The organism is Mesorhizobium sp. M0768, assembly GCF_040320195.1.
Classification (GTDB): Bacteria; Pseudomonadota; Alphaproteobacteria; order Rhizobiales; family Rhizobiaceae; genus Mesorhizobium.
Genome location: NZ_JAMYPD010000002.1, coordinates 1 through 113870 on the forward strand (window position 1 = coordinate 1; position 113870 = coordinate 113870).

General features: G+C 62.4%; 104 protein-coding genes, 1 other RNA gene and 1 pseudogene (1 of these 106 running past the window's edge). 32 read left to right on the plus strand and 74 right to left on the minus strand.

Going from position 1 to position 113870, the window contains the following annotated elements; genetic code table 11:
- Positions 1 to 145 precede the first annotated feature (145 nt).
- The 3 genes from NKI08_RS02385 to NKI08_RS02395 all read right to left on the minus strand — a co-directional run bounded on the left by NKI08_RS02385 (position 146) and on the right by NKI08_RS02395 (position 3375).
- Complete coding sequence (locus NKI08_RS02385; RefSeq protein WP_023677347.1) at positions 146 to 1153, minus strand: magnesium and cobalt transport protein CorA; 1008 nt, start codon at positions 1151 to 1153, stop codon at positions 146 to 148.
- 116 nt (positions 1154 to 1269) lie between these two features.
- Positions 1270 to 1995 carry a phosphate signaling complex protein PhoU gene (gene phoU / locus NKI08_RS02390; RefSeq protein ID WP_023677346.1) on the minus strand — a complete coding sequence of 242 codons (726 nt, stop codon included), beginning with the start codon at positions 1993 to 1995 and terminating at the stop codon, positions 1270 to 1272.
- 117 nt (positions 1996 to 2112) lie between these two features.
- A complete protein-coding gene (locus NKI08_RS02395; protein WP_352685727.1) occupies positions 2113 to 3375 on the minus strand; it encodes a sensor histidine kinase in 1263 nt (420 codons plus the stop codon).
- A 197-nt stretch (positions 3376 to 3572) separates the two neighbouring features.
- On the opposite strand from NKI08_RS02395, the gene ppk2 reads away from it, so the two are divergent.
- Positions 3573 to 4475: a polyphosphate kinase 2 gene (gene ppk2 / locus NKI08_RS02400; RefSeq protein ID WP_352766989.1), complete on the plus strand. Its 903-nt coding sequence runs from the start codon at positions 3573 to 3575 to the stop codon at positions 4473 to 4475.
- 24 nt (positions 4476 to 4499) lie between these two features.
- Here the strand turns inward: ppk2 and NKI08_RS02405 are convergent, their stop codons facing one another.
- From NKI08_RS02405 to NKI08_RS02415, 3 genes are all read right to left on the minus strand, one after another.
- The gene (locus tag NKI08_RS02405) at positions 4500 to 5249 is read right to left on the minus strand and encodes an enoyl-CoA hydratase-related protein (RefSeq protein WP_023677343.1); all 750 of its coding nucleotides are present in this window, start codon (positions 5247 to 5249) and stop codon (positions 4500 to 4502) included.
- 15 nt (positions 5250 to 5264) lie between these two features.
- The gene (locus NKI08_RS02410; RefSeq protein WP_023677342.1) at positions 5265 to 5903 is read right to left on the minus strand and encodes an acyl-homoserine-lactone synthase; all 639 of its coding nucleotides are present in this window, start codon (positions 5901 to 5903) and stop codon (positions 5265 to 5267) included.
- 97 nt (positions 5904 to 6000) lie between these two features.
- Entirely contained in the window at positions 6001 to 6732 is a 732-nt protein-coding gene (locus NKI08_RS02415; protein ID WP_023677341.1) for a helix-turn-helix transcriptional regulator, read from the minus strand.
- Between the two features lie 271 nt (positions 6733 to 7003).
- On the opposite strand from NKI08_RS02415, the gene NKI08_RS02420 reads away from it, so the two are divergent.
- Positions 7004 to 7855, plus strand: a complete 852-nt coding sequence (locus NKI08_RS02420; protein ID WP_352501702.1) for an ABC transporter substrate-binding protein — start codon at positions 7004 to 7006, stop codon at positions 7853 to 7855.
- 14 nt (positions 7856 to 7869) lie between these two features.
- Here NKI08_RS02420 and NKI08_RS02425 read toward each other — a convergent pair whose 3' ends face one another.
- The gene (locus NKI08_RS02425; RefSeq protein WP_023677339.1) at positions 7870 to 8280 is read right to left on the minus strand and encodes a tellurite resistance TerB family protein; all 411 of its coding nucleotides are present in this window, start codon (positions 8278 to 8280) and stop codon (positions 7870 to 7872) included.
- A gap of 238 nt (positions 8281 to 8518) precedes the next feature.
- On the opposite strand from NKI08_RS02425, the gene NKI08_RS02430 reads away from it, so the two are divergent.
- Positions 8519 to 10174 carry a lysine--tRNA ligase gene (locus NKI08_RS02430; RefSeq protein WP_352766992.1) on the plus strand — a complete coding sequence of 552 codons (1656 nt, stop codon included), beginning with the start codon at positions 8519 to 8521 and terminating at the stop codon, positions 10172 to 10174.
- On the opposite strand, the gene NKI08_RS02435 is transcribed toward NKI08_RS02430, so the two are convergent.
- From NKI08_RS02435 to NKI08_RS02465, 7 genes are all read right to left on the minus strand, one after another.
- Complete coding sequence (locus NKI08_RS02435) at positions 10137 to 10976, minus strand: thermonuclease family protein (protein WP_352766994.1); 840 nt, start codon at positions 10974 to 10976, stop codon at positions 10137 to 10139. The genes NKI08_RS02430 and NKI08_RS02435 overlap by 38 nt on opposite strands.
- An 11-nt stretch (positions 10977 to 10987) precedes the next feature.
- Positions 10988 to 11632, minus strand: a complete 645-nt coding sequence (locus NKI08_RS02440; protein ID WP_352766996.1) for a S24 family peptidase — start codon at positions 11630 to 11632, stop codon at positions 10988 to 10990.
- An 81-nt stretch (positions 11633 to 11713) separates the two neighbouring features.
- On the minus strand, positions 11714 to 13933 hold the full coding sequence (locus NKI08_RS02445; protein ID WP_352766998.1) for a 3-hydroxyacyl-CoA dehydrogenase NAD-binding domain-containing protein: 2220 nt from the start codon (positions 13931 to 13933) through the stop codon (positions 11714 to 11716).
- 12 nt (positions 13934 to 13945) lie between these two features.
- Positions 13946 to 15154 carry an acetyl-CoA C-acetyltransferase gene (locus NKI08_RS02450; RefSeq protein WP_352541294.1) on the minus strand — a complete coding sequence of 403 codons (1209 nt, stop codon included), beginning with the start codon at positions 15152 to 15154 and terminating at the stop codon, positions 13946 to 13948.
- A gap of 31 nt (positions 15155 to 15185) precedes the next feature.
- Entirely contained in the window at positions 15186 to 16355 is a 1170-nt protein-coding gene (locus tag NKI08_RS02455) for an acyl-CoA dehydrogenase family protein (RefSeq protein WP_352767000.1), read from the minus strand.
- A gap of 239 nt (positions 16356 to 16594) precedes the next feature.
- Positions 16595 to 18391, minus strand: coding sequence for an acyl-CoA dehydrogenase (locus NKI08_RS02460; RefSeq protein WP_352767002.1), 1797 nt, complete (start codon positions 18389 to 18391; stop codon positions 16595 to 16597).
- 237 nt (positions 18392 to 18628) lie between these two features.
- The gene (locus NKI08_RS02465) at positions 18629 to 19090 is read right to left on the minus strand and encodes a MerR family transcriptional regulator (protein WP_023677331.1); all 462 of its coding nucleotides are present in this window, start codon (positions 19088 to 19090) and stop codon (positions 18629 to 18631) included.
- Between the two features lie 550 nt (positions 19091 to 19640).
- Between NKI08_RS02465 and NKI08_RS02470 the strand changes: the two genes are divergently transcribed.
- The 4 genes from NKI08_RS02470 (at position 19641) to NKI08_RS02485 (ending at position 26772) form a co-directional block, all read left to right on the plus strand.
- Positions 19641 to 23501 (plus strand): peptidoglycan-binding protein, encoded by a 3861-nt coding sequence (locus tag NKI08_RS02470; protein WP_352767004.1) that lies wholly within the window; start codon positions 19641 to 19643, stop codon positions 23499 to 23501.
- Between the two features lie 191 nt (positions 23502 to 23692).
- A complete protein-coding gene (locus tag NKI08_RS02475) occupies positions 23693 to 24616 on the plus strand; it encodes a sulfite exporter TauE/SafE family protein (protein ID WP_023676949.1) in 924 nt (307 codons plus the stop codon).
- Positions 24616 to 25407, plus strand: coding sequence for a TIGR02186 family protein (locus NKI08_RS02480; protein ID WP_352455141.1), 792 nt, complete (start codon positions 24616 to 24618; stop codon positions 25405 to 25407). Before NKI08_RS02475 ends, NKI08_RS02480 begins: the two co-directional genes overlap by 1 nt.
- Before the next feature lie 108 nt (positions 25408 to 25515).
- Positions 25516 to 26772, plus strand: coding sequence for an Hsp70 family protein (locus NKI08_RS02485; RefSeq protein ID WP_352613908.1), 1257 nt, complete (start codon positions 25516 to 25518; stop codon positions 26770 to 26772).
- Between the two features lie 5 nt (positions 26773 to 26777).
- On the opposite strand, the gene NKI08_RS02490 is transcribed toward NKI08_RS02485, so the two are convergent.
- Positions 26778 to 27680, minus strand: a complete 903-nt coding sequence (locus NKI08_RS02490) for a LysR substrate-binding domain-containing protein (RefSeq protein WP_352767007.1) — start codon at positions 27678 to 27680, stop codon at positions 26778 to 26780.
- A gap of 280 nt (positions 27681 to 27960) precedes the next feature.
- Here NKI08_RS02490 and NKI08_RS02495 point away from each other — a divergent pair, with 280 nt between their 5' ends.
- Genes NKI08_RS02495 through NKI08_RS02505 form a run of 3 tightly spaced genes read left to right on the plus strand, consistent with a single transcriptional unit; the run spans position 27961 to position 32569 of the window.
- Positions 27961 to 30891 carry a molybdopterin oxidoreductase family protein gene (locus tag NKI08_RS02495; RefSeq protein ID WP_352767009.1) on the plus strand — a complete coding sequence of 977 codons (2931 nt, stop codon included), beginning with the start codon at positions 27961 to 27963 and terminating at the stop codon, positions 30889 to 30891.
- The gene (locus NKI08_RS02500; protein ID WP_352767011.1) at positions 30888 to 31622 is read left to right on the plus strand and encodes a 4Fe-4S dicluster domain-containing protein; all 735 of its coding nucleotides are present in this window, start codon (positions 30888 to 30890) and stop codon (positions 31620 to 31622) included. Before NKI08_RS02495 ends, NKI08_RS02500 begins: the two co-directional genes overlap by 4 nt.
- An 11-nt stretch (positions 31623 to 31633) precedes the next feature.
- Positions 31634 to 32569, plus strand: coding sequence for a dimethyl sulfoxide reductase anchor subunit family protein (locus NKI08_RS02505; RefSeq protein WP_352767013.1), 936 nt, complete (start codon positions 31634 to 31636; stop codon positions 32567 to 32569).
- Between the two features lie 2 nt (positions 32570 to 32571).
- Here NKI08_RS02505 and pdeM read toward each other — a convergent pair whose 3' ends face one another.
- The 5 genes from pdeM to NKI08_RS02530 form a co-directional block, all read right to left on the minus strand.
- The gene (gene pdeM / locus NKI08_RS02510; RefSeq protein ID WP_352767015.1) at positions 32572 to 33288 is read right to left on the minus strand and encodes a ligase-associated DNA damage response endonuclease PdeM; all 717 of its coding nucleotides are present in this window, start codon (positions 33286 to 33288) and stop codon (positions 32572 to 32574) included.
- Positions 33285 to 35807 carry a ligase-associated DNA damage response DEXH box helicase gene (locus tag NKI08_RS02515; RefSeq protein WP_352767017.1) on the minus strand — a complete coding sequence of 841 codons (2523 nt, stop codon included), beginning with the start codon at positions 35805 to 35807 and terminating at the stop codon, positions 33285 to 33287. Before NKI08_RS02515 ends, pdeM begins: the two co-directional genes overlap by 4 nt.
- Positions 35808 to 35874: 67 nt before the next feature.
- Positions 35875 to 36786: a C40 family peptidase gene (locus NKI08_RS02520; protein ID WP_502899550.1), complete on the minus strand. Its 912-nt coding sequence runs from the start codon at positions 36784 to 36786 to the stop codon at positions 35875 to 35877.
- On the minus strand, positions 36749 to 37099 hold the full coding sequence (locus NKI08_RS02525; protein WP_023676939.1) for a MarR family winged helix-turn-helix transcriptional regulator: 351 nt from the start codon (positions 37097 to 37099) through the stop codon (positions 36749 to 36751). Before NKI08_RS02525 ends, NKI08_RS02520 begins: the two co-directional genes overlap by 38 nt.
- Positions 37100 to 37169: 70 nt before the next feature.
- Positions 37170 to 38534 (minus strand): leucyl aminopeptidase family protein, encoded by a 1365-nt coding sequence (locus NKI08_RS02530; protein WP_352767021.1) that lies wholly within the window; start codon positions 38532 to 38534, stop codon positions 37170 to 37172.
- 122 nt (positions 38535 to 38656) lie between these two features.
- On the opposite strand from NKI08_RS02530, the gene NKI08_RS02535 reads away from it, so the two are divergent.
- The gene (locus tag NKI08_RS02535) at positions 38657 to 39478 is read left to right on the plus strand and encodes a tetratricopeptide repeat protein (RefSeq protein ID WP_352470190.1); all 822 of its coding nucleotides are present in this window, start codon (positions 38657 to 38659) and stop codon (positions 39476 to 39478) included.
- A gap of 116 nt (positions 39479 to 39594) precedes the next feature.
- On the opposite strand, the gene NKI08_RS02540 is transcribed toward NKI08_RS02535, so the two are convergent.
- The 9 genes from NKI08_RS02540 to NKI08_RS02580 all read right to left on the minus strand — a co-directional run bounded on the left by NKI08_RS02540 (position 39595) and on the right by NKI08_RS02580 (position 48656).
- A complete protein-coding gene (locus NKI08_RS02540; RefSeq protein WP_023676936.1) occupies positions 39595 to 40611 on the minus strand; it encodes a type II secretion system F family protein in 1017 nt (338 codons plus the stop codon).
- Positions 40612 to 40620: 9 nt separating this feature from the next.
- Positions 40621 to 41634: a type II secretion system F family protein gene (locus NKI08_RS02545; protein WP_023676935.1), complete on the minus strand. Its 1014-nt coding sequence runs from the start codon at positions 41632 to 41634 to the stop codon at positions 40621 to 40623.
- A 29-nt stretch (positions 41635 to 41663) separates the two neighbouring features.
- Positions 41664 to 43172, minus strand: coding sequence for a TadA family conjugal transfer-associated ATPase (locus NKI08_RS02550; RefSeq protein ID WP_352541281.1), 1509 nt, complete (start codon positions 43170 to 43172; stop codon positions 41664 to 41666).
- Positions 43173 to 43201: 29 nt separating this feature from the next.
- Positions 43202 to 44485: a CpaE/TadZ family protein gene (locus NKI08_RS02555; RefSeq protein WP_352541280.1), complete on the minus strand. Its 1284-nt coding sequence runs from the start codon at positions 44483 to 44485 to the stop codon at positions 43202 to 43204.
- A gap of 55 nt (positions 44486 to 44540) precedes the next feature.
- Entirely contained in the window at positions 44541 to 45275 is a 735-nt protein-coding gene (locus NKI08_RS02560) for a CpaD family pilus assembly protein (protein ID WP_352448620.1), read from the minus strand.
- Positions 45276 to 45289: 14 nt separating this feature from the next.
- Positions 45290 to 46816 (minus strand): type II and III secretion system protein family protein, encoded by a 1527-nt coding sequence (locus tag NKI08_RS02565; RefSeq protein WP_352613899.1) that lies wholly within the window; start codon positions 46814 to 46816, stop codon positions 45290 to 45292.
- Entirely contained in the window at positions 46813 to 47628 is an 816-nt protein-coding gene (gene cpaB, locus NKI08_RS02570; RefSeq protein WP_023676931.1) for a Flp pilus assembly protein CpaB, read from the minus strand. Before cpaB ends, NKI08_RS02565 begins: the two co-directional genes overlap by 4 nt.
- 189 nt (positions 47629 to 47817) lie before the next feature.
- Entirely contained in the window at positions 47818 to 48336 is a 519-nt protein-coding gene (locus NKI08_RS02575; protein ID WP_352613898.1) for an A24 family peptidase, read from the minus strand.
- A 149-nt stretch (positions 48337 to 48485) separates the two neighbouring features.
- Positions 48486 to 48656, minus strand: coding sequence for a Flp family type IVb pilin (locus tag NKI08_RS02580; protein WP_023676929.1), 171 nt, complete (start codon positions 48654 to 48656; stop codon positions 48486 to 48488).
- Between the two features lie 342 nt (positions 48657 to 48998).
- Between NKI08_RS02580 and NKI08_RS02585 the strand changes: the two genes are divergently transcribed.
- The 3 genes from NKI08_RS02585 to NKI08_RS02595 all read left to right on the plus strand — a co-directional run bounded on the left by NKI08_RS02585 (position 48999) and on the right by NKI08_RS02595 (position 50784).
- On the plus strand, positions 48999 to 49421 hold the full coding sequence (locus NKI08_RS02585; RefSeq protein WP_352767024.1) for a pilus assembly protein N-terminal domain-containing protein: 423 nt from the start codon (positions 48999 to 49001) through the stop codon (positions 49419 to 49421).
- Between the two features lie 151 nt (positions 49422 to 49572).
- On the plus strand, positions 49573 to 50133 hold the full coding sequence (locus NKI08_RS02590; protein WP_352613896.1) for a TadE/TadG family type IV pilus assembly protein: 561 nt from the start codon (positions 49573 to 49575) through the stop codon (positions 50131 to 50133).
- Between the two features lie 30 nt (positions 50134 to 50163).
- The gene (locus NKI08_RS02595) at positions 50164 to 50784 is read left to right on the plus strand and encodes a TadE/TadG family type IV pilus assembly protein (RefSeq protein ID WP_352470083.1); all 621 of its coding nucleotides are present in this window, start codon (positions 50164 to 50166) and stop codon (positions 50782 to 50784) included.
- Positions 50785 to 50885: 101 nt separating this feature from the next.
- Here NKI08_RS02595 and NKI08_RS34665 read toward each other — a convergent pair.
- Positions 50886 to 51014 (minus strand): annotated as a pseudogene (locus NKI08_RS34665) (phosphate/phosphite/phosphonate ABC transporter substrate-binding protein); the annotation flags it as partial.
- Positions 51015 to 51174: 160 nt separating this feature from the next.
- Between NKI08_RS34665 and NKI08_RS02600 the strand changes: the two are divergent.
- From NKI08_RS02600 to NKI08_RS02640, 9 genes are all read left to right on the plus strand, one after another.
- Positions 51175 to 52416, plus strand: a complete 1242-nt coding sequence (locus NKI08_RS02600; RefSeq protein ID WP_352613895.1) for a phosphopentomutase — start codon at positions 51175 to 51177, stop codon at positions 52414 to 52416.
- Positions 52409 to 53299, plus strand: a complete 891-nt coding sequence (gene mutM, locus NKI08_RS02605) for a bifunctional DNA-formamidopyrimidine glycosylase/DNA-(apurinic or apyrimidinic site) lyase (RefSeq protein WP_352613894.1) — start codon at positions 52409 to 52411, stop codon at positions 53297 to 53299. The genes NKI08_RS02600 and mutM overlap by 8 nt, the downstream gene beginning before the upstream one ends.
- 24 nt (positions 53300 to 53323) lie before the next feature.
- On the plus strand, positions 53324 to 54097 hold the full coding sequence (locus tag NKI08_RS02610; RefSeq protein ID WP_352613893.1) for an enoyl-CoA hydratase: 774 nt from the start codon (positions 53324 to 53326) through the stop codon (positions 54095 to 54097).
- Positions 54098 to 54257: 160 nt separating this feature from the next.
- Positions 54258 to 54524, plus strand: coding sequence for a 30S ribosomal protein S20 (rpsT, locus tag NKI08_RS02615; protein ID WP_023676922.1), 267 nt, complete (start codon positions 54258 to 54260; stop codon positions 54522 to 54524).
- A gap of 841 nt (positions 54525 to 55365) precedes the next feature.
- Positions 55366 to 56913, plus strand: a complete 1548-nt coding sequence (gene dnaA, locus NKI08_RS02620; protein ID WP_031211816.1) for a chromosomal replication initiator protein DnaA — start codon at positions 55366 to 55368, stop codon at positions 56911 to 56913.
- A 199-nt stretch (positions 56914 to 57112) separates the two neighbouring features.
- On the plus strand, positions 57113 to 58231 hold the full coding sequence (gene dnaN, locus NKI08_RS02625; protein ID WP_023676920.1) for a DNA polymerase III subunit beta: 1119 nt from the start codon (positions 57113 to 57115) through the stop codon (positions 58229 to 58231).
- A gap of 26 nt (positions 58232 to 58257) precedes the next feature.
- On the plus strand, positions 58258 to 59406 hold the full coding sequence (gene recF, locus NKI08_RS02630; protein ID WP_352613891.1) for a DNA replication/repair protein RecF: 1149 nt from the start codon (positions 58258 to 58260) through the stop codon (positions 59404 to 59406).
- 76 nt (positions 59407 to 59482) lie between these two features.
- On the plus strand, positions 59483 to 60244 hold the full coding sequence (locus tag NKI08_RS02635; protein ID WP_352470078.1) for a molybdopterin-synthase adenylyltransferase MoeB: 762 nt from the start codon (positions 59483 to 59485) through the stop codon (positions 60242 to 60244).
- Entirely contained in the window at positions 60241 to 60729 is a 489-nt protein-coding gene (locus NKI08_RS02640) for a GNAT family N-acetyltransferase (RefSeq protein WP_352767029.1), read from the plus strand. The genes NKI08_RS02635 and NKI08_RS02640 overlap by 4 nt, the downstream gene beginning before the upstream one ends.
- A 64-nt stretch (positions 60730 to 60793) precedes the next feature.
- Here the strand turns inward: NKI08_RS02640 and NKI08_RS02645 are convergent, their stop codons facing one another.
- Positions 60794 to 61795: a 2-hydroxyacid dehydrogenase gene (locus NKI08_RS02645; RefSeq protein ID WP_352470076.1), complete on the minus strand. Its 1002-nt coding sequence runs from the start codon at positions 61793 to 61795 to the stop codon at positions 60794 to 60796.
- A gap of 156 nt (positions 61796 to 61951) precedes the next feature.
- Between NKI08_RS02645 and NKI08_RS02650 the strand changes: the two genes are divergently transcribed.
- Positions 61952 to 62509 (plus strand): SH3 domain-containing protein, encoded by a 558-nt coding sequence (locus NKI08_RS02650; protein WP_352541270.1) that lies wholly within the window; start codon positions 61952 to 61954, stop codon positions 62507 to 62509.
- Positions 62510 to 62590: 81 nt separating this feature from the next.
- On the opposite strand, the gene NKI08_RS02655 is transcribed toward NKI08_RS02650, so the two are convergent.
- Together NKI08_RS02655 and irrA are read right to left on the minus strand one after the other, a co-directional pair.
- Positions 62591 to 62950, minus strand: a complete 360-nt coding sequence (locus NKI08_RS02655; RefSeq protein WP_352613888.1) for a DUF4260 domain-containing protein — start codon at positions 62948 to 62950, stop codon at positions 62591 to 62593.
- A 10-nt stretch (positions 62951 to 62960) separates the two neighbouring features.
- Positions 62961 to 63392 carry an iron response transcriptional regulator IrrA gene (gene irrA, locus NKI08_RS02660; protein WP_023676913.1) on the minus strand — a complete coding sequence of 144 codons (432 nt, stop codon included), beginning with the start codon at positions 63390 to 63392 and terminating at the stop codon, positions 62961 to 62963.
- A gap of 240 nt (positions 63393 to 63632) precedes the next feature.
- Here irrA and fabA point away from each other — a divergent pair, with 240 nt between their 5' ends.
- From fabA to fabI, 3 genes are all read left to right on the plus strand, one after another.
- Positions 63633 to 64151, plus strand: coding sequence for a 3-hydroxyacyl-[acyl-carrier-protein] dehydratase FabA (fabA, locus tag NKI08_RS02665; RefSeq protein WP_352470073.1), 519 nt, complete (start codon positions 63633 to 63635; stop codon positions 64149 to 64151).
- Positions 64152 to 64271: 120 nt separating this feature from the next.
- Entirely contained in the window at positions 64272 to 65492 is a 1221-nt protein-coding gene (gene fabB, locus NKI08_RS02670) for a beta-ketoacyl-ACP synthase I (protein WP_023676911.1), read from the plus strand.
- Positions 65493 to 65505: 13 nt separating this feature from the next.
- A complete protein-coding gene (gene fabI / locus NKI08_RS02675) occupies positions 65506 to 66318 on the plus strand; it encodes an enoyl-ACP reductase FabI (RefSeq protein ID WP_352613887.1) in 813 nt (270 codons plus the stop codon).
- Positions 66319 to 66354: 36 nt separating this feature from the next.
- On the opposite strand, the gene NKI08_RS02680 is transcribed toward fabI, so the two are convergent.
- From NKI08_RS02680 to rimP, 11 genes are all read right to left on the minus strand, one after another.
- Positions 66355 to 67368, minus strand: coding sequence for a class I SAM-dependent methyltransferase (locus NKI08_RS02680; RefSeq protein ID WP_352767033.1), 1014 nt, complete (start codon positions 67366 to 67368; stop codon positions 66355 to 66357).
- Between the two features lie 89 nt (positions 67369 to 67457).
- Positions 67458 to 69605: a polyribonucleotide nucleotidyltransferase gene (gene pnp, locus NKI08_RS02685; protein ID WP_023676908.1), complete on the minus strand. Its 2148-nt coding sequence runs from the start codon at positions 69603 to 69605 to the stop codon at positions 67458 to 67460.
- A 406-nt stretch (positions 69606 to 70011) separates the two neighbouring features.
- Positions 70012 to 70323, minus strand: coding sequence for a 30S ribosomal protein S15 (gene rpsO / locus NKI08_RS02690; protein WP_280940423.1), 312 nt, complete (start codon positions 70321 to 70323; stop codon positions 70012 to 70014).
- A 140-nt stretch (positions 70324 to 70463) separates the two neighbouring features.
- A complete protein-coding gene (corA, locus tag NKI08_RS02695) occupies positions 70464 to 71558 on the minus strand; it encodes a magnesium/cobalt transporter CorA (RefSeq protein WP_352767035.1) in 1095 nt (364 codons plus the stop codon).
- Positions 71559 to 71704: 146 nt separating this feature from the next.
- Positions 71705 to 72658: a tRNA pseudouridine(55) synthase TruB gene (gene truB, locus NKI08_RS02700; RefSeq protein ID WP_352541265.1), complete on the minus strand. Its 954-nt coding sequence runs from the start codon at positions 72656 to 72658 to the stop codon at positions 71705 to 71707.
- A complete protein-coding gene (gene rbfA / locus NKI08_RS02705) occupies positions 72658 to 73083 on the minus strand; it encodes a 30S ribosome-binding factor RbfA (protein WP_352541264.1) in 426 nt (141 codons plus the stop codon). Before rbfA ends, truB begins: the two co-directional genes overlap by 1 nt.
- A gap of 104 nt (positions 73084 to 73187) precedes the next feature.
- Positions 73188 to 73760, minus strand: coding sequence for a hypothetical protein (locus NKI08_RS02710; protein ID WP_352767038.1), 573 nt, complete (start codon positions 73758 to 73760; stop codon positions 73188 to 73190).
- Between the two features lie 16 nt (positions 73761 to 73776).
- On the minus strand, positions 73777 to 76344 hold the full coding sequence (gene infB, locus NKI08_RS02715) for a translation initiation factor IF-2 (protein ID WP_352470067.1): 2568 nt from the start codon (positions 76342 to 76344) through the stop codon (positions 73777 to 73779).
- Positions 76341 to 76991 (minus strand): RNA-binding protein, encoded by a 651-nt coding sequence (locus NKI08_RS02720; protein WP_352541262.1) that lies wholly within the window; start codon positions 76989 to 76991, stop codon positions 76341 to 76343. Before NKI08_RS02720 ends, infB begins: the two co-directional genes overlap by 4 nt.
- 38 nt (positions 76992 to 77029) lie before the next feature.
- Positions 77030 to 78625: a transcription termination factor NusA gene (gene nusA / locus NKI08_RS02725; protein ID WP_352681242.1), complete on the minus strand. Its 1596-nt coding sequence runs from the start codon at positions 78623 to 78625 to the stop codon at positions 77030 to 77032.
- Between the two features lie 47 nt (positions 78626 to 78672).
- A complete protein-coding gene (gene rimP, locus NKI08_RS02730; protein WP_023676900.1) occupies positions 78673 to 79305 on the minus strand; it encodes a ribosome maturation factor RimP in 633 nt (210 codons plus the stop codon).
- 281 nt (positions 79306 to 79586) lie between these two features.
- Here rimP and NKI08_RS02735 point away from each other — a divergent pair, with 281 nt between their 5' ends.
- The gene (locus tag NKI08_RS02735; protein ID WP_352767041.1) at positions 79587 to 79751 is read left to right on the plus strand and encodes a hypothetical protein; all 165 of its coding nucleotides are present in this window, start codon (positions 79587 to 79589) and stop codon (positions 79749 to 79751) included.
- A 60-nt stretch (positions 79752 to 79811) separates the two neighbouring features.
- On the opposite strand, the gene trmB is transcribed toward NKI08_RS02735, so the two are convergent.
- The 18 genes from trmB to NKI08_RS02825 form a co-directional block, all read right to left on the minus strand.
- Entirely contained in the window at positions 79812 to 80513 is a 702-nt protein-coding gene (gene trmB, locus NKI08_RS02740; RefSeq protein ID WP_352767042.1) for a tRNA (guanine(46)-N(7))-methyltransferase TrmB, read from the minus strand.
- 11 nt (positions 80514 to 80524) lie between these two features.
- On the minus strand, positions 80525 to 81814 hold the full coding sequence (gene metK, locus NKI08_RS02745; protein ID WP_023676896.1) for a methionine adenosyltransferase: 1290 nt from the start codon (positions 81812 to 81814) through the stop codon (positions 80525 to 80527).
- A 330-nt stretch (positions 81815 to 82144) separates the two neighbouring features.
- Positions 82145 to 82564 carry a helix-turn-helix domain-containing protein gene (locus NKI08_RS02750; protein ID WP_023676895.1) on the minus strand — a complete coding sequence of 140 codons (420 nt, stop codon included), beginning with the start codon at positions 82562 to 82564 and terminating at the stop codon, positions 82145 to 82147.
- Positions 82565 to 82701: 137 nt separating this feature from the next.
- Positions 82702 to 84288, minus strand: coding sequence for an apolipoprotein N-acyltransferase (gene lnt / locus NKI08_RS02755; RefSeq protein ID WP_352541257.1), 1587 nt, complete (start codon positions 84286 to 84288; stop codon positions 82702 to 82704).
- Between the two features lie 229 nt (positions 84289 to 84517).
- Positions 84518 to 84697 carry a VOC family protein gene (locus NKI08_RS02760; RefSeq protein WP_352767044.1) on the minus strand — a complete coding sequence of 60 codons (180 nt, stop codon included), beginning with the start codon at positions 84695 to 84697 and terminating at the stop codon, positions 84518 to 84520.
- A gap of 17 nt (positions 84698 to 84714) precedes the next feature.
- Positions 84715 to 85788 carry a hemolysin family protein gene (locus tag NKI08_RS02765; RefSeq protein WP_352613880.1) on the minus strand — a complete coding sequence of 358 codons (1074 nt, stop codon included), beginning with the start codon at positions 85786 to 85788 and terminating at the stop codon, positions 84715 to 84717.
- A gap of 28 nt (positions 85789 to 85816) precedes the next feature.
- On the minus strand, positions 85817 to 86314 hold the full coding sequence (ybeY, locus tag NKI08_RS02770; protein ID WP_352470060.1) for an rRNA maturation RNase YbeY: 498 nt from the start codon (positions 86312 to 86314) through the stop codon (positions 85817 to 85819).
- A gap of 17 nt (positions 86315 to 86331) precedes the next feature.
- Positions 86332 to 87381 carry a PhoH family protein gene (locus NKI08_RS02775; protein WP_352541253.1) on the minus strand — a complete coding sequence of 350 codons (1050 nt, stop codon included), beginning with the start codon at positions 87379 to 87381 and terminating at the stop codon, positions 86332 to 86334.
- A gap of 26 nt (positions 87382 to 87407) precedes the next feature.
- Positions 87408 to 88817, minus strand: coding sequence for a tRNA (N6-isopentenyl adenosine(37)-C2)-methylthiotransferase MiaB (gene miaB, locus NKI08_RS02780; protein WP_352767047.1), 1410 nt, complete (start codon positions 88815 to 88817; stop codon positions 87408 to 87410).
- Between the two features lie 63 nt (positions 88818 to 88880).
- Positions 88881 to 89681, minus strand: a complete 801-nt coding sequence (gene olsA, locus NKI08_RS02785; protein WP_352767049.1) for a lyso-ornithine lipid O-acyltransferase — start codon at positions 89679 to 89681, stop codon at positions 88881 to 88883.
- 21 nt (positions 89682 to 89702) lie between these two features.
- Positions 89703 to 90197, minus strand: coding sequence for a ribosomal protein S18-alanine N-acetyltransferase (gene rimI, locus NKI08_RS02790; protein ID WP_352767051.1), 495 nt, complete (start codon positions 90195 to 90197; stop codon positions 89703 to 89705).
- Positions 90197 to 90889, minus strand: a complete 693-nt coding sequence (gene tsaB, locus NKI08_RS02795) for a tRNA (adenosine(37)-N6)-threonylcarbamoyltransferase complex dimerization subunit type 1 TsaB (RefSeq protein ID WP_352767053.1) — start codon at positions 90887 to 90889, stop codon at positions 90197 to 90199. The genes rimI and tsaB overlap by 1 nt, the downstream gene beginning before the upstream one ends.
- A gap of 159 nt (positions 90890 to 91048) precedes the next feature.
- Positions 91049 to 92155 (minus strand): DUF1513 domain-containing protein, encoded by a 1107-nt coding sequence (locus NKI08_RS02800; protein ID WP_352767055.1) that lies wholly within the window; start codon positions 92153 to 92155, stop codon positions 91049 to 91051.
- A gap of 2 nt (positions 92156 to 92157) precedes the next feature.
- Positions 92158 to 93231: an imelysin family protein gene (locus tag NKI08_RS02805; RefSeq protein ID WP_352767057.1), complete on the minus strand. Its 1074-nt coding sequence runs from the start codon at positions 93229 to 93231 to the stop codon at positions 92158 to 92160.
- Positions 93231 to 94838, minus strand: a complete 1608-nt coding sequence (locus tag NKI08_RS02810; protein WP_352767059.1) for a di-heme oxidoreductase family protein — start codon at positions 94836 to 94838, stop codon at positions 93231 to 93233. The genes NKI08_RS02805 and NKI08_RS02810 overlap by 1 nt, the downstream gene beginning before the upstream one ends.
- Before the next feature lie 12 nt (positions 94839 to 94850).
- Complete coding sequence (gene bfr / locus NKI08_RS02815; RefSeq protein ID WP_352767061.1) at positions 94851 to 95336, minus strand: bacterioferritin; 486 nt, start codon at positions 95334 to 95336, stop codon at positions 94851 to 94853.
- Positions 95302 to 95613, minus strand: a complete 312-nt coding sequence (locus tag NKI08_RS02820) for a (2Fe-2S)-binding protein (RefSeq protein WP_023676882.1) — start codon at positions 95611 to 95613, stop codon at positions 95302 to 95304. Before NKI08_RS02820 ends, bfr begins: the two co-directional genes overlap by 35 nt.
- A gap of 56 nt (positions 95614 to 95669) precedes the next feature.
- Positions 95670 to 96959 carry an imelysin family protein gene (locus tag NKI08_RS02825; protein WP_352767418.1) on the minus strand — a complete coding sequence of 430 codons (1290 nt, stop codon included), beginning with the start codon at positions 96957 to 96959 and terminating at the stop codon, positions 95670 to 95672.
- 426 nt (positions 96960 to 97385) lie between these two features.
- On the opposite strand from NKI08_RS02825, the gene NKI08_RS02830 reads away from it, so the two are divergent.
- Positions 97386 to 98633, plus strand: a complete 1248-nt coding sequence (locus NKI08_RS02830; RefSeq protein WP_352767063.1) for an NAD(P)/FAD-dependent oxidoreductase — start codon at positions 97386 to 97388, stop codon at positions 98631 to 98633.
- A 117-nt stretch (positions 98634 to 98750) separates the two neighbouring features.
- Positions 98751 to 99353, plus strand: coding sequence for a sulfotransferase family protein (locus NKI08_RS02835; protein ID WP_352767065.1), 603 nt, complete (start codon positions 98751 to 98753; stop codon positions 99351 to 99353).
- A gap of 63 nt (positions 99354 to 99416) precedes the next feature.
- Here NKI08_RS02835 and NKI08_RS02840 read toward each other — a convergent pair whose 3' ends face one another.
- From NKI08_RS02840 to ffs, 12 genes are all read right to left on the minus strand, one after another.
- The gene (locus NKI08_RS02840; protein WP_352767067.1) at positions 99417 to 100694 is read right to left on the minus strand and encodes a 4-aminobutyrate--2-oxoglutarate transaminase; all 1278 of its coding nucleotides are present in this window, start codon (positions 100692 to 100694) and stop codon (positions 99417 to 99419) included.
- A 354-nt stretch (positions 100695 to 101048) separates the two neighbouring features.
- The gene (locus tag NKI08_RS02845) at positions 101049 to 101798 is read right to left on the minus strand and encodes an ABC transporter ATP-binding protein (RefSeq protein WP_352470049.1); all 750 of its coding nucleotides are present in this window, start codon (positions 101796 to 101798) and stop codon (positions 101049 to 101051) included.
- Complete coding sequence (locus NKI08_RS02850; RefSeq protein WP_352767069.1) at positions 101795 to 102628, minus strand: ABC transporter ATP-binding protein; 834 nt, start codon at positions 102626 to 102628, stop codon at positions 101795 to 101797. The genes NKI08_RS02845 and NKI08_RS02850 overlap by 4 nt, the downstream gene beginning before the upstream one ends.
- A gap of 10 nt (positions 102629 to 102638) precedes the next feature.
- Complete coding sequence (nikC, locus tag NKI08_RS02855; RefSeq protein ID WP_352767071.1) at positions 102639 to 103559, minus strand: nickel transporter permease; 921 nt, start codon at positions 103557 to 103559, stop codon at positions 102639 to 102641.
- Between the two features lie 13 nt (positions 103560 to 103572).
- On the minus strand, positions 103573 to 104640 hold the full coding sequence (locus NKI08_RS02860) for an ABC transporter permease (protein ID WP_352767073.1): 1068 nt from the start codon (positions 104638 to 104640) through the stop codon (positions 103573 to 103575).
- Between the two features lie 18 nt (positions 104641 to 104658).
- Entirely contained in the window at positions 104659 to 106302 is a 1644-nt protein-coding gene (locus NKI08_RS02865) for an ABC transporter substrate-binding protein (RefSeq protein ID WP_352767075.1), read from the minus strand.
- A gap of 201 nt (positions 106303 to 106503) precedes the next feature.
- Positions 106504 to 107769, minus strand: a complete 1266-nt coding sequence (locus NKI08_RS02870; RefSeq protein WP_352767077.1) for a lytic murein transglycosylase — start codon at positions 107767 to 107769, stop codon at positions 106504 to 106506.
- A gap of 178 nt (positions 107770 to 107947) precedes the next feature.
- On the minus strand, positions 107948 to 108553 hold the full coding sequence (gene recR, locus NKI08_RS02875; protein WP_352767079.1) for a recombination mediator RecR: 606 nt from the start codon (positions 108551 to 108553) through the stop codon (positions 107948 to 107950).
- 331 nt (positions 108554 to 108884) lie between these two features.
- Positions 108885 to 109823: a cell wall hydrolase gene (locus tag NKI08_RS02880; protein WP_352767081.1), complete on the minus strand. Its 939-nt coding sequence runs from the start codon at positions 109821 to 109823 to the stop codon at positions 108885 to 108887.
- Between the two features lie 288 nt (positions 109824 to 110111).
- On the minus strand, positions 110112 to 110435 hold the full coding sequence (locus NKI08_RS02885) for a YbaB/EbfC family nucleoid-associated protein (protein WP_352470044.1): 324 nt from the start codon (positions 110433 to 110435) through the stop codon (positions 110112 to 110114).
- A gap of 31 nt (positions 110436 to 110466) precedes the next feature.
- Complete coding sequence (locus tag NKI08_RS02890) at positions 110467 to 112305, minus strand: DNA polymerase III subunit gamma/tau (protein ID WP_352767084.1); 1839 nt, start codon at positions 112303 to 112305, stop codon at positions 110467 to 110469.
- Positions 112306 to 112409: 104 nt separating this feature from the next.
- Positions 112410 to 112506, minus strand: an RNA gene (gene ffs / locus NKI08_RS02895) — signal recognition particle sRNA small type.
- Between the two features lie 358 nt (positions 112507 to 112864).
- On the opposite strand from ffs, the gene NKI08_RS02900 reads away from it, so the two are divergent.
- Together NKI08_RS02900 and nudC are read left to right on the plus strand one after the other, a co-directional pair.
- Positions 112865 to 113284 (plus strand): HIT family protein, encoded by a 420-nt coding sequence (locus NKI08_RS02900; RefSeq protein ID WP_023676868.1) that lies wholly within the window; start codon positions 112865 to 112867, stop codon positions 113282 to 113284.
- Positions 113285 to 113321: 37 nt separating this feature from the next.
- Positions 113322 to 113870: the 5' portion of an NAD(+) diphosphatase gene (gene nudC, locus NKI08_RS02905; protein ID WP_352767086.1), read on the plus strand. The gene runs 393 nt beyond the window's last position; only the first 549 of its 942 coding nucleotides appear in the window; its start codon is at positions 113322 to 113324; the stop codon falls past the right edge of the window.

A 113870-nucleotide genomic window follows, 5' to 3' on the forward strand; every position in this document is an offset into this window, starting at 1 on the left:
ACCCTCCCCCCCCCACTCTCTCCCTCCGTACTGCCGTACGTGCGTACTGCCCTAATTCCCTACTGCAGTACTGCCCTACGGCCCTACTGCCCTACTGCCCTACTGCCCTACTGCCCTACTGCCCTACTGCCCTACTGCCCTCGCTTCAAAGCCACCCATTCTTGCGAAACCGCCAGTAAAGAAACGTGCAGATCAGGGCAATTGCCGCCAGGACGGCCGGGTAGCCATATTCCATCCTCAGTTCCGGCATGTCGCTGAAATTCATGCCGTAAATGCCGGCGAATGCCGTCGGCACGGCCAAGATTGCGGCCCATGAGGCAAGCTTCTTGGAGATCGCCGTCTCCTGGCTTTGACCGACCAGAAGGCTCGCCTCGAAGGCGAAGGCGAGAACCTCACGCAGGCTGTCGATCTTTTCCTGGACAGTGCGGATGTGGTCGGTGACGTCGCGAAACAGCGGGTGCATGGCTGTGTGGATTTGCGGCAGATCGGCGCTGGTGAGCCGCCGGCAGACCTCCACCAGCGGCAGGGCCGCATTACGCAGGCGCAAGAGATCGCGGCGCAGCATGTAAAGCCGTTCGATATCGGAGCCGGTCATCGGTTTCAGCAGAACCTTGTCCTCGATCGCCTCGACCTCGTTTTCGATCTGCTCAAGCACCGGCATATAGTTGTCGACGATGAAATCGAGAATGGCGTAGAGGACGAAATCCTCGCCCTTGGCAAGGGAATGCGGGCAGCTTTCCCAATGCTGGCGAACGGCGGCGTAGGAGGTCGACGGGCCATGCCTGACGCTGACGATGTAGCCCGCGCCGACGAACAGATGCGTCTCGCCGAAGGTGACGCGGCTGTCGATCAGCTGCGCCGTGCGGGCAACGATGAACAGGGCATCACCATATTGCTCGATCTTCGGTCGCTGGTGCGGATGCTCGGCGTCCTCGATCGCCAGCTCATGCAGATGGAATTGCGCCTGGACGCGCAGCAACAAATTGCGGTCGGGCTCCAGCAGTCCGATCCAGACCACGTGGCCCGGCTTCCCGGCCCATTCGCCGGCTTCCTCGATCGGAATGTCGGCGATGCGCCGCCCAGCCGTATAGACGCCGCAAGCGATTATACCCGACATCGGCGGCGCAGGAGCAAACTCGCGGACATATTCCATCGCAGCCTCCTGAAGGCGGGGCCTTCATCGCGGAACTGAGAAGTCGGCGCGTCGAAAGCTTAGCGCAATTTTCTGTCGGGTGGCGAATCCGAAATTCGCATCAGTGCTGAGAGAACTCACTTCGCTGGTTGGGTTGCGGGAAGAATAATCTTGTCCGTCTTATCGCCCTTCGGACGATCGGCCGGCATCTGATCGCCGGTGACGATATAGTAGATCGTCTCGGCGATGTTGGTGGCGTGGTCGCCGATGCGCTCGATGTTCTTGGCGCAAAACAGGAGATGTGTGCAGGGGGTGATGTTGCGTGGGTCTTCCATCATGTAGGTCAGCAATTCGCGAAACAGAGAGGTGTACATGGCGTCGATCTGGTCGTCGCGGTCGCGCACGAAACCGATTTTCTCCACCGACCGCGACGCATAGACGTCGAGTACTTCCTTGAGCTGGGTCAGTGCCAGATTGGCCAAAGCCTCGAGGCCGCGGAACAGACTGTTCGGCTGGCGCCCGTCTGCGACGGCAACCACCCGCTTGGCGACGTTCTTGCCGAGGTCGCCTACCCGTTCGAGGTCAGCCGAGATGCGGATCGCGCCGACGATTTCGCGCAGATCCGTCGCCATCGGCTGGCGTTTGGCGATGATGATGATCGCCTTGTCGTCGATCTCGCGCTGTCCCTCATCCAGAACCAGGTCGTCCCGAATGACTTTCTGGGCAAGCCCCGGATCAGCATTGACCAGCGCCGCGACGGCCTGCTCGACCATGCGCTCGGCATGCCCGCCCATCGCCGCGATGCGCTTCGACAGATATTTCAGCTCCTCGTCATAGGCGCTGACGATATGCACGGACTGCATGGACGAAATGCCTTCCCGGGATCTCGTGGTTGAGTCGTTCCCTCGAATCCCCGCTGATACGCTAGCCGGATGACAGAAAAAAGAAACGGCCCATTATGTGCTAGAGATAGTACTACGCTAGCGAGCCGGCAAATGGACCGTGAACGCCGCACCCTTGCCGACCTCCGACCTGATGGAGAGTCTGGCGTTGTGGCGGGTCAGGATATGCTTGACGATGGACAGGCCAAGGCCGGTGCCCTTCTGGGTTCGGCTGTTCTCGACGTCGACACGGTAGAAGCGCTCGGTGATGCGCGGGATGTGCTCTTCGGGGATGCCGGGGCCGAAATCCCTGATGGTGACGTCGATGCCCGGTTCGGGATCGCTGTCGCTGCGTATGATCGACACCACGACACGTCCGCCCGACTGACCATATTTGCAGGCGTTTTCCAGCAGGTTTTCGAAGACCTGGAAAAGCTCGTCCCGATCGCCGGGCACGTCGAGCGGCCCTTCCGCGAAATCACGCTCGATGACGACGCCGTTTTCCTTTGCGAGCGGCCCAAGCGAATCGATGACGCTGTCGATGGCCTGGCGCAGATCGACCTCGGTTCCCGGCTTGAGATAGGGCTTCATCTCCAGGCGCGACAGCGACAGAAGGTCGTCGATGAGGCGCGCCATGCGGCTGGTCTGGTTCTGCATGATCTGCAGGAACTGCTCGCGCGCCGCGGGGTCGTTGCGGGCCGGCCCGCGCAGCGTCTCGATGAAGCCGGCGATCGAGGCGAGAGGCGTGCGCAGCTCGTGGCTGGCATTGGCAATGAAGTCGGCACGCATTCTGTCGATCCGGCGCGCCTCACTCTGGTCCTTGAACACCAGCACGTAGAGATCCGTGGCATGGCCGACTGAAGACGCGCTCACCCGATAGGCTCGTTCGACCGGCAGCTTTTCTATGTAGTCGACGCTGTCCGAAGCGACGTTGCCCGCCAAGATGCTATCCAGCAAGGCCTGCATTTCCGGCGCGCGGAATTTCAGCGACAGCGACATGCCGGGGGCAATCCCACCGAAGGCGGCAAAGGCAGCGGCGTTGGCGTGGACGATGGCGGCGGAGCGATCGAAAATGATCAGCGGATCGGCAACCGCCGCCGCGAGATATTCGCCGGAAAGTTGTTGCACGCCCGACTCGATGGCCGCGGCATTTTCGGTCGATTGGCGGGCGATGCCGGCCGGCAGCATCGCAGCGGCAACCAGCACGGCGCCAGCCAGCAGCACCACATAGCCAGACATGCCGGCAAAACCATAGACCATCAGAACCGCAACGAGACCGGCCGCCAGCAGCCAGCGGCTGTTCCACAGCCGCATGGCGACGGTTTGCGCCCTGCCTCTCCGCTCTGTGCCGATGTCGGCCATTTGCGCTCCGTCTGCGGCCACTTCAAGAACTTCTTGCTGGACCGGCGCTAGAGCGCAGTGCGTCCAATTGGGCGCACAAAGGACGCTCTACCTCTTTATCTGCTGCATCGTTCTTTCCGAAAATCGATTCCGATTTTCGGGCCGATGCAGTAAGGCTCCCAATAGCACGAGTCCGGAAGCTGGAAAGGTTCGCCTCGATGAAAAACGCCAACGAAAGCCCCGCCGCACCCTCATCGGGGCCGCTGAAGATCATGATCGACGGCAAGGAGAGGGCGTTCGACATCGAGGCCCCCGCGCTTCCCGACTGGGTCGAGGACCGCAAGCTCACTGCCGGCGGTTACCCTTACGACAAGAAGATGAAGAGCGAGGAGTATGACGAGAGGCTAGAGAAGCTGCAGATCGAGCTGGTCAAGGCGCAGGCGTGGCTGCAGTCGACAGGCAGGCGGGTAATGTCGCTGTTCGAGGGGCGCGACGCTGCCGGCAAGGGCGGCACGATCTTCGTTTTGCGCCAGTATCTGAATCCTCGCACGGCGCGCAACGTGGCGCTGACCAAGCCAACGCCCACCGAGCTTGGACAATGGTACTTCCAGCGCTACGTCGACCACTTCCCGACGTCGGGCGAATTCGTCACCTTCGACCGCTCCTGGTATAACCGCGCCGGCGTTGAACCGGTGATGGGATTCTGCACGCCCGAGCAGCACGAGCAATTTCTGGACGAGGTTCCGCATTTCGAGCGGATGATTCGCAACGAGGGCATACATTTCTTCAAATTCTGGCTGAACATCGGCCGGGAAACGCAGCTCGAGCGATTCCACGACCGCCGCTGGAGCCCGCTGAAGAGCTGGAAGTTTTCGCCAATCGACATCGCCGGCATCAGCAAATGGGACGAATACACCAAAGCGCGCGACCTGATGGTCGAGCGCACGCACAAGGAGTTCGCGCCCTGGATCATTGTGCGGGCGAACGACAAACGGCGCGCGCGGCTGGCCGTCATGCAGCGCATTCTCCTTTCGCTTCCCTATGACGGCCGCGACCTCGACGTCATCGGCAAGGAGGACAAGAAGATCATCGGCGAAGGGCCGACTTTCCTCGAAAAATAAGCTCACCTCATCGATACGCGGCTCTCATGCCGCCAGCCGGGCAATCCGCTGCAGTCGCTTCAGCGTGGTGTCGTCCTGCAGCGCCTGCTGGAAAAGCGAGATCTCCTGATCGATGCGGTCGCAGAGCGCGCCGGTGTCGCCCCTAAGCAGGTCGCGCGTCTGTAGCAGCGCCGCGACAGGCTTCTTGGCGAGTTGCCTGGCTCTTGCCAACGTGGCTTCCTCGACGCTGCCGTCCGTCACAATCTCGCCGACAAGGCCCAGTGCCCTGGCATCTTCGGCGGCGAGCGTGTCGCCCAGGCAGAAGAAGCGGAACGCCCCGGCATAGCCGAGCTTCTGCGGCGCCAGAATGCTGGTCGCCGCGTCCGGCACCAGGCCGAAATCGACGAACGGCACCCGAAACGTGCTCTTGCTCGAGGCGATCACCATGTCGCAGTGGAACAGGATGGTGCAACCGACGCCGACGGCGTCGCCGTCGACACAGGCAAGGACCGGTTTCGGAAACGTCGCCAGCGTGCGGAACATATCGGTGACGGCGGCGATCAGTCGCCGATGTTTGGTGGCGTCGAGAAATTCGGAGAAATCGGCACCGAGGCAGAAGCAGCCGGCCAAGCCGCGCAGGACCACTACGCGGACGTCGTCGTCGACAGCGGCTTCGTGGAATGTCCTGGCCAGGCTTTCATAGGCCCGCCTGTCCAGCACCGGGCGGCCGTCACCCGACGATACCGTGACGATCAGCGTGTGATTGCGGAATTCTGCTTTTGAGTGAACGTTCATGGCCTCTCTCCAATCTCACGAGGCGCGTCTCTGTCCGAGCATGTCCGGATACCCTCTGGCCAGCACCGGCGCAAAGTGGTTGCGGCGCGAACGCACCACGTCGAGCGTGTGCTCGTTGAAGGTGAGCAGTGTGGCAACCACCTGCTGGTTGCCATAGGTACGCTGGTAACCGAGCGGCGTTGCCAGGAAATGCAGCTGCAGCGCGCGAAGCACCCACATCGGCTCGAATTCGATGATCACCTGGTTGACGTTGCGCTTCAGACCCCACTCGACGAAGCCGGCGATCAGCTCGGTGCCGACCGTCGACACGCCGCGCCGACCGTCGCGGAATCCCGGCGCAACCGCATAGCGGGTCAGTTCATAGACATTCGGGCCCGACGGTGGGGTTCCCTCATAAAGGTCCGCCAGCACATCGGTTAGAAGATGGGCCCGGGTTGTCGGCAACATCCGCTGATAACCGGCGAGCTCGCCATTGCGGATGACGATCTGGTGCACTGCCTCGTCGTGGTCGAATTGATCGATCTCGAGGCCATCAGGGCGCTGCAGATCGGTCCATCCCATCTCTTCGACGAAAACTCTGTAACGCAAACGATGAACTGCCTCCCAGAGGTCGGGCCGTTCCATCAATTCCTGGGTTGTGAGGGAAAAAAGCATTTGCCGTCTCCTAGTTTCAATAGGAAGATACGGCCGTGCTTTCCCAAAAAAATTACGCGATCACGCAAGCAAGAATTTCTAGGCCGGCGCGGCCGACCTAGTTAATATAGCCGCGCCTTATCGCTTCCGCGACGGCCTGGACCCGGTTGACGGCACCGAGTTTGCTTTTGGCGTTAAGAAGGTGTTTCTCTGACGTGTGTTCCGAAATGCCGAGAATTTGTGAAATCTCCCATTCGGACTTGCCAACAGCAGCCCATTGCAGGCATTCGCGCTCACGCGGCGTTAATTCGACATGATCGATGGTTTTGCCCGCCATGGTGTGGAGCTGCATTGCGCGGCCAATCGCATAAGTCGAGACCAGCGACACCAACCCGAACTCGGCGCTCGACAATTCGACAGCCTCGCCGCCTAGCGACACCATGACGATCTGGCCATCGAGCGTGATTAGCGGGAAGGCCAACCCGTCGCGCAGCTTGAATTCCCCGGCATCGCCCATCACCTCGCCGCCGCTCTTGCCGATGCGGATGCCCTGAGATGCTTCCCGCCACTGGAATGGCGCTTGAAGCTGCTTCATGTGGCTGACGACGGGGTCGTGATCGACGTAGTTGCGCGCGACGTAGCGCTCAAGCCATTCAGCCGGCCAGTCGCAGAGCAGCACATGGTCCTTTTGCTGGTTTCTCGGCGTGCCAGGTTGCGGAACCGTCCCGGCCATCAGCGCCGTCAGCCCGAACCCGCTTGTTACCCCCAACAGCTTTTCGCAGACGGCGGCGGCTGTGCCGGCGTGCTGCAACTGATCTATCAACTCCAGCGTACGATCGAAATGACCCATCGCAACATCTACCCCATGTTGCCTTCCGCTCTTGAGGCCAATGGCAGTGATCAACCCGCACCACGCCATCAACCCCGGACTGCAAAGCTGCCTCCCCCGTGCGTCCTACTGCTCCTCTTCAGCCGGCATCACGCAGTCACTTGCAAACTCACTAAACAATATCCCTAAATTGCAATGATGAAACCAAAAACCGTCGCACCTGTGTTTTTTTCGTACAAAAACCTGTGTTATTTCGTACGAAAGCCGGGGCAAGACCGAACGGAGTCGTCGCGTGGCGTTTCGGCGCATATCCATTTCATTGATCTCGATATTGATCGGAGCGCAATCGCTTGCGGCTGCTGCGCTCGCCGCGGAGCCGCAGGTGCCCGTGTTCTGGGACGCCAAGGAGCGGCTGCCAAAGCCGGACCTTTCGATGCTGCCGCGGCTGCGATTCCTGACCACCACGGATTTCCCGCCGTTCAATTTCCTCGATGGGGCAGGCCGGCTGTCGGGCTTCCATGTCGACCTGGCGCGCGCCATCTGCGCCGAGCTCGGCGTTGCCGAAAAATGCCAGATCCAGGCGCTGCCCTGGGCCGAGCTCGAAGGTGCGCTCGGGAAAGGGGAGGGCGAAGCGATCATTGCCGGCATCGCCGCGACGCCGGAGTCGCGGTCGAAATACGCATTTTCACGCTCCTACCTGCAATTTCCGGCCCGCTTCATCATGCTGAAGACACAGGCGCTGACCGAACCAATGTTCGACAAGCTGCGCAGCAAGCGTGTCGGCGTGATCGCCGGCTCCGCGCACGAGCGGGTGCTGCGCGATTATTTCGGCGACGTCCAAATCGTCCCGTTCGCAAAGCCGGAGGAGCTTTATGGCGAGCTGAAAGCCGGCAAGATCGACGCCGCCTTCGGCGACGGCATGCGTTTCGCCTTCTGGCTCGGCGGTTCGGATGCAGCGGGCTGCTGCCGCTTTGCCGGCGGCCCCTATCTGGCGCCCGAATATCTCGGCTCAGGCATGGCAATCGCCACCAGGGCCGACGATCCGGCACTGGCCGCCGCTTTCGACTACGCGCTGCAGGAAATCTCGGTGAAAGGCACGTTCGCCGAGTTCTATCTGCGCTATTTTCCCGTCAGTTTTTTCTGAGCTTGGCCGCCGGCTCAGGTCAGCGTGCGAAGGCGGGCCTTGGCGGCTCGCGCAATGGCGGCGACCGTCAGCGCATCGAGGTCGAGTTCCCGGCGGACGAGCTGCAGAACGCGTACCTCCTCCAGGCGCATTTCGAGATCGACAGCTGCGACCTCGAAGGCGGCGGCATAGGCGGTGTCACGCAGGCGTTCGGGCAGCGCCTCGGCGACGCGCGCCAGGACGCCCTCCAGCCCATCCTTTTCATGCAGCATTTTCTGGCAGGCCTGGGCGACCTCGACCAGCCGCTCCTGGTTGAAATCCTCAAACACCGGCCAGGATCGAACGACGTCGCCGATCCGCGCCAGTTCGACGTCGGTCATGTCGCGGTCTGACGCCGAGGTGATGACCATCAGGTAGATCATGGCTTCGTGTGGCGACAATGGCATTTACAACTCCTTGAGATGGTCCCGAAGTTAGGAACGAGGGACCGGCGCCGCAAGGAAAAACAGCCGCGATCGTTGGCGCTCCGATCACGCCTTGGAAGTTGATCCATCCTGACTATCGGGACGGGGGCTTCTTGCCTGATCACGGTCCTGCCCGAAAACCGGGTTCCACTTTTCGGGATCATGGTCTAGAGCATGCGGCTGCCGGCATCGATGCTGGCAACGTTGCAGGAATAGCATCATGGCCGAACAACAGCCGATCGATCTCAGCCCGGAAGTCCTCGCCGCCGCCGCCGAAAGCAAGGCGTGGCCATTCGAGGAAGCGAAAAAGATCGCCGCCCGCTACGCGAGCAGCGGCTACCCGGAAACGGTGCTGTTCGAGACCGGCTACGGCCCGTCCGGCCTGCCGCACATCGGCACGTTCGGCGAGGTGGCGCGCACATCTATGGTGCGCCACGCCTTCCGCGTGCTGACTGAAGACAAGGTCAAGACGCGGCTGCTGTGCTTCTCCGACGACATGGACGGATTGCGCAAGGTGCCTGACAATGTGCCTAACAAGGACATGCTGCGCGCCTACCTCGGCAAGCCGCTGACCAGGATACCGGACCCGTTCTCCAATGAGTATCCGTCCTTCGGCGCCGCCAATAACGCACGGCTGCGCACTTTCCTCGACCGTTTCGGCTTCGATTACGAATTCGCTTCCTCGACCGACTATTATACTTCCGGCCGCTTCGACGCGACGCTGCTCAAGATGCTCGAGCGCTTCGATAAGGTGATGGCAATTATGCTGCCGTCGCTGCGCGAGGAGCGGGCGCTGAGCTATTCGCCCTTCCTGCCGATCCATCCCAAGACCGGCATCGTCATGCAAGTCGCGATCGACGAGCGCAAGCTCGACGCCGGCACCATCGTGTGGCGCGACCCGGACACCGGCGAGCGCTTCGAGACGCCGGTGACCGGCGGTCATGCCAAGCTGCAATGGAAGCCAGATTGGGCGATGCGGTGGGCAGCACTCGGCGTCGATTACGAGATGTCCGGCAAGGATCTGATCGATTCCGTCAAGCTCGCCGGGCAGATTTGCCGCGCGCTCGATGCTCCGGCACCGGAGGGCTTCAATTACGAGCTGTTCCTCGATGAGAACGGCCAGAAGATCTCGAAGTCGAAGGGCAATGGGCTGACCATTGACGAGTGGCTGACTTACGCGCCGACCGAGAGCCTTAGCCTTTATATGTTCCAGCGCCCGCGAACCGCGAAGAAGCTCTATTTCGACGTCATCCCGAAGGCGGTAGACGAATATTACACGTTCCTCTCTGCCTATCAGAGGCAGGACTGGAAGGAGCGGCTGGGCAATCCGGTCTGGCACATGCATGACGGCAATCCCCCGGCAGTCGACCTGCCGGTTCCGTTCTCGCTGCTGCTCAACCTGGTCAGCGCCTCGAATGCGCAGAACAGGGACGTGCTGTGGGGTTTCATTTCGCGCCACGCGCCGGGTGTGACGCCGACAACCCATCCCGAGCTCGACCGGCTGGCCGAATATGCCATCCGCTATTTCGACGATTTCGTGAAGCCGGCGAAAGTGTACCGTACTGCCGACGCGGTCGAGCGCGAGGCGCTGACCAAGCTTTCGGTAGCGCTCGCCGCGCTGCCGGCTGATGCCGACAGCGAGGCAATCCAGAACGCTGCCCTCAATGTTGCGCGCAAGATCGAGCGCTACCAGGACCATTCCAAGCAGAGCCCGGAGGGCGGACCCGGTGTCTCCGTCGCCTTCTTCCAGATGATCTATCAGGTGCTGATAGGTCAGGAACGCGGACCGCGCTTCGGCTCCTTCGCTGCGCTCTACGGCATCGCCGAAACGCGCGAGCTCATTCAGCGGGCGCTGGCTGGTCAGCTGGCGGCATGAGGACGCCGTCTTGCTCCTCCAGGATCGAGCTAGGCGCTACAGGCGCGGATCGCGACGCAGCAGCCGGGAGCGGCGGCAGGCCTGAAACGCTCGGCGCCGGCCCGAAGACGCCTTTTTTTGCTGCACGCGCCTTCTCGCCGGCTTCTACGTAAGGGCCGCCCTTGGCGGCGCGCGCCCAGCCATTTTCGACCAGCCATTGACCGACATCCTGATTACCGATCCGGCACTCGGCGGCGATCAGATCACGACCGCCTTCGGGCGGCACGGCACAGACCACCGCACGACTGCGGAGAAAGGCGCGGAAGGCCGTTCGCGCCCGAATGCCGCAATTCCAGGACTCGCCGCCGTCGGTGCAAGTCTCCTCCTGCTTGACGATGTCGATCCCGGAAACCGCAATCGAATAGCCCTTTGCTTCGATGACCCCGGCGGCCGACGCGACGGGCTGGAATAGTTTCGTGCCTTTCCAGTCGTCGGGCATTTTCGTTTTTGGCGGCTTGGGCGGTCCAGCCAATGCCAGATCGCTCAACGGGGCGCGCGGCTCTATCCGTTCAAGCTCGTTGGAACCGGGCTGCGGCGGCACCACGATGTCTGGATCGATTGCCCTCGAATGCGCCGCCTGCTTGGCCGGCACTGGTTTCGGGATGGCCGACGTAGCCGGCGCGGCGGGCTGAGTTTCGACGCCGACCTGGATTTGCTCCCAGGGGCCGCCGCTTTCGCTCTGGACGGCGCGGCCGCCGGCGACAATTGCCGTGGCCATCGCCGGGATCGCCAGAACAGCCAAAGCAAGGTGAGGCAGACGCACCGGCCCCGCGCCTACTGGCTTGCCCAGACAATCCGCGCCACCCATTCGACATCGCGCATGGGGATGTCGCGGTCCGGGTGATCGGGATTGAGGGAGACCAGCGCGATCGACCTCGGTGTCTGGCGGTCAAGCATCTTGGCCATCACCTCGCCGGCATTGGTCTTGACGACGACGCGATCACCCTTTCGTATGGTAGCCCCTGGCTCGACGATCAGGACATCGCCATTGCGATAGAGCGGCAGCATGGAATCGCCCTGGACCTTCAAGGCATAGGAGGTCTCGGTTGCCCGTGCCGGAAGCTCGATCAGATCCCATCCCTGCCCCGCTGGAAACCCGGCGTCGTCGAAGAAGCCACCGGCGCCCGCCTGGGCGAAGCCGAGCAGCGGCACCGACGATCTCTGCACGGGTAGTGCGCCGGAATTACCCCGACCCTCGACCAGCCCCGCAAATTCGTCCAGCGAGGCGCCGGTCGCCTCAATGATCTTGGCCAGCGATTCGGTCGACGGCCAGCGCGGCCGTCCATCTGAGGACAGCCGCTTCGATTTGTTGAAGGCGGTCGAGTCGAGGCCTGCGCGCCTGGCCAGTCCGGAGGCCGAAAGCGAATAACGCTCGGCGAGAGCGTCGATGGCGGCCCAAACGCGGTCGTGCGAGAGCACCTTGCTCTCCTTCGAAACAGGAAAAAATACCTTCCGTGTTCTACCCCTTGGCCGCCATCTTGTCCACCGCCGAAGACGGCGTCAGGCCGCCTCCTTGGCCTCGTCCCTGGTATAGGGATCGAAGCGCTCGTAGAAGGTCTCGCCCTTCTCGGCCATATCAAGCAGCAGCTTCGGCGCCTTGAACTCGGTGCCGTATTTCTTCTGCAGGCGCTTGGCGATTTTGACGAATTTCTTAGCGCCGATGCCGTCGATGTAGGACAGTGCACCGCCTGTATAGGGCGCGAAGCCGAAGGCCAGGATCGAGCCGACATCGGCCTCGCGTGGGTCGGTAACGATGCCCTCTTCCATCACCCGTACCGCCTCAAGCGCGATGGTGACCAGCAGCCGCTGCTTCAGTTCCTCATAATCAACCTGCTCCGGCGCCAGCTGCGGGTAGAGATCCCTGAGACCTGGCCACAGCTTCTTCTTGGCCGGTTTTGCCGGATAGTCATAGAAGCCCTTGCTGTTCTTGCGGCCCAAGCGACCATGCGTGTCGACCATCGTGTTGATCAGCGCCATCTGCTTCGGATCGACCGCCTTGTCGCCGAGATCGCGCATGGTCTGCTTCATGATCTTCTGGGCAAGGTCGATCGCGGTCTCGTCGGTCAACGCCAGAGGACCGACCGGCATGCCGGCGGCTTTCGCCGCATTCTCGATCATCGACGCCGGAACACCTTCGATCAGCATCTTGTAGGCTTCCGACATGTAGCGCAGTACGCAGCGATTGACGTAAAAACCGCGCGTATCGTTGACGACGATCGGCGTCTTCTTGATGGCGCGGACGAAGTCGATCGCGGTGGCCAGCGCCTTGTCGCCGGTCTTCTTGCCGAGGATGATCTCGACCAGCATCATCTTGTCGACCGGCGAGAAGAAGTGGATGCCGATGAAATTCTTTGGCCGCGCCGAATTCCTGGCCAGCGATGTGATCGGTATGGTCGACGTATTCGAGGCGAAGATCGCCGACTGCTTGAGCACAGCCTCGGCCTGTTCGGTGGCATCCTTCTTGACGGCCGAGTCCTCGAACACCGCCTCGACCACAAGATCGCAGCCGGCAAGATCCGCGTAATCGGCCGTCGGCGTGACCAGCGACAGCAACCGATCCTTGTCCTGCGGCTTGGCACGGCCCTTCTTCACCTGATCCGAGATAAGGGTCTCGGAATGCGCCTTGCCCTTGGCGGCGGACTCCACGTCGCGGTCGAGCAGCACCACCGGAATGCCGGCCTTGGCCGTCACATAGGCAATGCCAGCGCCCATGAAGCCGGCGCCGAGTACGCCGATCTTCTTGAACTTCGTTTCCGGCACACCGGCCGGGCGGCGCGCGCCCTTGTTCAGTTCCTGGAGCGACACGAACAGCGAACGGATCATCGCTGCCGCTTCCCTGGTCTGCATAATCTCGGTGAAATAGCGTTGCTCGATCCGCAAGGCGGTGTCGAACGGCACCAACAGGCCCTCATAGACGCATTTCAGGATGGCGGCAGCGGCGGGATAATTGCCATAGGTCTCGCGGCGCAGAATGGCGATGGCCGGGGGCCACAGATTGGCACCGGCCACCGAATAGATCGGGGCGCCGGGCAGCTTGAAGCCCTTTTCATCCCATGGCGCCACCGGTTTCAAGCCGTTCCTGATCATCGCCTTGGCGGTTTCGACCAGCTTGTCCGGCTCGGCAATCTCATGGATCAGGCCCATCGACTTGGCCTTCTGAGGCAACAGCGTCTGGCCGGACGTCAGCATTTGCAGCGCCTGCTGCTGGTCGGTCAGCCGTGGCACGCGCTGGGTGCCGCCGGCGCCCGGAAAAATGCCGATCTTCACTTCGGGAAGCGCCATCCTCACTTTGTCTGAATCGGCCGCGACACGGCCATGGCAGGCGAGCGACAATTCGAACGCGCCACCCATGCATGTGCCGTTGATCGCCGAAACCCATGGCTTTCCCGACGTTTCCAGCTTGCGGAACAGGCCGTTCATGGTGCCCGCATTGTCGAACAGGGCCTTGGTCGCCTTCTCCGGGTCCTTCGCCTTGTCGGCGGCGAGGGTCGCCAGCATCTTCTGCAGCATGGTGATGTCGGCGCCGCCCGAGAACGTATCCTTGCCGGAGGTGATCACCGCGCCCTTTATCGCTGCATCGCTCGCCACTTTGTCGACGATGGTATTCAGTTCGAGCATCACCTCCTCGGTGAAGACGTTCATCGAACGGTCCGGCATGTCCCAGGTGACCAGCGCAATGCCGTCGGCGTCGATGTCGAGGGTGAAATTGGTGTAGCTCATCATCTCTCTCCGTCAGACGCGTTCGATGATCGTTGCAGTGCCCATGCCGGCGCCGATGCAAAGCGTCACCAGCGCGGTGTTGAGGTCGCGGCGTTCCAATTCATCCAGCACCGTACCGAAAATCATCGCACCGGTGGCGCCGAGCGGATGGCCCATGGCGATGGCCCCACCATTGACGTTGATCCGGTCATGCGGAATGTCGAAAGCCTGCATGTAGCGCAGCACCACCGAAGCGAAGGCCTCGTTGAGCTCGAACAGGTCGATGTCCGACAGCTTCATCTTCGCCCGCTTCAACAGCTTCTCGGTGACGTCGACGGGGCCGGTCAGCATCAGCACCGGTTCGGAGCCGATGTTGGCGAACGCACGGATGCGTGCGCGCGGCTTGAGGCCGAGCGTCTTTCCCGCCTTTTTCGAGCCGAGCAGCACGGCCGCCGCGCCATCGACGATGCCGGAGGAATTGCCGGCATGGTGGACGTGGTTGACCTGTTCCACCTCGGGATGCTTCTGCACGGCGACGGCGTCGAAGCCGCCCATTTCGCCGGGCATGACGAAGGACGGGTTGAGCGCGGCAAGCGACTGCATGTCGGTCGAGGGCCGCATATGTTCGTCATGGTCGAGGATGGTCAGGCCGTTCTGGTCCTTGACCGAGATCACCGAATTCTTGAACCGGCCCTCGCCCCACGCCTTGGCGGCACGCTTCTGGCTTTCGACTGCGTAGGCATCGACGTCGTCGCGCGAAAAGCCGTATTTGGTGGCGATCAGGTCGGCCGAGATTCCTTGCGGCACGAACCAGCCGGGTAGGCCGACCGATGGGTCCATGAACCAGGCGCCGCCGGAGGCGCCCATGCCGACGCGCGACATCGATTCGACGCCACCGGCGATGACGACCTCGTCGGCGCCCTGCGCGATCTTGGCGGCGCCGAAATTGATGGCGTCGAGGCCCGAGGCGCAGAAACGCGATATCTGCATGCCAGGCGCCTTGGTGTCGTAGCCGGCCTCGAAAGCGGCGGCACGTGGAATGACCGCACCCGCCTCGCCAACCGGATCGACACAACCGAAGATGATGTCGTCGACGGTGCCGGTGTCCAGCCCGTTGCGGTCGCGGATGGCCTCGAGCACCTTGGCGCCGAGCCGCACCGCCGGCACTTCGTGCAGCGAGCCATCCTTCTTGCCCCTGCCGCGCGGCGTGCGCACGGCATCATAGACATAAGCTTCGGCCATTTTCCTGCTCCTTGGGTTTGCTGAAACTCGCTCAGAGCGAGCGCCCGATCAGCAATTTCATGATCTCGTTGGTGCCGCCGTAGATGCGCTGGACGCGGGCGTCGCGGAACATGCGCGCAATCGGATATTCATTCATGTAGCCATAGCCGCCATGCAATTGAAGGCATTCGTCGACGACTTTTCCTTGCAGGTCTGACAGCCAGTATTTGGCCATCGAAGCGGTCACCGGGTCGAGGCCGCCGTTAATGTGGCGGGCAACGCAGTCATTATAGAAGACGCGGCCGACGGTCGCCTTGGTCTTCAATTCGGCAAGCTTGAACTGGGTGTTCTGGAATTCGATGATGGCCTTGCCGAAGGCCTTGCGCTCCTTGACGTAGTCGATGGTAAGCGCCAGCGCCCGCTCGACCATGGCAATAGCAGTGGTGCCGATCTTCAGCCGCTCCTGCGGCAATTGTTGCATCAACTGGACGAAGCCCTGGCCTTCGTGGTTGCCGAGCAGGTTCGAGGTCGGCACACGTACGTCGTTGAAGAACAGTTCCGACGTGTCGTTGGCCTTGAGGCCGATCTTGTCGAGGTTGCGGCCGCGCTCGAAACCCTCCAGCTCGTCGGTCTCGACGACGATCAGCGAGATGCCCTTGGCGCCCTTCTCAGGATCGGTCTTGGCAACGACGATGATGAAATTGGCGAGCTGGCCGTTGGTGATAAAGGTCTTCGAGCCGTTGAGCTTGTACTGGTTGCCGTCCTTTTCGGCGCGCGTCTTGACGCCCTGAAGGTCGGAGCCCGCACCGGGCTCGGTCATGGCGATGGCGCCGATCAGCTCGCCGCTCGCCAGCCTCGGCAGCCACTTCTTCTTCTGCTCCTCCGAGCCGTAGTGGAGGATATAGGGGGCAACGATCGAATTGTGCAGGCCAATGCCGAACCCGTCGACGCCGACATGGCCGATCGCCTCGATAATGGCGCTCTCATGCGCGAAGGTGCCGCCCGATCCGCCATATTCCTCCGGCATCGAGGCGCACAGCAGGCCGGCAGCACCCGCCTTCAGCCAGCTCTCGCGGTCGACCATTTCGTTCTTCTCGAACTCGTCGTAACGCGGCGCGATCTCTTCCGACATGAAGCGGTGCGCCATGTCGTAAAGCATGCCGACCTCGTCCGCCGCCCAGGCGGGCTTGGGAAGGCCAAGGATTTCGGCGGGGTGGGTCATGGTTTCTCCCTCGCGCCGACGTTCCCCTCCCCCTCGAGGGGAGGGTGGCCGCGAAGCGGCCGGGTGGGGTCGCCGATGACTTGCTCGACCTTATCTTTTACAACCTGCGCCATGTGCCACGGCATTGCGATCATTTTCCTCACAGGGCATGCACCAGAATGGAGGTCGGCGCACTGCACGCAGGACCCCTCCCGGCCCTTCGGGCCACCCTCCCCTCGAGGGGGAGGGGAACGCCGAAGCTAGAACGCTTCCGCCGGCAGTGCCATCAATGTGTCGGCACCGCTGGAGATGCGGGCAAGATGCGCCGACGTCTCCGGCATGATCCGCTCTATGAAGAAGCGCGCCGTCACCAGCTTGTTGTCGTAGAAAGACGAAGCGCCGTCGGCGCCATTCGCCAATTTCGCTGCGGCCACCCTGGCCATCTGCGCCCACATATAGCCCAGCGCCACCAGGCCGAACAGATGCATGTAATCGGTCGAGGCGGCACCGGCGTTATCGGGCTTGGCCATGCCGTTCTGCACCAGCCACATCGTCGCCGCCTGCAGATCGTTGAGGCCCTTTTTAAGCGCCTTGGTGAAGGGCGCCATCGTCTCGTCGGTGCGGTTTTCCTCGCAGAACTCTCCGACTTCCTTAAAGAAAGCCTGGACCGCGCGGCCGCCATTCAAGGCCAGCTTGCGGCCGACGAGGTCGAGCGCCTGGATGCCGTTGGCACCCTCATAGATCATGGCGATGCGCGCATCGCGGACGAACTGGCTCATGCCGTGCTCTTCTATATAGCCGTGGCCGCCGAAGACCTGCTGCGCCATTACCGCATGATCGAACCCCTTGTCGGTGAGCACGCCTTTGACCACCGGCGTCATCAGGCCGGTGTAGTCGTCGGCGACCTGGCGATCTTTGTCGTCTCCGGAGCGGTGAGCGATGTCGGACTTGATCGCCGTCCACAGCGCCAGCGCGCGGCCGGCCTCGTTGAAAGCCTTCATGGTCATCAGGCTGCGGCGGATGTCCGGATGGACGATGATCGGATCGGCCTTCCTGTCCGGCGCCTTCGGCCCTGACAGCGAGCGGCCCTGCAGACGATCCTTGGCGTAGGAAACCGCATTCTGATAGGCGACCTCCGATAGCGAGAGGCCCTGCAGGCCGACGCCAAGCCGCGCCTCATTCATCATGGTGAACATTGCTTTCAGCCCGCCATTGGCCTCGCCGAGCAGCGTGCCTTCAGCGTCGTCGTAATTCATGACGCAGGTCGAGTTGCCATGGATACCCATCTTCTGCTCGATCGAGCCACAGGAGACGGTGTTCTTCTCGCCCGGATTGCCTGAGGCATCGAGCTTGAGCTTCGGCACGATGAACAGCGAGATGCCCTTCACGCCATCCGGCGCGCCCTCGATACGGGCCAGCACCAGGTGGACGATATTGTCCGACATGTCATGCTCGCCGGCCGAGATGAAGATCTTCTGACCGGAGATCCTGTAGGTGCCGTCGCCATTTGGGACGGCCTTGGTGCGCAGCAAGCCAAGATCGGTTCCGCAGTGTGGCTCGGTCAGGTTCATGGTGCCGGTCCAGGCGCCCTCGACCAGCTTCGGCAACCATGTTGCCTTCTGCTCTTTGGTGCCATGGGTGATGATCGCAGCGATCGCGCCTTGCGTCAGGCCGGCATACATCATCAGCGACATATTGGCCGACACCATGTATTCGGCAACCGCAGTGTGCACTGCGTAGGACAAGCCTTGCCCGCCAAACTCGACAGGTGCCGCGAGCCCCATCCAGCCGCCTTCGCGATACTGGTCGAAAGCTTCCTTGAAGCCTTTCGGCGTCGTTACCGAACCGTCGTCATGGCGCATGCAGCCTTCCACGTCGCCAACGCGGTTCAGCGGCTGCATCACGTTTTCGGCGAGCTTCGCGCCCTCGGCAAGGATGGCCTCGAGCACATCCGGCGTCGCGTCGGAAAATCCGGGAAGATTGGAATAACGCTGATATCCCAGCACTTCGTTCAGCACGAACAGCGTGTCCCGGACCGGCGCTCTGTAGATCGGCATGCGTTTCCTCCACCATGCGGTCTTGGCCCTGAAATCAGCCCCAGCATATGAGGATGGCCGACGGACCAACCTTGTGGTCGAGATAACAAATATTGACGTTTGCGTAAACGTCAATTCTGTGCTGAGGTAAATTTTCTCCCGCGCGCCAGGACGACAAACGACAAAGCACGGCAAACAACGAAAAACCGCGCAGCGAAAGCCGCGCGGCTCTTATTCGTCACAAATCGAAAGCTTAGTTTAGCTCGCCACACTGGCCTGCGGCGTCGAGCGCTCGATCAGCATTTGCCGGACGGTCGACATCGAAGCACTCAGTTCGCTGATGGCATCGTCGATCAGCGCCCGCTGCTTCTGCAGGCGGGCAAGCTGCTTCTCCGACTTGTCGAGCGCCAGCCGCAATTGCTTGGTGTTGGAGCCGTTCGGATCGTAGAGGTCCATCATCTGCTTGACGTCACGCAGCGAGAACCCGACCTTGCGGCCAAGCAGGATCAGCTTCAGCCGGGCCCTGTCGCGGCGTGTATAAAGACGGGTCGAGCCGTCGCGCTGCGGGTTGAGCAGACCCTTGTCCTCATAGAAACGCAGCGTACGCAGCGTCACTCCGTATTTCTTGGCCATTTCGCCGATGCGGACAAGCTCTTCACCGGCTTCGCTCGACATATCGTTGGTGTTGGCCGCGGCTTGGCCGGGCGAAATAAGTTTCATGGTCACTGGCTTTCCCCGTCTGGTGGCGTCGCGGTCGCCGACCTTGCGTCGCCTGAGTGAAAGCGGGGGCGTGCTTCCACTCGTGGTTTCAACAAACAAATCGCAAACGGCGTAATCCGCTCATTTACGTTTACGTCAATTCTATATCGATAGCCGCCTCAGCACGCAAGAGTGTTCTGGTCTTGCAACTTTATGCCGCAGCACAAGCGGACAACCTAAAAGGTCGTTGCCGATTTCGGGAGCGATCATGCGGCTGATCAAAATTCTACAACGTCTTTTGCGCGTCCAAAAAAGACACCCGCGCCGTCGGCAGCCAGCCGACAAAGTTGCAACTTCTTAAGCTTGGTTAACGCGTTGTTTACCACGTTGGGGCGAAATGTGCGCATGTCGGTTACCCGTGTCTATCCTGTACTGAATTTTTCACGGTTTTTCGGAGCGCGGATGAGACCGGGAAGCTCGTCTTCCACTGCAACAAGCCAAGCAGTCGCCTTCGTCCCGGCAGGACTTTGGGAACCTGGTGAAAGCCAGCAATTCTGAAACGGGCGCATTGATGAACAGCAAGCGGTCCTACCTCGATACACTCAACGCCGGCAGGCAACGCCGGCCGCACACGACGCTTGAAGAGCTCAACCGCTCCCTGGAAACTCTGGAGCAGCGGCTGGAGCGGACGCGCGAGGAGACGGCAAGCCACCCCGATCCGCGCCGACCAGCGGCAGAACCACGCTATCCCAGCGCCCAACCCTATGGCCAGCAGCGCCGGTATGAGGATCCACGCGCGCAGCGGCCGAAAGGTCCAGCAGCGGCTTTCGACCAGAATTACCAGGCGATCGCCCGCGATATCGACCGGGTGCGCGGCCAGGAGGACGGCGTCGCCCTAGCCGGCAAGATCGCCGGGGAATTGCGCGGCCTGCGCGAAGAGTTGCGCCAGCAGATGACCTCTGGCATGCAACGCGAGTTCGAGGTACTGCGGAAGAATATTGAGCGAGCCTTCCAGTCAAATGGCGGCGGCAAAGGCAGCGCCGAACTCAGCGTCGAATTCGAGCGGCTTTCCGGCGCCATCCAGACACTGGCCGAAAAAAGCGACGACAGAAGCGTCAATATGCTGCGGCTCGAGCTTGAGCAGGTCAAAGCCGCGCTCGATACGCTAGCGCGCGAGGAGAGCGTGCAGGCGGTCGGACGCCGCTGGGACGATTTCGACCGCCGCTGGAACGCTTTCGAGGATCGCGTCGAGGCCGATCAGCGCAAGCGTTCCGATGCACCCGGCCTGTCGGCGCTGACGGAGCGGCTCGAACAGATCAGCAATGCCGTCAGCAATCTGCCGGAATCGCTGTCGCTGCGCTCGCTCGAGGAAAAGGTCCGCACGCTTGCCGGAGCGGTCGACCATTTCGCCCGCCAGCAGGACAATCGCGGCGGCGACACATTCAGTCAGATCGACGAGCGGCTCGACGAGATTTCCCGCGCGATCGTCGCCTCGACGGTTGCCGCGCAAGCCAATTCGTTCGACCCCGAGCCCTTCGAACGCATCGAGAAGCGGATCGATTCACTGGCCCAGCAAATCGAAGAAGTGTCGCAGGATCGTCCGGGTCGGGAGGTCATCGACCGTCTCAACACATTGTCGAGCCGCGTGGATGAACTGGCCGGCCGAGCCAATCTGCCGGAACAGGCGATGGAGCGCCTTGCCAGGCAAGTCGCGCTTATTGCCGACAAGATCGACCACGCACCTGCCATGCCCGACGCCGACTACATCTTCCAGGGGCTCGAGCAGCGCTTCGACGTGCTGTCCAGCATGATGGAACGTCGCCAAGGCGACGCAATCGAACAAGGCAACATGCTGTTTCGCGACCTTGAGCGCCGGTTGGACGAGGTCGCCGACAGGCTAGACCAGCGCATGCCGCAGGTCGATAGCGCCGGCATCATGGATGCCATCGACGCCCGCTTCACCGCGCTGGCCAAGCGGATTGAGACGCGCGTTCCAGATCCCGCCAACGAGGCGGCGATCCGTGGCCTGGAGAGCCGGCTCGAAGACATCTCAAGCCGGCTGGATTCGTCCGCGGCACAGGTCGCCAGCATCGACCCGGCGTTGATCCGCAGCCTTGAAGCACAGGTCGCCGGCCTGACGGCGCATCTTTCCAAGCCCGGCACGCCGCTGCCGGAATTCGACGACATCAGCCCGCGTCTCAACGAAATCGAGAAGTCGCTGGCCGGAACCCGCGATTCCATCCTCGGCGCGGCGCGCGAGGCGGCTGAGAGCGCCGTCCGCTCACTGGCCGGATCAAGCGCCAACACGGCGGCCGTCACCGGCCTCGCCCAGGACCTGAAGACGCTCGAGGCACTGACGCGGCGTTCGGACGAGCGCAATTCGAGAACGTTCGAGGCTATCCACGATACGCTGCTCAAGATCGTTGACAGGCTTGGTTCATTGGAGACGGGCGAACCGGCAAGCGCGGAGTTGAGCAAGCGTTTCGGCCGGCCATCCAAGATCTCGGTACAGGACGCACCGTCGATGGACCTCGACCAGCCGCTGCCGTTGACAGGCAGCATGGCCGATCTCGACGGCCGCGCCGCGGCGCTCGTGCGCGACGAGCCAGGTCCGCGTACGCCAGCCGAGGCCGCCGCCGCAGCAGCCTTGGCGGCTCTCGGTTCAGACACGACGCGTGAAAAATCCGAGCAAGGCGGCGGCAGGAAATCGATGTTAGGCGGGCTGGCGCGCGCCTTGAAGGGCAAGAAGGACGCCGAGATGCCGCCGCTTGCAGGCTCGGCGCAGAGCGCCGAGATACCGAGCGTCGATCTCGACGAGCCCCTCGACCCCAAGCTCGCCAACCGGCCACTGGAACCCGGCTCCGGCGCACCCGACCTCAGCGCCATCATGAAGCGCGTGCGCGACGAGCGCGGGCAGCCGACCCGGGAAGGCGGCGCTGAGGCGGCAAAATCGGACTTCATTGCGGCAGCCAGACGGGCTGCGCAAGCGGCGGCTGCCGAGGCGGACGCCCTCAAGCGCCAGTCGACGATGAAAGGCCCGGTCAAGGCACTCAGGATCGGCGACCTGCTCAAGGCGCGGCGCAAGCCGATCCTGATGGGGGCAATCGCCATCATGCTGGCGCTTGCCGGCCTGCAACTGGGCAAAGCCTTCTTCTCCGACCCGGTCGAAGTCACCAACAATGAGGCGGCACCGGCCGTGGCCGTACAGCCGGTGGAAACCAATTTGGCCAGCGTTGCCAGCGAGCCGAAGGCGGACGCGCAGACGACACCACAGGAGAGCGCGCCGTCGCCCACCGTCAGGCAGGCAGAGCCATCCGCATCGATGACCAAGGACGACACGGCGGCGCAAACCGGCCCCGCTACACCGGCAGCCGAGACATCGACGGCGCCCTCGGCTTCCGCGGAGCCCGCTGACCTGGCGGCGCAAGACTCCGCGGCCGCAGTGCCCACGCCGGCAGCGGCGACGGCCAGCGACGCCGAGCCAATGGCTGCCGCGCCTGCTATAGCCACTGCTGCGACGCAGGACTCGACCGGCACGGTGCCACCGGCGGATGCTGCCGCGGCAGGCGTTGCCAAGATCGACGTTCCGGCCGATGCCGGTCCGGCCGCCCTGCGCGATGCAGCGGCGGGCGGCGACGCCAAGGCGCTGTTCGAGATCGGCTCGCGCTACGCCGAGTCTCGCGGCGTCAAAGAAGACATGGCGGCGGCGGCCAAATGGTATGAGAAAGCTGCCGAACTCGGTTTCGCGCCGGCAGAATACCGCATCGGCAATTTCTACGAGAAGGGCATCGGCGTCGCACGCGACATCAAGAAAGCGAAAACCTGGTACCAGCTTGCCGCAGCGCAGGGCAATGCCAGCGCGATGCACAATCTTGCCGTGCTGTTTGCGATGGCGGCGGATGGCGTGACCGACAATGAATCGGCAGCGCGCTGGTTCCAGGCGGCGGCGGATCTCGGTGTCAAGGATAGCCAGTTCAATCTCGGCATCCTCGCGGCGAAGGGCGTCGGCATGAAGCAGAACCTCGAGGAGAGCTACAAATGGTTCGCACTCGTCGCCAAGACCGGCGACAAGGATGCGGCGGCCAAGCGCGACGAGATCGCCAAGGCACTGAGGCCCGAGCAGCTGGAGCGTGCGCGGGCCGCGGCTGAACTGTGGAAGGCCAAGCCGCTCGATCCAACCGCCAATTCGGCCGACGTTCCTGAATCGTGGCAGGACGGCACACCGCAGACGACCGCCGGCATCGACATGACGAAAGCGGTCCAGAACATCCAGCGCATTCTCAACAAGAACGGCTACGAGGCCGGCAATCCCGACGGGATGATGGGCCAGAAAACCAAGAACGCGATCATGGCCTTCCAGGCCGACAACGATATGAAGGCAACCGGCGCGATCGACGAAAAGCTGGTCAAGGCGCTGCTTGCGCGTAAATAACGGCGGATGCGTCGTTTCCGCGACGCCCTTGCCACAGATTTGCCTGTTAACTGATTGAGTTGTTTTTTGTTTCGGCGGTGCGGCGAAGTTTGACTTCACGGCCCGGCCGGCGCAAGAACGAGATAGCCTTCTGACGCAAAATGCCCGCAACGGTTGCATTCGCCAGGAGGCAAACTGATCGAGACTGACGGGTGGGCATCTATCTCCCGATCGCGGAAATTTCCGTCAACATCTTCGTGCTGCTGGCCATGGGTGCGGCGGTGGGTTTCCTGTCGGGCATGTTCGGCGTGGGCGGCGGCTTTCTCATTACGCCGCTGCTGATCTTCTACAACATACCGCCGGCAATCGCGGTCGCCACCGGCGCCAACCAGGTCATCGCTTCCTCCTTCTCCGGCGCCCTGTCGCACATGAAGCGCGGCACGCTCGACTTCAAGCTTGGCGGCGTGCTTTTAGCCGGCGGCATCGTCGGCTCGACTGGTGGTATCTATGTCTTTGCGCTCCTGCGCCGGCTCGGCCAGCTCGACCTGTTCATCTCGCTGCTCTACGTCGTGCTGCTCGGCACCGTCGGCGGACTGATGCTGGTCGAGAGCGTCAATGCGCTGCGCGCCACTCGCAGCGGCGCCGCACCGGTGTTGAAGAAATCCGGCCAGCATAATTGGATCCACCGCCTGCCGCTGAAGATGCGGTTCAGGGCCTCGAAGCTCTTCGTCAGCGTCATTCCGGTGCTTGGGCTGGGTGCGGCGATTGGCTTCCTGTCCTCGATCATGGGCGTCGGCGGCGGCTTCATCATGGTGCCGGCCCTGATCTACCTTTTGAAAGTGCCGACCAACGTCGTCATCGGCACCTCGCTGTTCCAGATCATCTTCACCTCGGCTTACACCACGCTGGTCCACGCCACCACCAACCAGACGGTCGACGTCATGCTCGCCTTCCTGTTGATGGCAGGCGGCGTCGCCGGCGCGCAATATGGCGCCAAGGCTGGTCAGAGGCTGCGGGGCGAGCAACTCAGGGCGCTGCTGGCGCTGCTCGTGCTGGCGGTAGCCATCCGGCTTGCCATCGATCTTTTCGTCACGCCGCCCAATCTCTATTCTCTGTCCGGCGTGGGCCTGAGCTGATGGCCGGCCTAAGGACGCTCGCGGCCGCCGCCTTGCTGTCGCTGCTGGCTGCTGCGCCACCGGCGAAGGCGCAGGCGCCACTAACCGAAAACATCCAGATCGGCCTTTCCACCGACAATGTCTCGATTACCGCCGGCTTTTCCGGCGCCGACCTGACCATTTTCGGCTCACTGGAAAATGCCGATCCGCTTGTCGCGCGGCAAGGGCGCTACGACGTGATCGTCGTGCTGGAAGGCCCGGCTCGGCCGGTCGTCGTGCGCCGCAAGGACCGGGTGCTCGGCGTCTGGGTCAATCTGGAGTCGGAGACCTTCAAAAACGTACCTGTCTCCTATTCGGTGGCGACGACGCGGCCGCTGCAGGACGTCACCGATCCGAACAGCTACAAGCAGCTGTCGCTTGGCGCCTCCAACCTCTATTTGCAGCCGGCCGACGCGGAGGACAGCCCGGCGACAATCGAGGAGTTCACCGCCGCGCTGCGCGAACGCAAGGCGGCGACCGGCCTCTACAGCGAGAATGTCGGCGGTGTGCAGTTCCTGTCACAGAACCTGTTCCGCGCCACCGTCAGGCTCGCCCCAAACGTTCCGGTCGGCACCCATAAGGCCCGCGCCTTCCTGTTCAAGAGCGGCTTGTTCATCAAGGAAAGCTCCGCCCAGCTCGAAATCCGCAAGTCCGGTTTCGAACAGTCGATCTTCCGCGTCGCGCACGACTATTCCTTCCTCTACGGTGTCTTTGCCGTATCGCTTGCCATGCTGACCGGCTGGCTCGGAAGACTGGTGTTCAGGAAAGACTGAACTCTCGTAAAAGTGGTTTCCCTTTCCGAGGGTATGGGTTAGACCGCGACCCCCGGCCCGACCGGACACGAGCTGCTGCTCCCCAAATCAGAAATACAGGAACGCACGATGCGACCAGCATTCGCCGGGATCGACTTCGGCACTTCGAATTCCACCGTAAGCGTGGTCAGGAACGGGCAGCCGCGGCTGGTGGCGTTGGAAGACGGCCAGGTCACGCTGCCCAGTGCGGTATTCTTCAATTTCGAGGACAACCACACCTATTTCGGGCGACGCGCCCTTGCCAATTATACGGACAGTATCGAAGGCCGCCTGATGCGCTCGTTGAAGAGTGTGCTCGGCAGCTCGCTCGCCCACGAAAAGACGCGCATCAAGGCGCGCTCGATCGGCTTCATGGAGATTGTCGGCCTGTTCGTCGGCCATCTGAAAAAGAAGCTGGAAGAAGAAGCCCATGACGCGGTCGACAGCGTCGTGCTGGGACGGCCCGTGCAGTTCGTCGACGACGATGCCGAGGCCGACGCCAAGGCGGAGCACGAACTCGAAAACGCCGCTCGTGCCCACGGCTTCAAGCAGATCGCCTTCCAGTTCGAACCGATTGCCGCGGCGCTCGACTACGAACAAAAGGTGACGCGCGAGGAACTGGCGCTGATCGTCGACATGGGCGGCGGCACGTCCGACTTCTCAATCGTGCGGGTCTCGCCCGAGCGCGCCCGCTCGCTTGACCGCAAGGACGACATCCTGGCCAGCCGCGGCATCCATATCGGCGGCACCGACTTCGACCGGCTGTTGAGCATCGCCCATGTGATGCCGCAGCTCGGCCATCTCTCACCGACCAAGGATGGCAAACGTAATCTGCCGGCGAGCTACTTCATCGACCTGGCGACGTGGCAGCGCATCAACCTGGTCTATACCGCAAGGGCGATGACGCATCTGCGCCAGATCCGCTATGAGGCGGAGCGCGCAGACCTGGTCGACCGGTTCATCCACATCGTCGAGCATCGTTACGGCCACGCGCTGGCGGCACTGGTCGAAAAGGCCAAGATTGAGCTGACGGACCGATCGTCGGCCGATGTCGAGGTCGCGCTGCCGGAGGTGAGGTTCACGGCAGAAATCACGCGCAAGAGTCTCGAAGCCACCATAGCCAGGGACATTGAGCGTGTTGCGGCTACGGTCGAGCAGACCATCCGCGACGCACAGGTGAAGGCCTCGGATATCACCGCGGTGTTCTTGACCGGCGGATCGACCGCGATCCCGCTGGCCAGGCAGCAGATCCTGGCGCTGGTGCCGCAGGCGTCGGTAATCGAAGGCGATGTGTTCGGCTCGGTCGGGCTTGGGCTGGCGCTCGACGCGCAGCGGAAGTTCGGCTGATCGGCTTAAAGCGGCGCGGATCTCTCAGCTTTGCCGCCAAGATGCGCCTTGAGCGCCATCTGGGCCAGGCTTGGCTGCCGGTCGCGATGCGTGATCATGGCAAATTCGCGCTTCGGCAGATCGATCGGCACGGAACGCAGACTGCCTTCGGCGACCGCGCGCGCGACGACGAGTTCCGAAATGATGCTGGCGCCGGCGCCGGCCTCGACCGCCTGGCGAATAGCCTCATTGCTCGGCAATACCAGGAATATCTGCAGGTCCGCGAACGAAATCCCGTCGCGTCGGGCAAGGTCCTCCAGCACCTCGCGCGTGCCCGACCCGCCTTCGCGAATGATCCAGCGAAGCCCGCCAAGGTCGGGATGTCCAGGCGAAACTTCTGCGATCTCAGGGTGCGAGCGCGCCACGACCAGCATCATGCGATCGATATCGACCTTGGCACGGCGCAAAATGTCGGATTCGGTGCGCCCCTCGACCAGGCCAAAATCGGCTGCGCCATCAAGTACATTGGTCTCGACCTGCCTGGTGTTGCCAATGCTCACGCTCAGCCTGACGGCAGGATAGGCTTCGTGGAAAGAGGCGAGCCGGCGCGGCAGCCAATAACTGGCGATGGTCTGGCTGGCAGCGATCGAGAGACTGCCTGATATCGTCTGCGCGACATGCTCCAGCACATTGTGGGCGGCCGCAGTCCGCTCGAGGACCGCCTTGGCCTCGGGCAAGAATCGGCGTCCGGTCTCGGCGAGCTCGATATTGCGGCCCACTCGGTTGAACAACTGGACGCCGTGCTGCTGTTCGAGCGAGCGGATGGCGGCGGATGCGGCCGACTGTGAGATGCCCAGCAACTCGGCCGCTTTGGTCATGTGCGCCCGTTCGGCGACGGCGACGAAGATCCGCAACTGGTCCAGGGTCATTCCGACACTAAGAAGCAAATCCGATTGGAATTACAAGAGCAAGTTGTTAGACGGATCGGTCGCTTTTGTTCTAAATTTTGACCCGAAATTGGAAAAAAGTCGCGCCAGAGCAGTCGAGGGTAGAGTTGGTGGGGCGGTTCAAATCCGTGTTTGCGCACTGGACCCGCAGCCTGCGGCGGCGGCTCTTGGGTGAACGCTATCGGCCGGAAGAGCATTACATGCGCGGCCCCGCCCCGAAGACGAGAGCCAAGGTCGCGGAGCGCAAGAGCATCACCGGATCATGACCAACAACCTGCTGCGCGGAGCCAATTCGGCACCATCACAACGGCCGCTTGCCGATACGCGCGCGCCCGCTGAAGGCGACGGCGTCGATACGTCGCCCGATGTCTCCGACAGCATCGCCAAGACGACTTGCTACATGTGCGCCTGCCGCTGCGGCATCGACGTCCATGTCAAGGACGGCAAGGTCCGCTACATCAACGGCAACAAGGATCACCCGGTCAACCGCGGTGTGCTGTGCGGCAAGGGCAGCGCCGGCATCATGCAGCATTACAGCCCGGCCCGGCTGAAGAAGCCGCTACTGCGCACCGGCCCGCGCGGCTCGGGTGAGTTCCGCGAAATCGAGTGGGAGGAAGCCTTGTCGATCGCGACAGAACGGCTTTCGAACATCCGCCGAACCGATCCGAAGAAACTTGCCTTCTTCACCGGGCGCGACCAGTCGCAATCGCTGACCGGCTGGTGGGCGAGCCAGTTCGGCACGCCGAACTTCGCGGCCCATGGCGGTTTCTGCTCGGTGAACATGGCAGCCGGCGGCCTCTACACGATTGGCGGCTCGTTCTGGGAGTTCGGCGAGCCCGACTGGGACAACACCAAATATTTCATGCTGTTCGGGGTTGCCGAAGACCATGATTCCAATCCGATCAAGATCGGACTCGGCAAGCTCAAGGCGCGCGGCGCCAAGGTGGTTTCAATCAATCCCTGCCGCACCGGCTATAATGCAATTGCCGACGACTGGATCGGCATCCGGCCCGGCACCGACGGCCTGTTCGTATTCGCCCTCATCCATGAATTGCTGAAGGCTGGCCGCATCGATCTCGAGTACCTCTTGCGCTACACCAATGCCCACATCCTGGTCGTTCAGGAGCCTGGAGCTGTCGATGACGGGCTGTTCATGCGCAATGGCGACGGCAATCCGCAGGCTTGGGACAGGGTGGCGAAGATGCCTGTCAATGCCAGCGATGCCGACGCGAAGCCCGCATTGACTGGCAGCTTTCTCGTCGACGGCCGCCGCTGCGTGCCGGTCTTCCAACTCGTCGCCGACCGTTATCTGGACGAGAGCTATTCACCGGACGCCGTCGCTGACCGGTGCGGCATCTCCGCCGACACCATCCGACGCATTGCCGCAGAACTCGCCCATGTCGCCTTCGAACAGCAAATCGAATTGCCGGTGGCCTGGACGGACTGGGCCGGCCGCCGGCACGAGACCATCAAGGGCCGCCCGGTGTCGATGCATGCGATGCGCGGCATCTCGGCCCATTCGAACGGATTTCACACTTGCCGGGCCATTCATCTGCTTCAGGTGCTTCTCGGCACGGTGGACGTGCCGGGCGGCTTCCGCTTCAAGCCTCCCTATCCGCGGTCCGCGCCGCCGGGTCCAAAACCCGCCGGCAAGAATGTGAAGCCGATGACACCACTCGAAGGCATGCCGCTCGGCTTCGTCTGCGGGCCGGAAGACCTGCTAATCGACGGAGGCGGCAAACCGATCCGTATCGACAAGGCCTACTCCTGGGATGCGCCGCTGGCCGCACACGGGCTCATGCACACGGTTATCCGCAACGCCTGGGCCGGCGATCCCTACAAGATCGACACTCTGTTTATGTACATGTCCAACATGGCCTGGAACTCGTCGATGAATACGGTCGAGACGATGGCGATGCTGACCGATATCGATGCGTCGGGCGAGTACAAGATCCCGTTCATCATCTATTCCGACGCTTATTATGCCGAGACCGTGCCTTTTGCCGATCTGGTGCTGCCGGACACCACCTATCTCGAGCGTCATGACTGTATCAGTCTGCTCGACCGGCCGATCAGCCATGCCGACGGTCCGGGCGACGCCATCCGCCATCCGGTCGTCGAGCCGGACCGCGACGTCAGGCCGTTCCAGACGGTGCTGATCGAACTCGGCGCGCGGCTCGGTCTGCCCGGCTTCGTTCATGACGACGGCTCCGCCAAATACCGCGACTATGCCGACTACATCGTCAATCACGAGCGCACGCCAGGTGTCGGTCCGCTCGCCGGCTGGCGCGGCAAGGACGGGGCCTCGGTCGGCAAGGGCGAGGTCAATCCCGACCAGTTGCAGCGCTACATAGATAATGGCGGCTTCTGGCACCAGGATTTCGCCGCCGATCAGCGCTACTACAAGATGGCCAACCGCTCGTATCTCGAATTGGCTGAGAGCATGGGCTTCATGCCGAAGGCCGAGCCGATCGTCTTCCAACTCTATTCGGAGCCGATGCAGCGCTTTCGCCTTGCGGCGCGCGGCCATGGCGGGGTGCTGCCGCCGGAGGCGGAGCGCAGCCGCATCGAGACCTATATGGATCCGCTGCCGTTCTGGTATGCGCCCTTCGAAGAGGCTGCGGTCGACAGCCAAGCCTATCCGCTGCACGCGCTGACGCAGCGGCCGATGCACATGTACCATTCCTGGGGCGGGCAGAATGCCTGGCTAAGGCAGATCACCAGCCAGAACCGACTGTTCGTGCACTACCGGACGGCAGCCGGCCTCAGCCTTGTCGACGACGATTGGGTTTGGATCGAGAGCATCAACGGCAAGGTCAAGGGGCAGATCAAGCTGGCCGACGGCGTCAACGCCGATACGGTGTGGACCTGGAACGCGATCGGCAAACGGCGCGGCAGCTGGGGGCTCAAGGACGACGCGGCCGAATCCAATCGCGGCTTCCTGCTCAACCACATCATCGGCGACCAGACCTCCGCCGATGCCAACGGCAAACGCTATTCGAATTCCGACCCGGTAACGGGCCAGGCCGCATGGTTCGACCTGCGCGTGCGCATCGTCAAATGCGCGCCCGAGGAAGCGGGCTTCACCGAACCGCAGTTCGAGCGGTTCCGCCAGCTGCCGGACTCTGAGCTCTCGCCCGACAAGCTCAGTTTCGGCGCCGAGTTCCGCATGAAAAGAGAAGCCGCCGAATGACTTGCCTTCCCGCCCATACCGACAAGAAGCTCGGCCTTGTCGTCGATCTCGACACCTGCGTCGGCTGCCAGGCCTGCGTTACCGCCTGCAAAGAATGGAACACCGGCGGCCATATGGCGCCGCTAACCGACATCGACCCCTATGGCGGCAATGTCGACGGCGTCTGGTTCAACCGCGTGCACAGTTATGAGCACATGACCGAGATGGGTGGGCGCTCGGTCAATTTCCCACGCTCCTGCCTGCACTGCGAGACGCCGGCGTGCGTCACGGTCTGCCCGACCGGCGCCTCCTACAAGCGGGCGTCGGATGGCATCGTGCTGGTCGACGAGGACAAATGCATCGGCTGCAAATTGTGCAGCTGGGCCTGCCCCTATGGCGCGCGCGAGTTCGACACCGATGTCGGCGTGATGAAGAAATGCACGTTGTGCGTCGACCGCATCTACAACGACAATCTGGCGGAAGAAGATCGCGTGCCGGCCTGCGTCGCTGCTTGCCCGACCAGCGCGCGGCATTTTGGCGATCTGGGCGATCCGGCATCCGCTATCTCGCAACTGGTGGCCGAGCGTGGCGGTGTCGATCTGATGCCGGAAATGGGCTATAAGCCGACCAACAAATATCTGCCGCCACGTGCCCACACCACCCGCGCCGCATCGGTGCCGGCGCCAGCGCTTGAAGCGGTGCGGGCCGAAGGCGGCTTTCTCGGCTGGGTCGACCGCATGCTCTCGAACTGACCCGTGCCTTCATGCATCCAGCCTTCTCCGTCGTCTTTTTCACCACGGCCACGGGCGCCGGTTACGGCCTGCTCGCGCTGCTTGGCGTGCTCGCTGGACAGGGCTTTATCCCGCCCGATTTCTGGCTTGGCCTCACCGGCATGGGGCTGGCGCTTGGCCTGATCTCGACAGGCCTGCTGTCGTCGGCCGGCCATCTCGGCCGGCCCGAACGCGCCTGGCGTGCCTTCTCGCAATGGCGTAGCTCATGGCTGTCGCGCGAAGGTGTTGCCTCGGTCGCCACCTTCGTGCCGGCGGGACTGTTCGGTATTGGCTGGGTGGTCCTCGGCCGTACGAGCGGCTGGGCGGCTGTCGCCGGGCTGCTCGCTGCCGTCGGCGCGGTCGCAACCGTCTGCACCACCGGCATGATCTACGCGTCGTTGAAGCCGATTGCCCAGTGGCACAGCCGCTTCACCCTGCCCGCCTACCTGGTCTTTTCGGCGATGACCGGCAGCGTACTGCTCAACGCCCTGCTGCAGGGATTTGCCGCAGGCTCGAATATGCTTCTGGCGGCTGCCCTGTTGCTGACCGCGCTCGGCTGGGGTTTGAAGCTGGCGACCTGGCGATACAATGACAGGCTGGAGATCCCGACCAACGCCAACACCGCAACCGGGCTTTCCGGCGGCACGGTGCGGTCGCTGGAATGGCCGCATACCGAGGAAAACTATCTGCTCAAGGAGATGGGTTTTCGCATTGCGCGCAAGCACAGCGCTAAACTCCGCCAGACCACGCAGGTGCTGGCCTTTGCTTTGCCCGCGTTGCTGCTGGTCGCGGCGTTCGCCTTGCCGTGGCCCTATGCGGCAGCACTGTCGATACTCGCCCCAATCGCCCAACTCGCCGGAATGCTGGTCGAGCGCTGGCTGTTCTTCGCCGAGGCCAAGCACACGGTTACTTTGTACTACGGCAGGTAGGTTCAGCCCGGCCTGAGCATCGCGTGGGAAATCGCGAAAATGCGCTCTGTGCCAAGCATATAGGCCATCAGCGTTTCGCGGCGGAACAGCCCGGCATAGGCGCGATCGAGCACGTTGAGCGAGCCGGTATAGGCGCCGAAAGCCGGCATGATCATGCGGCCGCCATCGCCGGCAAAGCAACGACGCCGCACCGAACGGCCTTGCTGCACGATGCGGGCGCAAGGATGCAGGTGACCTGATATCTCGCCTTCCGCCCTCACCGCCGAAGGCTCGTGCCGGAAGAGCAGAGAACCGATGGCCAATTCGCGCACGGTTTCGCCCGGCAGGTCGGCCGGTGCTTCCGGGTCATGATTGCCGGCGACCCAGAACCAGTCGCGCCCGACCATCAGCCCCTCCAGCCTTTGGCGAAAGCTCGCGTGCATACGTGCGGCGCCGCCGCCATCGTGAAAACTGTCGCCCAGGCTGATAACGATCGCAGGCTGATAATCGGCGATCACCGCCTGCAGCCGGAGCAACGTCGCACCGGTGTCGTAAGGTGGGACCAGCGTGCCGCGCCTGGCCAGTGATGAACCTTTTTCCAGATGCAGGTCGGATACGGTCAGAAGCCGGAATTCGGGAAAATAGAGCACGCCGCGACGGTCGCAGATCGCGCGTTCGCCGGCGATACGGACAGCGCCCGCATCCGCCAGAGGCGCCGTCATGGCGAGCGCGACAGTCATTTCGTCCCCATGGCCTCCTCGACCAGCGTGGCTGCATCCATCAGCAGCGTGTCATCGGCCTCGCCATGCACCGGCATTTTGCCGATCTCGAGCATGATCGGCACGGCGAGCGGCGATATCTGCTCGAGGTTCTTATGCATGATTCGACCTTGGACGCGCGAGAGCATCTCGGCAAGTCTGCTGACATCCAAGAGACCGGTCGCGGCATCGGCACGCGTCGCCTGCAAAAGGATATGGTCGGGCTCGTGGCTGCGCAGCACGTCGTAGATGAGATCCGTCGACACGGTTACCTGGCGGCCGCTCTTCTCCTGCCCTGGGTGGCGTTTCTCGATCAATCCCGAGATCAGCGCGCAATTGCGAAAGGTGCGCTTCAACAACCAACTGCCGGCGAGCCAGGCTTCGAGGTCGTCGCCCAGCATGTCCTGATCGAATAGCGCAGCCAGCGACGGTTTCTTCGCCCTGAACATATGGCCCATATCGGCCAGCGACCATATGGCAAGCGCATAGTCGGTGGCGACGAAGCCGAGCGGCTTGGCTCCCGCCCTGTCGAGGCGGCGGGTGAGCAGCATGCCGAGCGTCTGGTGCGCCAGCCTGCCCTCGAACGGATAGGCCACCAGATAGTAGCGGTTGCCGCGCGGAAAGGTCTCGATCAGCAGATCGTCGCGTTTCGGCAGCACCGACTTGTCGGCCTGAAAGCGTAACCAGTCGGCGACCTGCTCCGGCAGCTTCTTCCAGCGCTGCGGATCGTCCAGCATGGCGCGGACCTGTTCGGCCAGGTACGTCGAAAGCGGGAATTTGCCACCACCGTAATACGGCACCTTGGCGTCGCTGCCGGGTGCATTCGAGACAAAGCACTCATTCTCGCGGATACCTTCGAAGCGCAGCACCTTGCCGGCGAACATGAAGGTGTCGCCATGCGTCAGCGTTTCGAGGAACGCCTCCTCGATTTTGCCCAGAACCCGGCCGCCACGCGAAGCCGCGCCTCTGCTGCCGGCCTGGACATAGCGGACGTTGAGCGCCGGCACTTCGATGATGGTGCCGACATTGAGCCGGTATTGTTGGGCGACGCGAGGATTTGAGACCCGCCACAGCCCGTCCTTGTTGAGACGAATACGGGCGTAGCGTTCATAGTTCTTCAGCGCATAGCCGCCGGTGGCGACGAAATCGATGACGCGATCGAATGTCGGCCGATCGAGATCGGCATAGGGTGCTGCCGTTCGCACTTGCTCAAACAGCGCATCGGCACGGAACGGCGCACCGCAGGCACAGCCCAGCACGTGCTGCGCCAGGACGTCGAGCCCGCCATTGACCAGCGGCGGCGTATCCTGGGCACCGAGATAATTGGCGTCGAGCGCCGCCCTGCATTCCAGCACCTCGAAGCGGTTGGCCGGTATCAGGATCGCCTTCGACGGCTCGTCCATACGGTGGTTGGCGCGGCCGATGCGCTGCGCCAGCCGGCTGGCACCTTTCGGCGCGCCGACATGGACGACTAGATCGACATCGCCCCAGTCGATGCCGAGGTCGAGCGTCGACGTGGCGACGATGGCGCGCAGGGCGTTCTCGCCCATTGCCTTTTCGACACGCCGGCGCTGCGCGACGTCGAGCGAGCCGTGATGCAGCGCGATCGGCAAGGTCTCCTCGTTGACCCGCCACAACTCCTGGAACAGCAACTCCGCCTGGCTGCGCGTGTTGACGAACAGCAGGGTTGTCTTGTGGCGCTTGATCTCGTTGTAGATTTCCGGCGTTGCGTAGCGGGCCGAATGTCCCGCCCACGGCACGCGCCCCTCCGAATCGAGAATGGAGATGTCGGGCTTGGCGCCGCCAGTGACGACGATCAGTTCGGCCATCGGCCCCGGTGGATTCTGGCTGACCAGCCAGCGCCGCAATTCGTCAGGCTCGGCGACCGTCGCCGACAGGCCTATCGTCTGCAGGGCGGGCACAAACGAGCGCAGCCGGGCCAGCCCGAGCGACAGGAGATGCCCGCGCTTCGAGGTCACCAGCGAATGCAATTCGTCGAGCACGACATAGCGCAGGTCCTCGAAGAAGCGCCTGGCATCGGGCGCGGCAATCAGCAGCGCCAATTGCTCGGGCGTGGTCAGGAGAATGTCGGGCGGCGCCAGCTTCTGCCGCTGGCGCTTGTGTGCGGGCGTGTCGCCGGTGCGCGTCTCGACGGTGACCGGCAGCCCGATTTCTTCGACGGGTTTGCCGAGATTGCGCTCGATGTCGACGGCCAGCGCCTTCAGCGGCGAGATGTAGAGTGTGTGGATGCCTCGATGCGCCTGCCCCGGCCTTCTCCTCGGCCGGCCGGCCAGTTCGGTCAGCGATGGCAAGAACCCGGCCAGCGTCTTGCCGGCGCCGGTCGGGGCGATCAGCAATACCGACCGGCCGCCCTGGGCTTTGGCCAGCAAATCGATCTGGTGGGCGCGCGGCGACCAGCCCTTTTCCGCAAACCATTTGACAAATGGCTCGGGCAGGACGACGGCGGCATTCTGTTCGGCAAGGCGCGGCTGCTCTGTCACGCGCCAGACGTAGCGCGGCGGCGCGCAATCGCCAAGCAGAATCAGAACAAAAGGTGATCGATTCGCGCTACGGCCGGCGAAACCCGGTCGGTCCGCCATAGAGATAGCCGATACGGGCGACCGCCTCCCTCAGTCCTTCACGCGACACCAGCATGGTGTGGCCGTTGGCGTGGATCATGGTCTCCGGATCTGTCATGATCGCGACGTGGCCTTTCCAGAAGACCAGGTCGCCGCGCCGCAACCCGGCAAAATCCGGCCCGGGTTCGAGCGGCTCGCCGACGGTCGCCGCCTGCATGTCGGTGTCGCGCAGCACTTGCCTGCCAGCCATGTGCATTGCAAGTTGCACGAGACCGGAACAATCGATGCCGAAGCCGGAGACGCCGCCCCACAGATAGGGCGTGCCGAGAAACGCCTCGGCGACCGCGACGTAGTCGGGATGAACCTCGGCGACCGGCCTGAGATGACCCGAGATGACCGCCTGGCCGGACGGCAGCAGAGCATAATGCGTGCCGCGCGTTTCCGCTGAGCCCGTCACCGCCACCAATGACCCCATCGAGAGCTCCCCGCTCACCGGGAACCGCAAATCCGGTCCCGGATAGAGGAAAGTGCGCGGCACCGAGACAACATGGGTGGGCGCATGCTCCCGACCGCCCAGCACGGTGTCGGCGACATAGCCGACATAGCCGTCGCGCTCGGCCTGTATCCAGGCCCAGCCCTCAACGTCCTCGAAGACGAGGACGTCTTCGCCGAACAGAAGCTGGGTATCGACGCCGGCGTCCGGGCGCGGCGCCTTGCGGATGTCGGCGACGCAGGCTGATATGCGAGCCGGCCGGCCGGCGACGAAACGGTCGGCGGCGACCTCGCCTCGCAGCCTGGCGTCGGCGAGATCGGAGCGGAAGGCATGGAGGCGGGCATCCCTGGCGGTCAAATCGGCAACTCGTTCAAATGGGCAACTCTTGGGCTCTGGCAATGATAACATCGCCAAAGCGCTCGACAAAGAGCGCGCCTTCGACTGTGCGCCTGACCAGCACGTTGCGCTTGTCGAGCTCGTCGCGGTGGCGCGACACCAGTTTCAGCGCCCCCATCGTATCGAGCGCACGGGTGATCACCGGCTTGGTGACGTTGAGGCGGGCGGCTAACCCCCGTACCGTGTGGGGCGGCGGATCGAGATAGATGGTGAACAGGATCGCCGTCTGGCGCATGGTGAGATCGGGCGCGTCGTCGCGCACCTCCGACAGCACCACCTGTTGCCATAGTCGCAACGCTTGGCTTGGACGCATGATAATCGACATCCGTCCAGCATGACGGAAAATTGTTTCGGTTCCGTTTCAGTCAATAACCTTCGTCGGCTATGCCCGAGAATCAGCCGTAGCGGTTCGAAATGACCTGCTCCAGCGCCCGGATGCCTTGCGCTTCGCCACCGGCAAGGCCGTGCGGGCGGTCGAACGGGTTCCAGGCGAAGATGTCGACATGCGCCCAGCCGGCGGTCTTTTCCACGAAGCGCTTCAGGAAAAGCGCCGCGGTGATCGAGCCGGCGAAACCGTCCGGCGTGACGTTGTTGACGTCGGCCACCTTCGACGCCAGCTTGGCGTCATAGGGCTTCCACAACGGCATCCGCCATAGCGGATCCTCGACCGCAACGGAGGCGTCCGCCAGCTCGGATGCAAGCGTCTCGTCACCGGTATAGAACGGCGGCAAGTCGGGACCGAGCGCAACACGGGCAGCGCCTGTCAGCGTTGCCATATCGACCAGCATCTGCGGCTCTTCGTCATCGGCCAAGGCCAGGGCATCGGCGAGCACCAGCCGTCCTTCGGCGTCGGTGTTGCCGATTTCGACGGTAATGCCCTTGCGGCTCACCAGCACGTCGCCTGGCCGGAAGGCGTTGCCGGCTATCGAATTCTCGACAGCCGGGATGAGCACGCGCAGCCGAACCTTCAACCCGGTGGCCATGATCATGGAAGCGAGACCCAGCACGTTGGCAGCGCCACCCATGTCCTTCTTCATCAAAAGCATGCCCGAGGACGGCTTGATGTCGAGACCGCCTGTATCGAAGCAGACGCCCTTGCCGACCAGCGTTATCTTGGGGGCATTGTTCGGCCCCCAAATCATGTCGATCAGGCGTGGCGCGTCGGCAGAAGCCCGACCGACGGCGTGGATCATCGGAAAGTTGGCGGTAAGAAGATCGTCGCCTTTGGTCACCGATATTTCGGCCTTGTGCGTCGCGGCCAAGGTCCGGGCGGCCTTTTCCAACTGCCCGGGGCCCATATCGCTGGTCGGCGTGTTAACCAGATCGCGCGCCAGGAAAATGCCATCGGCGAGGCGGCGGATGCGGGCGGCGTCGGTGCCTGCCGGCAGCGCGAGGCGAAGCGTCTTGCCTGGCTTCTTGCCGTAGCGGGTGAAGACATAGCCGCCGAGCGCCACGGCGAGTGCCGTAAGCTCCGGCTTGGCCGGTGCGGACGCAAAATGCCACTCGCCTGCGGGCAAGGCTCTCGCTAGTGCGCCGATGGCCAGTGCGCCCTCGCCATCACCGGTGCCGAACAGGGCTCCGGCAATCGCGCCGTTGTCGCCAGGCATGATCAGCGTCCTGCCGGCCTCGCCGGAAAAGCCGTTGGCCTTGGCCCAGGCGACCAAGGATGGCGCAAGGCCCGCCGCCGCCAGAGCATCCTTCGCCACCAGATGGACCGGCAGCGCATTGCTCAATTCTTTCTCGACGAGTTCGACAGGCATTCGCTGGCCTCCGGCTTCCGAGTCGGCGTTTCTTAACTCTCCGTTAGGGTTAACAGAATATTTCTGCGGGAGGAAAGATGACCTCGCAAATGGTCACGCGCATGAACGGAGCCCTGGTGCCGATGCCGACCAACCGCAGGATGAACGCCAGCGCAAATAGGCTGATCACCACGGCGTTGATGATGGTGCTTGCTGCAGGCGTCGCCGGCTGCGGAACCAGCAAATTGACGACTGGCTCGATTTCTCGTCCAAGCGGCAAGCCGCTGGAAACAATGTCGGCGGGCGAACTGCACAACGCTACGATGGCGCTCGGCCAGTCCTATTCGAAAAACCCCAGCGACAAGCGGATCGCGACAAATTATGCCGCGGCGCTGCAGATGGACGGCGACGCAGACCAATCGCTTGCGGTGATGCGCAAGCTGGCGATCGCCTTGCCGAAGGATCGCGACGTGCTCGCCGCCTATGGCAAGGCGCTTGCCGCCAACGGACAGTTCGAGCCGGCACTCGATGCCGTGCGCCGCGCCCAGACGCCCGAATATCCTGACTGGAAACTGGTATCGGCGGAAGCTGCTATTCTCGACCAGCTCGGCCAGAAGGACGAGGCTCGCCAAGGCTATCGCAAGGCGCTTGACCTCAGGCCGAACGAACCGTCGATCCTTTCCAATCTCGGCATGTCGTACGTGCTGGAAGGTGATTTGCGCACAGCCGAAACCTATATGCGCTCAGCCGCCCAGCAGCCGAATGCAGACAGCCGCGTCCGCCAGAACCTTGCGCTGGTCGTCGGTCTGCAAGGCCGTTTCGACGAGGCAGAGAAGATCGCCTCGCAAGAGCTGTCGCCGGATCAGGCGCAGGCTAACGTCGCTTACCTTCGCCAGATGCTGGCGCAGCAGAATGCCTGGAGCCAGCTCAAGGACCAGGACAAGGCAAAGCCCGCCACCAACTGACCGCTTCGAGCGCCGAACCGGCGCGCGAATTCCGCAACATATCTAACGCAAAGAGCCGCGCTGCACCGGCAGCGTGGCTCTGGATCGTATCAGCGTTTCTGGCAACGCCGCTGGCGCTACTCGCTGCTTGATTTCGGCTGGTCGCCAAAGATGCCGCGCTGGCTCACCTGGATGCCGGCGGGACCCAAAATGATGGCGAACAGCACCGGCAGGAAGAACAGGATCATCGGCACGGTGAGCTTCGGCGGCAGCGCGGCCGCCTTCTTCTCGGCGGCATTCATGCGCATGTCGCGGCTCTCACTGGCAAGCACCCGCAATGCATGCGCCACGGGCGTGCCGTAGCGCTCGGCCTGAACCAACGCCTGGGACACCGACCTGACGGATTCCAGGCCAGTTCGGCTTGCAAGGTTCTCGTAGGCCTGCTTGCGCTCCTGCAGATAGGAAAGCTCGGCGTTTGTCAGGATGAATTCTTCCGCCAATGCCACCGATTGCGCGCCGATCTCATCGGCGACCTTGCGAAGCGCCGCTTCCACCGACATGCCGGACTCGACGCATATCAGCAACAGGTCGAGCGCGTCCGGCCACGCCATCTGAATCGATTGCTTGCGCTTGGTAGCGCGGTTGTTGACGTAGAGCACCGGCGCGTAGAATCCCGCATAGGCTACCACGATGCACACGAACAGCTTCACGAAAAGCGGCTGCTCGGGCAATCCGCCGAGCACGAACAGATACATTGCCGCCAATGCAAAGCCGATGAAGGGCAGGACGAGACGGAAGAAAAGGAAGCGCGTCAGCGGATTTTGCCCGCGAAAACCCGCCACTTTCAATTTCTGCAAGGTACCTTCATCCGCCAGCGCACGCCTGAGATCCAGGCGATCGACAATATTGCGCATGCCGACCGACTGTTCTTCGCGCAGGCCCTTGCGGCGGCGGTCGGCTTCGACTGCCAGCCGCGCGCGCTGCTTGGCGCGCAGCTCATCGCGCTCCAGCGCTACGGATTTCATGCGCGCCTTGAGCTGGTTCCCGCCAAAAGCGGGCAGCAGCGTGAAGACGGTCGCAAACACCGCGATGCCGACCAGCAGTGCGATCAGCAGGGACGGGTCGGTGAGAGTTCTGATGACGTGATCGGTCATACGCGAGTCCTAGACTTCGAAATTCATCATCTTGCGCATTACCAGGACGCCCATCGACATCCAGATGCCGGAACAACCGAGGATCAGATGGCCGGTGCTGGTGATGAAGAGGGGCATGATGTAGTTCGGGCTCGTCAAATAGACGAGAAAGGCGACGACGAAAGGCAACGCGCCGATGATCACCGCGGATGCCTTGGCTTCCATGGACAATGCCTGGACCTTGGCTTTCATTTTCTTGCGGTCGCGAAGCACGCGCGAAAGATTGCCCAGCGCTTCGGAAAGATTGCCGCCGGCCTGAGACTGAATCTGGATGACGATGCCGAAGAAGCTCGCCTCGGTGCACGGCATCGTTTCTGGCATGCGCATGGCCGCGTCAGGGATCGACAAACCCATTTGCTGCGAATCGACTATGCGGCGGAACTCGGTCTTGACCGGCTCGGGGGATTCGTTGGCGATCAGACGCACGGCGTCGTTCAGCGGCAGGCCGGATTTTACCGCACGCACGATGATGTCGAGCGCGTTCGGAAATTCGTTGAGGAACGCCTTGACGCGGTGCGCGCGGCGAAACGAGACGAACCAGCGGGGCAGACCCAAGACGCCGACCAGCAGCGCAGCCGGCAAGACCAGCAACGGTGCGCCGATGAAATAGACAAGAGCCGTCAAGACGACGCCGCAGACCGCCGAGTAGACATAGAAGCGCTCAAGCGAGATCTTCATGCCGGCCTGGCGGATTTGGATCTTCAGCGGTGGTTTCTTGACCAGGCTCTGATTGGACTTTTGCTTTTGATCGAGATCCTTCAGCGAATCCTGGACGGACTTGCGACGCTTGGCCGCTTCCGCCACGCGATCGCGCGACGCCTTGACGACGGAACGATCCGTCTCGGCGGTCTTGATCGATTCAAGCCGCTTGCCAACCTGCTTCTCGGTGCTGATCCGGTTGAACAGGAAAGCATAGGCCACAGCGCCGGCGCTGAAGCCGGCGAGCACGACGAATGCCAATACGGTGCCGTCAATTCCGAACATCGACCCTGGCCCCCACGCTTCCAGACGGATCAATCAGCGCGTTTCTCCATCGCCTCGAGCGCGACCGCGAGGCGCTGCTCCTCACCGTAGTAGCGGGCGCGCTCCCAGAAATGCGGACGGCCGATGCCAGTCGACACGTGCTCGCCCAGCAGCCTGCCGCTCGCGTCCTCGCCCTTGATGTTATAGAGAACGATGTCCTGGGTGATGATGACGTCGCCTTCCATGCCGATTACCTCGGTGATGTGGGTGATACGCCGCGATCCGTCGCGCAGGCGTGCAGCCTGTATGATCACGTCGACGGAGCCGACGACGATCTCGCGCACGGTTTTTTGCGGCAGCGTGTAGCCGCCCATGGCGATCATCGACTCTATGCGGTTGAGGCATTCGCGCGGGCTGTTCGAGTGGATCGTTCCCATCGAGCCGTCATGGCCGGTGTTCATCGCCTGCAGCAGATCGAACACTTCGGGTCCGCGCACTTCGCCGACGATAATACGTTCGGGGCGCATGCGCAGACAGTTCTTGACCAGATCGCGCATGGTCACTTCGCCCTCGCCTTCGAGGTTGGGCGGACGGGTTTCGAGACGCACCACATGCGGCTGCTGCAATTGCAACTCAGCTGAGTCCTCGCAGGTGATGACGCGTTCTTCGCGGTCGATATAGTTGGTCAGGCAATTGAGCAGCGTCGTCTTGCCTGAGCCGGTACCGCCCGAGATGACAATGTTGCAGCGGACACGCCCGATGATCTTGAGAATCTCGGCCCCTTGCGGAGAAATCGAGCCGAACTTGACCAGCTGGTCGAGCGTCAGCTTGTCCTTCTTGAACTTGCGGATGGTAAGTGCGGTGCCGTCGATAGCCAGGGGCGGTGCGATGACGTTGACACGGGAGCCATCAGGAAGACGCGCATCGCAGATCGGGCTTGATTCATCGACGCGGCGGCCAACCTGGCTGACGATACGCTGGCAGATGTTGAGGAGCTGCTGGTTGTCGCGGAAACGGATGCCGGTCTGCTCGACCTTGCCGTTGACTTCGATGTAGACGTTCTTGGAGCCATTAACCATGATGTCGGCAATATCGTCGCGGGCAAGCAGTGGCTCCAGCGGCCCGTAGCCCAAAACGTCGTTGCAGATATCCTCGAGAAGCTCTTCCTGCTCGGCGATGGACATCGCGAAATTCTTGATCGCGATGATGTCGTTGACAATGTCGCGGATTTCCTCGCGCGCGCTTTCGGGATCGAGTTTGGCGAGCTGCGACAGATCTATCGTATCGATGAGTGCGGCGAAGACCTGGCTTTTGGTGTCGTAGTAGGTTTCGCTCTTTTGGCGCTGGATACTTTTCGGCTCCGGCGCCAATGGCGGCGGCTCGACCGCACGGCGAACCGCCGGCGCGGCAGGCGCGCCGGATGGCGGCAGCGCCGCCGGCCTGGCAGCTACAGCCACTTCCACAGGGTTCGCGGCCGCCGGCGCGGCAGGCGCGGGTGCTGGCTGACGGAATTCCGGAATGGTCCGGTTGCCGTCGTCGCTGCCTCTTTTACCAAACATGATCGCTTACCAATTCCACCGCTGAGGCATCACTTCTTGTTGCGCGAAAGCTTGCCGATCAGACTGCCGAGGCCAGCCTTCTTCTTCACCTTGATTTCGCTGCGCCCTGTCAGCACATGGGCGATCTCGTTGATCGTGGCGACAACCGGACTCTTGGCATCCATCTCACCGAGCATACGTCCGTTGTTGGCAGCATTTCCGAACAAAAGCGGCTCGAACGGGATGACCGACATCGGCGAAAGGCCGAGCGATTCGGAGAAGTCGGACGGCGTAATCTCAGGACGTTTCGGCACACCGGCCTGGTTGATCACAAGCTTTGGCGCTGGGTCGTTCGGACGAAGCCGCTTCAGCATGTCGACCAGGTTCTTCGTGTTGCGCAGATTGGCAAGTTCGGGCGTCGCCGTGATGACGATCTCGTCGGCCTTGACCAGCGTGTTCTTGGTCCAGCCGGCCCACACGTGGGGAACATCGAGCACGAGGAGCGGCGCGCTACGCTGGGCTATGTCGATAAGCTGGGTGAAGGCGTCGGGATCGAAATCGTAGACCCGCTCCAGGGTCGAAGGGGCCGCAAGCAGCGACAGGTGCTCGGCGCATTGGGCGAGCAGCCGGTCGAGATAGACCTCATCGACGCGTTCCGGCGAGAAGACTGCCTCGGCAATGCCTTGCGCCGGATCCTGGTCGAAATTGATATTGGCCGTTCCGAAGGCGAGGTCGAGATCGGCGACAACCACTTCGGATTTGAAAAGGGACGACATGGCCCAGGCCACATTATGGGCTATGGTCGAGGAGCCGACGCCGCCTTTGGCGCCGATGAAGGCAATCGAGCGGCCGATCGGCTCAGCTTCCGGATCAACGAAGATCGAAGACACCACGCTGACGATGTCGGCCATCGATACGGGCGCGATGACATACTCGGAAATGCCCGAACGGATGAGTTCGCGGTACAGACCGACATCGTTGTAGTGGCCGACAACCACCACCTTGGAGGTCGGGTCGCAATGCTCGGAGAGCTGGGCGAGTTGTTCCAGCAACAGCTTCGGCTCGCTGCGCGATTCAAGCAGGATCAGGTTCGGCGTCGGCGCCGACTGATAGAATTCGATAGCGGTGGGGATGCCCCCCATATGCACCTTCAAATGGGCCTTGGCCATGCGGCGATCCTCGCCGGCGCGCTCGACCGGATTGGCTACGCCTTCGGTCTCGCAAAATGCCTGGATTGAAATGCGCGGGATCGGCCGCAACGCCTGCATCGCGGCAATATCCTGCTCCGAGGTTTCGCCGCCCGGTACCTCTGTGTCATAGGCAAGATTGCTCATTGTCATCACTTTCCGTGACTTGCGCGGCTTAGAGTTTGTTGAGCCTCAACACTCGTTAATATTCGACTTCCGAATTGCCGAGGAATTCGTCCGAAATACCTCTGTCACGATAGACGTCGATCACCGCGCCGCGATTTTCCGCGTCGATCGGCGTCGGCTTGCGTGGCCCGATCAGATCGGACGGATTGGCCATCTGGGCAGCCAGGTTGTTCTGATACGAACAGCCGAAATCGGCATAGTGCTTGTTTTCCGAAGTCTGCAGCAGGTCTTCGGGCCAGCGCCCGCATTTATCCGTCTGAGCCTTCACCGAGACGTAGGCAACACGAACCGGTGCGGACGCTTCGGCCGAAACAGACTGATAGGACCGCATGTCGATCCGCTTCCGGCTGATGCCGCTGGCTATGGCCAGCCTGGCGAAATCGCGGCCGGCCGCGGCCGCTGCGATTTCGTTGGCTGAGCCGCTCGGAATCTCGATCGTCAGCACCGGAGCCGCGCTCCTGTCGTATCCGTCCAGGAAGCCCAGGAGCGTGTCACGCTGGGATCTGGTCATGCCACGGTCGCCGGCGCCGACCGGAAGGTCGATCTTCTGTATCTTCTCAGCTATGACGATCGGATGGGTGGTGCGATAATCGTCCGGTATGGCACCCACCGTGACGCTGTCGCGATTGGCGCAGCCGGCCAGCAATGCCGCCACCGCGATCGCCATAATGGGAACGGCCGGCCGCCAGATTCGCGAATGGACTGACCGCGTCGCGGTGATCGCCCGTGCCTTCGATGTTGCCTTAGACATGACCGCTTCCCCGCTTACTTGTAGATAAAGCCGACAACGCCGTGGTAACGGCCGTTGGGCTTGTTGGTCTGCATGGTGCCGTAGACACGGTTGACGCGGCCAAGGAAAATGCCGGCGCCATCGCTGGCGGCGTTGAAATTGTCATCCGGCTTGGCAAGATCGTTGCGCGCCACCGGCTTCACCAGATAGGGCGTAATGATGATGACGAGCTCGGTCTCGTTGCGAACGAAATCCCTGCTGCGGAACAGCGCGCCAAGCACTGGAATCTTTGTCAGACCGGGCAAGCCGTTGACAGCTTGCCTGAGATCATCGCGGACAAGGCCGGCAATCATCATCGAGCCGCCCGAAGGCAGTTCCACTGTTGTGTCGGCCAAGCGCTTGCGGAGCGACAGGGCATTCATGCCCGGGCTCGTTACGCCTTCGGACAAAGACACAGATCCCTCCGTTGTCGGCTCGGAAACCGAGGTTCTGACTTTCAGGCTGATACGGCCGGGAGACAGCACCACCGGCTGGAATTCCAGGCCAATGCCGTATTCGATCTTCTCGACCGAATACGTCTTCAGACCGGTCTGGTTATCGTTTGATACGGCTTGGGAAACGCTGGTCACCATGTTGTATTCGCCGCCAACCTTGAAGGTCGCCTTCTCGCCGGATACGGCCGTCAATGTTGGTTCGGCGAGGGTTTTCATGACACCGGACTGTTCCATGGCATTGATGTAGGCCTGCAGCGTCGAGCTCCCGATAGAGAGGCCCGAGTTCGACAGCGACTTGCCCAAACCAGTGAAATTGTCGCTTACCGCGCCCCAGCTGATGCCGTTGCTGCTGCCGTTGCCCACCATGTTGACGCCGAGCTGCTTCATCACCGAGCGGCTGACTTCCGCGACCGTCACCTTCAGCGTCACCTGGTCGTCGCCGATGATCTGCAGCAGGTTGACGATCTTGCTGACGCGGCGCTCGGCATCCGGGTTATCGATCGCGACGCCGGCTTCAGCCGAACCGCCGGCAGCGGTCTGCGAGTATTGACCCGTGGTTGCCTCGCCGCCGGACACGAAAATAGTTGCCAGATCGGCCGCGCGCTTGGCGTCCAGAGGAGTGTCCACGGTTCCGGTCAGAACGACGTTGTCGTTCAGCAACTCGACCTTGACCTCCGATGACGGGATGAAGCGCTTGATATAATCCTCCAGCCCGGCGACGTCACGTTCGACCGCTAGGTCAAGGCTGACGATCTGCTCGCCATTCGAGCCAAAGACGAAGATATTTGTCTCGCCGACCGCCTTTCCAAACAGATAGATGCGCCTGGCGGTGCGGGTCACCGCGTCGGCTACAGCGGGGTTGGCGACGAGAATGTCGTAGGCATCGCTCGGGAGGTCGATGACCACCGACTTGTTCAGTCCGAGCTTAACCCGCTGGGTGGCGGTCGAAGCCGTCACCCTGGCATTGCCCGCCGCACTGGCATCGACAATGCCATATGCATTCGTTCCAAGGAGAAACAGGCCGATCGCCGCAGCCAGGATGAGCGGCAGTTTGGTTTTTAGCCTCATTTCCTTGCCCCCACTTCGGAAACTTCGCCCGACTTGATCAACCGCACTGTTCCGCGCCGGCCATTGCCGGAAACCAGGTAATCGGCTTCGCCCACATTCTTGTCCTGGCTGTCCTTGATCGAGCGCAGCGCCAATGTCAGGCGATCCGCCATCTGCTGTGCGACGGTGATGATCTCGGACTGCTGCGGCGTCAGTTCCAGGGTGGCGGTCTGGCCAACCCTGGTCTTCTTACCTTCCTCGTCCTCCTGAATGGTCTGGTCGATCGCCAGGACGCGAATGTTCTTCAGGATAGTTTCGGTCGTGAAGCCCGGACCACCGCCATTGGCGGGATCGGCTCGGCGGGTCATGATGACGTCGACGAAATCGTTGGGAAGAATAAAGCCACCGGCCGAGGTGTCGGCCGAGATGCTTGTGGCAACGGCCCGCATGCCGGAGGGCAGGATCGACGACATGAAGCTTTGCCCTTCACCGATCAGCTTCGAGCGCCGCAGCGGCTCGCCGGCGTAGAGCGCCACGCGAGCGACGGCGCCCTTCAGCTTGTCCAGCGCTTCAGGCTCGGCGGCGCGGGTGATGAAATTTGCGTTGATGCCTGCGGACGGCCATGACTCCCAGGAAATGTTGTTTTCAAGCGGACTGCCCATCGGAACGTCGCCGGAAAGAACAAGCACATCCTGCAGCGCGATCGCCGGCGCCTGAGGACCGGAATCGACAACCGGAGGCGGCGGAGCCACGACCATGTTCTTCGCGACATAGCCTGCACCACCGGCCGCGGCTATCGCCACGCTCAGAATAATCAATCGGGATGCTGGCATCTGTCCGAACCTCGCCTTGGCAAACCACGTAGCCAAGCGGGACTTTGCAGCGGCAATCGTCAAAACAAGGTTAATGTTATACTTACGATCGTGATTAATTTAACGTTTATATAAATTGGACCGACAAGCCCGGCCCGAAGGAAAACGTGGCCAACTCGCCTGCTCGGCGCCAACCGCGTAAAGTGAAATTCAGCCCGCCAGCCTGGTAAGTGCCCAGGCCATCAATGGCGAGTCGGAATAGGTGAGCAGACCGCCAATGCCAAGCGCGATGCCGTACGGAACGCCGGTCGCCTCATCGGCGAAATGGCGCAGGAACGGATTATGGCTTGTGACGGCGGCAAGCGGCGATTTTCGATAGGCGAGGATGGCTAGCGTCAGCAGGCCGCCGATGAATGTCGAGGCGACGAGGTATTCGATGAGATGGATGTTCAGTCCCATCCACATGCCAGTGGCAGCCAGAAGCTTGGCGTCGCCGCCGCCCATGCCGCCCAGCGCGAACAGGCCGAACGTCACCGCGAGAACCAGGCCGGCGGCGGCGAAATGCCAGCCATAGGTGGCCCAATCCATACCGGTCAAAGGCGCAACCAAGGCGAAGACGACCACAAGCAACACCGGCACGCGATTGGCGATCGTCATCGAAAGCATGTCGGAGATCGCGGCAAAAAGCATGCAGAACGGAAATACGACGAAGATCACGGCTTCAAGCATCGGCGCGCCTATGACCCAATTGCATCTGGCCCCCAACCCAATCCCATTCGACTAACGACTGATGAGGCGCAAATTTCAATTCATACCAGGACTAAATAAGGGCCGCCAGTGCGGCGGCCCTTATTTCAGAACAAGCGAACCCGTTACGGTCAGCTACCGTTCACCTTAGTGGAGATGGCGGTGAACTTGGCGTTCAGCGAGTTGCCGAGCTGGCCGGCGCCGACCATGATGGCGAGTGCGATAAGAGCGGCGATCAGACCGTATTCGATAGCGGTCGCGCCGGATTCGTCCTTCACAAAACGTGCGATGAGGTTAGACATTCGAGCTCCTACTCCAATTGTTACAGCACTTCCGTCAACTTCTCTTGGTGGCTGATCGGATACTGCGAATCTAAGGAGAAGCTGTTTCAATCGGCTTAATAAACAGGCTTACCGATTCCTTTCCCGCTTCGACGACATTGCGTGGTTAACCCAGAACTAAAATACCCGCCGCCAGGGCCCCGGCCGACAAAAGGCGCAACAGGCGCAATTCGGCAAAGACGTTTCAGCCGTGCCGGCTAGACCCAATGCCGGTTCCGGCTTGATTCTGAATTCCAGCCGCTTAACGGTTGGTTCACCAATCTCGTTCATGTTCCGTTGAACAGTTTGCCAGGGGGCGCCTCAATGGCCGGGCCGAGATCATCATTTCCAGTTGCCGTGCTTTTTGCCGCAGCGGCTTTCGCCTTTCCAGCCAAGGCCGGCGCCGGCATCGAGGTGACGATGAACCAGGCAAAGATCATCAAATTGTCGCGCGCCGCCGATACGATTGTCGTCGGCAATCCGGCGATCGCCGACGCCTCCGTGCAGGACGCATCGACGATCGTACTGACCGGCAAGGGATTTGGCGTCACCAATCTCGTCGTCCTCGACCAGCAGGGCAATCCGATCGTCGATGAGCAAATAACCGTCGTGCGCCAGGCAGCGTCGTCGGTGCGCATCTATCGGCGTTCCGAAGTACAGACCATGTCCTGTGCGCCATATTGCGAAAGCTCGTATAAGAGCGATGCCGAGAAGGCCTCTGAAGTCGAAATGAGCGCCGTGCATTAGCTAGCCGACGTCTCCGTCTTTGGCGGGAACGTGCTTCGGTTATCGCCGGGTTAAGGCCTTCCCGTTGAATTTAACGGTCATTCCAACCGGACTTCAATCGGTTCCGACTAAGGGTGGACCGATACAGAAGCGGCATCGGCGGGCAGCGGACATGAGCAAGGCAGGACGAGCAGGTTCTCCAAGACGGTTTTTGGGCGACCGCCGCGGAAGCACGGCGATCGAATTCGCCATGCTTGCAATTCCTTTCGCGCTTCTTGTCTTCGCCATCCTGGAGAGCTGCATTTCTTTTGCCGCACAGGAAGTGATGGCAAACGCAACCGACGACATCGCGCGCCAGCTGCGTACCGGCCAATTAAGACCGACCGATGTGTCCGGCACCAAGCTGCGGGATATGATCTGCACCAAATTGGAGATCATGGTCGCCAAGACCTGTCCCGGATTGCTGGTGGACTTGCGCGAATATCCGACCTTCGCCGATGCGGCGCTGGCCGGTTTCAAGGTCCAGGATGGCGACGTCGTGCTGACCAAAGGCACGAGCACACAGACCTTCACCGTCGCACCTGGCCTGGCGGAGTCGAGAAACATGCTGCGTGTTTTTTACAAATGGCCGGTGATGACCGACTTCATGGCCAAATCGATGGCCAACCTGAAGGACGGCAAAACGCTGCATTTTGCTTCGATCACTTGGCAGAACGAGCCGTTCGACAACTGAACCACGTAGTCGCTTGAAAAGGGCAAAGCCATGATTCGTGCGGGGGCACAGCTGGGCATCGCAGGGATTTGTACAAGAGCAGTCCGACTTTGCTCGGACCGCCGCGGTATTGCGGCTGTCGAGTTTGCCCTCATCGTGCCTATCCTGTTGATCATGTACTTTATGACAATGGAGGCCTCGCAAGCCATCGAGACCAGCAAGAAGGTCAGCCGCATCGGCAGCATGGTAGCGGACCTCGTCACGCAGCAGCAGACCGTCAAGGCGGCCGATGTCGATGCCATCATGGCGATCGGCAGTTCCACGCTCCAGCCCTACAACCGCTCGAAACCGAAGATCATTATCACGGCGATACAGGTGACGAACGAGACGACGCCGAAAGTCCTGGTCGTGTGGTCGCGCAAACTGGTCGATGGCGTCTCTAGCGTCGACGCGGTCAAGGATTCCACCACAACGGTCCCTAGCGCGCTCAAGATCAAAGGCACGTTCCTCATCCGGGTCGAAAGCGATCTCGCCTACAAGCCAATCATTACCTGGTCGGCGGACGGCCAAAGCCGGTTCGGGTTGAGCTCGGTCTTCAATTCGATATCGATGGCGGAAACTTATTATCTGCGGCCGCGCAGGAGCCCGACCATTCCGTGCAGCGATTGCTGACGCCTGAAGCCCGCTAACCGGTCTGTTGCTATTGCTTGCGACCGCGGGCCGAGACTAGACGCACGATGGCTGCAGCCAGCACATAGTCCCTCGACCGGCAACGGTTCGGCGACGATACCGATACGGAACGTTCCGATAACATCGCGCCAATCGGCTCGCGCCAGGTTTGTGCAAGACGCATCCAGCAGCAAAGCCAGTACGGTGGCGAATGCTGTCAGGGCAAGCCTCATGCGAGCTCCGCGCCGCGCATTTCCATCCGCAGATCGACCATGCCGCGATTCGTCTCTCCGGGACCAGCACGCCAAGCCGTGCTGTTTGGGTTTCCGAATTGCCAATGGCGGCGCGGAACCCTATGTCTGAGCCAACACACAGGCAATGATGAACCTTTCGATGGCACGCGCCTTCCTTTTTGTCCTCGACTCCTTCGGCATCGGCGGCGCGGCCGATGCCGAACGTTATGGCGACACCGGCTCCAATACGTTCGCACACATCGCGCGGGCCTGCGCAGAAGGCCGCGCCGACCGCGAAGGCCTGCGTGCCGGACCCCTTCTTGTACCAAACATGCTCGCGCTCGGTCTCGGCCAGGCCGCGGCAACGGCAACGGGTTTCAGGTTTGAGAATGCCGGCAGTGCACCGCTTGCCGCCGCCTTTCACGGCGCGGCCCAAGAGGTTTCGAGCGGCAAGGATACGCCATCGGGCCATTGGGAAATAGCCGGCCTGCCGGTCCGTTTCGACTGGGGTTACTTCCCAGACAAGATTCCTGCCTTTCCGGCCGAGTTGACCGAAGCAATGGTGCGTGAAGGGAAGGTGCCTGGCATCCTCGGCAATTGCCATGCTCCGGGCACCGAGATTATCGAACGGTTCGGCGAAGACCATATCCGCACCGGCAAGCCGATCTGCTACACTTCGATCGACTCCGTCCTGCAGATCGCCGCGCATGAGGTTCATTTCGGCCTGGAACGGCTTTACGAGTTCTGCAAACTGGTGCGCAGGCTCGTCGATCCGCTGAATATCGGCCGCGTCATCGCGCGGCCGTTTATCGGTGAAACCGCCGCCACGTTCGAGCGAACGCATAATCGTCGCGACTATGCCGTACCGCCACCGGAACCGACGCTGCTCGACCGGCTGACGGCGCGCGGCAGCCGGGTTATCGCGATCGGCAAGATCGGCGACATTTTCGCCCATCGGGGGATCTCGGAAGTCCGCAAGGCTGCCGGCAACATGGCGATGTTCGACAAAACGCTTGGTGCCATGGAAGACGCCCGCGACGGCGACCTCGTCTTCGCAAACTTTGTCGACTTCGACACCGAGTTCGGGCATCGGCGCGACGTTGCGGGATATGCCGCCGCACTCGAAGCTTTCGACCGGCGCCTGCCCGAGGCATTCGCACGGCTGAGGCCAGGCGATCTGCTCATCTTGACCGCCGATCACGGCAATGATCCGACGTGGCGCGGCACCGACCACACGCGCGAGCGTATTCCGATTATCGGGACACGGCCGGGTTTCAAAGGCGCAGACATCGGACTGAGGACAACATTTGCCGACATCGGCGAAACCGTGGCCGAACATCTCGGGCTGGCGCGCGGCCGTCACGGCACCTCCTTCCATGCCACGATAGGTGGCCATGCCTGAGCTGCCGGAGGTAGAGACAGTCAGGCGCGGTCTGCAGCCGGCCCTTGAAGGTGCCCGCATTGTCGGTGTCGAGGCACGCCGGCCGGATTTGCGGTTTCCGTTCCCCGAGAGATTTTCGGAGCGGCTGACCGGCAAGACGATTGCGGCGCTCGGCCGCCGTGCCAAATATCTGACAATGCACATGGACAACGGCCCGGTTCTGATCTGCCATCTCGGCATGTCGGGTTCGTTTCGCATCGAAACGGCCGACGAGAGCGCAACGCCCGGCGCGTTCCACCACGAACGCTCGAAAAACACTGCTCACGATCACGTCGTCTTCGACATCGCATCCCCTTCCGGCGTCCGCTCTCGCGTGATCTTCAACGACCCGCGCCGCTTCGGGTTCATGCTGTTTTCGGAAGGCGAGCCCGACATGCATCCGATGCTGGCGGGATTAGGCGTCGAGCCTACAGGCAACGCACTGGACGGCGCGCTGCTCGCTTCGTTGCTGAAAGGTCGCAAGTCACCGCTGAAAGCGGCACTTCTGGACCAGAGGCTGATTGCCGGGCTAGGCAATATCTACGTCTCGGAAGCGCTTTGGCGGGCCGGCCTGTCGCCGCTGCGCGAAGCGGGCACCCTCGCGAGAGCCGGCAAGAAAGCCAAAGAGCAAAGCGAACGCCTGGCCGAAGCAATCCGGTCGGTCGTCGCCGATGCGATCGCCGCCGGCGGCTCGTCGTTGCGCGATCATATGCAGACCGATGGATCACTGGGCTACTTCCAGCATTCCTTCGCGGTTTACGATCGCGAGGGGGAAGGCTGCTCCAAGCCTGGTTGTGGCGGCCACATCGAGCGTATCGTGCAAAGCGGTCGTTCGACCTTCCACTGCCGGGCCTGTCAGGCTTGAACCAGAACCGAGGAGGAGCAAAGCATGGGCTATGAAACCATCATCGTCGAAACCCGCGGCAAGGTCGGGCTGATTACGCTGAACCGGCCGCAGGCGCTCAACGCGCTGAATTCACAAGTGCTGGCGGAACTGGTCGCGTCGGTGAATAGCATGGGCGCCAATGCCGACATCGGCGCCATGGTCATCACTGGTTCGGAAAAGGCTTTCGCGGCAGGTGCCGATATCAAGGAAATGCAGTCCATCTCCTATGTGGATGCCTATCTGCAGGATTTCTTCGTCGGCTGGGAGGAATTTACGCGGGCACGAAAGCCGATCATCGCGGCAGTGGCGGGCTATGCGCTGGGGGGCGGCTGCGAACTGGCGATGATGTGCGACTTCATCATCGCCGCCGACACCGCCAAGTTTGGCCAACCCGAGATCACGCTGGGCGTCATGCCCGGCATGGGCGGATCGCAGCGCCTGACCCGCTTTGTCGGCAAGTCGAAGGCGATGGATATGTGCCTGACGGGTCGAATGATGGACGCATCCGAGGCCGAGCGTTCCGGCCTTGTCTCGCGCGTGGTGCCAGCCGGCGAGTTGATCGAGGAAGCGCTTAAGGCAGCGTCCAAGATCGCTGGTTTTTCCTTGCCGTCGGTGATGATGGCAAAGGAGGCCGTCAACCGCGCCTATGAGACGACGCTCACCGAGGGTCTGCGGTTCGAGCGCCGGCTATTTCATTCGCTGTTTGCGCTGGATGACCAGAAGGAAGGCATGGCGGCCTTCAGCGGCAAGCGGAAGCCGAATTTCACGAACCGATGAGATGACGAAGGCGCCGGTCAAAAAGAAAGCGCTGCAGCGTTGACGCGCCGGAAAAGCTGAACTATAAGCCGCACCAACCGAGGCGGCCCTGTGGCTGCCCGTTTGTTTTTTGCGCCCTGCGGTATCCCGCAAGCGCCCACCAGATCAGAAGAGAGGCACCATGGCCAATACCTCCTCGGCCAAAAAGGCAACGCGCAAGATCGCCCGTCGCGCAGCGATCAACAAGAACCGCCGCTCCCGCGTCCGGACCTACATCCGCCAGGTCGAAGAGGCGCTCGCGGCCGGCGACAAGGCGGCCGCACAGGCTGCCTTCAAGGTGGCCGAGCCGGAATTGATGCGCGCCGCGACCAAGGGCGTGGTGCACAAGAACACGGCATCGCGCAAGGTGTCGCGGCTGGCCCAACGGGTCAAGGTGCTGTCGGCCTAATATATCTTTTCCTGAACTGCGCTTCTTCAAACCCGGCCAATCGCGCCGGGTTTTTTTCGTTTGCCGGCAAGTACTTAAAAGAAAGCCCGCAAAATGGCGCTCCGCATGCATTTCAAAGTTCGAAATGCTTTGCCGGCGTATACATACCCGCTGATATTCGCAGCCTTCGAAACCGCCAATGCGAAAATTTCCGAGCGTCACAGATTACTGTTTTTTTTCAGAGGCTTACCGATGGTGATCCACAGCTTGTTCACATCGGCTGTGGCCGATAGGCGGCAATTGGCTGTCAAGTGAATTATTTCAGAAAATTTCGCGTTGTGTGGCCTTTTTCACATTCGCCGGAAAAGGGTTTGAATCACAATGGCTTTGTCAAAATCAACTGTTGCGGCATGGCGTTCGAAACGTCCCTTGCTAGTCAGATTCCTTAAAAATCCGTTAGGGGTGGCCTTGCCCTATCCACAGCGATTTCGGTAATGTCTGTCCATCGAAGGGACGGGCCCTTGGCCCTTGACCAGCCTGAAACCGGCCAGCTCAAATTGGCAGAGTTTACAGCGCGGATTCAACTCCGCGGACGGGGTTGGTTTGTCTTTTCGATACGGTAGGGGACTGGCGTAATTGTACATGGCAGGTCGACGGTGCGCCGGCGGTTTTTCGCCGGGCGGCATTTTGTTGCCCTGACATGACCAAAGCGGATCGGCTCTTCGGCGCCGGACCGACAACGAGGCGATTCATCAGCCCGGCGGCGGCGATGGTGTCGCAGCGAAGACACGGTCGCCGGAAACATGGATGCAGGAGGCGCATCCCCGGCGGAAAACAGGTACAAGAGACAAGGAACTCGATCATGCAGAGCGGCGGCATCGAAAGGGAGCTTACAGGCGACCTCCCATTTCCTGGAACGTTAATCGGAAGGAACGACATGGCGGCTTCCAATGAAGCTGAACAGAAGTTCGATCGGGTCAAGGCCCAGTTGAAGGCGCGTCTGGGAACCGAGGTCTATTCGAGCTGGTTCGGGCGCATGAAGGTCGCTGAATCCTCTAAGGGCATTGTCCGCATCTCAGTGCCAACCGCATTCCTGCGTTCATGGATCAACGGCCACTATCTCGATCTCATCACCGAGTTGTGGAAGCACGAGGATCCGGAAATCCTCAAGATCGAGATCGTGGTTCGCACCGCCACACGGCAGGGCCGCAACAGCGTCGAGCCAGAAGTGGCCCCGGCGCGCAAGATGACCAGGCAGACGCAAACCGCGCTCTCTGCGGGCACGGCGAGCCCCAGCAGGGTCGAACGGGTCCCGGTACCCCGCCCGGGGATGCCGGCAGAAACCGAGTTCCGGCACAATGTTCTCGGTTCGCCACTCGATCCACGCTATACTTTCACCTCCTTCATCGAAGGACCATCGAACCGAGTGGCTTTTGCCGCCGCCAAGGCGGTCGCGGAATCGCAGTCGAGCGCGGTGCGTTTCAATCCGCTCTTTCTTCACGCGACGGTCGGGCTGGGCAAAACGCACCTGTTGCAGGCGATCGCCGCAGAATCGCTGAAGCAGAATCCGAAATCGCGGGTCGTCTATCTGACGGCTGAGTATTTCATGTGGCGGTTCGCCACCGCGATCCGCGACAACAACGCACTGACGCTGAAAGAACAGCTGCGCGACATCGACCTCCTCATCATCGACGACATGCAGTTCCTGCAGGGCAAGTCGATCCAGCACGAATTCTGCCATTTAATCAACATGCTGCTCGACAGCGCCAAGCAAGTGGTGGTCGCTGCCGACCGGCCGCCGTCGGAATTGGAGTCGCTGGAGCCACGCGTCCGCTCGCGCCTCAACGGCGGCGTCGCGCTGGAAATGTCAGCCCCGGATTTCGCCATGCGTATCGGTATGCTCAAGCTCAGGCTTGCCACCGCCAAGCTCGACGATGCGTCGCTCGATATTTCCGAAGAGATCCTCAACCACGTCGCCCGCACGGTGACCGGCAGCGGACGCGAGCTCGAAGGTGCCTTCAACCAGCTTTTGTTTCGTCAATCCTTCGAACCGCAGATCACCATCGACCGCATCGACGAGATCCTTGGCCACATCTATCGTTCGGGCGAACCCAAGCGGGTGCGTATCGAGGACATCCAGCGCATCGTCGCGCGCCACTACAACGTGTCGAAGACCGAACTTCTGTCCAACCGGCGCACACGCACCATCGTCAAGCCACGGCAGGTCGCCATGTATCTGTCGAAGGTGATGACGCCGCGCTCGCTGCCGGAGATCGGGCGGCGGTTCGGCGGTCGTGACCATACGACCGTGCTGCATGCGGTGCGCAAGATCGAGGATCTTTCCGGTGCCGACAACACACTGGCGCAGGAACTCGAATTGCTGAGAAGGCTGATCAACGACCAGGCCTGACGGCCCGAAAAACGCCGGCTCGCGGACTCCGGCCTTTTTATCCCCAGAAAGCCCGTGCAGCCGGTCCGAACCGGTGGCGCGGGCTTGCGTTTGCCGGGTTTTTCCTGTCAGTTTACGCAGATTCTGAGCCTGTTCAGACCTTTCGCGGGGCGCCGCTTGCCGGAGACCCGTTCATTCATTCAAGCGAGCCTGTTTTGTCATGCGTGTTATCCTGGAACGGTCAAATCTCCTGAAGTCGCTCAACCATGTTCACCGCGTGGTCGAGCGGCGCAATACCATTCCGATCCTGTCGAACGTGCTGCTCAGCGCCGAGGGGGCCAGCCTTGAAATGAAGGCGACCGACCTCGACCTGGAGGTGACCGAAGCAACGCCGGCAAAGGTCGAACGTGGCGGGGCGACGACGGTCCCGGCACATCTGCTCTACGACATCGTGCGCAAGCTTGCCGACGGCGCGGAGGTGGCGCTGAAGACCGACGAAGACGGCAACGCCATGACGGTGACGTCGGGGCGCTCGAGCTTCCGCCTGCAATGCCTGCCGCAGTCCGACTTTCCCGAGCTTTCAGCCGGGTCGTTCTCGCATATTTTCCGGCTCGATTCCGTCGGACTAAAGGGCCTCATCGAAAAGACCCAGTTTGCCATCTCGACCGAGGAGACGCGCTATTATCTGAACGGCATTTATCTGCACACGCACGAGGCCGGCGGCAAGCTGAAGCTGCGCTCTGTCGCGACCGACGGCCACCGGCTGGCGCGCGCCGAGATCGATGCGCCGGCAGGCTCTGAGGGCATGCCTGGCGTCATAATCCCGCGAAAGACGGTCAGCGAGCTGCAAAAGCTGGTCGACGATCCCGATGTTGCAGTCACCACCGAGTTGTCCGACACCAAGATCCGTTTCACCATCGGCAGCGTTATCTTGACCTCCAAGCTGATCGACGGCACTTTCCCGGACTACCAGCGCGTCATTCCGACCGGCAACGACAAGAAGCTGATTATCGATCGCCAGAGTTTCGCCGCTGCCGTCGATCGCGTTTCGACCATTTCGTCCGAACGCGGCCGGGCGGTGAAGCTTTCGATCGCCGAAGGGCAGGTCACGCTTGCGGTCAACAACCCGGATTCGGGCAGTGCCACCGAGGAACTGGCGGCCGACTATTCGTCCGATCCGATTGAAATCGGCTTCAACGCCAAATACCTGCTCGACGTTGCCGCGCAACTGACCGGCACGGAGGCGAAGTTCATGCTGGCGGATGCCGGTTCCCCGACACTGATCCACGATATGGCCGACGAGACCGCGCTCTACGTGCTGATGCCGATGCGGGTGTAGGGCCCGAACGGGGCCATCTTGCTGTCGTGACCAGATCTGCAAAACCGCAGCAGACGTACATAAGTAAGCTCATACTTACGAATTTCCGCAACTATGCGGCGTTGGCAATCGACCTTGATCCCGGCGCTGTCGTTTTCTCCGGCGACAATGGCGCCGGCAAGACCAATCTGCTTGAAGCGATCTCGCTGCTCACGCCGGGCCGCGGCCTGCGCCGCGCACCCTATTCCGAGGTGGCGCGCGAAGGCGGCGACGGTGGCTTTGCGCTGCATGCCCGGCTTGACGGGCCGGAAGGCCAGGTCGAGATCGGTACCGGAATATCGGGCAGCGACGGCGAAGCCGGCCGGCGGGTGCGGATCAACGGCGCGACGGCACGCTCAGCCGAAGACATGCTGGAATGGCTGCGCGTGGTCTGGCTGACACCGGCCATGGACGGCCTGTTCCCCGGGCCGGCTGCCGACCGCCGGCGCTTCCTAGATCGGCTGGTGCTGGCGATCGATCCTGGCCACGGCCAGCGCGCGCTTGACTACGAAAAGGCAATGCGCGGCCGCAACAGACTGCTCGCCGACGGTTCACGCGACGGTGCCTGGTTCGATGCGATCGAGATGCAAATGGCCGAGACCGGCGTGGCGATTGCCGCGGCGCGTGCCGAACTGGTGCGCCTGCTCGCCGCCATGATCGACCGGCTGCCCGGCGACGGACCGTTTCCGCAAGCCGACATCGGCATCTCTGGCGAACTGGAAGGCGAACTCGGTATTTTGCCGGCCGTCGACGTAGAGGAACGGTTCCGTCGTGCGCTTGTCCAGGGGCGCGACCGCGACCGCACCGCCGGACGCACGCTCGACGGCCCGCACCGTTCCGACCTCGTGGTGCGCCACCGGCCCAAGGCGATGCCGGCCGAGCTCTGTTCGACCGGCGAGCAGAAGGCGCTGCTGGTCGGCATTGTCTTGTCGCATGCGCGGCTAACCGGTGAGATGTCGGGCATGACACCGATCCTGCTGCTCGACGAGATCGCCGCCCATCTCGACGGCGGTCGACGGGCGGCCTTGTTCTCGATCCTGGAGGAACTAAACTGCCAGGCCTTCATGACCGGGACCGATGCCGCGTTGTTTGACAGCCTCAAGGGACGCGCGCAATTCCTGACCGTCGATCACGGCACGGTCAGGCCGACCATTTGAACTTGGTTCATGGCGCACTTCTGAGCGGCATGCATTGATACCTGACAAGCTTTTTCCTCCGCTATATGGTCCGGCGATGATCACAGCCGCCCTCACCGATGAAGAGCTCGAACGCTACGCCCGCCACATCGTGCTGCCCGAGATCGGCGGCGCCGGCCAGCAGCGGCTGAAGCGGGCGCGGGTGCTCGTCATTGGCGCCGGCGGATTGGGAGCGCCTGTGCTCGAATATCTCGCCGCCGCAGGGATTGGCACTCTCGGTATCGTCGACGACGACATCGTTTCGCTTTCCAACCTGCAACGACAAGTGATCCACGGCACGGACATGGTCGGCATGGCAAAAACCGACAGTGCCAGAGCGGCGATCATCCGCATCAATCCAAACGTCGTCGTGGAAGAGCACAATTTCAGGCTGACCGTCGACAACGCCCCTACCCTCATTGCCCGTTATGACATCGTCGTTGACGGCTCCGACAATTTCGAGACACGCTACGCGGTGGCCGACGCCTGCGCCGCGGAAAGCCGGCCGCTCGTGCATGCCGCCGTTGGCCGCTTCGACGGCTCGGTCACCGTACTGAAGCCATTCGAAACCGGCCCGGACGGCAAGTTGAACCCAAGCTACCGCGATCTCTTTCCCGAGGCGCCGCCGCCGGGACTTGTGCCATCCTGCGCGGTGGCCGGCATTGTCGGGGCGCTGACCGGGGTCATCGGCACGCTGCAAGCCATGGAAGCGATCAAGCTGATCACCGGGATTGGCGAGCCGCTGGTCGGACGACTGCTGCTCTACGATGCGCTGGCGGCACGCTTCGACACGATCCGCTACAAGCGAACCAGCCCATGAGCCTGCCTGCCGACGTTTCCATCGTGCAGCTTGCGGCCGATTTCGACCGTTGGGACGAGGTGCTGGCGCTGGTCATGCGCGCCTTCGCCTTTATGGACGAGGTTATTGACCCGCCGTCCTCGGCGCATCGGCTCACCGTTGAAAATCTCAGGGCTAGAGCGCTGGAGGAGACAGCATTCCTGGCACTGAAGGGAAACGAGATCGTCGGTTGCGTCTTCGTCCTGAAGCGCGCAGACGACCTCTATATTGGAAAGCTCGCGGTCGAGCCGACGCTTCAGGGACAAGGCATTGGAAAACAGCTGATGCAGGCCGTCGAAGATCTTGCCCGCAGCCGCAACAGGGCCGCCATCGAGCTCCAGACCCGGGTCGAACTGACTGGAAACCACGCTGCCTTCGCCCGCCTCGGCTTTCGCGAAACCGAACGGACAGCACACAAAGGTTACGACCGGCCGACCTCAATCACCATGCGCAAGGTGCTTTTGTAAGCAAACGCTATCCAAAAGCGAGCAGGCAGCTGCCGCGACCAGAATTCGCTGCCACGATGGCCGGTCACGCCCGCAGCGGCAGCACGCGGTCGGGCGGGCGATGACCGTCGAAGAAGGCGCGGATGTTGATGATTACCTTCTCGCCCATGTCGATACGGCCTTCGAGCGTCGCCGAGCCCATATGCGGCAACAGCACGACCTTGCCTTTGTGGGCGAGTTTCAGCAGCTTGCTGTTCAGCGCCGGCTCGTGCTCGTAGACGTCGAGGCCGGCGCCGGCGATCTTGCCGTCATGGATGAGCTTGACCAGCGATTCCTCATCGATGATATCGCCGCGCGCGGTGTTGACTATGTAAGCTGACGGTTGCAGAAGCGCCAGCCGCCGCGCCGAAAGCAGGTGGAAGGTTGCCGGTGTCGATGGACAATTGACCGAGATAATGTCCATGCGGGCGAGCATCTGGTCAAGGCTTTCCCAATACGTGGCTTCCAACTCGTCCTCGATTGCCGGCAGTACGCGGTGGCGGTTGTGGTAGTGGATCGAGAGGCCAAACGCCTTGGCACGCCTGGCGACGGCGGTGCCGATGCGACCCATGCCGACAATGCCGAGCCGTTTGCCCCAAATGCGCCGGCCGAGCATCCAGGTCGGCGACCAGCCCGCCCATTTCTTATCGCCGGTCAGCACGTTGGCGCCTTCGGCCAGCCGCCGCGGTACGGCCAGCATCAGCGCCATGGTCATGTCGGCCGTATCTTCGGTCAGCACGTTCGGCGTGTTGGTCACGGTGATGCCTTTCTTGGCCGCTGCCGCAACGTCGATCTTGTCTACCCCATTGCCGAAATTGGCGATCAGCTTGAGGTTGTCGCCGGCCTGGGCAATCAGCGCCGCGTCGATATTATCGGTGACGGTCGGCACCAGCACATCGGCCTCCTTGACCGCAGCCACCAGTTCCGGCTGCGTCATCGGCCTGTCCTCCACATTCAAGCGGGCGTCGAACAACTCGCGCATGCGGGTCTCGACCGGGTCGGGCAATTTGCGCGTGATGACGACGAGGGGCTTCTTTTTGCCTGCCATTGTTTTCCTCGAACCCGATCTCGTTGAGACCTCTTTAACCAAGAACGGCGAAACTGAGAGCCGATCGCGGTACCGGTCATTCATGTAACAAGCGGTTCCGCCGAAGACAAAGAAAAAGGGGCGAAGGCCGATGGGCCGGTGCCGAAAGGAACGAAAGTGTCTGGTTTCGCGTCGCTCCGCCTGACCCTCAGTGCAGCATTCCTCGGCGCTCTCATCCATAGCCCACTGGTGATGGCGCAAAGTGCCGCCGCACCCGCCCAGAGCATCACGCTCGGACCAAGCGGCTTGCCGCTGCCGCGCTTCGTCAGCCTGAAATCCGGCCGCGTCAACTCGCGCGTTGGGCCGGGCGTCAATTATTCCGTCGACTGGATGTATATGAAGCCAGGCCTGCCGATGGAGATCATCCAGGAGTTCGATACGTGGCGCCGTGTGCGTGATGCCGACGGCTCGGAAGGCTGGATCAATCAGTCGCTGCTTTCGGGCCGTCGCACGGCGATCGTCGCCCCCTGGCAGCGCGGCAAGGACGCTCGCGTCAACCTCCTTGACGACCCGGCAAAAGACGCAGGCGTCATCGCGATCCTCGAACCGGGGGTGATGGGCACGATCAAGTCCTGCGATGGCCAGTGGTGCGAAATGACCTTCGACGGCCATACCGGCTGGCTCGCGCAGTCGCTGGTCTGGGGTGCCTATCCCGGCGAAAAGGTCAAGAACTGACTTTTCCGAACCGCAGGTCGGGCCAGCGCTGGAAGCACCGGATCCGGCATTTGTTTCGCTGATCTTCGGTTCGGGGATGGTTTAGCGGCCGATGCGGCCGAGATGGGTATCCTGGAAACTGCTTGACAGCTTCAAACCGTAGCCCAGAGCGCGGTCGATGGCGATGTGGGCGATCCAGATCAGCGCGACAGCTATCGCCATTGCATTGTCAAAGACGCTGCCGAGAAGCGCCAGCAGAACGGGCAAGATCAGTGTGTGCAAGGCGTTGTAGGCGACGGCCCCGACGCGCGGCCCGGCGATGTAACCCAGCATCGACAGGTCGGGCGCCAGAATGAGCACGGCAAACAGCCACCAGGAAACACCGGCGATTGCATAGAAGACAAGAGCCGCCACCGCGACGGCGACCCATTCGAGCCGGAGCGTCAAATCCAGGAATTTCATAAGATGCCGGTCAGTCGCAGCGTTTCGGACGCAGTCTCACCACGATATCGACATTGGCGATCTCCATGCCCTCCGGCGGCTCCGGCAGGTTGGAAACCGTCACCGGGCCGCTGTCGATATCGAAGATCCTGTTTTCGCCCTCGATATAGAAATGATGGTGATCGGAGGTGTTGGTGTCGAAATAAGTCTTCGATCCCTCGACGGCAAGGATGCGCAGAAGACCGGCCTGGGTAAACTGGTGCAGAGCATTGTAGACGGTGGCCAGAGACACCGGCACGCCGGCGGCAAGCGCCTCCTCGTGCAGTTCCTCGGCCGAAAGATGGCGGTCGCCCTTGGCGAAAAGCAGATCGGCCAGCGCGATGCGCTGGCGTGTCGGCCTCAGACCGGCCTCACGAACCCGCTTGTCCACAGCGACATTATCCTTCCGGCAACCCAGATCCATCTATCCGTCGCGCTCACAGTTCCGCCTCAGACAGGTCCAAAATGGCAGAAATTGAGCATCTGCCGAAACTGGACGTGTCCTGACATATATTCTGTCGACCGAATGCGATCAATAGCGCGCATTGACCCGGGCAGACGGGCAGGTTAAGCGCAAACGCCGGTTTCCGGCCTGAAACAGATTGTGTTAGGAAACCACCGACAAGGGCTCCTTTCGCGCGGGACGATCACGGGGACGAGATTGATGGCGGATCCGAAATCCAGCTACGGTTACGAGGAATTGCTTGCCTGCGCCCGCGGCGAGCTGTTCGGACCGGGAAATGCGCAGTTGCCCTATCCGCCGATGCTGATGTTCGACCGCATCACCGAGATCAGCGAGACCGGCGGTGCGTTCGACAAGGGTTTCATCCGCGCGGAATTCGACATCAAGCCGGATTTGTGGTTTTTCGCCTGCCATTTCATCGGTAATCCGATCATGCCGGGATGCCTGGGCCTGGACGCCATGTGGCAGTTGACGGGGTTCTATCTCGGATGGCTCGGTGAACCCGGCAAGGGGATGGCGCTGTCGACCGGTGAGGTGAGGTTCAAAGGCATGGTCACGCCTTCGGTCAAGAAGGTGGAGTATGGCGTCGACTTCAAGCGCGTGATGCGCGGTCGGCTTGTGCTTGGCATCGCCGATGGCTGGCTGAAGGCAGATGGCGAGCCCATATACGCGGCAACGGATCTGAAGGTCGGTCTGTCCAAGCAATCGGCCGCCGTCTGAACGAAGACCCTGCAGTACGACGTCTTGGACGTCTGATGAACGCTGTAGCACTTTAATTTTGCGCATGGTTCCATTCCGGAAATTGATTTCAGGTTCGGGGTCCGCTGGAAGGAGTTGCGAATGAGACGGGTCGTAGTCACAGGTCTCGGCATCGTGTCGTCGATAGGCAACAATGCCAACGAGGTGCAGACCTCGCTGCACGATGCCAGATCCGGCATCAGCTTCTCCGACTCTTTCGCCGAGCATGGCTTCCGTTGCCGGGTGTGGGGTGCGCCGACGCTGGACCCGTCGGGCATGATCGACCGTCGCGCCATGCGCTTCCTGTCGCAGGGTGCTGCCTGGAACCATGTCGCAATGGACCAGGCGATCGCAGACGCCGGCCTCGACGAGGCCGACATCACCAATGAGCGCACCGGTATCGTGATGGGCTCCGGCGGACCGTCGACCCGTGCAATCGTCGAGGCGGCCGAGACCACGATCAAAAACGGCAGCCCCAAGCGGATCGGGCCGTTCGCGGTGCCAAAAGCGATGTCGTCGACCGCGTCGGCGACGCTTGCCACCTGGTTCAAGATCCACGGCGTCAACTATTCGATCTCATCGGCCTGCTCGACGTCTGCGCATTGCATCGGCAATGGCTACGAGCTGATTCAGTGGGGCAAGCAGGACATCGTCTTCGCCGGCGGCCATGAGGATCTCGACTGGACGATGTCGGATCTCTTCGATGCCATGGGCGCCATGTCGTCCAAGTTCAACGACAGGGCGTCGGTCGCCTCACGCGCCTACGACGTCGATCGCGACGGTTTCGTCATTGCCGGCGGCGCCGGCGTGCTGATTCTTGAAGAGCTCGAGCATGCCAAGGCACGCGGCGCCAAGATCTATGCCGAGATCGTCGGCTATGGCGCGACATCGGACGGCTACGACATGGTGGCGCCGTCGGGCGAAGGCGCGGCGCGCTGCATGAAGCAGGCGCTCGCAACGGTGTCCTCGCCGGTCGACTACATCAATACGCACGGCACCTCGACGCCGGTCGGCGACTCCAAGGAAATGGGCGCCATCCGCGAGGTGTTCGGCGAGAAGATGCCTTTCATCACGTCGACCAAATCGTTAACCGGCCATTCTCTGGGCGCCGCCGGCGTGCAGGAATCGATCTACTCGATCCTGATGATGCAAGGCGGCTTCATCGGCGAGAGCGCCCACATTGAGAACCTCGATCCGGAATTCGAGGGCATGCCGATCGTGCGCAAGCGCATCGACGATGCAAGGATCGACACCGTTTTGTCCAATTCGTTCGGTTTCGGTGGCACCAACGCAACGCTGATTTTCCAGCGCTATTCCGCATAAGGATTTGCCGACCATGGACGGATTGATGAAGGGCAAGCGCGGGCTTGTCATGGGTGTTGCCAACGATCATTCGATCGCCTGGGGTATCGCCCGCAAACTGTCCGAACATGGCGCGGACCTCGCCTTCACCTATCAGGGCGAGGCCTTCGGGCGCCGGGTCAAGCCGCTCGCCGAGAAATTGGGCGCATCCCTGGTGGTGCCTTGCGACGTCGAGGACAGCGTGTCGGTCGCCGCGACTTTCGAGACTTTGGGGAAGGCGTGGGGCGGGCTGGATTTCGTCGTCCATGCCATCGGCTTTTCCGACAAGAACGAGCTGAAAGGCCTCTACGCCGACACGAGCCGCGACAACTTCATCCGCACCATGGTGATCTCCTGCTACTCCTTCACCGAGATCGCCCGTCACGCCGCCACATTGATGAAGGATAGCGGTTCGATGGTCACGCTGACCTATGCCGGTTCGGTCCGTGTCATGCCGAACTACAACGTTATGGGTGTCGCCAAGGCGGGGCTGGAGGCCAGCGTCCGCTATCTCGCCAACGACTACGGCCCGCGCGGCATCAGGGTGAACGGCATATCGGCGGGACCGGTACGGACGCTTGCGGGCGCCGGGATTTCCGACGCACGCCACATGTTCTCCTACCAGCAGCGCAACTCGCCGCTACGCCGTACAGTGACGATCGATGAAGTCGGCGGCTCCGCGCTCTATTTGCTGTCCGACCTGTCCTCCGGCGTCACCGGCGAAATCCATTATGTCGATTCCGGCTATCACATCGTTTCCATGCCGACGCTTGACGAATTGAAGCAGACCGACGGCGGGCGGGAATAGCGCGAGCGACGTATCGCCGGCTTGCCCCGCAGGATTTCAGCGTCGCGCCGATAAGACCTTGAACATGCCGTCGCGGGCGAGCTCCGCATGGCTGGAGAAGGCGGCCGCCAGCACCGGTTCGTAGGGAAGCTGGCGGTTTGCCACCATGAACAGCCGGCCGCCGGGCTTCAGCGCCTTGCCTGCCGCGCGGATCATGCCGGCACCGATTTCCGGCTCAGTCGCCCGGCTGCGGTGAAAGGGCGGGTTCATGACGACCACGTCGTAGCGGCGCTCGACCGGTTCGCTCAACAGATCTATCCAGAAGAAACGTGGCTCCACGCCTGTGTTGCCGACATTGGCCTTGGCCGCCTCCAGCGCCTCGAAATCCGCTTCGTAAAGGTCAAGCGCCGATATGCCGGGTGAGCGGGCGGCGACTTCGGCGGCGACATAGCCCCAACCGGCACAGAAGTCCGCAACGCTGCCACGCAGATCGTTGGGCAGATTTTCGACTAGCAGCTTCGATCCGGCATCGATCTTGTCGAAGGAAAACATGCCTGGGGCCGTGCGGAAGCGGTCCTCGACCACCAAGTCCGGATTGGCGGCGCGAAGCGTTGCCGCGGCAACGGTATCGGCCGGCCGGCGAAACCAGAAGGCAATGCCGTGATGCTTCGGCAGGTGGCCTTCGAGCGGCACAAGGGCGCCGACATGCTTGCGCAGGCTGGCGATTCCATCGTCCTTGCTGCCGGCGACGACGATCAACCCGCCTGGTGCTGCGCGTTCGACCGCTTCGGCAACGCGCAACTCGTTTTGGCCGCGATGGCGGCCAGCGAGCACAAATGCCGCGTCGAAAGCCTCGCCTTCGACCTGCGGCGTGACCGCGAAGCCGGACGCCTGCAAGGCGCGAAAGTGCGGCCTGAAGCCTTGGACAAGATGAAGCTTGGCATCAAAACTTTCCGGCAAGCGAAAGCCGGGCTCGGCACCGAGAAAGAGTATGCGTTCATCCTTTCGTGGCAGGGAGACAGCACCGGCCTCGAACGGATGGAAAAGCGTTTTCAGCGGCTCGGCGGACATTCACCACTCTTGAACTGCAAGGCTGTTGTTGAAACGCAAACGGGCGCGACCTTCCGGCGCGCCCGCTTCGATTGCATAGTTAGATCAGCTTAGGCGGCGTTTTCTTCGCCTTCGCTCTTCTTGTCGCGAACGATTTCCTTGCCGGTGGCCTGGTCGACGACCTTCATCGACAGGCGGACCTTGCCGCGCTCGTCGAAGCCCATCAGCTTGACCCAGACCTTGTCGCCTTCCTTGACCACATCGGAGGTCTTGGCGACGCGGTCATTGGCGAGTTGCGAGATGTGGACGAGGCCGTCACGCGGACCGAAGAAATTGACGAAAGCGCCGAAGTCGGCGGTCTTGACGACCGTGCCTTCGTAGATTTCACCGACTTCCGGCTCGGCGACGATGGTGTGTATCCACTTCTTCGCCGCCTCGATCTCCTTGGCATTGGCCGAGGCGATCTTGACGGTGCCGTCGTCCTCGATGTTGATCTTGGCGCCGGTCTTTTCGACGATCTCGCGGATGACCTTGCCGCCCGAGCCGATCACGTCGCGGATCTTGTCGGTCGGGATGTGCATGACCTCGATGCGCGGCGCGAACTCGCCGAGCTCGGCACGTGCGCCGGACAGCGCGTGGGCCATTTCGCCGAGAATGTACTGACGGCCATCCTTGGCCTGGTCGAGGGCGATCTTCATGATCTCCTCGGTGATGCCCTCGATCTTGATGTCCATCTGCAGCGAGGTGATGCCGTAGGCGGTGCCGGCAACCTTGAAGTCCATGTCGCCGAGGTGGTCCTCGTCGCCAAGGATGTCGGAGAGCACGGCGAAGCGCTCGCCTTCCTTGATCAGGCCCATCGCAATGCCGGCGACCGGCTTGGCAAGCGGCACGCCCGCGTCCATCAGAGCCAGCGAGGTGCCGCAGACGGTAGCCATCGACGACGAGCCGTTGGACTCGGTGATCTCCGAAACGACGCGCAACGTATAGGGGAACTGGTCGGCGGTCGGCAGCATCGGCCGGATGGCGCGCCAGGCGAGCTTGCCATGGCCGATTTCGCGGCGGCCCGGCGAACCCATGCGGCCGGTTTCACCGACCGAATAGGGAGGGAAGTTGTAGTGCAGGAGGAACTTCTCCTTGTACATGCCGGTCAACGAATCGACATACTGCTCGTCCTCGCCGGTGCCGAGCGTGGCGACGACCAGCGCCTGGGTCTCGCCGCGAGTGAACAGCGCCGAGCCGTGCGTGCGCGGCAGGACGCCGACTTCCGAGACGATCTTGCGGACCGTCTTCAGGTCGCGGCCGTCGATGCGCGAGCCGGTGTCGAGGATGTTCCAGCGCACGACCTTGGCCTGGAGCTCCTTGAACACGGTGCCGATCTGTTCGGACGTGTATTTGGCCTCTTCGCCTTCTGCCGGCGCGAACGCGGCCTTGACCTTCGCCTTGACGGCGTCGACGGCGGCATAGCGCTTCTGCTTGTCGGTGATCTTGTAGGCGTCGCGAAGCTCGCCTTCGACGATCTTGAGCATCTCGGCTTCAAGTGCGGAATAGTCCGGCGCGTTGAAGTCGCGCGGGTCCTTTGCCGCGACTTCAGCCAGCTTGATGATCGCGTCGATCACCGGCTGGAAGCCCCTGTGGCCGAACATGACGGCGCCGAGCATAAGGTCCTCGCCGAGTTCCTTGGCTTCGGACTCGACCATCAGCACGGCGTCGGCGGTGCCGGCGACGACTAGGTCGAGCTTCGATTCCTGCATCTCGTCGACATGCGGGTTGAGCACGTATTCGCCGTTGATGTAGCCGACGCGGGCGCCGCCAACCGGACCCATGAACGGCACGCCGGACAAGGTCAGGGCGGCGGAGGTGGCGACGATCGACAGGATGTCCGGGTCATTTTCGAGATCGTGCTGGACGACGGTGACGACGATCTGGGTGTCGTTCTTGTAGCCTTCGGCGAAGAGCGGCCGGATCGGGCGGTCGATCAGGCGGGAAACCAGCGTTTCCTTCTCGCTCGGACGGCCTTCACGCTTGAAATAGCCACCCGGGATCTTGCCGGCGGCGTAAGTCTTCTCCTGGTAGTTGACCGTCAGCGGGAAGAAATCGAGGCCGGGTTTCGGCTCTTTCATCGAGACGACGGTGGCGAGAACCTTGGTTTCGCCGTAGGTGGCCAGCACCGCGCCATCAGCCTGACGTGCGATCTTGCCGGTTTCGAGAATGAGCGGACGGCCGCCCCATTCGATTTCCACTTTGTGGTAATTGAACATGTCTTGTCCTTCGTATGCGGAAAGGGCCGCGCCGTTTCAGCGTGCGCGGATGCCCCTTTCCCTTGGCTTCCTTTCTCGGGCAGCCACGGGCAAGACAACGGGAAGCTCGGCTATTCAGCGCATTTGCCGCACGAGCGTCCTGCAATCCTGCCCCATGACCGTCCATGGGCGGTTTCGAGCGGCCCTCTGCTGTTCGAAACCGGGTTGGCCAATCGATCCGAGTGGCCTTGCGCGTGAACCCGAAAACCAGGTTTTCGGAAAATATCCTGCGCAAATCTAAACTTCAGAGCGTCCTTTGCGCATCCAAACCGATGCGCGGCGCTCTACTTCCTTCATGGAGCCTTGGATGACCCGATGCTCCAATGCGCGACCGGCGGGCTCTCGAAAGAACCCGCCGGTCAATTCGTCAACGGCGCAGACCGAGCTTCTCGATCAGCGTCTGATAGCGCGCGTCGTCCTTGCGCTTGAGATAATCAAGCAGGCTGCGGCGCTGGGAAACGAGAGCGAGCAGACCACGGCGGGAATGGTTATCCTTCTTGTGGTCCTTGAAATGATCGGTCAGGTTCTTGATGCGCTCGGAAAGGATGGCCACCTGGACTTCCGGAGACCCGGTATCGCCCTTGGCGGTTGCGAATTCGCCCATCAATTCCTTCTTGCGTTCGGCAGTAATCGACATCGTGTTTTTCCTTGTCTGTTTGAGGAAACGGGACGCCCTCAGCCGGGATGTCGTCCAGCAGGGGCCGGTGCAAGCAACGCGTCAAAGCGCGAAGCTGCGGCGCATATAGTGCAATTCCGACAAAAAGGCCAGCCTAATTCACAAGCCGGCTTTTTGCTGCATAAACGGGCACTTCCGCCTAGTCAGAGCCATTTCTTCCATTTGAAGTACGCAAAGAGCCCGACCGCAACAAGCGCCATGAAGGCGAGCGACAGCGGATAGCCGTAATAGGCCTTCAGCTCCGGCATGTTCCAGGGCGAGGTGTCGGGGTCGAAATTCATGCCCCATACGCCGACGAGAAAGGTAAGCGGCATGAAGATCACCGAGACGATCGTCAGATAGCTGATGACGTCGTTGGTGCGCGCCTGGCTGAGCGACAAGTGCATCTCGATCAGGCCGGTCAGCATGTCGCGCTGGGTTTCGACCAGTTCGATCAATCGCAGCGAATGATCGAGCGTGTCGTTCAGAAATATCTTGGTTTCGGCCTTCACATAAGAGACGTCGTTGCGGATCATGGTCGCCAGCGCGTCGCGCATCGGCCAAAGCACGCCCTTCAGCACATTGGCATCGCGCCGCAATTCGTGAAGCTGCCGCATCTGATGCTTGTGCGCCTGGTTCAGCATTTGGTCCTCAATGCTGTCGACCAATTCGCCGGCAGCCTCGATCGGCGGGAAATAGCTGTCGACGATGGCGTCGATCAAAGCATAGGCGAGATAGTCGGCGCCGCGCGAGCGCAAGCGGTTGGGCACCGAGCTTGCGATCCGCTTGCGCACGGGATCGAACGGGTCGCCTTCGCGCTCCTGGAAGGTGACGACGAAGTTCCTGCCGAAGAAGACGGCGATCTGTTCGTAGCGATGCGCGGTGACATCGTCGATCATCCTGACGACGGCAAAGGCATGGTCCTCGAAGAAATCCACCTTCGGCCGCTGGCCGGTGTTGACGACATCTTCCAGCGCCAACGGATGCAGGTTGAAGATCCGGCCGATCTCCTCGATCAGCTGGATGTTGGCGAGGCCTGTGCAATCGAGCCAGATAACCGGCCAATTGTGGCAATGGGTGTTGACGTCGTCGATGCTGGCATTGTCGATGGTCTTGAACTTTTCGGGCGAGATCAACGTCAGCCTGAGCTCGGAACGGCGTGCCGCCGGGTCGGCGATCAGCGTGCCGGGCGAAGCCCCGACCGGCGGCCTCCGTGTTTTGAGCGCCGCTCGTTTGTTGACCGTGTCAGCCTTTGCCATGTGCCCCCTCGAGTGCAGCGTCGAACGGCACTACAGCGCAGCGCATCCTTTCGGACTGCAAACGACGCCGTAGGCCTGTTGATTTAGCGCATGATCCTTTCCCAAAATAGAATCCGGTTTGGAGATCATGCGCCGGGCGACAGCTGTTACCCGACAAAGACCCGCTTTGGCTTGAACATGCCTTGCTCGATGGCGCCGATGGCGACCAGCTTGCCGCGCGCGGTGGCGCAGGCCTCCTCCGCTTCTACCGGCGCGTCACGGCCGCGAATGATGACCGGATTGCCGAGGCGGATTTTGGTTGCCGCATCGTCGCTGATCGCAACCTGCGGCAAGCATTCGAGCGCCGCGGCGGTGTCGAGCAGAAGGGCATCGATGGTACCGAAGTCGATCGGCGCGTCTGCTGCTTGCGGCTCGCCCTGCTCGCCGAAGCGGGCGGCCTCCAACTCGGCCAAGGTGACGAAATCTTCCTGCGTGAACGGCTCGACCTCGACCCGCCGCAGCTCGGCGATGTGACCAAAACAGCCAAGGTCGCGCCCCATGTCGCGCGCCAGCGAGCGGACATAGGTGCCCTTGCCGCATTCGACCTCGAAGATGGTGCGATCTGCCATGTGCTCGACCAGGTCGAGCCGGCCGATCTCTACCTCGCGTGGCGGAATGTCGATCGTCTCGCCATCGCGGGCAAGGTCGTAGGCGCGCTCGCCGGCGATCTTGATCGCCGAAAATTGCGGCGGCGTCTGCATGATGACGCCGGTATATTTCGAAAGCAGCGCCCGTACGTCGGCTTCCGCCGGACGGCGGTCCGAGCTTTTGGTCGCCGGGCCTTCGAGGTCGTCGGTCGAACGCTCCTCGCCCCAGGCAACCGTGAAGCGGTAGACCTTGGCGCCGTCCTGGACGTATGGCACGGTCTTGGTCGCTTCGCCGAGCGCGATCGGCAGCATGCCGGACGCCAGCGGGTCGAGCGTGCCGGCATGGCCGGCCTTTTCCGCCTGGAACAGCCATTTGATCTTGGCGACGGCTTCAGTCGAGCCCATGCCGACCGGCTTGTCCAGTACCAGCCAGCCCGAGATCGGCCGGCCCTTCTTCTTGCCGCGACGCGCCACTATTCGCTGTCCTTCCGGTCGTCTTTGTCTTTGTCGTCGGCGCTGAGATCGCGCGCCACTTCGGGCGAGTGCAGCAATTCGTTGATCTTCTGGAAATTGTCGTAGCTGGTGTCGAGCCGGAAGCGGAATTCCGGCATGTACTTCATCTGCCGCAGCGCGCCGGAGACACGGCCGCGGACGAACTTCGCATGCTTGTTGAGCGCTTCGACCACCACGCCGGCATCCTTGGCGCCAAGCGGCGAGACGAAGGCGGTGGCGATCTTCAGATCGGGCGACATGCGCACTTCCGAGACCGACACCACGGCATTCTCGATCAACGGATCGAGGATCTCGCCACGTTGCAAGGTTTCCGACAGAGCATGGCGCACCTGCTCGCCGACGCGAAGCATACGCTGGGATGGGCCAGCCGATGGTGGTCTTGGCATGAAAATTCTTCCTTCGCGCGGGTTCGAACCGCCTCAAACCGCTGACTTAACGCCGTTGGGCAGGTTTGGCTACCCTGGGCAACTGACCTTAATAGGTCTTCGTTCTACGACCGAGCCTGAGTTGCCCAGATTTTTATTTTCTCGAGCGCATCGGCGGGAACGACATCCCTTGGGATAAAAACGAAACGGGTACCGTTATCTATGAGGAAAAACAGGTAGTCGTTGCTCAGTTGCACCCGTTCTATCCTTCGATTCTTTATCGAGTTCTCGTCCAAAAACTGAATAATATACCCATCGAAGATCTTTACCGGTTCGGTGATATTGCCAATTTTCTTATTATTTACTTTCCTTTTAAAGAAACCAAAAAAACTACGAGCTACTATAATATATATAGTCCCCATCGCAATTGGGGCGAGAACGTAAATTGTCTCACTGGAGACCACGCCCTTTGAAAGGTACTCCAGCAGAGCGACGGCCAACGCAGATGTCCAGATAATCAAAAGAACTGAGGCTATCAAAATCAGCCAAGCAAGACCTGTGAGAATCCAACGCCTGGATCGACCATACCGCAGGTCGGAAAACGAACGCGCAGCACGTTTAAGCTGCGTATCATTTGTTTGGAAGGTATATTCCCATAGAGGGAACATACCTTCCAGATTTGAAGCGTCCTGGCCCATATCGGTGCCAAGCGCTTTACAGCGTCCTGGTCACCATCTCGACGCGGAAGCACTCGATGACGTCGCCGACGCGCATGTCCTCGTAGTTCTGGAAGGCCATGCCGCATTCCTGGCCGCCCGGAACTTCCGAAACCTCGTCCTTGAAGCGCTTCAGGGTCTTCAGCGTGCCTTCGTGGATGACGACGTTGTCCCGGATCAGGCGGACGCCCGCACCACGCTCGACCTTGCCTTCGGTGACACGGCAGCCGGCGATCTTGCCGACCTTGGTGATGTCGAAGATCTCGAGGATCTCGGCATTGCCGATGAAGGTCTCGCGACGCTCCGGCGAGAGCAGGCCGGAGAGCGCCGCTTTCACATCATCGACCAGATTGTAGATGATCGAATAGTAGCGGATCTCGATGCCTGCCGCAGCCGCGGCTGCGCGGGCCTGCGCATTGGCGCGAACGTTGAAGCCGATGATCGCAGCCCCCGAAGTTTCCGCCAGCGACACGTCGCTTTCGGTAATGCCGCCAGCCCCCGCATGGACGATGCGGGCGCGCACCTCGTCGGTGCCGAGATTGTCGAGCGCGGCGTTGATCGCCTCGATCGAGCCCTGCACGTCGCCCTTGATGACCAGCGGGAATTCCTTCAATCCGCTGGTCTGCAACTGCGACATCATCTGTTCAAGCGAGCCGCGCTGGCCGGCATGCCTGGCCACCGCCTTCTCACGCGCCAGACGCTGGCGATATTCGGTGATCTCGCGGGCGCGGGCTTCGTTGTTGACCACGGCGAAGCGGTCGCCGGCCTGCGGCGTGCCTTGCAGGCCGAGCACCTCCACCGGCATTGCCGGCGGCGCTTCCTTGACCTGCTCGCCGCGATCATTGACGAGTGCGCGTACCCGGCCCCATTCGTTGCCGGCGACGAGAATGTCGCCCGGCATCAACGTGCCGGTCTGCACCAGCACGGTAGCGACTGGGCCGCGGCCCTTGTCGAGCTGGGCTTCGATGACCACGCCTTCGGCGGTGCGGTCCGGATTGGCCTTCAGGTCGAGGATTTCGGCCTGCAGCAGGATCGCTTCGAGCAACTTGTCGAGATTGATGCCCTTGGTCGCCGACACCTCGACATCCAGCACCTCACCGCCCATGGATTCGACGAACACCTCGTGGCGCAGCAGTTCCGAACGCACCTTCTGCGGGTCGGCGTCATGCTTGTCGATCTTGTTGATCGCCACAATGATCGGAACGCCGGCCGCCTTGGCGTGATTGATCGATTCGATCGTCTGCGGCATGACGCTGTCGTCGGCTGCCACCACGAGGATGGCGATATCGGTCGCCTGGGCACCGCGGGCACGCATTGCCGTGAAGGCGGCGTGGCCGGGCGTGTCGATGAAGGTAACCTTGTGAGCGTTCTTCTCGACCTGATAGGCGCCGATATGCTGGGTAATGCCGCCGGCCTCGCCGGAGACGACGTTGGCATTGCGGATGGCATCGAGCAACGAGGTCTTGCCGTGATCGACATGACCCATGATCGTTACCACCGGCGGACGCGGCTGCAGGTCCTCGGGACGATCGGCGATGTTGAACAAGCCCTCTTCGATGTCGGACTCGGCGACGCGGCGGACCGTGTGGCCAAATTCGGTGGCGACGAGTTCGGCCGTGTCGGCGTCGATGACGTCACCAGGCTTCAGGATCTGGCCCTGCTTCATGAAGAACTTGACCACGTCGACAGCGCGCTCGGACATGCGCTGCGCCAGCTCCTGGATGGTGATGGTTTCGGGCAGGATCACTTCACGCATGACTTTCTCGCGTGGCTCGTTATGCAACGCGCGCTTGAATTTCTCCTGACGGCGGCGCATCGACGAGAGCGAGCGGGCGCGCGCATCCTCGTCGGAAAGCGCCGAATTCAGAGTCAGCTTGCCGCGGCGGCGGTCTTCCTCGCCCTTGGTCGGTTTGGCCGGACGCGCCACTTCCGGCGTAACCAGACGGCGCACTGGTGCGCCGGCACCGGTCCGCTTCGGTTTGACCTCTTCCTCGTCATCGACTGTTGCCAGTTCGGCGGCGAGCGGCGCACGGCGGCGCGCCTCTTCCTCGGCACGGCGGCGGGATTCGGCCTCGGCTTGCAGCCGTGCCTCTTCCTCGGCCTGACGGCGAGCCGATTCCTCGCGCTCGCGGCGGCGGCGCTCTTCGTCCTCGCTGCGGCGCTTGGCTTCCTCGATGGCGCGCTGGCGATCCTCGACATCGCGGACCTTCGAGCCCTCGAGAGCCCGGCGGCGTGCTTCCATTTCCTGGCGCGACAACTCGTTCAGCACCATGCCGCCGCGTTCGACCGGCGGCGGAGGGGGAGGCGCCTTGGGAGCTTCCTGCACGGCAGGCGCTGCCGCGACCGGCTTCGGCGTGAAGACGGACACAGGCGCTGCCGCCGGCTCCGGCTTGTCGCCGGGCAGCGAGAACTTGCGCTTCTTGGTCTCGACGACCACCGACTTGGTGCGGCCGTGCGAGAAGTTCTGGCGCACCGTGCCCTGTTCCATGCCGGGGCGCTTCAGCGTCAAGGTCTTCTTCGGCGTAACACTCAGCGTCTTGTCGTCGCCCGATTTCGTATCGCTCATTCCATATCCTCTGCGGCATCATCTTCGTCAGCAACGGCCGCAAGCATTGCCAGATCGTCCGGGGAACCGCCCCGATATCGGTCGAGCGCAACCATGCGCTTCTGGACCGCCCTGCCCGCGTCTCCCGCGAGAACGGCAGCATGTATCACATTTGTACCCCCCAATGCCAAGCTCAACTCGGCCTCGGAGAAAAGTTTGTAAGCGCGGATCGCAGGCCCGCCAAGGTGGACGGTTGCCCGTCGCGCCTGGCTTATCTTGCGGACGCCATCGTCGGAAGCCTCGGTCGCGTGGAGCACGAAAAGTGCAAGTCCGCCGCGCACGGCGCTCTCGACCTTGGTCGCTCCGAGCGCTATGGCGCCCGCCTTGCGGGCCAGGCCAAGCATGCCCAGAGCGGACCTGGAAAGTAGCGCGTCGACCATGCCGCCAAGATCGGCCGGCACGCTCACCTGCGCCTTAAAAGCACGGGCAAACAGATTTTTGGCCGCTGCCTTTTCTATATGTAGGCGGTCGGCCGTCACCCAGCAACCGCGGCCGGGCAGGTTTCTCTTGATGTCCGGAACGACGGCCGAACCCGGGCCGACGACGAAACGGATCAGTTCATCCGGTTCGGCTTGCCTGCGGGTGACGATGCAGGTGCGATCGTTCATCTCGTCCAAGGGCGGGTTCGGTGCGATGCGGTTTCACCTCACGCACCGACGGTTTCGTCAGCCGGCACGCCCTCGGCGGCAAGCTCGTCTTCGGTGATCCAGCCAGCCTTCAGGCGAGCGGCCAGGACCATCTGCTCGGCATCGGCGCGTGATACGCCGTGGTTGGCGAGCACACCCGGGAATACCTTCGTCTCGCCGTCCTTGCGTTCCTTCCAACCGGTCAGGTCGTCGGCGGCGTAGCCGGCGAAATCCTCGATCGTCTTCACGCCGTCCTCGCCGAGCGTCACCATCATGGCGGTGGTGATGCCGGGGATCTCGCGCAGCTCGTCCTTGACGCCGAGCGCCTTGCGCTTCTCGTCATGCTGGGCTTCGATCTTCTCCAGATATTCGCGGGCGCGGGTCTGGATTTCCGAAGCCGTGTCCTCGTCGAAGCCGTCGATCGACGCGATTTCGCCGGAGTCGACATACGCGACCTCCTCGACGCTGGTGAAGCCTTCGGAAGCGAGCACCTGGCCGACCATCTCGTCGACGTCGAGGGCTTCCATGAACAGCGACGACCGTTCGACGAATTCCTTCTGGCGGCGTTCGCTCTCTTCCTGCTCGGTCAGGATGTCGATATCCCAGCCGGTGAGCTGCGAGGCAAGACGGACGTTCTGGCCGCGGCGGCCGATGGCCAGCGACAGCTGATCGTCGGGAACGACGACCTCGATGCGCTCGGCATCCTCGTCGAGCACGACCTTGGCGACTTCCGCCGGCTGCAATGCATTGACAATGAAGGACGCCGCCGAAGGCGACCAAGGAATGATGTCGATCTTCTCGCCCTGCAATTCACCGACGACCGCCTGGACGCGGCTGCCGCGCATACCGACGCAGGCACCGACCGGATCGATGGAGCTGTCGCGCGAGATGACAGCGATCTTGGCGCGCGAACCCGGATCGCGGGCGACCGACTTGATCTCGATGATGCCGTCGTAGATTTCCGGCACTTCCATGGTGAACAACTTCGCCATGAACTGCGGATGGGTGCGCGACAGGAAGATCTGCGGGCCGCGCTGTTCGCGGCGCACGTCATAGACATAGGCGCGGACGCGATCGCCATATTTGTAGTTTTCGCGAGGAATCAGCTCGTCGCGGCGGATGATCGCCTCGCCGCGGCCGAGATCGACGATGACGTTGCCGTATTCGACGCGCTTGACGGTACCGTTGACGATCTCGCCGATACGGTCCTTGTATTCGTCGTATTGCCGGTCCCGCTCGGCCTCGCGCACCTTCTGCACGATGACCTGCTTGGCCGACTGGGCGGCGATGCGGCCAAAATCCATCGGCGGTAGCTGTTCGGCAATGAAATCGCCGAGTTGGGCGTCCGGATTGCGCTCGCGCGCCGAGGAAATGGCAATCTGTGTCGCGTAGTCATCGACCTTCTCGACCACTTCCATCAGCCGCTGCAGCTTCATCTCGCCGGTGTTGGCATTGATGTCGGCGCGGATATTGGTTTCCTGGCCGTAGCGCGAGCGCGCGGCCTTCTGGATCGCATCGGCCATGGCGGCGATGACGATCGACTTGTCGATCGACTTTTCACGCGCGACCGCATCGGCGATCTGCAGCAGTTCAAGCCTGTTGGCGCTTACAACCATCTTCTTTCTCCCGAGCTTGTTGCCGACCTTTACGGCCGGCAGCCCAATCACATTTCCTGTTCGGTTTCGTCTTCCGCACCCTCTGGTGCGTCTTCGGGTTCGCCGCGGCGTTTCCTGGCTTCCTTGCGCGCCCGATTGTCCTTCGACAGCGCATCGCGGATAAGGTCGTCGGTCAGAATCAGCCGCGCTTCGGCAATCGCATCGTAGGGAACACGTACCGTCGGCTCCTCGCCGTAAGCGGCCTTGTCACGCTCGATCAGCACACCGTCCGCGTCGCTTTCGGCGATCTTGCCCTTGAAGCGCTTACGGTCGGCGACGAGAACCGACGTTTCCATCTTCACCAGATGGCCGGTCCAGGCTGCAAAGTCCGATTTGCGGACCAGCGGCCGGTCGATGCCCGGCGACGACACTTCGAGATGATAAGCCTTCTCGATCGGATCATCGACATCGAGCGCCGGCGACACCGCGCGGCTGACCTCTTCACAATCCTCGACCGTCATGGTGCCGTCCTCGCGCTCGGCCATGATCTGCAGCGTCAGCCCGTTCTGGCCCGACAGGTGCACACGTACCAAGCGGAAACCAATGGCGCGCAGTACCGGCTGAACGATCAGCGCGATGCGCGCATCGATGCCGCTTTCGCGGATGATGCGGTCGTCGCCTTCGCTTGCCGTCACTGTCATTCGGTCCTGTCACTCGATTTCTGTTGGTCGGCAGGTAATAAAAAAGAGCGGGACCGGGTGGACCCACTCTTCGTCATACCGACCAAGAATTTGAAGCTGATATAGACGATCGTGGTCCTCGTTTCAAGCCCGTCCTGCATGACGGCAAGGCTCCGAGTCCGCAGCGCTGCGCCAAATGCATGGCGCCCATGCAGTGATCCCCCTTTGAGCACCGGCCACGCACGACTATCTATGTTGCATTGCACAATTGGAGCGCTCACTGCGCTCAAAAGGGTACCATCATGAACAATCGTGGATTTTTTTCAGCCATAGGCGATGTCTTTAGCGTATTCGGCAGCGCCGTAGCCGCGTCGCGGGCTGTGGAAAGCGGTCGCAAGCCGCGTGCGCATGATCTGCGCAATCTCGGCATGGAGCCGGCAGCCTTCAACAAGATCCGTCGCTTCTGAGCCAGGTGGCCGCCGAGAGCCTTCGGCCGGCTCGCCTTGTGCTCAGCTCTAATTTCCCGCCTATTTCCGCACGAAGGTGAGATAGGCGGGCCGTCGGCCTTCGCGAATGGCCTTGGCCTCATAGCGCGTCCCCGGCCAGCCATCATAGGGCCGGTGCCAGTCGGCTGCTTCGCTTGCCTGCCACGTGAAGGCGTCGTGCGCCCGGCAATGCAGGAGCGTCCAGTTCACATAGCTGTCGATATCGGACGCAAAGTGGAACTTTCCGCCGTGCTTCAGGACGCCCGCGAAGCGGTTGAGATTGACCGGGCTGACGAAGCGCCGCTTCCAGTGCTTCTTCTTCGGCCACGGATCCGGATAGAGAAGGTCAATGCCGTCAAGCGAAGCCTGCGGCAGCCAGTCCAGCAGACGTGTGGCGTCGTCGTCATAGACGCGCAGATTGGCAAGCGGCCGCTCCCGGACCGCCATCATCATCTTGGCCATGCCGTTGACGAAAGGCTCGACGCCGATAAAGCCGGTCGCCTGGCTGGCCGTAGCACGGTGCAGAAGATGTTCGCCGCCGCCAAAACCGATTTCGAGCTGGACAGCCGAAACTTCGGCTTCGAAAAGGCTGCGCAAGTCGGCCGGCGGTTCAACCGTCAGATCGAGCCTGTAGACGGCGAAGCCGCTCTCCAGCGCCGCTGCCTGTTGTGGTCGAATGGTCTTGCCGCGCCGGCGACCGAAAAAGGCCTCGGTCGCGCGGCTTGGCCGGTCCTTCGGATCCATAGGCGCCGCGGTTAGGCGGCGACTGCTTCGGCGACCGGTTCGGCGAGAGCGTCCTTGAGCGCCTTGGCGAGGTCGGTCTTCTCCCAGGAGAAGGATCCGTCGCGGCCGGCCTTGCGGCCAAAATGGCCGTAGGACGACGTCTTGGCATAGATCGGCTTGTTGAGATCGAGGTGGCGGCGGATGCCGGACGGCGACAGATCCATCACGGCGCGCAGTGCACGCTCGAGTTTTGCCTCGTCGACCTTGCCGGTGCCGTGCAGGTCGACGTAGATCGACAGCGGCTGGGCGACACCGATCGCATAGGAAAGCTGGATGGTGCAGCGATCGGCGAGCTTTGCGGCAACCACGTTCTTGGCGAGATAACGCGCCGCATAGGCCGCCGAGCGGTCGACCTTGGTGGTGTCCTTGCCAGAAAAAGCGCCGCCGCCATGAGGCGCAGCCCCACCATAAGTGTCGACGATGATCTTGCGGCCGGTCAGGCCGGCGTCGCCATCAGGCCCGCCGATGACGAACTTGCCGGTCGGATTGATGTACCAGTTGCAATTGTCGGCAATCTTCAGGTCGCCCAGTGCTTCGCGAATATAGGGCTCGACGACGTTGCGCACCTTCTTCGAATCCCACGTCTCATCGAGATGCTGGGTCGACAGCACGATCTGCGTCACTTCCGCCGCTTTGCCGTCGACATAGCGGACGGTGACCTGGCTCTTGGCATCCGGCCCGAGCCTGCCGGCATCACCGCTGCCTTCATGGCGCGCAGCCGCCAGCAATTCGAGGATCTTGTGGCTGTAATAGATCGGCGCCGGCATCAGGTCCGGGGTTTCGCGGCAGGCATAGCCAAACATGATGCCCTGGTCGCCGGCTCCCTCCTCGCCTTGCCGGTCGGAGGCGTTGTCGACGCCTTGGCCGATATCCGGCGACTGGCCGTGCAGCAGGACCTCGATCTTGGCTGTCTTCCAGTGGAAGCCGGCCTGCTCGTAGCCGATTTCGCGGATCGCCTTGCGAGCGACCGACTTGAACTTGGCCGGGTTGACAATCGGATGGCCGGCCGCATCCTTCAGGACGTTGCCCTCCTTGTCCTTCTTGAGCAGCGTCTCGGGGACGCGCACCTCGCCGGCGATGACAACGCGATTGGTCGTCGCAAGCGTCTCGCAGGCAACGCGGACCTTCCACGGGTCCATGCCGGTCTTTCTGGCTTCGCGATAGACGAGATCGACAATCTCGTCGGAGATGCGGTCGCAGACCTTGTCGGGATGGCCCTCGGCAACGGATTCCGAGGTGAAGAAATAATTGTGCCGCGTCACGGGTGTCCCCTCTTGAAAAAAATATCGGCAGGCCGCCGATTTTGGCGCGCCAGTTGTTAACGGTGCCGGGCGTCGCTCGTCAAGCCATGCAGCCGTTCTGGCATGAATTTTGACGTTATTATCTTTGCATCCCGAGACGGCGGCAGGGCGCACTGCGATCAGCCCTTGCACCAACAGACTGAGGAAAACGGCTTCCAGGAAGCGAGTCGAGCGAAATCGATCTGCGCTTTAGCGCATCTGCGGAATGAACATCCCTCAATGCGCGCAGCCGCGAGAAATTGCATGCCCAGCTACGACGAGCCCTTCCTTGTTGAACTCTTCACGGGCCAGTCAATCGACTTCGTCGGTGGAAAGCGACTTCACCAACTCGATGATCTTGCGGCGCACTTTCACATCGGCGATCTTGACGAAGGCGCGATTCAGCTGGAGGCCTTCCGGGCTGCCGCAGAATTCGACGGCGGAGGTCATCGAAGCATCCTCGGCAAATCCACGGTTGCCCACGGGCTCCTGACCGGGCGCATCCTCGAAAAAGAAGGCGACGGGGACGCCGAGTATGGAGGCGATTGCCTGCAAACGGCTGGCGCCGACGCGATTGGTGCCCTTTTCGTACTTTTGGATCTGCTGGAACGTTATGCCGAGGTTTTCACCCAGTTTTTCCTGGCTCATTCCCAGCATATTGCGGCGAAGCCGGATGCGGCTTCCGACGTGGATGTCGATCGGATTCGGCTTTTTCTTGTTTTCTTCTGTCATTTTTTCCTCGCCGAATTTTTCCGGCTTTTTCTATTTTGCTGCCCAAACGACGCCGCGGCCCGTGCCCCAACAGAACGACCTTATCGACTTCGAAAACTTTCAGGCGCTTACAGTATGAGTTTCTAATGTGTCGGCTGTCAATTCGCCCGTAGCCTTTGCCTTACGTTCAAAATGCATGCCGCAACGGCAAGCAAAAACATGATCAGCATTCCGTTAATGCGTCGTTGGCCGGATGAAACGATGGCTTGGTCGGAGATCGGCACACGCACATCGATCGCGCCGCGTGCATCGATTGCCAGCGCGTCGACGATGCGACCGCGCGGGTCGACAACGGCCGAAATGCCGTTATTAGCCGCGCGCAACAGGGGCACCCCATTCTCCACCGCCCGGATCTGCGCCTGCCTGAAGTGCTGGTACGGCCCCGGCGTGTCGCCGAACCAGGCGTCATTGGTGACGTTCACAATAAGCTCGGCTGACGTTGCGTCAACTGCGACCAGATCGGGAAAGATGACCTCATAGCAAATAAACGGCAGCGCCCGGATACCGCCGGGCAGCGCGATCGGATGCCGCTCATTGCCCGCCGCGAAGGTCATTGGACCGGCAACAAGCTGCTCAAGCCCGAAGCGGCCGAGCAGATCGGCAAAAGGCAGGTATTCGCCGAAGGGTACCAGGTGGACCTTGTCGACGGCATCGACGATTTCGCCCCTTTCGTCGATCGCCACCACAGAGTTGTAGTAACGGCTGCCGGCCGCCGAGCCGCCTTCCTCGCGAACGACGCCGGCGACCAGCATCTGGCCATCGCCAAGCATTTCTCCGATCGCAGGCAGGGCATCCGGACGTTCGGTGAACAGAAACGGCACGGAGGTCTCCGGCCACAGAATCAATTGCGGCCTGTCATGGCCGGGCTCCGGCGCCTTGGCCGAAAGCCCCATCATGGTGGCGAAGATACGGTCACGCACCGAGGTATCCCATTTTTCGGTAAGGTCGACGGCAGGCTGCACTATACGGACGTCAAGGCTGCGGGCGGCCGGCTTTTCGGGGGCGGCGAGCCGGATATAGCCGAAGCCGGCATGGGCGGCGACGAGCACGACAAGCAATGCCGCGCCGAGGCGGAGATGCCGGCGCGCCGCAAGCAGCGCCGGCAGCGCAAAGACGAAGACCGCAAGCGCGTCCATGCCGACCATGCCGGTCACCGAGACGCTCTGCATCAGCAAAGGTACCGGCATCGCCGCATAGCCGACGGCATTCCACGGAAAGCCGGTGAACAGGAAGCCGCGCAGCCATTCCGCCAGCGCAAAGCCGAAGGCGAGCGCGGCGATGCGTCCGATGTCGTTGCTCCACAACAGCCGGGCGACCACGGCGGCGAAACCATAGAAGAAGGCGAGCGCGAGGGGGATGCCGACCACCGCGAACGGCAAGGCCCAGGCAAAGCTGTCGGCCTCGACCAGAAGCGCCGAGCCGACCCACCAGAGACCGGCAAGAAAGTAGCCGAAACCGAACCACCAGCCGATGGCGAAGGCCGGACGCAAGCGCCGCAGAAAACCGTCCGAGGCTTCGCCGGTCGCGCCGTCGAGGAGCCACACCAGCAGGGGAAACGAAACGAAACAGACGGCGAAGAAATCGTACGGCGCCTGGGCAAGAACCGCCAGCGCGCCGGCAAGAAACGCCACCAGCGCGCGCCGCCAGCCCCAAAGCAGAATTATCCGGCCGGCCTGGCGCTCCATCTATGCTTCCGAGTCGTGCGAATCAGGAAGCAAGATTTATCAGGCCGCGGCCTTGGCTCCAAACCGGGCGACGTAGTCCGCTCATAGCTATCGATGCCAGCCTTGTATCTTCAGCCCGCCCAGCCGCTCAGCCTCTTCGCGTGGGACAGCGCCGACAGTCTGGGAAAAGGTCCAGACATGGCCTTCAGGATCGCGCGCGTGTTCTTGCCTGTAACTGAAGCCGGGCTGGCTATATGGTCGGCCCATTCGGAATCGACGATGATATAACCATCGCCGAACCTGCATCGCTGACCACCATGCTCGGCTCGAAGCCGAAGGCCTTTTCAAGCCAGGTCAATGCGGCCTGCGTATCCTCGTAGAAGACGCCGGAGCCCAAGGTCGAGTGCTTGAACGGGTCCTCAACCGGCATCGGGCAAGCCGCGTCTTTCAAGCCTGCTCGGTGCGGACGGCGCGGCGGCGGCGCTCGCCCTTCAGGGTCTCGACGATGCGCACGCGCTTGACGCGGCGCGGATCGGCGTCGAGCACATGGAACTCGAAGCCGGGTATGGCCTGCACCACTTCGCCGCGCGCCGGCACCCGGCCAAGCGTGTTGAAGATCATGCCGCCGATCGTGTCGACATATTCGCCGTGCTCGCCGGCGGCGAAATCCTCGCCGATCATCTTGGCGACGTCGTCGATCTCGGCCTTGCCGTCGACGATGAAGACGCCTTCGCCGGCCTGGGTAATCATCGGCTCGTCCTCGTCATGTTCGTCCTCGATGTCGCCGACCACCATCTCGACGATATCCTCGAGCGAGACGAGACCGTCAGTGCCGCCATATTCGTCGATGACCAGCGCCATCTGGGTGCGCGTCGTCTGCATTCGCCCCATCAGGTCGGAGGCGAGCATCGACGGCGGCACGAACAGCACCGGTCGGATCAGGCTGAGATCGCCTATGGTGCGCGCCAGATCGACCTGGGCGAGATCGAGAACCGTCGCGACCGGAGTTTTCCTGGTCGTCCTGCCCTTTCTGACGCGGGCGACCTTGGTGATGTGCGCCAGCACGTCGCGGATATGAACCATGCCGCGCGGATCGTCGAGCGTCTCCGAATAGACCGGCATGCGGGAATGGCCGGACTGCTCGAACAACCCCAGAAGGTCGCCGAGCTTCGTGGTGATCTCGACCGCCTCGATGTCGGCGCGCGGCACCATGACGTCCTCGACCCGCACTTCGCGCAGGCGCAGGATGTTGTTGAGCATGGCGCGTTCGCCGGGCGAGAAGGATTCTGCATCGCTCGCCGTTTCGGCAAGCGCACCGGCAATCTCCTCGCGCAGGCTGGTGCCGTTGCGGTGCCTGAAAAGCCCGAGCACGCGATCGAACAGGGAAGGACCGGCAGGCGATGCCTCGCTGGCGAAGCTGCCGGTCGTGGTACTCGGACTCGAGCCCTCTTCCGTCGTTTCGGAAGGCTTGATCACACTGCCGGCGTCGGAGCGGGCGGCAGTCTCGGGTTTGTCGTTCATCATCGTCCGGTCAATTGGTCTTTTGTAATTACGTGTAGGGATCGGGAATGGCAAGCCTCGCAAGTGCTGCGCGCTCTGTCGCTTCCATCAGTTCCGCTTCGGCATCCGTTTCGTGATCATAGCCCAGCAAATGCAGCAGGCCATGGATGACGAGATGGGAGATATGGTCCTCGATGGGCTTGTCTTCCAGTGCCGCCTCGCGCGCGACAGTCTCGGCGGCCAGCACGATGTCGCCGAGCATCGGCGGCAGAGGCCCGCCCCTGGCAAACGGAAAAGCCGGAAAAGACAGGACGTTGGTCGGCTTGTCCTTGCCGCGCCAGCCGGCATTGAGCGTACGGATATGGGCATCGTCGGAAAAGACGATGCTGAGCTCGGAACGGCCGTCCGCACCGGTTTCGGCAAAGGCGGCCGAGACGGCACGGTCGACAAGCCGCATCAGCGCCGCCTCGTCGGGCCAGTCGCCCGCCTCGATCGCGATATCGATCTCGACGGGAAGCGGTCCCCCCGCCTTTTGCTCCTCAGCCATGCGGCCGCATAATCGTATCAGCTTTCGACACCCAAGCCCCTGGCCAGCTTGCCGTCACGGTCGTAGGCCTTGACGATCTCGGCGACCAGCGGATGCCTGACGACGTCGCCTTCATTGAAGCGTACGGTCACCATGCCGGTGACGCCGTCGAGGATTCTCAGCGCCTCGACCAGGCCGGATTTGGTGTTTGGCGGCAGATCGATCTGGGTCGGATCGCCGGTGACGATCATGCGCGAGTTCTCGCCGAGCCGGGTCAGGAACATCTTCATCTGCATCGGCGTGGTGTTCTGCGCCTCGTCGAGGATGACGGCAGCGTGCGCCAGCGTACGGCCGCGCATGAATGCCAGCGGCGCGATCTCGATGACCTCAGCAGCAATCGCCCGCTCGACCTTGTCGGCCGGCATCATGTCGTAGAGCGCGTCATAGAGCGGCCGCAGATAGGGATCGACCTTCTCCTTCATGTCACCCGGCAGAAAGCCAAGCCGTTCACCGGCCTCGACCGCGGGGCGCGACAGCACGATGCGTTCGACCATGCCACGTTCGAGCAGCATTGCCGCATGCGCCACCGCCAGATAGGTCTTTCCGGTGCCGGCCGGGCCGATGCCGAAGACGAGTTCCGACCGCTCCAGCGCGCGCATATAGGCGTCCTGGTTGAGCGAGCGGGCATAGATGGTCTTCTTGCGCGTCGATATCTGGGCGGCGGACACCTTGCCCTTGCGCTCCAGCGTCGGCAGCGTCAGCTGGTCGTCGGTGGCGATCGCCATGCGCACGGCGCCGTCGACATCGGACTGGCCGATATCGGTGCCTTTCTGCAGAATGCCGTAAAGATTGTCCAAGGCGCGGCGCGCCTGCTCGGCGGCCGAGGAAGAGCCCTTGATGGTCAATTGGTTGCCACGCGAGCGGATATCGACGCCGAGCTTCTGCTCGAGCCTGGCCAGATTCTCGTCGAACTGGCCGTAAAGGGCGCTGGCAAGCTTGTTATTGTCGAAAGTCAGTACGATGTGCGCGATATCCGAGGCCCCGGAGGGTAGGTTCTGGGGCAGGTTCTTGACTTCAGCAGCGCTCAACCGTCTCTCCTCATCTGCCGAGGCCTTCAGGCCAATTCGGCGAACAGGCTGTTGTAGCCCGTCTTCGTGATTCGTACCTGGATAATGTCACCGATTTCGCCGTCCTTTTCATCAACAATAACCGGCTGCAGCCACGGCGAGCGGCCAACCTTCTGGCCGGCCTGGCGGCCCGGCTTTTCGATCAGCGTATCGATAGTCCTGCCGACCAGGCTTGCGCCGAAATGCTGCTGCTGTTTCAGAAGCAGCGCCTGCAGCCGATGCAGGCGCTCGTCCTTGACGGCCTCCGGCACGTGATCGCCCATCTCCGCGCCCGGCGTGCCGGGGCGCGGAGAATATTTGAACGAGAAGGCCGAGGCATAGTTGACGTCTTCGACCAACTGCATCGTCGCCTCGAAATCCGCTTCCGTCTCACCGGGAAAGCCGACAATAAAATCGCCGGACAGTGCGATGTCGTTCCGTGCGGCACGGATGCGGTCGATCAACGTCAGATAGTCCTTGGCCATATGCCTGCGGTTCATCGCCTTGAGTATGCGGTCGGAGCCGGATTGCACCGGTAAATGTAGATAGGGCATCAGCGTCGGCAAATCACGATGGGCGGCGATCAATTCATCGTCCATGTCGCGCGGATGGCTGGTCGTGTAGCGCAGCCGCGCCAGACCTGGAATCTCTGCCAGCCTGAACAGCAGCCGGCCAAGGCCCCATTCCTCGCCGTCTTCACCTCTTCCGTGCCAGGCGTTGACATTCTGGCCGAGCAGCGTCACCTCGCGCACGCCGGCATCCGCCAGGCGCTCGGCTTCGGCGACGATCTGTGCCACCGGCCGCGAGACTTCCGAGCCGCGCGTATAGGGCACGACACAGAAGGTGCAGAACTTGTCGCAGCCTTCCTGAACGGTCAAGAACGCCGTCACGCCGCGCCTGATCAGTTCGGCGCGCTTCGGCTGCGGCAGATGCTCGAACTTGTCCTCGACGGCATAATCGGTCTCGACGATCTTTTCGCCGCTCCGCGCCCTCGCCAGCACCCCGGGCAGCCGGTGGTAGGTCTGCGGACCGATGACCAGATCGACAGCCGGCGAGCGGCGGATGATCTCGGCACCCTCGGCCTGCGCCACGCAGCCGGCGACGCCGACCAGCATTTCGCGCCCGGCCTTGGCACGCTCCGCCTTCAGCTCACGGATGCGCCCAAGTTCGGAATAGACCTTTTCCGCCGCTTTCTCGCGGATGTGACAGGTGTTGAGCAGCACCAGATCGGCCTCGCCGATGGCGTCTGTCGCGGCATAGCCGTCGGCCGCCAGAGCATCGGTCATGCGCTGCGAATCGTAGACGTTCATCTGGCAGCCATAGGTCTTGACGAAGACCTTTCTGGTCGCGGCAGGCGGAACGACCAGGTTTTCGGCGGCAGCGCCGATGTCGTCGCGTTCTATCGTGTTCAATTCCATTTCGCGGCTTCTAGCGCCTTTCCCCGACAAAAAACAGACGAATCTGGCCGGAACCTGCGCAGACTACCGGCTCGGGCGCGGTTCGGCGAGCGCCGCCTGCACCATCTCGCGCACCTGGCGTTCCATCTGCTTTGCCGTCTCCTTGCGGCTGGAGCCCTTGGAGAAAGCAATCGCCTCGCCAAAATGCACCTCGACGTCGAGGGCGCCCTCGGCCATCAGCACCTTGAGGTGCGGCATCAGCTCCTCATCGCCGATCCAGGCGGCAACCGGCCGATGCCGGCGGCCGAGCGGCACGCCATGCAGGCGCGTATAGACGATGGCCACCGGCTGGATGAAGACCTGTTCGGCCGCCCCTTCGGCAATCGCCATTGTAGCGGCGCCGAACAGCGTGCTCTTGAACGGCAGGATCATGTTGCCGTCGCCGGTCGAGCCTTCGGCAAACAGCACCATGGCGTCGCCCTTGGCCATCCGGCCGGCGATCTCGGTCGCCTGGTCGCCCGACGAGCGTTTGCGCTCACGTTCGATGAAGACGGTGCGTTGCAGCTTCGACAGCATGCCGATCAGCGGCCAGCCGGCCATATCGGCCCTGGCGATGAACGTCACATCGACCATCGATCCCAGCACCATGATGTCGGTCCAGGAGATGTGGTTGGCAGCAATCAGCAATGGGCGCTGGCCGGACAGCGCTCCCTTGACATGGATGCGCAGCCCCAGTGCCCTGACGATCATTGTGTGCCAGATCTTCAGGATGAAGGTCTCGCGCCAGAGTCCGGTCCTCATCGACAGTATCTGCAAAGGCACAAGCACCAATGAGCCGACGACAACCAGCCCCAGGGCCAGGAAAATCCTGATTTTTCCGATCATCCGTACCACCCCGGCGTTTGGCTAGCGAAGATCGCGGCGCATGACAAGCGCGCCGGTCGGGCCGTGCTCCGGCGACTTGTAATAGTTGGCGCGCTTGCCGACCTCGCGGAAGCCGAACCGCCGGTAGAGCGCGATCGCGGCGACATTGGTCTCGTCGACCTCGAGGAAAAGTGCCTCGGCGCGCTGTGCATGCAGTTCACGCAGCACCGCATCCATCAATTGCCAGCCGAGCCCCCGGCGCCGATGCGAGCGTGCCACCGCGACCGTCAGGATCTCCCCCTCGCCGGCCGCCAGCCGAGCCAGCACGAAACCGACCGGCGGCTTGGCACCCTGTCCGGTCTCGCGCGCGGCATAGCCGAACACCGTGTCCTGCTCGAGCAGCGCGGCGAATTCGTCGTCGGTCCACGGCCGCGCGAAATCCTCGCGATGCAGCACCGACATGGCCGCACTGTCGGCAACCGTCAGCGGCTCGATCGCATAGTCCCTGCGACGCGGCGGGAGGAATGGAATGCGCATCAGTTTTTTTGCCTAGATAGAATAAAGCCGGCCTGCGGCTTGGCGTCGGCGCCGCGCAGATAGAGCGGTTTCGGCTTTTCGCCCTCGCCCTTTTTACCGGCACGTTGGGCGGCGGCCAGCCGGGCATAGACGGCGATGTCGGCGGTGGCCGCCGTCCCGCCGAGATCGAAGCTGCGCCCGGCCGCCGCGGCAATTTGGGTTGCCGCCGTGCCGGCGAGAACCGCAGATCTGTCGACCGCCATGGCTGCTGCTTGCGAGAGCGTGGTCACGGCCGGACCAAAGATCAGAACCGACCTCTCATCGTAAAGTGCCGCATGGATCTCCTCGCGACCTGCATCGAGCGCGGCGAGCACGGCGCGACCGGGAAATGCCGCTCTCGCTTGCGCCGCCAGGGCCTCCAGAGTCGTCACGCCGATCGCCGGGATTTTCAGCGCCAGCGCAAGGCCGCGCGCCGCCGAGACGCCGACGCGCAGACCGGTGAAGGAGCCCGGACCCGTCGAAACGGCAATGGCGCCGAGGCCGGAATAGTCGGTTCTGCTGGTCCCCAACGCCTTTTCGATGACACCCATCAGATGCTCGGCATGACCCTTACCGAGATCGAGCACCGAACGGCCGAGTTCTTTCCCGGCCGCCGCTTCGTAGACGCAGGCGGCGCAGAGATTGGCGGCACAGTCGATGGCAAGCAATTTCATGAAGCGGCCGGTTGAGACAGTTTCGAAAACAGCTTCCCTCTGCCCGCCAGGGCTGATCCCCGCAAGGGAATAATGGATAAATCGTCAGGCGACTTGGCTTCGGCGCGGGTCCAAGAATGTAAGTTCCAACGCACGCAATCGCCACAATAGGTATCGGGACTAGCCGACCTGCTCGATACGCAGCACGTGATTGTCCCAGACATAGTCCGGCTCGGAATGTATCGAGCCACCGGACTCGACGATATCGCCGGCGCCGGTCGTCGCCATGAAGCTTTCCCCATCGGCTGCAACGCCGCAAACCTCGACCAGCGCCTTGGTGGCGACGATGCGGCCGCTGGCCGCGTCGATCACGGCAAGTGAATTGCCCTCAGGCGAAGACACCGCGATGGTGCCGGCAGCAGGGTTGGCGGCGACCGAGCCGATATAGTTCCTGAAGGCGGAGAGCACGTCCTGCGACATGTCGAGTAATTTCAGGTCCATGCCGCGTGCCGCGCGGCCGAGCAGTGGCGGACGATCGGTACCCGGCCCCCTGTATTGACAGCCGAACCAGACGGTGCCGGAGCGGTCGGCATCCATATGGCGGATCGACAGTTGGTGCAGCGCCGGCGGTAATTCGTGCTTTTCGGTGAGATCGCCGGTAAGGCGGTCGACCAGAACATAGGAAGGCTTCATCGTTGCGATATTGAGCTCGGCGCGGCCATAATCCGGATGCGTTTCGATGCCGCCATTGGCGACAGCGATTGTCCTGCCGTCGGAGAGAAGCAGAAGTTCGTGCGGGCCCACGCCGTAGGTCGGGAACTCGCCGATGCGCTTGAATTTCGCATGCGCGTCATAGACGCCGACGACGCCGGCGGCATTGTCGAAATCGTTCTCGGTTGCGTAGAGCAGCGTGCCATCGGCCGAGAACACACCATGGCCGAAGAAATGCCGGCCGGCAACGCTGGCAATGGTGTGCGGTTTATCGCGGCCGGTATGGTCGAAGACGACAGCAAAGGTGCCCGGCTGCCTGGCAAACACCACCGAACGCTTGGACACCGGGTCGAAGGTAACGTCGTGGCCCCGATCGGGCAGATCGATCGTGTGCAACAACTTGCCGGCCTCGGACAGGACGGCCGCGCCATAGCTGCCGTCGCGCTTGACGAAAGCGGTGGCGAAGACCGCGTCGGCGTCGATTGTCTTTGCCCAGGCCGACGGCGCCATCGCCGCTACGAAACCAGCGCCTGCGGCCCTCAGGAAATCGCGCCGATCGATCAGCGGCGTCCTCATGATCAGTCACCATCCAATGACGAGAACCCGGCGGTCAGGCCGAATTCGGCGGTCAGCCTGGTGCCGATCAGGGTCGTCAGGCTGGATGTCACCAGCGAGAAATAGTCGAGCTTCTGGCGCAGCGCCGGATCGGCAAGTGCCTTGTCGATCGGTCCCCTGATCGCCTTGGCCGCCTCGATCCCGTTGGTGAGCTGGATGTGGACCGATTCTGCCATCCAGCGCGCATCGGGCGGCAGCGCGTCGCCAAGCTGCGAGGCCTGGAACAGCGTGTCCATGCCCGCCAGATTCCCGGTCAGCGAGCGGGCGGTGTTTTGCGAGCGCCAATAGATCGCCTGTTTCGGTTTGTCGGCCTCCGGCTTGGCGCCCAGGAAGCCTTTCAGGCGTACGTCGCGGACCATTTCCAGCTCGTTGATGAAGACGCCGACCAGTTCGGTCACCGCTTCGGTGCCGTCGTGGTAGAGCGCGTTCTGCGGACCCGGATTGGCCCAGAGCGCGGCAAAGCCGTTGGGCTCGTTCCAGGCATCGCCAACCTCGCCGGCAATCGTCTCGACATTGCCGGCAATGGCCGCACCGTAGGCGCAGCGATAGGCGTCGTCCCTGCCGACCAATTGACCGGCTCCGTCGCCGTAGAGGACGAATTCCAGTGCGCCGAGCCCTTGCATGGCGACGCTCTTTGTAGCCAGCTGGGCCGGATCGGCGGCTGTCGGATCCTTGCCGGCAAGTGCTGCCTGCACCTGCTTCAGGCCGATGCTCTTGCGGTCCGGCCAAAACAGCATGCGCTCAAGCCGGTTGTTTTCCGCGATCGGCCCGAAACGGATGATTTCCACCACCGACCAGGCATCCACGACGCCTGAGAATTCGGCGCGTGCCGCATCGAGAGTGTCTTGCGAAGGCGCCTGGCAAAGCGCGTGCATGGTCTTGGCCAAGCTGTCCGCATGGTCATGCAGTCTGGCATAGGCCGGGCGGACGAAGCCGTCGATCGCCCGCTGGATCACATCCGAAGCCTTCACCGCCGCGGATGCCGGCAGCGCACCGGCGAGGACCAGCATCAGAGCGAATGCAAGACGCTTCCGCATCAGAGCGACTCCAGAAACTTGATCAGCGCGGCGCGGTCGGCCGCATCGGCAGCGGCAAAGCGGTCACGCGCCTTCTGGCCCTCGCCGCCATGCCACAGAATCGCCTCGGCCAGGCTTCGTGCGCGCCCGTCATGCAGGAAGAAGGTGTTGCCGCTGACGGTCTGGGTGAGCCCGATGCCCCACAGTGGCGGCGTGCGCCATTCGCTTCCCGTGGCCTCGCCCACCGCCTGTCCGTCGGCAAGACCAGGTCCCATGTCATGCAGCAGGAAATCGGAATAAGGCCAGATCAGCTGGAAGGCCTGCGCCTTGTTCGGGGTGCCGCGGCGGGTGACGAATTTCGGCGTATGGCAGGAGATGCAGCCCATATCGTAGAACAGTTTTTTGCCGGTGAGCACGTCCGGTCTGTCGAGATCGCGCCGGGCCGGCACGGCAAGGTTTTGCGAATAGAAGGTCACGAGGTCCATGACCGGCGGCGGCGCTTCGACCGGACCGAGGCGCTCCTGTACACCGTTAGGTAGGCCAAGGCAGGTCTTTTCCGCGGCGCTGCAATCGCCCCAGTGCTTCGGCACTTCAGGCGTCGAAATGCCAATATCGCCGGCAAAAGCGTCCGCCGATTGCTGGCGGATCGATGCCGCCTGCGCCTTCCAGCCGAAACGGCCGAGCGTCAGTTCACCGCTGCTGGCGTCGCGTATTATGTTTGGCCTGCCGGAAATCCCGTCACCATCGCGGTCGGCCGCATCGGCACGCGCAAGGATGTCGGCAGGAGCGATCTGCTCGACCAGGCCAAGGCCGATCATCGGCGGTGTCATGCGCGGCGACAGCGTGGTGTGCGGATCGAGCGGCCCGTAGGCGAGACCCTCGACCGAATAGCTCGGCTTGCGCAGCGACACGACGCTGCCGTCCGCCAGTTTTACTTTTTGCTCCTGATAATCGACATGCATCCTGCCTTCGCCCTGCAGGCCGGGAACGGCTAGCTCCTGAAGTTGTGTGCCATAGACCGGGTCGGGAAAGTTGAGCACCTTGTGATCGGCGAGCGCGGCTTTCTCCTCCTCGGTACTGGCTTCCCTTGCCAGGCGCAGGAACATCGAGGTGGTGCCGCTGTCGCCTTGGGGCGGATGGCCGCGACCGTCCTTCAGATGACAGTTCTGGCAGGCGCGCTCGTTGAACAACGGACCGAGCCCATCCGAGGCTTGTGTCGAGGATGGCGAGGACACCCAGTTCTTGCGGAAAATGGCGTTGCCGAGCTTGAAGGTACCCTCTTCCTCGAAGCTGACATTGGCAGAGGATTGCGAGAAGGCGTCCTTGTTGACGTCCTTCTTCGAGGTGCCGGCGCCGCCCTGCATCAGCTCGAATTGCTCGGGCTTGGAGAAATCGCTGGTCGGCCTGGTGATGGCGATGACGCGCGCCAGATCCTTCGGCGTCAGATCCGTGCGGCTGGTGGCAACCCCCGCCGGTTGCGGCGCCCCGGCCAGCGCCGAGGCTGTGAGCGTCGCCACCACGGCAAGAAAGGCGCCGCGAAAGATACCGTATCGCGGCTTCTTCTGAGGCGGCAGGCCACAATGCCCGGCCGGCCGCAAGCGGCGCATGAAATCTAGGGGGCGCCGCATTCCGGCATGTCCTTATTCCGCCTCGTCGGCCGACGCTGCGTTGAGTTGGCCGTACTTTTCTTCGCCGATCGAGGCGAGCAGGTCGAGTTGCGTCTCGAGGAAGTCGATGTGATCTTCCTCGTCAGCCAGCAATTCCTCGAACAGCTTCATCGTCACGTAGTCGCCTGCTTCGTTACAAACCTCGCGCGAACGCTTGTAGGCGGTGCGCGCGTCATATTCGCCGGCCAGATCGGATTCGAGCACTTCCTTGACATTCTGCCCGATGCGCAGCGGCGCCACGGACTGCAGGTTCGGATGGCCCTCGAGGAAGATGATGCGCGCCACGAGCCGGTCGGCATGGTGCATCTCCTCGATCGATTCAGCGCGTTCCTTCTTCGCCAGCTTGGCGTATCCCCAGTCTTCCAGCAGCCGGAAATGCACCCAGTATTGATTGACCGCCCCAAGTTCCAGAAACAGAGCCTCGTTAAGCCGCTCTATGATCTGCTGTTCGCCTTTCATGGGTTCTGCTCCCGTATTGGACGCGCAGGCCTCTGACGCGATCCAGGTGTGAAACGATGTCCACGCCACTCGCCGCCGAGCGGGCATGGTAATTTTCGGTGACCCGAATGATCGTTTCGACCACATTTGGGAAGCAGCCGCAACAGCGACCGCGCTTGTGCATGGCGTGATAGACCTTCGCCGGCACGATCAGCTGCCAGGGGTCCTCATCCAGCAGTCCGACGATCGTCTGCTCTATCTCCTTTTCGGTGATGATGTTGCAATGGCAGATCAGCATTTGTCGCTCTGGCTAACGTCGCTTCGTTGCGTCGCGTGGCTGGTGGTTTCGATAGTCTATTGGAACACCTTGTCCGGTGAATCGAGGCTGTCCGAGCCCTCGAAGGCTATCGCATTGAGCTTCAGGGTACCGACGGCGCGTTCGATCGACTTGGTCTGATCGACCAGCGCGTCGATCGCCGCCTGCACAGTGGCATTGCCTTCCGTGTTGCCTTCTCCGATCTGCTGGTCATAGGCCTCGCCGGCAAGCACCCGCGCCTTGATGGCCTCCATCTTGGCGACGGTGACGTCCAGTTTGTCCGACAATTCCTTGTCAACCGCCGGGTCGACCGCCTTGACCATGTCGGCCACCGACGGCCCCTCGACGACAGTGCCGTCGAGCCGCTTGTAGCTGCCGTGATAGGCGGCACGGATGCCGATCGCATCGTAAAGATGGGAGTTGTAGGTATTGTCGGAGAAGCAATCGTGCTCCTCTTCCGGGTCGTGCAACAAGAGGCCGAGCTTCATCCGCTCTCCGGCGAGCTCGCCATAGGACAGCGAGCCCATGCCGGTGAAGATGGTCGAAATGGCGGCGTTCAGCTCGCCATCGACAAGGTTCTTGCGGGCGGCGCCGCCTTCCTTCCAGTCGTCGACCATATCCTTTAGATCGGAAACCAGAAGGTCGCTCGCCGATTTCAGATACTGTCCGCGACGGTCGCAATTGCCGCCGGTGCAATTGGCGAGGTCGTAATCGGTGTAGGGCCGTTCGCCGGCGCCCGGACCGGTGCCGTGTAAGTCCTGACCCCAAAGCAGGAATTCGATGGCGTGATAGCCGGTCGCCACATTGGCCTCGATACCGCCGGCCTCCTGCAGTGTGCCGGAGAGGAACTCCGGCGTCAGCTCGGTGGCGTCGACCTTCTTGCCGTTGATCTCGATCGACTTGTTGGCGATTACATTGGCGGTGTAGAGCGCGTTGGCGTCCGACTCGGTGCCGTAGCTCTTGGCGACATAGTCGATCAAGCCTTCGTCGAGCGGCCAGGAGTTCACCTTGCCTTCCCAGTCGTCGACGATGGCATTGCCGAAGCGATAGACCTCGGTCTGCTGATAGGGAACGCGCGATGCCTTCCAGGCCTCGCGGGCGGCGTTCAGCGTTTCGGCAGATGGCTTGGCGAGCAGCGCATCGACAGCCTTGTCGAGCGCCTCGGCCGTGATCAGCGAATCCTCGTATTTGGCGAGCGCAATGTCGGAATAGGTCTTGATGACCGCCTTGGCATCGGTTTGCGCCTTGGCCGGCAGCACGAACACAGCCGCCGTCAGCATCGCGGTGGCGCCGATCGCTGCAAGCCTGCCGCCATACCGCGCGGTCATCATCGTTCTCATGACTGTCTCTCCTCGGGAATCAATGAAATGCCGGCGCCGCGGCGGGCAGTTGCCAGCGGGCAAAGAAGGGTCGCGCCATCGCGCGGTTCGCGGAAGAAAGACACCGAAATGCCTCCAATCGAAAGGGTTCAAGGCCCAGACATCAAAGGGATGCGCTGACGCGCGAGCTTCCATAAAACGGCGAAGACGCCGGATGTCAACTGGTGGCATAGAAAAACTTCAATTGAAACAACAGTTTAGAATTATTCTAAACTAGAACTGTCAACTTTAACACCGACGTATGAGGAATGCCGGCGCATGACGCAGTTGACAGGCGGCCGTTCCGGGTGCGACCCGGATCGGCGCTCTTGCGGCGGCGCCGGACAATCGCCACCTGGCGAGACGTCCTAGATTTGGATGAGGAATCGGGCTGTTATGAAGAACGGGATCGTCATTGTCGGTGCGGGTCATGCGGGCGTGCAAGCGGCCGCCAGCCTGCGCGAAGAAGGCTATGACGGCCCGGTGATCCTGGTCGGCGACGAAAACGAATTGCCCTACCACAAGCCGCCGCTGTCGAAGACCTTCATCAAGGATCAGCAAGCAAAGCCGCAGCCGTTGCGCGGCGAGGCTTTTTATACCGGCAGCGCCATCGACTTCCGGCCAGGCCTCCGGATCGAGCGCATCGATGTCGGCGGCCACAGGCTGGGGATCTCGGGCGGCGGTGTGTTGCCGTTCGACCGGCTTGTCCTCGCCACCGGCGCGCGGCCGCGCCTGCTGCCGCTGCCGGGTTCGGAGCTTTCCGGCGTTGTGTCGCTGCGCTCGCTCGGCGATGCCCGCCTGATCCGCGAATTGAGCGCGCAAAGCGAGGAGGTCGTCATCCTCGGCGGCGGCTTCATCGGCCTGGAGATTGCCGCGACGCTCACCGCGGCAGGCCGCAAGGTTACGGTGGTCGAGGCGGTCGACCGGCTGCTCGGCCGCGCCGTGGCAGCGGTCATCGCCGGCCATGTGCGCCTGCGGCTGGAGGCCACCGGTGTGCGCATCCTTACCGGCACCACCATCGAACGGCTGGAGGACGAGAACGGCCGTGTTTCGGCTGCAATCACCTCATCCGGCGAAAGATTGCCGGCGCAGATGGTCGTCATCGGCATTGGCGTCGTGCCGAATGTCGAACTGGCCGAAGCCGCCGGCATTGCCATCGGCAACGGCATCCGCGTCGACCAGCAGATGCGTACGTCGGTGCCGGAAATCCTCGCCATCGGCGATGCCGCCTCCTACCGGCACTGGTTCACCGGCGGCGATGTGCGGCTGGAATCGGTACAGAACGCCACTGACCAGGCGCGGCTCGCCGCGCGCACCATCGTCGGCCACACCGACAATTACTCGGCAGTGCCGTGGTTCTGGTCCGATATCGGCGACATGAAGCTGCAGATGGTCGGCCTGATTGCGGGTGGCGACAGCCATGTCGTGCTGGGCGACGTGGCCGAGAACAAATTCTCGATCTACCACTATGCCGGAAGCCGGCTGCTCGGCATCGAATCGGTCAACCGGCCCGGCGACCACATGCTTGGCCGCAAGATGCTCGGCGCCGGCTTTTCGCCGTCGCCGCAGATTGTCGCGACCGGGCCGGGTGGACTGAAGGCGGCGCTCGCCGCCTTCCAGGAGCCTGTCCGCGCTGCGGGATAAGATCAAACCCAATCACCCTGAATGACCAAGTTCGACCGGGAGCTGACCTTCAAAATATATAGCGAAGTAAAGGAAACAGCGGTATTTTGACCAATTGAAATTCGTCGGGGGGTGCTCATGGCTCTATATGTCATTGGCGCAGGCATGGGTCGCACTGGCACATATTCGCTGAAGCTCGCGTTGGAGCATCTTGGGTCCGGGCCGTGTCATCACATGGCAGATGTCCACGCCAATCCCGAGCAGAAGGCGCTGTGGCGCGCCGCCGGACAGGGACAACTCCCGACCTGGGATGCGGCATATGCCGGCTATCTTTCCGCCGTCGATTGGCCAACGGCGCATTTTTGGCGCGAAGTGAGTGACCACTACCTTCATGCAAAGGTTATCCTGACAGTTCGTGACCCGGAAGCCTGGTATGACAGCATGGCGCAAACAATAGGGCTCACGATGGATGCTGCTACCAATGATCCACAGTCCTTTGGTGTGGCGGTGGTTGGAAACACTGTCTTTGGCGGTCGATTTGATAACCGTGATCACGCAATCGCTGTCTATGAAGCACATAACGCTTCCGTGAAATCAACGCTGCCACCTGAACGCCTTCTTACTTATCAGGCCTCCGAAGGGTGGGAGCCGCTTTGTGCCTTTCTCGGTGTACAGTTGCCTTCCGAACCGTTTCCACGCACCAATTCGACTGCCGAATTTCGTGCTCGCATAGGGCGTTGAACGGCGGCTTGCCACCTATCTCGGCCTTCGCCGCAGTTGAATCCTAGGCGATATCCTCGCCGCTCAGGCGGCGCAGGCCTCGCGGATCGAACTTTCCAGGATGTCGAGCGCCTCGTTCATGACTCCGTCCTGGATGGTGATCGGCGCGAGGAAGCGGATGACGTTGCCGTAGACGCCGCAGGTCAGCAGGATCAGGCCCTTGTCGAGCGCCTTCAGCCGGACCGCATTGGCGAGTTCCGGCGACGGCAGCCCCTTCGTCACATCGTTGAACTCGACCGCGTTCATGAAGCCGGGGCCTCTGATATCGACGATTTCCGGGGCTTCGTCGCGGATCGCTTGCAGGCGCTGCTTCAGCCGGTTGCCCAGCGTGTTGGCCCGGTCGCAGAGCTTCTCCTCGTCGATGACGTCGAGCACGGCATGCGCCGCGGCGACGCCGATCGGGCTGCCGCCATAGGTGCCGCCGAGTCCGCCGGGGTTCGGCGCATCCATGATCTCGGCACGCCCGGTGACCGCCGCCAAGGGGAAGCCGCCGGCCAGGCTCTTGGCCATGGTGGTGATGTCGGCCGCCACCTCGTGGTGGTCCATGGCGAACATCTTGCCAGTGCGGGCAAAGCCGGTCTGCACCTCGTCGGCGATCAGCAGCATGCCGTGCTGGTCGCAGATCTTGCGCAATGCGGTCATGAAGTCGCGCGGCGCCTCGTAGAAGCCACCCTCGCCCTGGACCGGCTCGACGATGATCGCGGCGACGCGGGCCGGATCGACGTCGGCCTTGAACAGCCGGTCGAGCGCAGCCAGCGAATCGGCGACCGACACGCCGTGCAGTGCAACCGGGAACGGCGCATGGAAGACATCCGCCGGCATGGCGCCGAAGCCGACCTTGTAGGGCACGACCTTGCCGGTGAGTGCCATGCCCATGAAGGTGCGGCCGTGAAAGCCGCCGGAAAAAGCGATGACCGCCGGCCGGCCGGTGGCGTTTCGGGCGATCTTGATCGCGTTCTCGACCGCCTCGGCGCCGGTGGTGACAAAAATCGTCTTTTTGTCGAACTTGCCGGGCAGCATGCCATTCAGCCGTTCGGCCAGCCTGATATAGCTCTCATAGGGCACGACCTGATAGCAGGTGTGGGTGAAGCGGTCGAGCTGCGCCTTGACCGCTTCGATCACCCTGGGGTGACGGTGCCCGGTGTTGACGACGGCGATGCCGGACGAGAAATCGATGTAGCGGCGGCCTTCCACATCCCAGATCTCCGAGTTTTCGGCGCGATCGGCATAGATCTGAGTGGTCATGCCGACGCCGCGCGAAATCGACTGGCTCTTGCGTTCGGAAATGGCTGAATTTGTCATCGTATCCCTCACCGGGCCGGCGCCCGCTCTCGTTTGATGGCTGTTGAGACTCTTCTGGGCTTATTTCAGGTTTTCCTCAAGTTGGCACTGGCGGCGGGTGATTGGGCCTGCCCGTCCGGCGGGCGACCTGACACAAAGTTGCCAAGTCCCGTTCCTTCGCGCCCCCTCTGTCCTGCCGGACATCTCCCCCACAAGGAGGGAGATTGGCAGCTTCGTCGGCAGCGTTCCTTCTATAACGTTGGCGATTGGCGAAATCAGTGGTGACAGCCAATCTCCCCACCCGTGGGGGAGATGGCCGGCAGGCCAGAGGGGGGCGCGAAAGAACACGACGCGGGGAATTGAAAGCAAGCCTACTCACGCCGTCCGCACGAACCCCTCGCTGGCCCTCAGCAAATTGCGCGTATAATCCTTGGTGACACGGCGTTCGACAAGATCGTCCGCGGTCAGATTCTCCATCGCCTCGCCGTTCTGCATCACCATCAGCCGTTCGCACATGTGGGTGATGATGGCTAGGTCGTGGCTGACCATCAGGAAGGTCAGCTTGCGGCGGCGCCTGATCTCTTCCAGCAGGTTCAGCACCTCCGCCTGCACCGAAGCGTCGAGCGCCGAGGTCGGCTCGTCGAGCAGCAGGATCGACGGTTCCAGAATCAGGGCGCGGGCGATCGCCACGCGCTGGCGCTGACCGCCGGACAATTGATGCGAATAGCGAAAACGGAACCCGGTGCCGAGGCCGACCTCGTCGAGTGCCCGCTGGATGCGCTTTTCGCCGTCGGTGAAGCCGTGAATGGCGAGCGGCTCCTGCAGCAGGCGGTCGACGGTCTGGCGCGGGTGCAGCGAACCGTACGGGTCCTGGAAGACCATCTGCACCTCGCGGTAGAACGCCTTGTCGCGACGCGCGCCGAGCGTTTTGCCGTTGACCGCGATGGTGCCTGATGCGGCCGGCGCCAGGCCGGCGATTGCCCTGAGCAACGTCGACTTGCCGGAGCCGGACTCGCCGACCAGGCCGAAGGATTCACCGGATTCGACCTCGAGGCTGACGCCTTTCAACGCGCGGAAGCGGTCGAAGACCACCTCCAGCCTGTCGACGGAAAGGGCTGCCGTCATGCTGCCCACTCCGGCTTGCGGTCGAGCACCGGCAGCGGGTGACGGTCGGCGCCGATCTTGGGCATGCAGTTGAGCAGGCCGCGCGTATAGGGATGCTGGGCGCGGCCGAGCTCCGAGGCTTTGAGCTGTTCGACCACCTTGCCAGCATACATGACGATGACACGATCACAGAAGGACGAGACCAGGCGCAGATCGTGCGAGATGAAGATCAGCCCCATGCCGCGCTCGCTGACCAGCCGGTCGAGGATGCCGAGCACGTCGAGCTGGACAGTGACGTCGAGTGCCGAGGTCGGCTCGTCGGCTATCATCATTTCCGGCCCGGCGATCAGCATCATGGCGATCATGGCGCGCTGGCCCATGCCGCCGGAAACCTCGTGCGGATGCAGGTCGAAGACACGGGCCGGATCGCGGATCTGCACAGCCTCCAGCATGGCCAGCGCGCGGTCGCGGGCTTCGGCCTTGGAGACCTTCTCATGCGTGCGCAGCGTCTCGACGATCTGGCGGCCGATGCTCATCACCGGGTCGAGCGAATATTTCGGATCCTGCAGGATCATGGCGATACGCTTGCCGCGCAGCGCGCGGCGCTCGCGCGCCGAGGCGGCCAGCAGGTCGATGCCGTCAAAAGCGAGCGTCTTCGCGGTCACATCGGCCTGCGGCGGGGTGACGCCCATGATGGCGCGGCCGGTCTGCGACTTGCCCGAACCGCTCTCGCCGACGATGCCGAGCCGCTCGCGGCCGAGCGAGAAGGAAACGCCGCGCACTGCCTCGATCAGGCCGGTGCGCGTCGGGAAGGTAACGCGCAGGTCGTCGACTTCGAGAAGCGTGCTCATTGGTCGCCACTCATTGGTCACCGCTTCGGGGATCGAGCGCGTCGCGCAGTCCGTCGCCGAGTAGGTTGAAGCCGAGGCTGACGATGAGGATGGCAAAGCCCGGAGCACCCGCCACCCACCACTGGTCGAGCACGAAGCGGCGGCCCGACGCGATCATCGCGCCCCATTCGGGCAGCGGCGGCTGCGCGCCGAGGCCGAGGAAGCCGAGGCCGGCAGCGGTCAGGATGATGCCGGCCATGTCGAGCGTCACCCTGATGATCAGCGAGGAGATGCACAGCGGCATGATGTGGCGAAGCACGATGCGAAACGGCGAGGCGCCCATCAATTGCACCGCCTTGATATAATCGGAATTGCGCACCGTCAGCGTTTCGGCGCGGGCAATGCGGGCATAGGGAGGCCACGAGGTGATGGCGATGGCAAGCACGGCATTTTCGATGCCGGGGCCGAGCGCCGCGACAAAGGCCAGCGCCAGGATCAGCTTCGGAAAGGCGAGAAAGATGTCGGTGATGCGCATCAGGATCGCATCGGTCCAGCCGCCGGCGTAACCGGCGACGGTGCCGACCAGCAAGCCGATGGGCGCGGCGATAATGGCAACCAAAACGACGACGTAGAGTGTCCAGCGCGAGCCGAAGATGATGCGCGAATAGATATCGCGGCCGAGATCGTCGGTGCCGAACCAGTGCGCCGCACTCGGCGCCAGGAGCCGCGAGCCCTTGAGGTCGCCGAATGTCGGTGAATAGGGCGCCAGCACATCGGCGAACGCCGCGACCACCAGCAGGGCGACGATGATGAGCAGCCCGAGAAACGCCAGCCGGTTGGCGGAAAAGCGCCGCCACGCCACATAGGCGCGGCCGAGCCTCGCCTGCACGCGCGACGCCGGCCGCTCGCTGAGCAGCCAGTCGCGGCGGGTTTGAATCGCTTCCGTGCTCATCCTGTCTTGGTCCTCATCCTGCCTTGGTCCTTGGATCGAGCAGCCGGTAGAGCAGGTCGGAGAATAGATTGATGGCGATGAAGACCGAGCCGATGATGATGGTGCCGCCGAGCACGGCGTTTATGTCGGCGTTCTGAAGGGAATTGGTGATGTAGAGGCCGATACCCGGCCACGAAAACACCGTCTCGGTCAGCACCGAGCCTTCGAGCAGCCCGGCATAGGACAGAGCGATCACCGTGACCATCGGCACCGCGGCGTTGCGCAGCGCGTGGCCCCAGATGATGCGCGTTTCCGACAGGCCCTTGGCGCGCGCCGCGACGATATATTCCTGGGTGAGTTCGTTCAGCATGAACGAGCGTGTCATGCGGCTGATATAGGCGAGCGAGAAATAGCCGAGCAGCGAGGCCGGCAGGATGATGTGGCGGAAGGCATCGGCAAATACGTCCCACTGCCGCTGCCAGAGTGCATCGAGCAGATAAAAGCCGGTAATCGGCGTGAAGGTGTATTCGTAGACGACGTCGAGGCGGCCGGGAAAGGCGATCCATTGCAGCTTGGCGTAGAACAGCACCAGCGCCAGCAGCCCCAGCCAGAAGATCGGCACGGAATAGCCGACAAGGCCGATGATCCGCACGATCTGGTCGATGATGCTGCCGCGCCGCACCGCGGCCAGCACACCGAGCGGCACGCCGATCACCGAACCGATCAGCGTCCCCAGCGTCGCCAGTTCGAGGGTTGCCGGAAAGGCGCGGCGGATATCTGTCATCACCGGATTGGTGGTCAGCACCGAAGTGCCGAAATCGCCGTTCAGGGCATGTTTGACATAGATGTAGAACTGCTCGACCAGCGGCAGGTCGAGGCCCATCTCGCGGCGCGTGCGCTCGACGACATTGGCCGGCGCCCGGTCCCCGAGCACTGCCAGCACCGGGTCGATCGGAATGACACGGCCGATGAAGAAAGTCACCGCGAGCAGACCTAGATAGGTCGTTATCGCGATAACCAGGAACCGGGCGATCGATGAGGCCACGGCAACAGCACGGGCGCCACCGCGCCCTGCCGTCACTTCGCTTTCAGCCACACTCATGCGGCGCGTCCGCCGGCGTCACTCTTTCGAGACGGGACCGACGAAGTTGGTGTCGAAGCTCGGGCCGAGCGCGAAGCCCTTGAGGCTCTTGCGCAGGCCGGCCACTTCCAGCTGCTGGTGGATGATGACGAAGGGGCTGGTATCGAGGATCTTCTTCTCGAGATCCTGGTACATTGCGGCGCGCTTGGCCGCGTCCTTCTCGACAAGGGCCGCTTCGGTCTGCTTGGTCAGGTCCGGGATGTCCCAGGCGTTGCGCCAGGCAAGGGTCTTGGTCTTGCCTTCATCCGAATTGTCGGGGTTGCTGGCGAAGGTCTGGGCATTGGAGTTCGGATCGAAATAATCCTGGCCCCACTGACCGATATAGATGTCGTGGTTACGGGCGCGGTATTTGGTCAGCGTCTGCTTGCCGTCGCCGGGGATGATCTCCAGCTTGATGCCGGCCTGTCCCAGCGTCTGCTGGATCGATTCCGCCATGCCGGTCTGCGGTTGGACGCTGCGCACGTCCATGGTGACGCTGAAGCCGTCGGCGAGGCCGGCCTTGGCGAGCAGCTCTTTGGCCTTAGCAACGTCGAGTTTGAACGGGTTTTCGTCCAGCTCGCCGAGCACGCCTTTCGGCAGGAAGGTCTGATGGATCTCGCCGATGCCCTTGAGGATGGTCGACCCCAGGGCGTCGTAGTCGACCAGATATTTGAACGCCTGGCGAACTTCGGGCTTGGCGAGGTTCGGGTTCTTCTGGTTGAGGCTGATGTAATAGACGGTGCCCTTCGGCGCCGAGGTGGTGGTGAGGTCGGCATTCTTGGCGATGGCATCGAGGTCGTTCGGCTCAAGATTGCGGGCGACGTCGATATCGCCGGCTTCGAGCGCCAGGCGCTGGCCCGAGCTTTCCTTCATATTGCGATAGATAACGCGGGCAAGCTTGGCTTTTTCGCCGTAGTAATTGTCGTTGCGCTCCAGCACGACGGCCTCGTTGGCCCGCCATTCGCGCATTTTGAAGGCACCGGAGCCGGCATAGCCGGTCTTCAGCCAGGCGTTGCCGAAATCATTGTCCCATTTGTAGTCGGCGCTCGGCGTGACCGCGGCGACATGCTCCTTAACCAGCTTGGCATCGACGACCGAGGCGACGGTCGCCGACAGACAGTTCAAGACGAAGCTTGGCGCATAGGCCTTGTCAACGGTGAACTGGAAGGTCGTATCGTCGACGGCCTTGGCTTTGTCGGTGACGTTGCCGCCATTGAGGCCGAGCTGGCCGATGATGAAGGCCGGGCTCTTGTCGAGCTTGATGGCGCGTTCGAACGAATAGGCGACGTCGGCCGCCGTGATCGGATTGCCGGAGGCGAATTTGAGGCCGGGCTTGAGCTTGAATGTGTAGGTCAGGCCGTCGTCGGAGACGCTCCAGCTTTCGGCGAGATCGCCCTTGACCTTGGATGTGTCGCTGAGGTCGAGGCGTACCAGAAGATCATAGGTGTTGCCGGTGACCTCTGCGGTCGACAATTCGAATGCTTCGCCCGGATCCATGGTGATGATGTCGTCGATGGCGAAACCCTCGACCAGCGTGTCGGCGGGCGTGACCGCGAAGGCAGGCGCACCGGCCAGAAGCAGCGCGGACATGGCCGCGCCCGCGAGCAAGAAGCGGGAGCGTAGAGCAAACTTTTCCATCATCATTTTAACTGTTCCCTGTTTTTGTTGACCTGAGTTCCCGGCTCAGAGTTGTGGCATTTCTTGCCGCGTCGAACGGTGATCCCCGGACCGTTGTCTCGGCAATTTTTTGTGCGGTTCCGGTTCACCATATCCGGCGGTTTCGAGCGCGGCAACGAGCATTTGCAGAACGGTCGATTGGGCTAGACCGGCGGTGCAAAAATCCGGCTATTTCAGCGCGGTAACCAGGTCGGCGTCGGGAAAGCAGGTAGCGGAACGGCCGTTGCTGGCCTGCCATTTGCCGATCGAGCGGCGCGTCTTGAAGCCAGGCAGGCCGTCGGCGCTGCCGACATCGTAGCCCTTAGCTTCCAGCGCCCGCTGCAGGGCGGCGATGTCGGAGCGGTAGAGCCCGCCGACCGCGCCCCAATTGCCCGAGAAATTGCTGTCGCCATGGGCGATGCGATCGGCGCCATGGCCGATGAACAGGGCATAGAGATCGCTGGTGTTATACTGCTTCAGCACATAGAAATTGGGGGTGACGATGAAGGCCGGGCCGCTACGCCCGGCCGGCATCAAAAGAAAGCCCTCGGCTTTCAGTTCGCTCGCCGGGAACGGTTTACCCGACACACGCCTGATGCCCATATCAGCCCATTGGGAAATCTTCTTGCCCTGGTCCGGACCTTCGAGCGAGCACGAGACGCTGTCCGGCACAGTCACCTCGAAGCCCCAGCCGCGGCCCCTGACCCAGCCATAATGGACGAGATAATTGGCGATCGATGCCAGTATGTCGGGCGTCGAATTCCAGATGTCGGTGCGGCCGTCGCCATCGAAATCGACGGCATGCTTGAGGAACGATGTCGGCATGAACTGCGGCTGGCCAAGCGCGCCTGCCCAAGACGATTTCATCGCGCCGACCGGGGCAAGCCCGCGCTCGACGATCTCGAGCGCAGCCAAGAGCTCGGTGCGGAAGAATTCCTTCTTGGTCGACATGAACGCCTTGGTGCCCAGCACCTCGAAGGCGTCATAAGGCATCTTCGCCGCGCCGAAGCCGCTCTCGCGGCCCCAGATCGCCAGCAGCACTTCGCCAGGCACGCCGTAGCGTTTCTCGATCGCGGCAAGAGTCCCAGCGTTGGTCGCCTCGCGGGTGCGGCCGCCGGCGGTCACCGCTCGGACTATCTTTTCAGCGAAATAGGCGCCCGGCGAACCGAACTCGGCCTGATGCTGCTTCTGCGGCGTCGTCGCCTTCTCGCCCGGCTTCACCAGGTCGGGCAGCTTCAGGTCCGGCCTGACGCCTTCGAAGGCGGCATCGAAGGTTTTCCTGGAGATGCCTTTGGCCTTGGCTTCGGGCCAGAGGTCGTTGCTGAGCCAGGCGTGGAACTGGTCGTCGATTTTTGCGGCGGAGACCGGGGTGGCGAGGAGGAAGGCGAGAAAGAACGCGACGGCCAGCCTGCGAAGTCGGCATCCTGTCGCGCCCCCCTCTGTCCTGCCGGACATCTCCCCCTCCAGGGGGGAGATTGGCTGTCGCGTCTGTTTTCGCCAATCTTCAACGTCGCAAGCTTGGCCGGGATATCGAGGCTGCCAATCTCCCCCCTCGTGGGGGAGATGTCCGGCAGGACAGAGGGGGGCGCGACGGAACGCAATCATCTCGGAAGCACTCTCCCCGCCGCTCGCCTCAAAACACCGTCCGCGAGCGCAGTGCGGCGGCCAGCGTGCCTTCGTCGAGATAATCGAGTTCGCCGCCGACCGGAACACCGTGCGCCAGGCGCGTCACCTTGATGTCGAAGCCGGAAAGCTGGTCGGTGAGGTAGTGCGCGGTGGTCTGGCCCTCGACCGTGGCGTTGACGGCGAGGATCACTTCCTTGACTTCGCCGCCGGCGACGCGGTCGACCAGCGAACGGATGTTGAGCTCATCAGGACCAATGCCGTCGAGCGGCGACAGCGTACCGCCGAGCACATGGTAGCGCACGTTCATGGCTGTCGCCCGCTCCAGCGCCCAAAGGTCGGCCACGTCCTCGACGACGATGAGCATAGTGGGGTCGCGGCGGGGGTCGGTGCAGATCATGCATGGATCCGAGGTATCGACATTGCCGCAGGTCGAGCAGATGCGCACCTTGTCGACCGCCTCGCCCATGGCGGCGGCGAGCGGCGCCAGCAGCTGTTCCTTCTTCTTGATGAGGTGGAGTGCTGCGCGCCGTGCCGAACGCGGACCGAGCCCCGGCACCTTGGCCAGCAGCTGGATCAGGCGTTCGATCTCGGGACCGGCGATTCGCTTCGACATCGCACCGGTTTAGGATTTTTCAACGCGTTTTGGAACTCTGCTGAGGCGGGCGACCGAGCAATCGCTTCAGGCTTGAATTCGCCCGTCACCCTTTTCCGGGCGTTGGCGCTGCCCCTCACCCGCCTGCCGGCGACCTCTCCCCGTATAGTGACGGGGAGAGGAACGCTCTTATCGACGGTTTCGCCAATCATCATCGTTGCAGAATGTACGCCAGGATTGCGGCCGTCCCACTTCTCCCCGTCACTATACGGGGAGAAGTGCCCGGCAGGGCGATGAGGGGCGGCGCCGACTCCTCGTATTTGTCCGAAGCGACTGCAAGCCACTAGGGCCCTCAGTTTTCTTCCAGTGGCCGGGTCTGGCCGGCGATCATCGCGCCGATGGCGTCGGTGTTCTCGGGCGTCGCCTCGAACGACATTGTCGGCTCTGCCGGCACGGCCTGGAAGGAGGTGACAGGCCGCTCGCTCACGGTTCCGCCAAAACGGGCCGCATCCGGCTCCTGCATTGGTTCCTGCAGCGCCACAAGCATCGGCTTCTCCGCCGTCGTCTTCTCCGGGGTCGCCTTTCCGGCGGTCACCCTTGTCTGCTTTGCCGGCAGCGATGCTGCGGCGGTCACATAGGTTGCCTTGGCGAATGTCGGCTTGACCTCGCGAGCCGGCTCCGCCGAGGCGACAAGTATGGCCTGAGCGGCAGGCGCTTGCGGCTTGGCCTGGGCCATGGCGACCACCGGCTCGTCCGGCAGCGGCTGCCAGTTGCGGCCGCGCTTTTCATAGAAGGCATTGCCGCCGGCGACCATGGTGTAGTGCATGTTCTTGTAGGGGAAGCGCAGGCCGGCGGTGTGGAAGAACATGGTATTCTTCAGCTTGGCTTTGCGCTCGCCCTTGAGCACCGCCTCGGCGGCTTCCTCGACGTCGGGCATCGCCTTCGAATTCATCGGCCGTGTCATGACGCCCGGCGCGAACTGCCCGCGCTCGCCGACGACCTGGCAGATGGTGTTGCCGTGATTGCCGGACCGCAACCGGTTCATCACCACCGTGCCGACCGCAATCATGCCGTCACGGCTCGACCGGTTGGACTCGAAGAACATTGCCCGCTCCAGGCATTCCTTCTCCTTCGGCGTGGAATTGTAGGAGCGCGAGCTCAGGAAACTCGGCGTAATGGCATCGGTCAGGCTGGACATGCCGTGCGAGGCGGTCTGACTGCAAGCGGCCAAAAACAGCGGCGAGATAACGACGCCGAGCCGCAACGGCGTCTTCCATCGGGTAGAGATCAACAGGTGTCCCCTCAATTCTGCTGCCAGCCCGCCCCTGGTTGCGGCAAGAATGAGACACTTTCAGGCAAAAAGATGGCTAAAGTGTTATTAAGTGTGGGGAGTTGCCTAATAGACACAGCTGGCGGTGGAGCGAGCACTGGGCCGCTGCACTCTTCGGCCACTGTAACGGCATACCGATTGACTAGCGCGTCGCGTTCGACCGGCTTATGCGACGCGCTTTAGGTTCTTGTTTTGATGCATGTCGTTATCGCAAAACCGCTGCACACTTTTGCGCGACATGCACTAGCCTTAGAACGGCAGTTTCATTCCCGGCGGGATCGGTAGGCCCGCGGTCAGCGCCCTGGTCTTCTCCTGCATGATCTGCTCGACCTTGGTCCTGGCGTCGTTGTGGGCAGCGAGAAGCAGGTCCTCGAGAATCTCGACCTCGTCCTCCTTGAACAGCGCCGGGTCGATCTTCAGCGACTTCATCTCGAATTTGCCGGTCAGCGTCACGCTGACCAGGCCGCCGCCGGCCTGCCCGGTGGCTTCCAGCGTGGCGATCTCATCCTGCATGGCCTGGAACTTGGCCTGCATTTCCTTTGCCTTGCCCATCATGCCGAGAAGGTCTTTCATCGCACTGTCCTTTGCAGCTGGTCCAGGTTGTTCAGGTTTCGTCGTCGTCGGCCGGCGGCTCGACCGGCACTTCGGCCTCGTCGGCTTCCGGCGCATCGGGAATGCGCACGTCGATGATCTTGGCACCGGGAAAGCGCGCCAGGATGGCGGCGACCGTCGGGTCGCTCTTGGCATCGAGGAAGGCGTTTTCGCGCTTTGTCGATTCCATCTCGGCCAAGGTCTGGCCGCCCTCGTCCTTCGACAGCGACACCAGCCAGTTGCGGCCCGTCCAGGCGCGCAGCTTGGCGGTCAAATCATTGAGCAACATCTTCGGCGCATCGTCGGTCAGGCTGACGTCGATACGACCGGGCTCGATGCGCACCAGGCGCACGCAACGCTTCACCAGCACCTTGAAGGCCATGTCGCGCTGGGCGTCGGCAAGGGCGATAATGTCGGCCAGCGATTTCACCGGCACCGGCGACGCCTCGACCGCCGGCTCCGGCGGAGCAACGAAGTTGGTCGGCACGGGCTCGGCCTCGACCAGGCGCATCGTCTCGACCAGGCGCATTGTCTGGGCGCCGCCATTGGACGTCGGCATCCGCGCCTGCGCCACGGCGCCGGCACCACCGCCTGCAGGCGCATGGTTTGCGGGGCCGGGGCTTGCCGGCGTGCCATTCGCGCGCGGCGCGGCACCCGGCAGTGTACCGCCGTTCTCCAGCGATTTCAGCGCCTCGTCCAGCGTCGGCAGGTCGGCGGCATGGGCCAGCCGGATCAGCACCATCTCGGCGGCGCTGACCGGGCGGTTGGAGGTCTGCACCTCGGGAATACCTTTCAAGAGGATCTGCCACGTCCGCGACAGCACCTTGACCGACAGCGTGCTGGCGAAATCGGCGCCGCGCCGGCGCTCGTCCTCGGACAGCGAGGCGTCGTCGATGGCCGCCGGCACGAAACGCAGACGGGTGACCAGATGATTGAACTCGGCAAGGTCGGTCAGCACCGCGGCAGGATCGGCGCCGGTATCGTACTGGGCACGGAATTCGGCAAGTGCGGCGGCGACGTCGCCCTTCATGACATGTTCGAACAGGTCGACGATGCGGGCACGGTCGGCAAGGCCGAGCATAGCACGCACCGCTTCGGCGCTGACCGCGCCGCCGCCATGGGCGATCGCCTGGTCGAGGATGGACTGCGCATCGCGCATCGAGCCTTCGGCCGCGCGCGCGATCATCGCCAGCGCATCGTCTTCGACTTCGATGCCCTCCAGACGGGCTATCCTGGCAAGGTCGGCCTTGATCATTGCCGCATCGATGCGCCTGAGGTCGAAACGCTGGCAGCGCGACAGGACGGTGATCGGCACCTTGCGGATTTCGGTGGTGGCGAAGATGAACTTGACGTGCGGCGGCGGCTCTTCCAGCGTCTTCAGCAGGCCGTTGAAGGCCTGGTTGGAAAGCATGTGCACTTCGTCGATGATGTAGACCTTGTAGCGCGCCGACACCGGGGCGTAGCGCACACGCTCGATGATGTCCCTGATGTCGTCGATGCCGGTATGCGAGGCGGCGTCCATCTCGATGACGTCGACATGCCGGCCTTCCATGATCGCCTGGCAATGCTCGCCGAGCACGGCAAGGTCGACGGACGGCTGGTCGACGGTCGATGTTTTGTAGTTCAGGGCCCGCGCGAGTATGCGCGCGGTCGTCGTCTTGCCGACGCCACGCACGCCGGTCAGCATCCAGGCCTGGGCGATGCGGCCGGTGGCAAAGGCATTGGTCAACGTGCGGACCATCGGCTCCTGGCCGATCAGTTCGGAGAAATTCGACGGTCGGTATTTGCGCGCCAGCACGCGGTAGGCGGCAGGCTTGTCCAATTTCCCGGCCTCGTTTCCGGCTTCGCTCATTCGCCCGTTAAGCTCCAAGGGCTGCCACTAGAGGCGGCCGATTCCTGCGCATAGTTTCGCCCGCGCGGCTTGGCGCCGTCAATGTCGGGGTAAAAGGCGAAGAGGCGGGAGGCTGGAACAATGACCCGTTCCGGGCTCGTTAGGGCTGCTTCCTTCCGGACCTGACCCGGTTGGCGAGTGGACCGTCCACCACCAACCTCCCAGCCTCCATATCGGCAATCCGGCGATGAAATGCAAGTGCGGATGATAGGGTCCTTGAGCGATGGCGAAAGCTGAAACCAAAAACCCGCCTCGGCGGGCGGGTCGTTGGTGCGAATAATCACCATAGCGAGATTAGTAGCATAGCTGCCGGCACAAAGCAAGAACAAAATGTGGCCGCGATCAAAATCGTCAATCTCGGCGGGGCAGCGCCAAGCTGATGCAATTTGCCCGGGCCTCACTTCTTCGCGCACAATCAGCGCCGCGACGGCCAATGTTGGTTGCTGCCCCTTGCGGCCCTTCGGAAGCCGCTCTAGCGTCGATGGAGTTCAAAAAACGTCAAAAAGTGAGGGAAACGCCGATGCTGCCGGGCCTCAAGGCCGGATTCACGCTTGACGCCCAGCTGGAAGCCGACAGCGAACAGCTGATGTGGCTCGGCCTGTGCGAATTGCGCGTCATGAACGACCGCCGCTGGCCATGGCTGCTGCTGGTGCCGCAGCGGCCGGGCATCGAGGAAATCCACGACATGACGCCGCTGGACCAGGCGATGCTGACCTTCGAGACCAACATGGTGGCGCTGGCGCTGAAGCGGGTGACCGGCTGCACCAAGATCAACACCGGCGCACTCGGCAACATCGTGCGCCAGCTGCATGTACACGTCATTGCGCGCTCGGAAGGCGATCCCGGCTGGCCTGGCCCGGTGTGGGGGCACGGCCTGCGCGAGCCCTATCAGCGCTCCGACCTTCGCAAGTTTGCGGAAAAGATCAAGGCAGCGTTATAAGCCTCTCCGTGTCCACCTTGAACCTTCCCGAGTCTGCATGAGCTTTCGCCTGTTTGACGCGCCCTTGCGCCAGCCGAGCCAGTTCGTCGGCTTCGCCGGCAACGTTATCGACCGGCAGTCCGAAAACCGCGCCGACGATTCCGTCGAAAAGGCACTCGCCGATCCCTCGGCGCGGCTTTTGCTGATGCGTGGCGGCCGGCTCTATTTGAAGCTTGCGCAAGGCGCATTCGACCCTTGGTTCGGCGTGGCCGAATGCCGGCCGCTCGAAGCATCGCTCGAAAACGGCGTCCTGCTCGGTTTTTCCGAAAGCGGCCCGGTGCTGGCGGTGCCGGCCGGGGTCGAGCCCGAGCAGCTTCCCGAGACGATCAAGGCGATCGACTATCGCTCGGTCTATATGCAGGGGCTGATCGACGAAGCGGCGGCCGGCGCGCTGGCGCAAGGGGCGGCGCTGCTCGCCTGGCATGCCAGCCATCGCTTCTGCAGCAAATGCGGCACCGAAGCCGCGATGCGGGCGGGCGGTTACAAGCGGCATTGCCCGGCCTGCGGTACGGAGCACTTTCCGCGCACCGACCCGGTGGCGATCATG

Bases quoted from the DNA above. Each gene is read 5' to 3' on its own strand.
- NKI08_RS02385 (WP_023677347.1), bottom strand. From the start codon at position 1,153: ATGGAATATGTCCGCGAGTTTGCTCCTGCGCCGCCGATGTCGGGTATA.
- phoU (WP_023677346.1), bottom strand. From the start codon at position 1,995: ATGCAGTCCGTGCATATCGTCAGCGCCTATGACGAGGAGCTGAAATAT.
- NKI08_RS02395 (WP_352685727.1), bottom strand. From the start codon at position 3,375: ATGGCCGACATCGGCACAGAGCGGAGAGGCAGGGCGCAAACCGTCGCC.
- ppk2 (WP_352766989.1), top strand. From the start codon at position 3,573: ATGAAAAACGCCAACGAAAGCCCCGCCGCACCCTCATCGGGGCCGCTG.
- NKI08_RS02405 (WP_023677343.1), bottom strand. From the start codon at position 5,249: ATGAACGTTCACTCAAAAGCAGAATTCCGCAATCACACGCTGATCGTC.
- NKI08_RS02410 (WP_023677342.1), bottom strand. From the start codon at position 5,903: ATGCTTTTTTCCCTCACAACCCAGGAATTGATGGAACGGCCCGACCTC.
- NKI08_RS02415 (WP_023677341.1), bottom strand. From the start codon at position 6,732: ATGGGTCATTTCGATCGTACGCTGGAGTTGATAGATCAGTTGCAGCAC.
- NKI08_RS02425 (WP_023677339.1), bottom strand. From the start codon at position 8,280: ATGCCATTGTCGCCACACGAAGCCATGATCTACCTGATGGTCATCACC.
- NKI08_RS02430 (WP_352766992.1), top strand. From the start codon at position 8,519: ATGGCCGAACAACAGCCGATCGATCTCAGCCCGGAAGTCCTCGCCGCC.
- NKI08_RS02445 (WP_352766998.1), bottom strand. From the start codon at position 13,933: ATGAGCTACACCAATTTCACCCTCGACATCGACGCCGACGGCATTGCG.
- NKI08_RS02450 (WP_352541294.1), bottom strand. From the start codon at position 15,154: ATGGCCGAAGCTTATGTCTATGATGCCGTGCGCACGCCGCGCGGCAGG.
- NKI08_RS02455 (WP_352767000.1), bottom strand. From the start codon at position 16,355: ATGACCCACCCCGCCGAAATCCTTGGCCTTCCCAAGCCCGCCTGGGCG.
- NKI08_RS02460 (WP_352767002.1), bottom strand. From the start codon at position 18,391: ATGCCGATCTACAGAGCGCCGGTCCGGGACACGCTGTTCGTGCTGAAC.
- NKI08_RS02465 (WP_023677331.1), bottom strand. From the start codon at position 19,090: ATGAAACTTATTTCGCCCGGCCAAGCCGCGGCCAACACCAACGATATG.
- NKI08_RS02470 (WP_352767004.1), top strand. From the start codon at position 19,641: ATGAACAGCAAGCGGTCCTACCTCGATACACTCAACGCCGGCAGGCAA.
- NKI08_RS02480 (WP_352455141.1), top strand. From the start codon at position 24,616: ATGGCCGGCCTAAGGACGCTCGCGGCCGCCGCCTTGCTGTCGCTGCTG.
- NKI08_RS02485 (WP_352613908.1), top strand. From the start codon at position 25,516: ATGCGACCAGCATTCGCCGGGATCGACTTCGGCACTTCGAATTCCACC.
- NKI08_RS02490 (WP_352767007.1), bottom strand. From the start codon at position 27,680: ATGACCCTGGACCAGTTGCGGATCTTCGTCGCCGTCGCCGAACGGGCG.
- NKI08_RS02495 (WP_352767009.1), top strand. From the start codon at position 27,961: ATGACCAACAACCTGCTGCGCGGAGCCAATTCGGCACCATCACAACGG.
- NKI08_RS02500 (WP_352767011.1), top strand. From the start codon at position 30,888: ATGACTTGCCTTCCCGCCCATACCGACAAGAAGCTCGGCCTTGTCGTC.
- NKI08_RS02505 (WP_352767013.1), top strand. From the start codon at position 31,634: ATGCATCCAGCCTTCTCCGTCGTCTTTTTCACCACGGCCACGGGCGCC.
- pdeM (WP_352767015.1), bottom strand. From the start codon at position 33,288: ATGACTGTCGCGCTCGCCATGACGGCGCCTCTGGCGGATGCGGGCGCT.
- NKI08_RS02520 (WP_502899550.1), bottom strand. From the start codon at position 36,786: ATGTTATCATTGCCAGAGCCCAAGAGTTGCCCATTTGAACGAGTTGCC.
- NKI08_RS02525 (WP_023676939.1), bottom strand. From the start codon at position 37,099: ATGTCGATTATCATGCGTCCAAGCCAAGCGTTGCGACTATGGCAACAG.
- NKI08_RS02530 (WP_352767021.1), bottom strand. From the start codon at position 38,534: ATGCCTGTCGAACTCGTCGAGAAAGAATTGAGCAATGCGCTGCCGGTC.
- NKI08_RS02535 (WP_352470190.1), top strand. From the start codon at position 38,657: ATGCCGACCAACCGCAGGATGAACGCCAGCGCAAATAGGCTGATCACC.
- NKI08_RS02540 (WP_023676936.1), bottom strand. From the start codon at position 40,611: ATGACCGATCACGTCATCAGAACTCTCACCGACCCGTCCCTGCTGATC.
- NKI08_RS02545 (WP_023676935.1), bottom strand. From the start codon at position 41,634: ATGTTCGGAATTGACGGCACCGTATTGGCATTCGTCGTGCTCGCCGGC.
- NKI08_RS02550 (WP_352541281.1), bottom strand. From the start codon at position 43,172: ATGTTTGGTAAAAGAGGCAGCGACGACGGCAACCGGACCATTCCGGAA.
- NKI08_RS02555 (WP_352541280.1), bottom strand. From the start codon at position 44,485: ATGAGCAATCTTGCCTATGACACAGAGGTACCGGGCGGCGAAACCTCG.
- NKI08_RS02560 (WP_352448620.1), bottom strand. From the start codon at position 45,275: ATGTCTAAGGCAACATCGAAGGCACGGGCGATCACCGCGACGCGGTCA.
- NKI08_RS02565 (WP_352613899.1), bottom strand. From the start codon at position 46,816: ATGAGGCTAAAAACCAAACTGCCGCTCATCCTGGCTGCGGCGATCGGC.
- cpaB (WP_023676931.1), bottom strand. From the start codon at position 47,628: ATGCCAGCATCCCGATTGATTATTCTGAGCGTGGCGATAGCCGCGGCC.
- NKI08_RS02575 (WP_352613898.1), bottom strand. From the start codon at position 48,336: ATGCTTGAAGCCGTGATCTTCGTCGTATTTCCGTTCTGCATGCTTTTT.
- NKI08_RS02580 (WP_023676929.1), bottom strand. From the start codon at position 48,656: ATGTCTAACCTCATCGCACGTTTTGTGAAGGACGAATCCGGCGCGACC.
- NKI08_RS02585 (WP_352767024.1), top strand. From the start codon at position 48,999: ATGGCCGGGCCGAGATCATCATTTCCAGTTGCCGTGCTTTTTGCCGCA.
- NKI08_RS02590 (WP_352613896.1), top strand. From the start codon at position 49,573: ATGAGCAAGGCAGGACGAGCAGGTTCTCCAAGACGGTTTTTGGGCGAC.
- NKI08_RS02595 (WP_352470083.1), top strand. From the start codon at position 50,164: ATGATTCGTGCGGGGGCACAGCTGGGCATCGCAGGGATTTGTACAAGA.
- NKI08_RS02600 (WP_352613895.1), top strand. From the start codon at position 51,175: ATGGCACGCGCCTTCCTTTTTGTCCTCGACTCCTTCGGCATCGGCGGC.
- mutM (WP_352613894.1), top strand. From the start codon at position 52,409: ATGCCTGAGCTGCCGGAGGTAGAGACAGTCAGGCGCGGTCTGCAGCCG.
- NKI08_RS02610 (WP_352613893.1), top strand. From the start codon at position 53,324: ATGGGCTATGAAACCATCATCGTCGAAACCCGCGGCAAGGTCGGGCTG.
- rpsT (WP_023676922.1), top strand. From the start codon at position 54,258: ATGGCCAATACCTCCTCGGCCAAAAAGGCAACGCGCAAGATCGCCCGT.
- dnaA (WP_031211816.1), top strand. From the start codon at position 55,366: ATGCAGAGCGGCGGCATCGAAAGGGAGCTTACAGGCGACCTCCCATTT.
- dnaN (WP_023676920.1), top strand. From the start codon at position 57,113: ATGCGTGTTATCCTGGAACGGTCAAATCTCCTGAAGTCGCTCAACCAT.
- NKI08_RS02635 (WP_352470078.1), top strand. From the start codon at position 59,483: ATGATCACAGCCGCCCTCACCGATGAAGAGCTCGAACGCTACGCCCGC.
- NKI08_RS02640 (WP_352767029.1), top strand. From the start codon at position 60,241: ATGAGCCTGCCTGCCGACGTTTCCATCGTGCAGCTTGCGGCCGATTTC.
- NKI08_RS02645 (WP_352470076.1), bottom strand. From the start codon at position 61,795: ATGGCAGGCAAAAAGAAGCCCCTCGTCGTCATCACGCGCAAATTGCCC.
- NKI08_RS02655 (WP_352613888.1), bottom strand. From the start codon at position 62,950: ATGAAATTCCTGGATTTGACGCTCCGGCTCGAATGGGTCGCCGTCGCG.
- irrA (WP_023676913.1), bottom strand. From the start codon at position 63,392: ATGGATCTGGGTTGCCGGAAGGATAATGTCGCTGTGGACAAGCGGGTT.
- fabA (WP_352470073.1), top strand. From the start codon at position 63,633: ATGGCGGATCCGAAATCCAGCTACGGTTACGAGGAATTGCTTGCCTGC.
- fabB (WP_023676911.1), top strand. From the start codon at position 64,272: ATGAGACGGGTCGTAGTCACAGGTCTCGGCATCGTGTCGTCGATAGGC.
- fabI (WP_352613887.1), top strand. From the start codon at position 65,506: ATGGACGGATTGATGAAGGGCAAGCGCGGGCTTGTCATGGGTGTTGCC.
- NKI08_RS02680 (WP_352767033.1), bottom strand. From the start codon at position 67,368: ATGTCCGCCGAGCCGCTGAAAACGCTTTTCCATCCGTTCGAGGCCGGT.
- pnp (WP_023676908.1), bottom strand. From the start codon at position 69,605: ATGTTCAATTACCACAAAGTGGAAATCGAATGGGGCGGCCGTCCGCTC.
- corA (WP_352767035.1), bottom strand. From the start codon at position 71,558: ATGGCAAAGGCTGACACGGTCAACAAACGAGCGGCGCTCAAAACACGG.
- rbfA (WP_352541264.1), bottom strand. From the start codon at position 73,083: ATGCCAAGACCACCATCGGCTGGCCCATCCCAGCGTATGCTTCGCGTC.
- NKI08_RS02710 (WP_352767038.1), bottom strand. From the start codon at position 73,760: ATGGGCCAGGACGCTTCAAATCTGGAAGGTATGTTCCCTCTATGGGAA.
- infB (WP_352470067.1), bottom strand. From the start codon at position 76,344: ATGAGCGATACGAAATCGGGCGACGACAAGACGCTGAGTGTTACGCCG.
- NKI08_RS02720 (WP_352541262.1), bottom strand. From the start codon at position 76,991: ATGAACGATCGCACCTGCATCGTCACCCGCAGGCAAGCCGAACCGGAT.
- nusA (WP_352681242.1), bottom strand. From the start codon at position 78,625: ATGGTTGTAAGCGCCAACAGGCTTGAACTGCTGCAGATCGCCGATGCG.
- rimP (WP_023676900.1), bottom strand. From the start codon at position 79,305: ATGACAGTGACGGCAAGCGAAGGCGACGACCGCATCATCCGCGAAAGC.
- NKI08_RS02735 (WP_352767041.1), top strand. From the start codon at position 79,587: ATGAACAATCGTGGATTTTTTTCAGCCATAGGCGATGTCTTTAGCGTA.
- trmB (WP_352767042.1), bottom strand. From the start codon at position 80,513: ATGGATCCGAAGGACCGGCCAAGCCGCGCGACCGAGGCCTTTTTCGGT.
- NKI08_RS02750 (WP_023676895.1), bottom strand. From the start codon at position 82,564: ATGACAGAAGAAAACAAGAAAAAGCCGAATCCGATCGACATCCACGTC.
- lnt (WP_352541257.1), bottom strand. From the start codon at position 84,288: ATGGAGCGCCAGGCCGGCCGGATAATTCTGCTTTGGGGCTGGCGGCGC.
- NKI08_RS02760 (WP_352767044.1), bottom strand. From the start codon at position 84,697: ATGCCGGTTGAGGACCCGTTCAAGCACTCGACCTTGGGCTCCGGCGTC.
- NKI08_RS02765 (WP_352613880.1), bottom strand. From the start codon at position 85,788: ATGAACGACAAACCCGAGACTGCCGCCCGCTCCGACGCCGGCAGTGTG.
- ybeY (WP_352470060.1), bottom strand. From the start codon at position 86,314: ATGGCTGAGGAGCAAAAGGCGGGGGGACCGCTTCCCGTCGAGATCGAT.
- miaB (WP_352767047.1), bottom strand. From the start codon at position 88,817: ATGGAATTGAACACGATAGAACGCGACGACATCGGCGCTGCCGCCGAA.
- olsA (WP_352767049.1), bottom strand. From the start codon at position 89,681: ATGATCGGAAAAATCAGGATTTTCCTGGCCCTGGGGCTGGTTGTCGTC.
- rimI (WP_352767051.1), bottom strand. From the start codon at position 90,197: ATGCGCATTCCATTCCTCCCGCCGCGTCGCAGGGACTATGCGATCGAG.
- tsaB (WP_352767053.1), bottom strand. From the start codon at position 90,889: ATGAAATTGCTTGCCATCGACTGTGCCGCCAATCTCTGCGCCGCCTGC.
- NKI08_RS02800 (WP_352767055.1), bottom strand. From the start codon at position 92,155: ATGAGGACGCCGCTGATCGATCGGCGCGATTTCCTGAGGGCCGCAGGC.
- NKI08_RS02805 (WP_352767057.1), bottom strand. From the start codon at position 93,231: ATGCGGAAGCGTCTTGCATTCGCTCTGATGCTGGTCCTCGCCGGTGCG.
- NKI08_RS02810 (WP_352767059.1), bottom strand. From the start codon at position 94,838: ATGCGGCGCCCCCTAGATTTCATGCGCCGCTTGCGGCCGGCCGGGCAT.
- bfr (WP_352767061.1), bottom strand. From the start codon at position 95,336: ATGAAAGGCGAACAGCAGATCATAGAGCGGCTTAACGAGGCTCTGTTT.
- NKI08_RS02820 (WP_023676882.1), bottom strand. From the start codon at position 95,613: ATGCTGATCTGCCATTGCAACATCATCACCGAAAAGGAGATAGAGCAG.
- NKI08_RS02825 (WP_352767418.1), bottom strand. From the start codon at position 96,959: ATGACCGCGCGGTATGGCGGCAGGCTTGCAGCGATCGGCGCCACCGCG.
- NKI08_RS02830 (WP_352767063.1), top strand. From the start codon at position 97,386: ATGAAGAACGGGATCGTCATTGTCGGTGCGGGTCATGCGGGCGTGCAA.
- NKI08_RS02835 (WP_352767065.1), top strand. From the start codon at position 98,751: ATGGCTCTATATGTCATTGGCGCAGGCATGGGTCGCACTGGCACATAT.
- NKI08_RS02840 (WP_352767067.1), bottom strand. From the start codon at position 100,694: ATGACAAATTCAGCCATTTCCGAACGCAAGAGCCAGTCGATTTCGCGC.
- NKI08_RS02845 (WP_352470049.1), bottom strand. From the start codon at position 101,798: ATGACGGCAGCCCTTTCCGTCGACAGGCTGGAGGTGGTCTTCGACCGC.
- NKI08_RS02850 (WP_352767069.1), bottom strand. From the start codon at position 102,628: ATGAGCACGCTTCTCGAAGTCGACGACCTGCGCGTTACCTTCCCGACG.
- nikC (WP_352767071.1), bottom strand. From the start codon at position 103,559: ATGAGCACGGAAGCGATTCAAACCCGCCGCGACTGGCTGCTCAGCGAG.
- NKI08_RS02860 (WP_352767073.1), bottom strand. From the start codon at position 104,640: ATGAGTGTGGCTGAAAGCGAAGTGACGGCAGGGCGCGGTGGCGCCCGT.
- NKI08_RS02865 (WP_352767075.1), bottom strand. From the start codon at position 106,302: ATGATGATGGAAAAGTTTGCTCTACGCTCCCGCTTCTTGCTCGCGGGC.
- NKI08_RS02870 (WP_352767077.1), bottom strand. From the start codon at position 107,769: ATGTCCGGCAGGACAGAGGGGGGCGCGACAGGATGCCGACTTCGCAGG.
- recR (WP_352767079.1), bottom strand. From the start codon at position 108,553: ATGTCGAAGCGAATCGCCGGTCCCGAGATCGAACGCCTGATCCAGCTG.
- NKI08_RS02885 (WP_352470044.1), bottom strand. From the start codon at position 110,435: ATGAAAGACCTTCTCGGCATGATGGGCAAGGCAAAGGAAATGCAGGCC.
- NKI08_RS02890 (WP_352767084.1), bottom strand. From the start codon at position 112,305: ATGAGCGAAGCCGGAAACGAGGCCGGGAAATTGGACAAGCCTGCCGCC.
- NKI08_RS02900 (WP_023676868.1), top strand. From the start codon at position 112,865: ATGCTGCCGGGCCTCAAGGCCGGATTCACGCTTGACGCCCAGCTGGAA.